Here is an 85,052-nt window from a genome sequence, read left to right as displayed (position 1 = left end):
GTCCGGCGCGGGTGACCTTCTTGCCGGTCTCGCCGAGGTCCTCCAGGACCTCTGCGTCCACGCCGGCCAGCGTGCGCTTGCTGCGCGGAAGGCGGCCCTTGGTGCCTTCCGGAATGTCCAGGTCCTCGAAAAGGTGCGGCGAGGAGGAGTACGTTTCGATGGGCTCGGGAACACTCAGGCCCAGCGCCTTGTTGATGAGGCCCCAGCGCGGCATGTCGTCCCAGTCTACGAACGTCACGGCGGTGCCCTTGTTGCCGGCACGGCCGGTGCGGCCCACGCGGTGCAGGTAGATCTTCTCGTCCTCGACGCACTGGTAGTTGATGACGTGCGTGACGTCATCAACGTCGATGCCGCGGGCGGCAACGTCAGTGGCGACGAGGACGTCCACCTTGTTGTTGCGGAAGGCCCGGAGAGCCTGTTCGCGGGCGCCCTGGCCGAGGTCACCGTGAATGGCGGCGGCCGCGAATCCGCGGTCAACGAGTTCCTCGGCGACCTTGGCCGCCGTCCGCTTGGTCTTGGTGAAGATGATGGTGCGGCCGCGTCCGCGGGCCTGCAGGATGCGGGCGACAACCTCGGTCTTGTCCATGCTGTGCGCACGGTAGATGAGCTGGCGGATGTCGCGCTTGGTCAGGCCCTCATCGTCCGGGTCGGCGGCGCGGATGTGGGTGGGCTGCGTCATGTACCGGCGGGCCATGGCGATCACGGGGCCGGGCATCGTGGCGGAGAACAGCAGCGTCTGGCGGACCGGGGGAGTGCCGGCGATCAGGGTCTCAACATCGGGCAGGAAGCCGAGGTCCAGCATCTCGTCGGCCTCGTCGAGGACCACGATCTTGACGTTCTTCAGCACCAGGTGCCGCTGCTTGTAGAGGTCAATCAGGCGGCCGGGCGTGCCGACAACGACCTCCACTCCCTTCTGCAGCGCTTCGATCTGCGGCTCGTACGCACGGCCGCCGTAAATGGTGGCGATCCGGGCATTGCGCTTGCGGGACGCCGTCTGGAGGTCATTGGCCACCTGCACGGCGAGTTCGCGGGTGGGGACAATGACCATGGCCTGCGGGGCGCCGGGCGCGGGCAGCTTGCTGAAGCCTTCATCGTCCGGGCCCACGACGCGCTGCAGGGCGGGAATGCCGAAGCCGAGGGTCTTGCCGGTGCCGGTCTTGGCCTGGCCGATGATGTCGTGGCCGGATAGGGCAACAGGCAGGGTCATCGCCTGGATGGGGAAGGGATGGGTGATGCCGGCGTCGGCAAGGGACTCGACGATGTCGGGGCGCACGTTGTAGTCCACGAAGGACTTCTCAGCGATCTCGTGCGGCTTCTCGTCCGAGATGATGGTCTCTTCGGGCTCGATGGTTTCGGTTCCGGAGTCATCGGAGAGCAGTTGGTGCGTATGCAATTCACTCACAGTGGAGTTTCCTTATTCATTTGGGCATTGGCGCCGCATGCTCAACGGCCGGCCAAGGGGCCGATCCGGAGCACGCTCTGGCGCGCAAGCAGTTCCAGTGGAAGCCGATCGCGGGCTATCTAAATGCTGGCACTGGGGACCAACGGGTCTGTCTCAAGATCGCGTAGGGGCGGGCTTGTTGATTCAAAATAAACGAAATCAACGACCGGGCATCCATTTCTACCTCTTCAGTCTAACCGGGAAAACAGGATTCCCTGACTGGAGCGGCTGCGGAGGGCAGGACCTGGAGTCAGTCGACCAGCTCGAGGTGCACTTCCCGGGTGGTGATGTCCGAGGAAATCAGCCGGACCCGCACCCGGGTGCCGGGTTCCATTTCGCCGGCGCAGCGGGCGGTGACAGCCGGCTCGGCAATCTGGACGATGCCGGACGGGCCGCTGCCGTTGGAGCTCTTGCCGTTTCCGTTGCCGTTGGTGGTGCCGCCGTTGCCGTTGTTCTTGGCGGGTTTGGATCCGGAGATCACCACGGCGTCGAACTCCTGGCCGATGTGGTTGATGAGCAGCGCCGCCTCCACCGTGTCCAGCGCCAACCGCTCCATCTTGGCGGCGAGCTGGTCCGAGGTTGCCATGATGTCCGGCAGGGACGGCAGCGCCTCCCGTGCCCATGCGGGCACGGGTCGGTTGTTGCTCAGCGCCTCGCAGATGACCAGGACGAAACGGTCGATCAGCCGGCGCAGTGGTGCCGTGGTGTGGGCGTACGCCGTGCCGATGGCGGACTGGATGGCGTCGTCGGGAACCGCTCCGTCAAAGTACGTGTAGCCGGCCCCGCGGAAAAGCATGCCGGCCGAATGCATGATGGCCAGCTGCCGGTGGTCGGTGGGATCCAGCGTCCGCAGGTATTCCCCGTAACTGACCTTTCCGTCCCACGGCTTCCCCAGTGCGGCCGTCTGGCGCCGGAAGTGGCCGAGGGACCGTTCGTCCGGGGCCGGCATCGTACGGAGGATGCCCACCTTGCCGTCGAGCATCAACGAGGCGGCGGCCATGCCGGTCATGAGCGAAATCTGCGCGTTCCAGTCCTCCACGGGAAGCTGCGGCGCCGCGACGATCCGGTAGCCGCCGTCGGGAAGCTGCACGATCTCTTGCTCAGGCATGTTCAGGCTGGCGCCGCCGCGGGCCCGTTCGAGCTCAACGCGTTTGAGTCCCACTTCGCGCAGGAGCTGCAGCAGGGGTGAGGCGGTCCCGGCATCCAGCTCTGCCTGGACACCCTTGTAGTTGAGCTTGGCCCGGCTGCGGACCATGGCCCGCCGCACCAGCACGGAAACGACCTCGGCCGCGGCGTCGAGTTCGAACTCCCAGACGAACGCCGAACACAGCTGGCCGGCCAGCAGGCTGCCCGCGTTCTCGCTGATCACCTCAGGGTGCAGGGGGATGCGTCCATCGGGAGCGTAGAACGTCTGCCCGCGGCGGCGGGTTTCGGCGTCGAGGGCACCGCCGGGAACCACGAAGGACGGCACGTCGGCGATGGCGTACAGGATCCTGTAGCCCTCCCCGGACCGTTCGATGAAGAGGGCCTGGTCGAGGTCCGTGGATGACGGCGGATCGATGGTCAGGAATTCGACGCCGGTCAGGTCGAGTCCCGGGAGCCGGCGCTGCGCCACGGCCGCCTCCGCCTCCCTTAACACGTGGTCGTCGAACTGCCCGGGCAGCTCCAGCTCGGTCCGCAGCGCGCTCAGGGCCTCGGCCAGGGCGTTGGTCTGTTCGTGGACGCTGGGGGACAGGCGATGATGTGGCACGAAAATCAGGTTAGTCCGATTTCCGCAGTTAGTCTTGGTTTATGGGCACATCCTCGGCTGACACCGCTCGCTATGACCGTTTCGTCGCTGACCTTTTCGGCGTGATGGCGTACGGCGAGCTTTCCGCCTTCGAACGGCTCTCATCGGACGCCCGCTACTCCCCGACGCTCCATGACCGCGCCGTGCTCGGCCGGATTGCCGTCATCGAGTTCCAGCATTACGAGCTGGTGAGTGAAAAGCTGGCGGACATGGGCGTGGACGTCGAGGACGCGATGCTGCCGTTCCAGGCCGCCGTGGACCACTTCCATGAACGGACGCGGCCGGCGGACTGGTACGAATCGCTGATGAAGGCCTACGTGGTGGATACGGTGTCGGCCGATTTCTACCAGGCCGTGGCCCGCTATGTGGACCCGGGGACCCGGGAACTGATACAGAAGATCCAGGCGTCCGAGGACGCAACAGCCGTGCTTAGGGAGCGGCTGCGGGTGGCGCTGGCCGATGACCCCCGGCTCGCCTCCCGGCTGGCACTGTGGGGACGGCGGCTCCTGGGCGAGGCGCTCACCCAGGCCCAGCGCGTGGGCTACGAAAATGCCTTCCTGACGGAACTCATCACCGCAGCTGACAGCGGCGCGGATGACGCTGCCGCCAGGGAGCGCGTGCAAAGGCTCACTACGGAACTCGCGGAGAACCATTCCAAGCGGATGGTGCAGCTCGGGCTGAGCGGCTGACGCGTGATTGCATGCTCCGGTAGGAGCACCACGTTCGCCGAATGTCGTTGCTTCCCTTTGCGGCGTTTTTGTCACTGCCTGCCGTCACGCTGTGGGTATGGACAGCAGGCGGGTTGCGGAGACGGTGGAGGGGCTTGAGTCCTCGGTCGCTGTGTTGGTCGGTGTTGCTGGCCGTTGTGCCGGCAGCCTGGCCTCGGCCGGTGCTGACCCTCTTCGGGATCAGGCGGACGCGTGTCTGGACGGTCTGGCCGAGGTGGGCAGGGTGGAGGCTCGGCTGGCTGCCCTGAAAGTTCATTTCACCGCCGGATATGCCAGCGCTGCCGAAGCCATGGCCGCACCGGCCCGTTCCCCACAGGAGCACACCGCCCAGGAGATGGCCGTGACCGCTGAGGTCGCAGGTGTGCTGGGTGTGGGTGAACGCAGTGCCGGTGCCCTGCTGTCGGAGGCCCGCACCCTGACCGCCGCGCTGCCGTTGACGATGGCAGCGCTGCAGGCAGGGAGCATTTCCTGGCAGCACGCACGGGTCCTCTGCGATGAAACAGCCAACCTGGACCCGGCGGGGGCGGCGGCCCTGGAAACCCACTTCCTGGACCCGGACGCTGCCCGGCCGGGGCGTGGCTGCCTGGCCGGGGAGCTGGCACCGGCCAGGTTCCGGGCCAGGGCGCGCAGTTGGCGGGAGCGGCACCACCCGGTCAGCATCGAGGCGCGCCACCGCAGGAGCGTGCGGGAGCGTCGGATGGAGTATGTTCCGGACCGGGACGGGATGGCGTGGCTTTCGGTGTATCTGCCCGCGGACGTGGCGGCCGGTATTTGGTCTCGGGCCACTGAAGCGGCGCGTGCGCTGCAGGGCCCGGAGGAATCCCGGACTCTGACGGAGCTGCGTGCGGATGTCGCCGCAGGGTGGCTGCTCGAAGGCGTCGCCGAAGGAACCCCGTCGCCTAGGGCGCAGGTGCTGGTCACGGTTCCGGTGTTATCGCTCATGGGGGCCGGTGAGGAGCCGGCCATGCTGGATGGGTTCGGCCCGATTCCCGGCTCGGTGGCCCGCCGCCTGGTCGCAGAGGGGGCCGGGTCGTTCCTGCGGGTGCTGATCGATCCGCGCGATGGGGCACCGCTGGAGATCGGCCGTACCAGCTACCGGGTGCCGAAAGCGATGCGCCAATGGCTGCGGCTGCGCGACGGACGGTGTCCCTTTCCGGGATGCAGCAACCGGTCCCTGGATAACGAGGCACAATTCACAGCCGCCTAGGGCGTCCCTATTTGGCGTCACCAGATGATGAGCGCGCAGAAAATGACGGCTGCCGAGCCATGCCTTCCGCTCCCGCAGTACCGGCCGTTCCGGCGTCCAGGGCAGCAATCAGTTCCGCCGCGGCAGCCGTAGGGTCCGAAGCTTCCGTGATGGCCCGCACCACGACGATCCGGCTGGCTCCCGCCGCCACCACCTGCTCGACGTTGGTCAGGTCAATCCCGCCGATGGCGAACCACGGAAGCTGCTGACCGCTTTCCACTTCGGCATTACCGACAGTCCCGGCTGCATAGTGGACAAGATCAAGCCCGACGGCGGCACGGCCGGGTTTGGTGGGGGTGGCCCACACCGGGCCCACGCAGAAGTAGTTAAGGCCTTGGGGTGCCTGTGCGGCCGCGATGGCAGCATCAATCTGATCGGGGGAGTGGGTGGACAGGCCGATCGCCGCGGAGTCGTTCAGCAGGGCCCGGGCCGAGCGCAGCGGCAGGTCCTTCTGGCCGATGTGAAACACCGGTGCCCCGGCCAGCGAAGCGATGTCCGCCCGGTCGTTGACGGCCCAGAGCCGGCCATGCCTTGAAGCGGCCTGGCGCAGGACTGCCAGGAGTTCGAGTTCCTCGGCCGCCTCGGTGTTCTTGTCCCTCAGCTGGATGATGTCCACGCCGCCGGCGAAGGCAGCATCGACGAAGTCGGCGAAGTCGCCGCGCTCCTTACGGGCATCGGTGCAAAGGTACAGGCGGGCTTCATGGATATCAGGCGCGGTCATGGCAACCAGCCTAGTTCCTCTAAACTGGGCAGGTACCGCGGGAGCCCGCTGCAGCTGTCACAAAAGGCGCAGGGCTGAGAGGGCGTCAGAGCCGACCGCTTGACCTGATCCGGTTAGTACCGGCGTAGGGAAGGAATTCCATGAATCTTGGATCCGGCGGGAAGACCTCTGCCGCAGCACGGCTCCACGCCGACGTGGCCGTGATTGGCGGCGGCGTGATCGGCCACGGAATCGCCTGGGAGGCGAGGCGCTCGGGACGGACCGTGGTCCTCATCGACAAGGCGCCCGGGACAGGTGCCAGCTGGGCCGCCGCGGGGATGCTGGCCCCAGTCAGCGAACTGCATTACCAGGAAGAGGAACTCCTGGAACTCATGCTCGAGTCCTCTGCCCGGTGGCCCGCATTCGCGGCGGCGCTCGCTGATGGCGGTGCCGGCTGCGACGCTGGGTATCTGGCCACTTCGACCATCGCCGTTGGCGCCGATCCTGCCGACCGCCGCGCGCTGATGGACCTGCGCGAAGTCCAGCGGGCCGCCGGCCTGGCAGTGGAACCGCTGACCATCCGTGAGGCCCGGCTGCGGGAGCCGCTGCTGAGCCCCGGAATCTCCTGTGCATTGGACATCCCGGCCGACCACCAGGTTGATCCGCGGAAGCTGGTGGCGGGCATCGCCGCTGCACTGGCCTGCCACGAACCCGGTTCGCGGACTGCCGTGGCCGGCGCTGAAGACGGCTACGCGGTCCGTGACAACGCCGCCGGGCTGCTCTGGGACGGCGGAGGGGGCGGCGGGCGGGTCAGCGGTGTCCGGCTTGCGGGCGGCGGCGCCGTGCTGGCCGCCGAAACGGTGGTGGCCAACGGTCTCGGGGCGGCCTCGCTGGACGGACTGCCGGAGGGACTGAGGCTGCCGCTGCGTCCCGTGTACGGCGACATTCTCAGGCTTAAAGTTCCGGAACGGCTCCGTCCGCTGCTGACCGCCACGGTCCGGGGCATGGTCCGCGGAATCCCGGTCTACCTGGTGCCGCGGCAGGACGGCACCGTGGTCATTGGTGCCACCCAGCGGGAAGACGGTCAGGCCTCACCCAGCGCCGGCGGCGTCTACCAGTTGCTCAGGGATGCCCAGGCCCTGGTGCCCGCAGTGGCCGAACTGGAACTCATCGAGGCCACGGCCAGGGCACGCCCCGGCACGCCGGACAACGCGCCCCTGCTGGGCCGCGTGGCCGCCGGGCTGATCATCGCCACCGGATTCTTCCGGCACGGAGTCCTGCTGACGCCCGCCGCCGCCGTCATCTGCCGCGAGCTGATGGACGGCCTGACGGACAGCCGCTGGGATGCCTTCCGTCCCGGGCGGTTCTCCGCCGAACGCACCGCTTCGAACACAGTCACATTTGACCAGGACAAGGAATCCGCATGAACATCACACTGAACGGCAACGCCCACGCCATGGGGGCGGGCGCCTCCGTCACCACTCTCGTCAGCCAGGTCACCGGCCGGAAGCTGGCCGCCAACGGGCAGGCCGCCGACGGCCAGCGGCTCGGGGTGGCAGTGGCACGCAACGCGGAGGTCGTACCCCGCAGCCTGTGGCACAGCACAGCACTCGCCGAGGGCGACGAGATCGAGCTGGTCACGGCAGTTCAGGGAGGATGAGGACGATGACTGAAACAACCACGCAGACCGATACCGCAGCGCACGCCACTGACCGCCTCGTCATTGACGGCGTCGAACTGACCTCGAGGCTCATCATGGGCACGGGAGGCGCCCCCAGCCTGGACGGACTGGGGGCGGCGCTCCTGGCGTCAGGCACGGAACTGACCACCGTGGCTATGCGACGCTATTCGCCGGCCGAGGCGGGGTCCCTGTTCCAGTTGCTCCTGGACCACAACATCCGCGTTCTCCCGAACACCGCCGGCTGTTTCACGGCCCGCGACGCCGTCATGACGGCGGAGCTCGCGCGCGAGGCCCTTGAGACCGACTGGGTCAAACTCGAAGTCATCGCTGACGAACACACGCTGCTGCCGGACGCGGTGGAACTGGTAGAGGCCACCGAACAGCTCGTCAACCGTGGATTCAAGGTCTTCGCCTACACCAATGACGATCCCGTCCTTGCCCTGCGTCTGGAAAACCTGGGCGCCACGGCCGTCATGCCGCTGGGCTCGCCCATCGGGACCGGGTTGGGAATCCTCAACCCGCACAACATCGAGCTGATCGTCTCCCGCGCCTCCGTGCCTGTGGTCCTGGACGCCGGCATCGGCACCGCCTCGGACGCCGCGCTGGCCATGGAGCTGGGCTGCGATGCCGTGCTCCTGGCCACGGCCGTGACCCGGGCGCAGAACCCGGCACTGATGGGGGAGGCCTTCAAACACGCCGTCATCGCCGGTAGGCTGGCGAAAGCGGCCGGGCGGATACCGCGCCGCGAGCATGCGCTGGCGTCATCGGCCATGGAAGGCCGGGCGGAGTTCCTCTAGCCCGGACAGCCGCGGCAGACCACTCGGCAGGGCAGGCCCACCCACGAACCCCGCCAAGGAGGCAGCCGTGGCCGCCAGGGACGACATCCTCACCCGACCCCAGATCGACGTGGCGCTCGCTGACCTGCCGGACTGGCGTTACCAACTCGGCGGCCTCGTCACCGTCTTCAAGACGCCGACGGCGGCCGCCGCGCTGGGGCTGATTGCCGCCGTCGGGCGCCTCGCCGAGGAACGTGACCACCATCCGGACCTGGACTGGCGCTTTAATCGGGTGTTCATCCGGTTCAGCTCCCACGACGTCGGCGGGGAGGTAACGGGGCGTGACACCGGCGCCGCCGCCTCGGTCAGCATAGCCGCCGCGGCGGCAGGCGCGGAGGCCCAGCCCGGCCTCTACCGGACGGTGGACATCGGCATCGAAACGCCAGACGCGGACGGGATCTCCGAGGTCTGGCGCGTCGCGCTCGGCTACCGCAAGGGCCGGTTCGGGAACCTCGTGGACCCGTACGGCCGTGGCCCCGGGGTGTCCTTCCAGCAAGCGCCGGCGGCGGACGGGAACCGCCTCCACCTGGACATCCACCGGTCCAAGGCAGAATCCGGCACTGCCCTGGAGAAGACGGCGGCCACCGGCGCCTCAATGAACAGTGACCACGCACCCGAACGGGTGGTGGTCACTGATGCCCAAGGAAACCGGCTGTGCCTCTGCACCGAAGAAGGCCACGGACCCGACCTCAAGGGATCGGACCCCGCCTCGGGCACCGGGGACTAACCGCCGGAGCCCAAGCCGCTACTTCTTCAGGGCGGCCGTGAGCCGCTGTGTGTCCCGTTTGGTGCGCACCCTGCCCAAGTATCCAGCCACAGCCACCGCCGCTGCGGAGCCGGCCACCATCGGAAGAATCCACGGCATCCAAGTCAGGCCCGGCTGGTAGCCAAGGCCCGCCGTCATGCAGATGATCCACGCAAGCATTCCCACGGCCGTGGCCACGCCTGCCGGCAGGAACATGCCGTACTTGGCATGGCGCCGGTCGTTGGCCCAGACAATGAAGCCCGCGGCCACGGTGACCAGTACGACGATAACGAGGGACAGCACTGCTGGTCCTAGAGTGCGCCGAAGCCGACCCGGCGGACTTCCTCCGCGCCGATCTCCACGTAGCCCAGGACGTTGGCCGGCACAATGATCTGGCGGCCCTTCTCATCGCTCAGGCGCAGCTCGGTGCCCTTGGCGAGAGACTCCGCCACGACCTTGGCCACCGCGTCAGCATCCTGGGCCGATTCCAGCACAATTTCGCGGCCGATGTTCTGAATGCCGATCTTTACTTCCACAGCAAGGCCTCCCAGCCAATCAATGTTGATGCACCTACAAAGGTAGTTCTCCCTTTGTAGTCTAGGTCTCCTTGGGGAAACGAGAGATTCCGCGCCAAGCTAAACGGTAGATGAGGTCGCTGGCCACATCGAGGTCAAGGTTTCCGTCCGTTTCGAGCCAATAGCGCGCGCTCACCTGCGCCATGCCGGCAAGTCCCCGGCCCAAGAGCTGCGCTTCCAACAGCGGCAGCTTGGTGTCTTCGGCGATGACGCGTGCAATGGCGTCGGCGAAGGCCTTGTTGAAGGTCTCCAGGCGCGAACTGACGTCGGGATCGTTGATCAGGTCGGATTCGAAGACCAGCCGGTGCGCCTGGTCGTCGCTGTCGATGAAGCGGTAATAGGCCCGCATGACGGCCTGGACCCGCTCCTTGTTGTCCGAGGTGGAGTTCAGCGCGCCCATCATCAGGTCGGTGAGGACGCCGAGGTGGCTGTCGAGCAGGGCCAGGTACAGCTCACGCTTGGAAGGAAAGTGCTGGTAGAGGACCGGTTTGCTCACATGGGCCGTCTCCGCGATCTCATCCATGGCGGCGCCGTGGTAACCGTTGGCAACGAAGACCTCCTGGGCGGCAGCCAGCAGCTGGGCACGGCGTTCATCGCGGGGCAGCCTGGCCGATCGCTGCCCGGCCGGGCGGGATGCGCCCGCAGGCGGGTGCGCACCCTGAGGGCGATCAACCGGTGCATCGTGAACCACTGTTGGCCTTCTTTCCATTTCAGTTAACTTCACTTTACCCGGAGGTAATATGACCCAGCGGTATCTTCAGGCATACATTGAAGTATGGCTTCTCTGTCCACCGCAAATGCAACCCGCACTTCACCGGCCCCCCTCGTCGAACCGGCGGCCGGACTTACGCCCGAAGAGGTGGAGCGGTACTCGCGGCACCTCATCATTCCGGAGATCGGCGCACTCGGCCAACGCCGGCTGAAGAACGCCCGCGTCCTGGTGATCGGAGCCGGCGGGCTCGGCTCGCCGGCCCTGCTCTACCTTGCCGCCGCCGGCGTGGGGACCATCGGGATCATCGACGACGACGACGTTGACCTGAGCAACCTGCAGCGCCAGATCATCCATGGCGTGGCGGATGTGGGGCGGCCCAAGATCGAGTCGGCGCGGGATGCCATCGCCGCCCTGAACCCGCTGGTGGACGTTCGCCTCCACGATGCCAGGCTGGACTCCTCCAACGCCCTGGAGCTGTTTTCCGGCTACGACCTCATCCTTGACGGGGCGGACAACTTCGCCACGCGCTACCTGGTCAACGATGCTGCGGCCATCCTCGGCAAGCCCTACGTCTGGGGTTCGATCTTCCGTTTCGACGGCCAGGTCAGCGTGTTCTGGGAAACGCACGGCCCCACCTACCGGGACCTGTATCCGGAGGCTCCGCCGGCGGGTTCGGTCCCGTCCTGCGGCGAGGGCGGCGTGTTCGGGATGCTGTGCGCGGCGGTCGGATCCCTGATGGTGACGGAGGCCGTCAAGCTGATCACCGGCGTCGGGCGTTCCCTGCTCGGCCGCGTGGCGCTCTACGACGCCCTGGGGGGCAGCTGGCGCGAGATCAGGGTGGCGAAGGACCCCGCAGCCCCTCCGATCACCGAACTGACGGACTACGAGGCGTTCTGTGGCGTCACTCCGCCGGCAGCCACCGATGCGGAACACTCCGTCACTGCCACGCAGCTGGCCGAGATGCTGGCTTCCCGTGACGCCGGAACGAAGGACTTCGAGCTGGTTGACGTCCGGGAATCCGGCGAGTTCGACATTGTCAGGATCGACGGCTCCGTCCTCATCCCGCAGGGCAGGATCCTGTCCGGGGAGGCGTGGGCCGAGCTGCCGCAGGACAGGGACATTGTCTTCCACTGCAAGTCGGGGGCGCGGTCCGCCACCGTGCTTGCCGCGGCCAGGAAGGCCGGCTACCAGCGCGTGAGCCATCTCGACGGCGGCATCCTCGCCTGGGTGAGGGACGTGGAGCCGCAGAAGCCCGTTTACTGACGGGAGCAGCATGCGGGGGAGGGCGCTCACGGCCGCTGCACGCTGCTCGCCAGCAGCGGCAGAGACAGCCCCTGTGTCCGGTCCTGCCACGGATCGGTGTACTCCAGCTCCATGCCTGTGGAGCCGGAGGGTGCCAGATAGCTGATCCAGTGGTGGTGTATTGACCCCGGCGGGATCGTGCCGGTGGTGCGGTCCGCGTCCTGGGGAGTGACCGTAGTGGCCGTGGTGCCCGAGGAGGGCAGCTTCAGGCGGAGCTGGCCCGGGCTGAACAACACCGGCTCCGGACCCGAGTTACTCAGCTCCACCTCGACCAGGACGACGTCACCCCACGTCAGGTTCACCGGCTGGGGCCACCCCGCTTCCGCCGGAGCTCCGCCGTCGTGGCCATGGGAGTCGGTGACGGCGGTGGCCAGGCTGGCGGTCCGCTGCAAGGTTCCCGCGGCACTCCCGGCCGATGCACCGGGCCCGCTGAGATGTGCAGCAGCGGCTGCCACGGACCGGAACGCCAAGTGGCCCTGCGCATCCAGCCGGGAGAGGCGGCCCGCCCTGGTGACGGACAGGGAACCAAAAGCCGTCTCCATGCGGGCGGCTGGATGGGGCGAGCTGCGGGACACCACCCCGTACGTCCCGCCGGCAACCAGCAGGACGGCGCCACCACCGACAATCAGTCCGAACTGGCGGCGGCTCAGGACCGGGACGGAAATCGTGCGGAAATCAGGATTCACTGCTCGCACCCCCAATAGGATTCACAAGTTCCATCCATGCTCCGTATGGAACCTAGGGAAACCTTGCAGGATCCTTGGGACGCGGCTCTGAAACCGGGGACTGGCCCGGAGTGGGGGGGGTGGGGGACTGCGCCTTAGGCGGAGTTCCTCCGGGAGTCCGCCTCGGGAAGCCCCGCGGGGGCAAGCTGGGTGTGGTCGACCGGGCATTCGGCCTTGGAAGCGGCGGCGGGCTGCTCCACAGTGATGCCGTACAGGGTTTCCAACGCGGCAACGTAGTCGTCCTGCTGGCCGTTGGCGGCAAGCTCCCGGGCCCGGACCGTGGGGACGTGGAGCAACTGCTTCACCATGCGGCGCAGGGCGAACTCGACTTCTTCGGCCGCGGCGGTGCAGCCGTGACGGGCCCGCACCTTCTCCATCTCCGCGTCCAGCACATTCATGGTATGGCGGCGGAGCGCCACGATGGCCGAGTCCACAGACCGTGCCTCGCGCTCCTGCTCAAAAGCCTGCGCGGCGCCGGACACGATACTGCTTGCCTGGGCCAGGGATTCGGCCTGTTCCTCGGGAGCGGCCAGTCGGACAGATTCCAGCGTGAGGAGCTCGACGCCGTCGAGTTCTCCCACGGCCGGATCAAAATCGTGGGTCAGCGCCAGGTCGATGGCGATGAGCGGCTGGGCGGAGTTTGCGCGGACCTGGGCGAGCTCGGCTGCCTCCACCCTGGTGTCCGAACCGCTGCAGCCGATCATGACGTCGGCGGCTGCCACAGCGGCGTCCAGCGTGTCGCCGTCGAGCGCCGTACCGCCGCGCGTTGCGACGAACGCCGCAGCGCGGCCGGAGGACGAAAAGACGGAAATATCGCGGCAGCCGCGTTCGCGCAGGAGGGCCATGGTGGCGCCTGCGTAGGCGCCGGTGCCGAACACCACAACTTTCTTGGTGGACCAGTCCGGGTCCTCGGAGAGATCGGTCGCGAGGTCAAGCGCCACGGAAACGATGGACAGGCCGCGGGATCCGAGCGCGGTCTGTGCGCCGACGTCCTTGGCCGTCTTGGACGCGGCCTGGAAGAGCCGGACCAGGCCGGAGCTGGCCGTGCCCTCGTGCTGCGCAGTGATCAAGGCCCGCCGCACCTGCCCGGCGATTTCACGTTCGCCGACGACGGCGGAGTCCAAGCCGGAGCTGACCGCAAAGAGGTGCTCGCTGACCTCCGGGCCCGTCCGCGTATTAAAGGACCGGGATACGAGCTGTTCGCTGAGGCCGCTCATCTCGCTGATCTGTCCGACCAGCGCGGCGCGGGCGGCTTCGACGTCATCCGCATGCGCGGCCTCGCCATAAATTTCGTAGCGGTTGCAGGTGGCAAGGACAACCGCACCCGTCACTGCCGGCGATCCGGCGAGGGCGGATGTTGCTATGCCTGAAGAACCGTTGCTTAGTTGAGCGACGGTTTCGAGGTCGATGTCGGCGTGTGTAGCCACCAATGAAAAAAGAACCACAGCAGGACAATCATAGCTTTTTCGCAGCCGCGTAGAACAACCCCTGGCCCGGATGCCGCGTCCGAGGTCCTGTGATTCCCGCCACGCAGCCAGTCCGGGGCCTTGGGATGACAGGCTGTCGTTATCTTTTGGAGGCGATTTTGGGCACAATCAAAGGCATGACTTCTAGCGCTGCAACATCAGATGGCACTGTTCTTGACGCTGGCCATCCGCTCAAGGACGGGCGCACTGCCGACTCGCCGCTCATCACTGCATACCGTGGTGGCAAGCCCAGCCGCAGGCCGGTGTGGTTCATGCGCCAGGCCGGCCGGTCGCTGCCGGAATACCTGAAGGTGCGCGAGGGCGTGGCCATGCTTGACTCGTGCCTCCGGCCGGAACTCGCTTCGGAGATCACCCTCCAGCCCGTGCGCCGCCACGACGTTGACGCGGCTATCTTCTTTTCGGACATCGTCATTCCGCTCAAGCTGGCCGGCGTCGGGGTGGACATTGTTCCAGGCGTGGGCCCCGTGCTCAGCAAACCCGTGCGCACCGCTGACGATGTCGCCGCGCTGCCCACGCTCACCTGGGAGGCGCTGGAGCCGATCCGCGAAGCCGTCCGCCTGACGGTCGCCCAGCTCGGCAAGACGCCGCTCATTGGATTCGCCGGAGCACCCTTCACCCTTGCCGCCTACATGGTCGAGGGCAAACCGTCCCGCGACCACCTCGGTCCGCGCACCATGATGCACGCTGACCCGGAAACATGGACGGCCCTGGCCAACTGGGCTGCGGACGCCTCCGGGCTGTTCCTGCGGGCCCAGCTGGAAGCGGGAGCCTCGGCAGGGCAGCTGTTCGATTCGTGGGCAGGGTCCCTCGGCCTGGCCGACTACACCCGCTTCGTGGCACCGGCGTCAGCCCGGGCACTTGACCACGTCCGGCACCTGGGCGCACCGCTGATCCACTTCGGCACCGGAACCTCGGAACTCCTGGTGGCGATGCGCGACGTCGGCGTCGACGTCGTTGGCGTGGACTACCGGCTGCCGCTTGCGGAAGCGAACCGCCGGCTGGGCGGCACGGTGCCCCTCCAGGGCAACATCGATCCGGCCCTGCTGTCCGCCCCGTGGGAGGTGCTGGAAGCCCATGTCCGGGAGGTCATCGCGTCCGGTGCCGCTGCACCCGGCCACGTCCTGAACCTCGGCCACGGCGTGCCGCCGGAAACTGACCCGGACGTGCTGACGCGGGTCGTGACACTGATCCACTCCATCTCCCCGGAGTAGGACATGGAGGCGGGAACCCCTCCGGCGTCCGGACAGACGGCCCTGGTGGTGGGCGGCGGCATCTCGGGTCTCCTTGCGGCACGGGAACTTGCCCAGGCCGGAGCGGCCGTCACGCTGCTGGAAGCCACTGACTCGTGGGGCGGCTGCGTTGGCCGGCATGAGGTGGCCGGACTCACGCTGGACAGTGGCGCCGAATCGTTCGCCACGCGCTCCAGCGCAGTGGCCGACCTCGCCCGGGAGCTGGGGCTCGCCGAAGCCATCGTCGCGCCGCACCCCGGCGGTGCCTGGGTGCAGCTGCCGGACGGCCCCCGTGAGCTTCCCAAGACCGGCGTCCTCGGGATTCCGGCAAACCCCTGGGACCCGGAGGTGCGCCGCTCACTGGGGATCGCCGGATCGCTCCGCGCATCGCTGGACAGGGTCCTGCCCTCTTCCGTGGGAACCACTGCCGACGTCGCAAGTGTCTCCGCGCTGGTCCACGCCAGGATGGGGCGGCGCGTCCTCACGCGGCTTGTCGAACCGGTGGTTGGCGGCGTGCACTCGGCCGACCCCGCCCTCCTGGATGTGGACATGGTCGCCCCCGGCCTCCGCGCCGGAATTGCCCGGCACGGGTCGCTGGCGGCGGCCGTGGCCGCTCAGCGCCGGGCGCCGGCAGAAGGTGCCCGGGGCGCCAAGGCAGGCTCCGCCGTCGCCGGGCTGAAGGGCGGCATGCACACGCTGGTGTCCGCCCTTGTGGCGGACCTCCGACGCCGGGGCGTGCAGATGGTCACCGGAAGCCGTGCCCGTTCGGCCACGCGGACCCCGGATGGCTGGCGGATCGCCACGGCCAACGGAACACCCGGCACCGGTACTGTCCCAACGGGGGAAACCTACGACGCCGGCGTGCTGGTGGTCGCGCTCGACGGCCCCGCCGCCGTCTCATTGCTGGAGGAGGCGGTGCCGTCCCTGGCCGGCCACCGGCCGGGCCCCGGACCGGAAGTGAAACTGGTGACGCTCGTCGTCGACCTCCCGGAGCTGGACCGGCGCCCGCGCGGAACGGGGATCCTGGTGGCTCCGCAGACTCCCGGAATCCGGGCCAAGGCGCTCACCCATGCGACGGCCAAGTGGGACTGGCTGGCTGAGGCAGCGGGGCCGGGCCGGCACGTTGTGAGGCTTTCGTACGGCCGCCGCGACAGCGCCGCGCCTGGCGCCGAGGGCCAAGGATCCCACGACGCGGCAGCCCTACCGGATGCGGCTTTGCTGGACCTGGCCCTTCAGGACGCCTCCGCCCTGCTGACGGTGCCTGTGACTGCGGAGAGCCTGGTGGGCTGGGGTGTGGTCTCGTGGGCCGGCGCCCTTCCGTTCGCCGCAGTGGGCCACCGGCAGCGGGTTGCCGAAGTGCGGCGGATCTGCGGCGACAGCCGTGGACTCGTGCTGGTGGGCGGCTGGCTAGCCGGAAACGGACTGGCCGCGGTGGTGGCAGACACCAGGAAGCAACTGCGCGGTTTTCTGGAGTAATCCACTGCCCCGGCGCCACGCTGTCCGGTGCTTAGTACCGGCGAGAATTAGCGCCTCCAATACCCGCTCGCCCTGCCGTAAGCAAGTTTTTCATCCCGGCGTTTTGTGTCTAGGGTCGAAAGTATGGTCGATCAGAAGTCCGAGAATTTTCGTACGCTGACCGGTAACCATGGGGGACTTCGGCGTGGCACGGCAGCAGCTGCGCTCGGAGCGGTACTGGTCTTATCCGCAGGCGTCCCTGCATCCAACGCTGCAGCGCCGGCACTGCTGGCGGACACAGAAGACGCGGCCGCTCCGGCCCCGGCTGTGAGCCAGCTCAGTGCCACCGTGTCCGGGACCCTCAGTCTCGACACCTGGGCAGGTGCCGTCCTTGGCGATGAGGACGACGACGAGCCGTCCGGCTCGCCCACGCCGTCGCTGTCCCCGACGATCGCTCCTGCGCCGACGATCTCACCATCCACCACCCCGTCGCCCATCGTTCCGGTGCCGACACTGCCTAAAACGCCCCTTCCGACGAAAACGCCGACGCCCGCGCCGACACCCTCGCCAACCAGCACATCGACGTCCGGCCCGTCCCAGACGCCTTCGCCGACGCCCACCGAGTCCCGGCCTGGCTACTCACCGGCGGCCGTTCCCCCGCCCGCCGGGCAGCAGCCGCCAGCGGCGGGGCCGGCAACGGCAACCCAGCCGGCGCCGGCTGTACAGCCCGCGCCGGCTGCCCCGGTAACCGTCCCGTCAGCCGAAAGCCCGGTACCAGCTGCTGCGGGGGGTGCCTCAGCGGACCGCAGGACGGACGGCACATTGGATGCGGCAGCCGCCCGGCCCGGTGCCGCCGGCATCGTGTCCGGCGTCTGGGGTTCGGCGCGCCTGTCCCGTCCGATGAACATGGGAACCGTGGACTACCAGTATTCCGCAGTCAAGCCCAACAGTGCGGTTCTCGGCTCCTCGCAGGCCGGCCCGGTTTCGCCGCTGGTATGGGTCGGTGCCGGGCTCGTGGTGCTTGCCGGCGCTGCCGGCCTGGTGGCATACAAAATGCGCAAAGCCCTGTAACCCTTTAACGAAGCAACGAACCGTCCGCCGAGATACGACCCTGTGAAATACCCCACTTCTACGCTCCTGTAGAAGTGGGGTTTTTCGACTTGGGCGCATGGAACGGGCAGTATGGTATCCATGAGCCACACTCCTGCCGAATCTGTCACTAAAACCGAAGAATCAGCCGAGCAGTTCTTCACCCTCTGGACCGTATTCAAGCGCTCCGCAGAGGTCCTCCGCAGTGCCGATGCCGCCGAGGATTTCGATGCCCTGGTTGCGCGCCTGGCCGAGGGCGGGGTGACCTACCGCGGAAGCTATGACGTCTCCGCCATGCGTGCCGATGCCGACGTCATGGTCTGGCTGCACGGGCCCAAGCCAGAAGCCCTGCAGCAGGCCATCCGCGACATCCGCCGGAGCAAGCTGTTCGCCGGAACAGAACTGGTGTGGTCCGCCATGGGCGTGCACCGGGAAGCGGAGTTTGCCAAGAACCACACGCCGGCCTTTTCCCGCGGCGTGGCGCCGGCGGAATGGCTCTGTGTCTACCCCTTCGTCCGGTCCTACGAGTGGTACCTGCTGCCTGAAGAAGAGCGCGGCAAGATGCTCCGGGACCACGGCATGCTGGGCCGCGACTTCCCGCAGGTCATTTCCAACACCGTGTCTTCGTTTGCGCTCGGGGACTGGGAATGGATCCTCGGGCTGGAAGCCCCCGAACTCGTCGACCTGGTGGACCTGATGCGCCACCTGCGGTCCACGGAGGCCCGCAACCACGTACGCGAGGAAATTCCGTTCTACACCGGCCGGCGCATTACCACGGGGGAGATTGCCGAGGTACTGGCATGAGCCCGCTGGATCCCCACGAGTCTGCCATTGCGGTAAATCCCGTGACGGAGGCCGGCAGGATGGCCCCCAAGGAGTACGACGCGGTTCTCCTCGCATCCTTCGGCGGCCCCGAAGGGCAGGACGATGTCATCCCCTTCCTGCGCAATGTGACGCGCGGCCGCGGCATCCCGGATGAGCGGCTCGAAGAGGTATCCCACCACTACCGTGCCAACGGCGGCATCAGCCCGATCAACCAGCAGAACCGTGAACTCAAAGCGGCGCTTGAGGCGGAGCTCGCCCGCCGGGGCATCGCCATGCCGGTGCTGTGGGGCAACCGCAACTGGGATCCGTACATCCCGCAGACCCTCCAGGACGCGTACGACGCCGGCCACCGCAAGCTGCTCATGGTCACCACGAGTGCCTACTCCTGTTACTCCAGCTGCCGCCAGTACCGCGAAGACATCGGCATGGCGCTGACCGAGACGGGCCTCGACGGCAAGCTCGAGGTGGACAAGGTGCGGCAGTACTTCGACCACCCCGGTTTCGTCGAACCCTTCATCGAGGGGACCGCCGCCGGGATTGCCGACGTCCGGGCCCAGCTCGCCGCAGCCGGAACGCCGGACGCACCCATCCACGTTCTCTTTGCCACGCACTCCATCCCCACCCGTGACGCCGACGCCGCCGGAAAGTCCCCGGATGAGCCCCGCGAATTCGCCGAGGGCTCGGCCTACGTCGCGCAGCACCTGGCAACGGGCACCGAAGTCATGCGCCGGGTGGAAGAGGAATCCGGCCTGTCCGCGCCCTGGTCCCTCGTGTATCAGTCCCGGTCCGGTGCCCCCCACGTGCCCTGGCTCGAGCCTGACATCAACGATGCCATCGAGGACCTGGCCAGGCAGGGGGCCAAGGGAATCGTCATCGTTCCGCTGGGCTTCGTGAGCGACCACATGGAGGTGGTCTGGGACCTTGACACGGAGGCGCTGGAGACCTGCGCTAACCTCGGGCTCGCGGCCACCCGTGTTCCGACGCCGGGCACCCACCGCCGTTTTGTCAACGGACTGGTGGACCTCATCTGTGAACGTACCGTGGCGAACAACATCGGGGACCGCCCGGCAGCCACTCCGCTGGGTCCCTGGTACGACGTCTGCCGTCCCGGCTGCTGCGCCAACTTCCGCGGCGAAAAGCCGACCATCGCCGGCGCTGACACCACCGTGGGGACCGGCCACGACCCCTACCCATCAGTGAGGCAGGACACGCAGTGACTGTTCGGATCGGCACGCGGGCAAGCAAGCTCGCCCTTACCCAGACGCAGCAGACCGCTGACCTGCTGGCCGCCGTCGGGGGCTTTACCGTGGAACTCGTCCACATCCGGACCGAGGGGGACGTGCTCAAGGGGTCCCTGTCGCAAATGGGAGGCACGGGCGTGTTCGTGGCGGCGCTCCGGGACGCCCTGCTGCGCAATGAGTGCGATGTTGCAGTGCACTCCCTGAAGGACCTCCCCACGGGCCCGGCCGTCGGCCTGACCCTTGCGGCGACTCCGCCGCGGGTGGACGTCCGCGACGTCCTGTGCGCCCGCGACGGCCTCAAACTGGCCGACCTTCCGAAGGGCGCGCGGGTGGGTACCGGATCACCCAGGCGCGCCGCGCAACTCCGGGCTGTCCGTCCCGACCTGGACATCGTGGACATCCGCGGCAATGTGGACACCCGCCTAGGGCGCGTTCCTGGCCTGCCGGGCAACGCCACCGACGAGGTGGTGGCCGGAAAGTCCTGTGACCTGGATGCGGTTGTCCTCGCCGCCGCAGGCCTGGAGCGCATCAGCAGGCTGGACACCATTACGGAATATCTGGACACGGACATCATGCTGCCTGCCGCAGGACAGGGATCCCTGGCCATCGAATGCCGCACAGCCGATGCTCCACGCCAGGCAGGCTCCACAGCGGGATCGCAGGGCGTGCTCGCCCAGGCACTCGCGGCACTTGATGACCAGGACACCCGGCTGGCCGTCACCGCGGAGCGGGCGCTGCTGGCGCGGCTCGAGGCCGGCTGCGCGGCCCCCGTTGGCGCCTACGCCTACCGCAAGGGCAGCATGCTGCACCTCGAAGCTGTGGTCTGCGCCGTCGACGGTACAGCCACCGTGCGCGACAAGCGGGCCACGGACGGCCTGACTGAGGTTGGCGCGACACTGCTGGGCATTGAGCTGGCGGAGATCCTCCTGGCCGCCGGGGCCGCCGACATCGCGGACCTGACGGCGTCCTGAGAGGCAGGCTGGGAACGACTTCATGGGACAGAGGGGCGAAGGTCCGGCCACCGGCCGTGCCGTGCAGCAGCACGCGGCGGACCGCACAGCGCCGGAGCCGAAAGGGCCGCGCCCACTTGAGGGCGACCGCATACTGGTCACCCGCAGCCCGGACCGTGCCGGAGCCTTCGTCGCACAGCTGCTGCTCGCCGGCGCCGACCCGCTCCTGCTTCCGCTGAAAGACTTCGAACGCGCATCGGACCAGGCAGCCCTGGACGGGGCCTTCAATGCCCTCGGCGCCGGGCAGTATGCCTGGCTCGTGGTCAGCAGCGCCACCACGGTACTGGCGCTCCAGATCAAGGCCGCCGAGCGTCAGGTGGCCTTGCACCAGTGGATTCCCGCCGCCACGCGCGTCGCTGCGGTAGGCCCGTCCACCGCGAACGCCCTTGAAGCCGTGGGAGTGGCGGTGCACCTGGTACCGCAGCACGAACATTCCGCGGCCGGTCTTGCCAACGAGTGGCCGGCAGGTCCCGCCACTGTGCTGCTGCCCCAGGCGGACATTGCGGCCCCCACCCTCGCGCTCGGCCTCAGCGCCAAAGGGGCGGACGTGAGGACAGTCGTGGCTTATCACACGGTGGATTACCCGGCGGAGCCGGGTCTCCGGCTTGCCGCCCCGGAAACGTCCGGCGGCGTGGACGGCGCGTCCGCCGCGGTGGCCACGACGCTCACTCCGGCGGAAGCCAAAGCCTGCATATCCGACGGCGGGATTGCCGCCGTGGTGGCTGCTTCTCCAAGCGCCGCCCGCCGCATCCACGCAACGCTTTCCCCGCTGGGCGGCTGCCGCTTTGTCGCCATCGGCAAGACAACGGCTGCCGCAGCGGAAGCGCTCGGCCTGACAGTCGCCGCCATGGCGGACGAAGCCACACCTGCGGGGCTTGTCGCTGCCGTCATCCGGGCCGTTCATCCAGGGACAGCACCCCAACCCGACATCCATTCGTCAGCATCAGGCACCCAGTGAAGGACAGGACATGAGTTTTCCGAACCACCGCCCGCGGCGGCTCCGCACCACCCCCGCGATGCGCAGGCTCACCGCCGAGAACCGGCTCGCCCCCGCGGAACTGATCCTCCCTGCCTTCATCCGCGAAGGCCTCTCGGAGCCCAACCCGATTGCCTCCATGCCCGGGGTCGTGCAGCACACCACTGAGACCCTGAAGCGTGCCGCGTCCGAGGCCGTGGAACTGGGCGTGGGCGGAATCATGCTGTTCGGCATTCCCGCGCAGCGCGACGCCGAGGGCACCGCGTCCCTCGATCCGGACGGCGTCCTGAACAAGGCCATCCGCGACGTCCGGGCCGAGGTGGGCGACGACCTGGTGGTCATGAGCGACGTGTGCCTGGACGAGTTCACCGACCACGGCCACTGCGGTGTCCTGGACGCCAACGGGTATGTGGACAACGACGCCACGCTGGACATCTACGCCAGGATGGCGGTAGCCCAGGCCGAGGCCGGGGCGCACGTGCTGGGCCCCTCCGGCATGATGGACGGCCAGATAGGCGTCATCCGGCAGGCACTCGAAGACGCCGGGCACGTCAACACCGCGGTCATTGCCTACGCTGCCAAATACTCGTCGGCGTTCTACGGGCCGTTCCGGGAAGCGGTGGACTCCCAGCTGAAGGGGGACCGCCGGACCTACCAGATGGACGCCGCGAACCGGCGCGAGGCCATCCAGGAAGTGGAGCTTGACCTGGCCGAAGGGGCCGACATGGTGATGGTCAAGCCCGCCATGAGCTACCTCGACATCCTGAGGGACGTTGCCGAGATGAGCCCCGTGCCCGTGGCCGCGTACCAGATCTCGGGGGAGTACGCCATGATCGAGGCGGCGGCCGGGAACGGCTGGATCGACCGCCGGGCAGCCATCACGGAGTCGGTCCTGGGCATCCGCCGCGCAGGGGCCAACATGGTCCTCACGTATTGGGCGAGCGAGCTGGCCGGCTGGCTGAAGGAATCCTGATGAGCGAGACGCCGGAGGATTCTTCCACGCGGGATTCTTCCGCCCAGGCGGGTCCCACCGAACCGGTTGGGCCCGGCCGGATCCTGCTGGGGGTCAACACCTTCGGGGATACCGGAACCGGGGCGGACGGGCGTCCGGTGCCGCACGCCCAGGTACTGCGGCAGCTGCTTGAACAAGCGGAGCTGTCTGACGCCGTCGGACTTCACGCCTTCGCCGTGGGGGAGCACCACCGCCGGGATTTTGCGGTCTCCGCGCCCGAGGTCTTTCTGGCGGCCGCCGCCGCGCGGACCCAGCAGATCAGGCTCGGGTCCGCCGTCACGGTGCTGAGCTCCGACGATCCCATCCGGGTGTTCCAGCGCTTCGCGACGCTGGATGCGCTCTCCAACGGGCGGGCTGAAGTGATGCTGGGCCGGGGCTCGTTCATCGAATCCTTTCCGCTGTTCGGCTTCGACCTGGCGGACTATGACGCCCTTTTCGAGGAAAAGCTTGAGCTGTTCGACAAGGTCCGCGCGCAGAAGCCCGTGCACTGGGAGGGCCGCACCCGGCCGGCGCTGAGTGGGCTGAACGTTTATCCGCATCTTGAAGGCCACCTCCTGCCGACATGGATCGGCGTGGGCGGCACACCGGAATCGGTACTGCGCTGTGCCGAGTACGGCTACCCCATCATCTTTGCCATCATCGGTGGCCAGCCCAGGTCCTTCGCGCCGCTGGCCAACCTCTACCGGGAGGCCATGGCCAAGTACGGCCATTCCCTGCAGCAGATGGCCACGCACTCGCCGGGGCACGTGGCCGCCACCGATGAGGAAGCACGTGAGGAATACTTCCCGCACTGGCTCGAACTCCGGAACCGGATCGGCGCCGAACGCGGCTGGGGCCCGGCGAGCCGCGGCGAATTCGACGCAATGTGCACACCGGAAGGGGCCTTGTACGTCGGCTCGCCCGAAACCGTGGCGCAGAAGATCGTGAGGCTGAAACACAACCTCGGTGTGGACCGTTTCGATCTCAAGTACAGCAGCGGATCCCTGCCGCACGCCGCCATGATGCGCTCCATTGAGCTGCTGGGCACGGCCGTGGCACCCCGCGTCAACGAACTCCTGAAAGAATGGGACGCATGACTTCCACCATGCCTCACAATGAGGAACTCTTCGACCGCGCCCGCCAGCTGATGCCGGGCGGCGTGAACTCCCCTGTCCGTGCGTTCGGCTCCGTGGGCGGAACCCCGCGGTTCATGGTCTCGGCCAAGGGCCCGTACCTGACGGATGCCGACGGCAACGAGTACGTGGACCTGGTCTGCTCCTGGGGCCCGGCGCTGCTCGGCCATGCCCACCCGGCCGTCCTCGAGGCCGTGCACGCAGCGGTGGACCGCGGGCTGTCCTTCGGCGCGTCCACCCCGGACGAGGCCAACCTGGCGGCAATCGTCAAGGAACGCGTTTCCGCGGTGGAGCGGATCCGGATGGTGTCCACCGGCACGGAGGCCACCATGACGGCCATCCGGCTGGCCCGTGGCTTCACCGGCCGCAACCTCGTGATCAAGTTCGCGGGCTGCTACCACGGCCACCTGGACGGCCTGCTCGCCTCAGCCGGCTCTGGCGTGGCCACGCTGGCCCTGCCCGGCTCTGCCGGGGTCACGGCGGCCACGGCCGCCGAAACACTGGTCCTGCCGTACAACGACCTCGGCGCCGTCGAGGCCGCCTTCGCCGAGCACGGCCCCAACATCGCTGCCGTGATCACCGAAGCGGCGCCCGCCAACATGGGCGTGGTCACCCCGGGCGAGGGCTTCAACGCCGGACTGTCCCGCATCACGGCCGCCCACGGCGCGCTGCTGATCGTGGACGAGGTCCTCACCGGCTTCCGCACCGGCTACGCCGGCTACTGGGGCCTGACGGGCGGCGCCGCGGATGCCACGGAACAGTGGACCCCTGACCTGCTCACCTGCGGAAAGGTCATCGGCGGGGGCATGCCGACGGCGGCCCTCGGCGGCCGTGCGGACGTCATGGACTACCTCGCGCCGATCGGCCCGGTCTACCAGGCCGGCACGCTCTCCGGCAACCCGGTGGCCATGGCCGCCGGCGTGGCCACCCTCACGCACGCCACCCGCGATGTCTACTCGTTCGTCGATGCACGGTCGCTTGAGCTGTCCTCGGCCCTGTCCTCTGCACTGGACACAGCCGGCGTGGACCACTCGATCCAGCGCGCCGGAAACCTGTTCTCGGTGGCCTTCGGCACGTCGGAGCACGGCGTCCACAACTACAGCGACGCCCAGAAGCAGGACGTGTTCCGGTACGCGCCGTTCTTCCACTCCATGCTGGACTCCGGCGTCTACCTCCCGCCGTCGGTCTTTGAGGCCTGGTTCCTCTCGGCCGCACACGACGACGCCGCCATGAACCGGATCTTCGACGCCCTGCCGGCCGCCGCGCAGGCGGCCGCCGCAGCGAAGGCCTGACCCGCCGTCGTCCGTCCTGGTGCTGGCCACCAGGACGGCCGGGCGGCAACAAAAAAACTCCGGACCCGCGAAGGCGGGTGCCGGAGCTTTTTGTCGTCTCCCGATGTAGCGGGCAGACGCGGCTTCCTAGAAAGCCGGGGTCACATCACCGTTGGGCCATTCCTTCTCGATGAAGGCCTTGACCTCGGGGGAGTGGAGGAGTTCGTCCAGCTTCTTGATGCGGGCGTCGTCCTTCGACTCCTCCCGCCAGGCCAGGAAGTTGGCGTACGGGTTGTTCTCGGTCGACTCAACAGCCAGCGCGTCCTTGGTGCTGAGGCCCGCCTTGAGGATGAAGTTGCCGTTGATGAGCGCCAGGTCCACGGAGGGATCCTTGAGGTCGTTGATCAGCAGTTCCGGCTGATTCTCGGAGAACTTGAGCTTCTTGGGGTTCTGCTCATCGGTCAGGGCGATCACGGAGCTGTCGTCCTTGATGTCCTTGACCAGGCCGGCCTTTTCGAGGACACGGAGGGCGCGGACCTGGTTGGAGGGATCGTTGGTGATGGCGATCTTCGCGCCCTCCTTGATCTCGCTGATGTCCTTGACCTTCTCGGAGAAGGCGGCGTACGGCTCGATGTGGACGCCCTCGCCGTGGCCGAACTTGTAGCCCTTGGTCTTGACCTGGTCGTCGAACCACGGCTTGTGCTGGTAGTAGTTGGTGTCCAGCGAGCCGTCGCTCAGCGCGGTGTTGGGCGTCTGGTAGTCCTCGATCTCCTTGATGTCCAGCTTGAGGCCGGCTTTCGGGGCGAGGTCCTGGTTGATGAATTCCAGGATCTTGGCCTGCGGCACCGGGCTCGCGCCGACGCTGAGCGTCGCGGGCTTGGCCGGATCCAGCGTCTGGGTCTCGGCGCTGGGGGCGGACGAACCGCCGCATGCGGTCAGCGTCAGGGCGGTGACGATGCCCGTCGCCAGGAGGGTGAGTGATTTACGCATCGGATGCGTTCCTTTCGAAATAGCCTGGAGCCCGACGGCGGTGCCGGGGGATCCGGTTCAGAGGCAGTGAGCGGCTACTCGCTGCGTTGAAGATTCGGCGGTGGCCCGCCGTCCGGCGGGTTGTCCCCGTCCTAGCGGTGGTCAAGGCTCCGGGAGATCCATTCACCTGTCAGCTGGATGACCTGCACCAGCACGATGATGAGCACAATGGTGACGAGCATGACCGTGACGTCGAAACGCTGGAACCCGTAGTTGTACGCGAGCTTTCCCAGTCCGCCACCGCCGACCAGGCCGGCCATGGCACTGTAGCCCACCAGGGTCACCACCGTGGTGGTTGCGGCCGCGACAAGGGCGGGCAGGGATTCGGGCAGCATCACCTTGTTGATGACCTGCATCCTCGTGGAGCCCATGACCTGTGCGGCATCAATCTTGCCGTGGTGGACATCCCGCAGGCACGCTTCGACGAGACGGGCGAAGAACGGAATGGTGCCGATGGACAGCGAAACGGACGCTGCGACCGGTCCAAGGCTCGTGCCCACCAGCAGCCGGGCCAGCGGGATCAAGGCAACCATCAGGATTGCGAACGGGATGGAGCGCGTGATGTTGACGACGATGTCGCTGACGATCCGGTTCACCACGGGCATGGGGCGGAGCCCGCCCGGTGCCGTGGCATGCAGGAAGACGCCGAGCGGCAGCCCGACCAGCACAGTGAAGAAGCCGGAGATCCCCACCATCTGGAGGGTTTCGACGATCGCTTCCGGAAGTGCCTTGGCCAGGACGGGGTTGCTGAAGATGTCGTTCACTTGGAGTCTCCCGTCTCGACGGCGAAGTCAGCCGTGTCTGAGGCGAAGTCCGACTCGTCGGACCGGTCGGCGGCGTCCGCCAGTTTCGCGCTGATGCCGCGGTCGCGGAGGTACCCCAGCACAGCGTCGTAGTCCGCGTGGTCAGCCAACTGGACCCGCAGGTGCCCGAACTGCTGTCCGCCGAGCGTCTCCACGCTCCCGGCGAGGACGTTCAGGTCGATGTCGAAATGCCGCGCGACGCTCGTGAGCACGGGTTCCTTGGCGCTTTCGCCGGAAAACAGGATCTCCAGCACGGGGCCGGACTGGAGGGCTCCCTTGATCGGTTCCGACGCCGGCAGGGGCAGGAGCGCCCGAGCGAGTTTGCTGTCGAGTTCCGCGGCGACGTCGGCGAGTTCGCCGGCTTCGACCACGCGGCCCTTGGCCAGGAGGGACACCGATCCGCACACACGCTTCACGACGTGCATCTCATGGGTGATGATCAGGACGGTGAGCTGCAGCCGCCGGGTCAGGTCCTGGATGAGGTCCAAGATCTCGTCGGTGGTGGCCGGGTCGAGCGCTGACGTCGGCTCATCGCAGAGCAGGACGTCGGGGTCGGACGCGAGTGCCCGGGCGATGCCCACGCGCTGGCGCTGGCCACCGGACAGCTGTGACGGATAGGCGTTTTCGAAACCCTCCAGGCCCACGAGCTTCAGGAGTTCCGCCACCTTCGTCCGGACCGTGTCCTTCGGTGTCTTGACGAGCTCCAAGGGATGCGCGACATTGCCTGCCGCGGTCCGGGAATCCATCAGGTTGGCGTGCTGGAACACCATGCCGATCCGGCGTCGGGCCGCACGGATCTCGGAGTCCCTGACGGAACTCAGTTCCGTGCCATCAATGTTCACAGAGCCGGACGTGGGGCGGTCCAAGAGGGTCAGGCACCGGACCAGCGTGGACTTACCGGCCCCTGAATGGCCGATGATGCCGTGGATGGAGCCTTTGGGGACGGAAAGGGAGACCCCGTCGAGGGCCACCACTTCCTTTTTCCCCTGACGATAGACCTTGCGCAGGTCTGTAACTGTGATCATTTATCCTCAGGCGGTAGGGGCCGGGCAGGGCATAGCACAAGCGCGCTTCTGAACTAAATTATGTCAGCGCTGGGATATGGCAGCCAGTTCCGAAGATTCTTCGGCGTTCACACATGTTCGTCGCATGATCGGGAGCGTTCCTGCGGCGCTGGCCGTGAGATGCTCAGTGTATCGGCGGGTCCGTGAATCGCAGCCGGACGCTCTGGGTCCCGCGCCTGCCCCGGGCGCTGTGATCTTTGTCCCAGCCGCCGGGCGGAATGGGGCTAAAAGTCGCCCCGGCTGGCATCTTCCGGAGGCAGGACGGGCCAGTCGCCCTCGATAACCGCTGCCGGTTTGGTCTTGCGGAGGTATTGCTGGAAGTCCGCCGCCTGGCTGACGGCCCAGTCGACCTGCAGCTGGTGCAGCTGGCCGGCCGGAAGCTTCAGCTTCGGGAACTTGCCGGCCATCGCGTCCAGCATCCGGAGCGTGGCCAAGGCATCGGCGGCGGAGGTGTGGGCGTTTTCGAGGTCAACGCCGTATTCCTCGCAGAGGGCTGTGAGGGTGCGTTTGCCCTTGCGGTAGCGGTCCACCTGCTTGTTCATGATGTACGGATCGAGAACGGGAAACCTGCTGAGCTGAGGGACGCCGTAGCGGGCGGATTCGGCCGCCAGAACGGTGAAGTCATAGCTGGCGTTGAAAGCGATCACCGGCACCCCCGTGTCAAAGAGCTGCTGCAGGACGGCGGCGACTTCCCGGGTGACCTCCGCAGCCGGCCGGCCGTTGCTGCGCGCGTGCTCGGTGGTGATCCCGTGAATGTCACTGGCCTCGGTCGGGATCTCGACCCCGGGGTCCGCCAGCCACTCATGTTCCTGGATGACACCCCCTGCTGCGTCCACCACGGTCACGGACGCCGTCACGATCCGGGCGGCGCGGGAATTCCGGCCCGTCGTTTCGAGGTCGAAGGCGGCGCGGGGGAGGGTGTTCCAAGTGCTCATGGGACCCACGCTACCGGGTGGCACCGACAGTTTTTTGCACGTGCCGTGCGTGTCCGTGCCGTGCGTGTACGCGGGGCGGGCTGCCGCCTGATCCGTGGTCTTCGGCGCGGAGGGCCCACCGATAGTCTGAAGCCATGCGGACGGAGTATGTTGAGGCGGTGCTGGCTGTGGTGGAACTCATACCGGCCGGCTCGGCCGTCGCGTACGGGGATGTCGCAGAACTGATCGGGTCCGGGGGGCCGCGGCAAGTAGGTTCGGTCATGAGCCACTATGGCAGCGGAGTGCCCTGGTGGCGCGTGCTGAGGGCAAACGGCCAGGCCCCGGAGGGCCTGGAAGCTGAAGCGCTGCGGTACTACGTGCAGGAGGGCACACCGCTGCGAGGTGACTTCCAGCGCTTTGCCAGGACAGGGGAGGGCCGCTGGCGCGTTGACTTGGCGGCCGCCCGGTGGGCGCCGTCCGACGCTGACTTCGACACCCTGGATGCCATCGCCGAACGGCTGGAAGCGTCGCTGCGTAAATTGTCAGCGGCAAATGATGGAATGGCTGAGTGACCGCATCTATCCAGCAGACCGCCGACCTGTTCCCGGGCGCCCCGTTCCCAGACGCCCCCTTCCCCGAGGCAACGGAGCACCGGGAGTCCTACGCAGCATCCCAGCCGCTCGCCGGCACCGGTCTCCGCCTCTTGCCGCCGCGCCAGGTCCACAGCGCCGTTCCATTGCTTTCCGAAGACCAGGTCGCGGCGGTGGAAGTACCGCGAGGTTCTGGTCCCGTGCTGGTTCCCGGAGCGCCTGGCACGGGTAAGTCGACCGTCCTTATCGAAGCGGCAGTCCGACGCGTCGAGATGAACGCTGCGGACCCGGAGCGGATCCTGATTCTTGCCCCGGGCAGGCTGGCCGCGGACACCCTGCGTGACCGCTTCACGGCACGGCTTAACCGCAGCCTGAGCACCACTCCCGCGCGGACCTGGGCGTCCTACGCCTTCGATCTGATCCGGCGCGCCAAGGCGGAGGGGATTTTGCCGCTGCCGCGTGCACCGCGCCTGCTGTCCGGCCCGGAACAGGACCTCATCATCAAGGAGTTGTTGGACGGCCATGCACTCCCCGGGCTGGGCCTGCCCTGGCCCGCCGACCTGAACGCCGCCCTGCCCACCCGCGGTTTTCGGCAGGAAGTGCGGCAACTGTTCGACCGGATCATTGAATCCGGCCGAACGCCCTCTGACCTGGAACGCCTCGGGCATGAGTGCGGCAGGCCGGACTGGATCGCAGCCGCTGCCCTGTATGCCGAATACCGCGATGTCCTGGACCTCCGCATGCCCGAGGCCTTTGATCCGGCCGGCATCATCACGGCTGCGCGGCAGCTGTTCCAAGATTCCCCCGATTTCCTGGCAGCCGAGCGGGAACGCCTCCAGCTGATCCTTGTCGACGATGTTCATGAAGCCAATCCAGCGGTCTTCGAGCTGTTGGCCGACATTGCCGGCGGCAAGGATGTTTTTGTCACATCCTCCCCGGACACCGTCGTCCAGGGGTTCAGGGGCGCACGGCCGGACCTTGTCGCAGAGCTGCCGCGCCTCCTGGCGGGCAGTGACGGCGGCGTTGTGGAGCGGCCACTGCGGTATTCACACCGGCACCAGCCGGCCGTGGCACAGGCCTGGATGGGGGTGGCCAGCCGGATCGCCCTGCGGGCGGGCGGTCAGCTCGCGCGGCGTCTCGATGCACCCGACACCGGTCAACGCCGAGGTGGGGAACCGGCTGGGCAAGCACGTCGGAGCACCGGAGGAACCGTCGAGGCGCACCTGTTGCCTTCGGCGGTTCACGAGCTGCGGTATGTGGCCCAACGGATCCTCGAAGCCCAGATAAACGATGGCCGCGAACTCGGGGACATGGCTGTGATTGTCCGCAACGGCGGCCAGCTCAGCCAGCTCCAACGCTATCTGTCCGGCCAGGGCATTCCAGTGCGGATTCCCGTGGCGGAGTCCGCCGTCAGGGACGAAGTTGCCGTGCGCCCGCTGCTCGACGCCTACGCTGTTGCCCTTGACCCAGACCTGCTGACACCGGAATTCGCGGTGTCGCTGTTGACCTCGCGAATCGGCGGAGCCACCTCCCTGGAACTTCGCAGGCTTCGCCAGTCGCTGCGCCGGGAGGAAATCCTCGGCGGCGGCGGGCGCTCGAGCGACTCCCTGCTGGTGGAGGCACTCACCGAGCCCGGCGCGCTCGCCTCCCTGGGCATCGAAGGCCGGTCGGCCCGTCGTGTCGCGAGGATGATCGACGCGGGGCGCCGTGCAGCAGCCGAGGCCGGTGCGAACGCCGAGACCGTGCTGTGGGCCCTGTGGAGTTCCACCGGCCTGGCAGGGTCCTGGACGGCGGCGGCACTGTCCGGCGGGCTCGTGGGCGCGAGGGCGGACCGCGACCTGGACGCCATGATGGCGCTGTTCCACACGGCCGAGCGCTACGTCGACCAGATGCCGGGTTCCGGCCCGGGACAGTTCCTTGAGTACTTGCTCAGCCAGGAGCTGCCAATGGACACACTGGCGGCGCGTGCGCAGGTCGATGACGCTGTGGAACTGATGACACCTGCCAGCGCTGCCGGAAGGGAGTGGCCAGTTGTCATCGTGGCAGGACTTCAGGAAGGCGTCTGGCCGAATACCCGGCTGCGCGGCGAGCTGCTGGGCAGCACCCTGTTTGCCGACGCCGTGGAACATGGCGTGGAGTATGCGCTCCAGCTTGACCCGCTGAGCCGGCTGCGCGAGATCAGGTACGACGAACTGCGCAGCTTCTCGACAGCGGTGTCACGTGCCAGGGAAATCCTGATTTGCACGGCCGTGGCCTCGGAGGATGAACAGCCGTCCTCGTTCCTGGACTACGTCGCTCCGCTGCGGCCTGACCAGGACGGGAGGGGATTCACCTCCGTGGAGCGGCCACTGACGCTCCGGGCACTGGTGGCGGAACTCCGCCAGTACGCCCAGCTCGACGGAAGGTTTCCTGCGGAGTCTGACGAGGCCGTTAAGGTTCTTGCACGCCTCGCAACCGCAGATCCTCCGGTTCCCGGGGCACACCCGCATGCCTGGTGGGGGCTGGCACCCCTGACGTCCGAGGAACAAATTGTGCCGCCGGGCGGCACCGTCTACGTGTCGCCCTCGAAGGTGGAGACCGTCCACAAATCGCCCCTGGACTGGTTCATCCAGGCCGCCGGCGGCGAGGCAGCCACCGACTTCTCCAGGAGCCTGGGCACGCTGGTGCACTCCATCGCCCAGGACATTCCGGACGGTTCGGGCGCCGAATACGTCGCCGAGCTCGTCCGCCGCTGGCCCGCCCTGGGGATGAAGGACAACTGGGAAGGAAAACTGGACTTCCAGCGGGCTGAATCCATGGTGCGCAAACTTGCGCAGTACATCCTGGTCATGCGCAGCGAAGGCCGGCGGCTGGCCGGTGTGGAGCAGGACTTCGAGGTGCAGCTGACGCGGACCGAGGATGGGCCTGATGCTGACGAGGACGCCCGTTCCGCCGTACTTCGCGGCCAGGTGGACCGGCTGGAAATCGACTCGCAGGGACGGCTGGTGATCGTTGACCTCAAGACCGGCAAGCGGCAGCCGGGGAAAGCCGACCTCGGCCGGCACCCGCAACTCGGCGCCTACCAGGCGGCGGTCCTGGCGGGGGGATTCGACGGGCCGGGTCTTCCCGCCGGCGCCCAGCCGGGAGGGGCCGTGCTGGCGCAGCTGGGCACCACGGCGAAGAGCCCCGGGGTCCAGCACCAGGATCCGCTGGACGCCGGGGACAACTGGGCGATGGATATGGTCAAGGAGGCCGCGGACGTCATGTCCGGACGTGAATTCGAAGCACGGCACGATCCCTCGAAGGGCGGCTTCGGCGGCCACGGCTGCAGGCTTCCGGAAGTCTGCCCCCTCTGTGCCCGGGGGAAGCAGGTCACAGAATGAGCGCCCTCCCCGAACTCCCTGTCCCCAGGTTCAGCCCGGAGGAACTCTCCGGCCTGCTCGGGGAGAAGAACCTGCCCACGGCGGAACAATCGGCCATCATCTCCTCGCCGCTGACCCCGCGGCTGGTGATTGCCGGTGCCGGGTCGGGCAAGACCGCCACCATGGCGGACCGTGTTGTCTGGCTGGTCGCCAACGGCTGGGTCAAACCCGAGGAAGTCCTCGGCGTCACCTTTACCCGGAAGGCCGCCGGAGAATTGGCGAGCCGCATCCGGGCCAAGCTTGGTTCGTTGCAGCGGATCGCGGCAGCCGACACGGACCACTCGGTCTTTCCGGCCGGAATCCTCAGCACGGACGCCCTGGAACCGAAGGTGTCCACCTACCACTCCTTTGCCAGCGGCATCGTGTCTGACTACGGCCTGCGGCTGGGCATCGAGCGCGACGTCGTCCTGCTGGGCGGTGCCCAGGCCTGGCAGCTGGCCAGCGAAGTCGTCGAATCGTTCGACGGCGAATATTCCCACTTCCGGGTGGCCAAGTCCACGCTCGTCAAGGCCGTCATCCAGCTCGCGGGTGAATGCGCTGAGCACCTCCGGGAACCGGCGGAGGTCCACGACTGGCTGATGGAGCGGCTTGCCGGCTTCGAAGGCCTTCCGTACCTTGACGGCGCGAAGAAGAACCCTACACAGGCGGCCGCCGAGCTCGGCGCAATGCTGGGGACGCGGGCCAGCGTGGCCGACCTCGTGGGCCGCTACTCCGAGGCCAAGAGGGCGCGGGGCGCACTCGACTTCGGAGACCTCGTCGCCCTCGCCGCGAAAGTGTCCCGGGAGGTCCCGCTCGCCGCGGACATGGAGCGGCAGCGGTACAGGGTGGTGCTGCTGGACGAGTTCCAGGACACATCGCACGCGCAGCTGGTCCTCTTCTCGAGGCTCTTCGGCGACGGGCATGCTGTCACTGCCGTGGGTGACCCCAACCAGTCCATCTACGGGTTCCGCGGCGCGTCAGCCGGCCAGCTGTTCCACTTCGTCAGCGAATTCCCCGTCAAAGTCGCGGGGCAGGCACCAGGAGCCGCCGCCCGGTTTAGCCCGGCCCCCGTCTCCTACCTGACCACGGCGTGGCGGAACGGGCGCAACATTCTCGCGGCGGCCAACGTCATTTCGGCGCCGTTGAGCGCCGCGGCTGCGGCTGCAGGACCCGCCGGCCAGCGGACGTCGGCGGCAGCCGTCGAGGTTCCGCCGCTGCAGCCCAGCCCGGCCGCATCCCAGGGACGGGTGGTCATGGGACGGTTCGACACGGATGAAAAGGAAGCGGCAGCGATTGCCCGGGACCTCCTGAAGTTCCGGGTGACCGATTTCGAAAAGCAGTCCGCCGGCGTGCCCGTCCCGCCTGCCATGGCGGTGCTGTGCCGCCGGCGGGCCCAGTTCGAGTGCATCCGAAAGGAATTCGACGCCAACGGGATCCCCTACGAGATCGTGGGACTCGGCGGCCTGCTGGACACTCCGGAAATCGTCGACCTCGTCTCGACACTGCGTGTCCTCGCCGATCCTGCTCGGTCAGACTCCCTGATGCGGCTCCTGGCCGGAGCCAGATGGCGGATCGGTCCCGCAGACCTCATGGCGTTCCGTGACTGGTCCTCCTATCTCGCGCGCCGGCGCGGCCAGAATGCCGCCGACGCTGCCATCGCGGACGAGGAGCCGGGGTCCGCCGATAACGTCGTCATCGAGGGGGACCTGACAGACGCCTCGAGCCTCGTCGAAGCCCTGGACTGGCTGCCCAGGGACGGCTGGACGTCCGCGCATGGGCGAAGCCTGACGGCAGCGGCCTTGGAACGCCTGCACAGGCTGGCCACCGAGCTGCGGCACCTGCGTGCGCTCATCGGGGACGACCTCACCACCCTGCTCGGCGAGGTGGAACGCGCCATGCTGCTGGACATTGAGGTCGCTGCCCGGCCCGGACTCAGCATCCACCAGGCCAGGCGGAACCTTGACGCCTTCCAGGACGCCGCTGCAGGCTTCCTGCAGACCTCCCACCGCGTGGACATCCTCGCCTTCCTCTCCTGGCTCGAAGCGGCGGCAGCAGAAGAGGGCGGCCTCGATGTACCGCCGTCCGACGTCAACCATGAGGCAGTCCAGCTGCTCACCGTCCACGCCTCCAAGGGACTCGAGTGGGACGTCGTCTTCGTGCCAGGCCTGAACTCCGGGGCTTTTCCGAGCAGCCGTGACTCCCGGTGGAGCAGCGGTTCGGCCGCCCTGCCCTGGCCGCTCCGCGGCGACCGCGCCGACCTTCCCCAGTGGGATCTGGACCAGCCGGACCAAAAGGGGTGGCTCGACGCCGAGAAAGACTTCAAGGCGGCCGTGCAGGCACACGGCGAAGCCGAAGAACGGCGGCTCGCCTACGTGGCGTACACGAGGGCAAAGCACGTGCTGTGGATATCCAGCGTCGCCTGGGTCGGTGCCCGCGGGGGAATGGCCGAGATGTCGCCGTTCCTGGCCGAGCTTGCGCCCTTGGCGGGCGTTGGCGAATCGGCAGGCACAACAACGGCAGGCGGCGCCGCGGCGGAAATCCATCCCGACTCCGTGGAGGAGGCCGCGCTGCCGCAGGAAAGCCCCCTGACGCGCGACCTGGAAGTGGCCGCGTGGCCGTACGATCCCCTGGAGGGGCCTGTTGACCCGCGCACGGGCAAGCGGCTCCGGCTTGTCCCGGGACGGCGCACCGCAATGGACCGCGCGGCCTCCCGGCTGCTGCAGGAAATTGCCCTCCAGCGTTCCCAGGCCGCCCAGGGCGCACCCGAGGAGGAGCCGGCGGGCGGCAACACCCGGGTGCTCCGGCCCGTGGCTGCCGACTGGTCGCGGGAGGCTGCCCTCCTGCTCGAGCGCCGCGCCCGCCGGGCAAGCAGCCGCGATGTGCATCTGCCGGGACACATTTCCGCGTCCACGCTGGTTGCCCTTGACGAGGACCCCGCAGCAGTGCTGCAGCGGCTCAGGCGTCCCATCCCGCGGGAACCCGGAATGTCCGCCCGAAAAGGCACGGCGTTCCACGCGTGGGTGGAGGAGTACTTCGGGACGTCCGGCATGCTGGACATCGACGAAGCCCCGGGATCCGATGACCATATTGACGAGGCGTACGGCCTTGAGGACATGGTTGCCACGTTCAAGGAATCCGAATGGGCGCACCGGTCGCCCGCCCACGTCGAAGTGCCAGTCGAAACCAGGATCGGCGACGTCGTGGTCCGCGGCCGTATCGACGCCGTGTTCCGTGACGCCGACGGCGGCTGGGATCTCGTTGACTGGAAGACCGGACGCCGGCCCTCGGCGGGCCAGCTGAAAACCAAGAGCGTCCAGCTTGCGGTATATCGGCTTGCCTGGGCCAGGCTCAAGGACGTTCCGGTTGACGACGTTCGAGCCGCCTTCTACTACGTGGCTGACAACCAAGTGGTGCGCCCGCACGACCTCGCTTCCGGCGATGAACTTGAGTCCATCGTGGCGTCCGCCCTCGCCGATCCGGCGGGGTAGGCCAGCGGCAGGTGCTCCGGCGGAGACGGCGGTGCCGGGCCCTGCCCGGCACCGCCCTCACGTGGCCTTGGAGTCGACGATCGTGAGTGCCGTGGTGGACGTGTCGTCCGCCGAGAGCGCGGGCCGCTGCCCTGCTGTGCTGTCTGGCGCTGCAGCGTTCTCTGGCGTTGCCGCGCTGTCGGGATCGGCTGCGTTGTCGGGCCCTGCCGGGCCGTCAGGCACTGCCGGGCTGTGCTGGCCGGGTTCCTCGACGGGAATGGGCGCAACGTGCACCGCGGGCAACTGCCCCGAGAAATTAGGGGTGGAAACATCGGTGGCGGCGACATCAGTGCCGGAAAGAGCGGCGTCGGCTGCGGCCGGAACCGGGATGGGTTGGACGGAGACTGCGCCCGGTCGAGCCGTTACCGGACCGTCAGCCCTCTGCCCTTCAGCCCCCTGCCCGGGAGCGACGGCGGGCGGACCTGCCGGCGCGGGCGGCACCGACGGCTGCGGCAGGGGCTCCACACTGATCGGCTGTCCGCCGTGCTCGGCGATGTCGTCCGCCAGCGTGTTGAGCATGGATTCCGCTTCGGCGATCATGCCGCGGTCGTCAGCCGCGATCCCCTTGACAAGGTATTGGGCCAGTGCGAATTCCGCCGAGAGAGCCGCCCGCCGCAGCAGGTGGTTGTCCGGGGCGTCCCGGCGTTGCTCCGTGTAGTGGCGCACCACCGCATCCACGAAGTCCTGCTCGTTGGACGCGACGAGCCACGCAAGGTCATCGGCGGGATCGCCGATCCGCAGGTCCGTCCAGCCGGTGACGGCAGTGACCCGGTCCTTTTCGACCAGCAGATTGTCCTCGTGCAGGTCGCCGTGCACCACACAGGGATTGAATCGCCACAGCGAGACGTCTTCCATGGCGTGTTCCCAGCGGCGGAGGAGCAGCGGCGGGATTTTTCCTGTGGTTGCCGCCATGTCGAGTTCATTGAGCCTGCGTTGCCTGAACTCATTCGGTGTGTAGCTGGGCAGGTCGGCATTGCTGACCAGCGCACGGGGAAGGTCATGGATGGCCGCCAGCGCGGTGCCGATCTCCCTGGCGAGCTCCTGCGATCCGGCGGTAAGCTCCTCGACCGTGCGCGTGGCGCCGTTCAGGTGGGAATACACAAACGTGGTCAGGTTCTCCTGCCGGACCGTTCCGGCCACCGTCGGCATCAGAAAAGGCAGCTCGGCACGGATAGCCGGGGCGAAAGCGCGGAGCACCAGGAACTCCGTCTCGAGCCGGGTGCTGGCCTCCGCGTGCCGCGGCGAACGGACCCGCCAGCGCTTGCCTTCGGAATCAAGGAGGAGGGCCGAGTCGAAGTCCGCGGGGTCGTCCGGGGCGGAACTCACTGCGGTCGGGCTCAGTCCGGGGACTGCCGCGGTTGCCACAGCTGCCAGTTCGATCGGTTCTCTTCTCACGCTTCCACGGTAGATTGACTCGCGTCCAAGACAACGATGTGTCCCGGCGAGTCTTGAGATCCGGCGGAAATAACAGCGTTCCGGAGCGGGTGCGGGTTCCCGGAACCGCCTGGGGAAATGTGAATTGTCACCCCGAGTCAGTACGGTGGATACATGAGTCATGCGGAGGCCGCTGCGCCGGTCATTCAGCCACCCGGCACGGCGCGGCAAAATCACCTGCCAGCGGGTGATCTGCCCGCGAATCACCTGTTCGACACCGTGCTTCCCGTGCATCCCGCCCTCGTGAACCGCGGGTCCGTGGAGCGGATGGAACCGGGCCTTGTCGACGAACTGCTGGCATCGGGCCAGGCAAAGGCCATGGTGCTCTCCGGACGGCAGGCCCTTGTCCATGACGATGCACTGGTGCTGGCGGATGCCACTCAGCTGCGGGGACGGCTTCAGGACGTGGACTCGGGGCCATCGCTCGTCGTCTACCTCGGGGCAGCCCTCAGTTCCAGCGCGCTGCCGGAGGGGACCAGGATCCTCCTTTTCATCCTGCCCGCACCGGTGGATCCCGGCACCGCGGGACTGCCCGCGGATGCCTCATGGGAGGGCTTCCGGGATGTCGCTGCCCGGCTGGACCCCACCCACACGGCCCTCTTTGTCGAGGCCAGCGCCATAGCCAACTGGCATGCCACCCATACGCATTGCCCCAGATGCGGCACGCCCACCAACGTCGAGGCGGGCGGCTGGGTCAGGCGCTGTCCTGATGACAACTCCGAGCACTATCCCCGCACGGATCCCGCGATCATCGTCACCGTGGTGGGCCCGGACGGCCGCCTGCTGCTCGGCGGCGGAGGGCCCCTCGACGCCAAGAATTACTCCACGCTGGCGGGATTCGTGGAACCAGGGGAGTCCCTTGAGCAGGCGGTGGTCCGCGAAATCCACGAGGAAGTGGGCGTGCGGGTCAAGGCGTGCCAGTACCTCGGCTCCCAGTCCTGGCCGTTCCCCGCCTCCCTCATGCTCGGCTTCACCGCCGTCACTGATGACACGGAGGCACAGCCCGACGGCGTCGAGGTCACCCGTGCGCGCTGGTTCAGCCGGGACGAACTCCAAGCGGCCGTGCTGAGCGGGGAGATCGTCATTTCCACCAGACTGTCCATCGCCCGGTCCCTCATTGAGCACTGGTACGGCGGGGTCATCCAGGACCGGCCAGCAGACGAGTGACGCTGGGAACAGCGCCAGGGCAGCTTGCTGCCCCTATCGCCGTCGCCCGTCACCGGCGCGGTACACCATCCCTCCTTCCTACTGAGCAGCAGACGTGACTATAGAAATTCCTGACGGCAATGCCTCCCTGGAGGACCGCATCCTGGGCGGCCTCGATGCCGAGCAACGTGAGGTGGCCAGCACCCTCACCGGACCGCTGTGCGTCCTTGCCGGCGCCGGCACCGGCAAGACCCGCGCCATCACGCACCGGATCGCCTACGGCGTACACTCCGGGGTCTACAGTCCGCAGCGGCTCCTGGCCGTGACGTTCACCGCCCGGGCCGCGGCCGAAATGCGCAGCCGGCTGCGCGACTTGGGCGTAGGCAACGTCCAGGCCCGGACCTTCCATGCCGCGGCGCTGCGCCAGCTTCAGTTCTTCTGGCCCCAGGCAGTGGGCGGCACGCTGCCGAACCTGCTGGACCACAAGGCGCAGATGATTGCCGAGGCAGCCCGCAGGCTGCGCCTGAGCACGGACCGGGCTTCCATCCGGGACCTGGCCTCCGAGATCGAGTGGGCCAAGGTTTCCATGCTCACGCCGGCCAACTACCTTGAGAATGCCCAGGACCGGGGAAACCCGGGCGGCTTTGACCTCACCGCCGTCGCAAGGGTGTTCCAGTCCTACGAGGACGTCAAAACCGACCGCAACGTGATCGACTTCGAAGACGTCCTCCTGATCACCGTCGGCATCCTACAGGAGGACCCCAAGGTGGCTGCCACGGTGCGGGAGCAGTACCGGCACTTTGTGGTCGATGAATACCAGGACGTCTCGCCCCTCCAGCAGCGGCTCCTCGAGCTCTGGCTGGGCGGCCGGGACGAGCTGTGCGTGGTGGGCGACGCGAGCCAGACCATCTATTCCTTCACAGGCGCATCGCCCAAGCACCTCTTGGGGTTCAAGGCCATGTACCCCAAGGCCAACGTGGTGAAGCTGATCCGTGATTACCGCTCCACGCCGCAGGTCGTCCAGCTGGCCAACGACCTCCTCGCGGGCCGTCGCAGCGGCGGGCCGGTCGCTGACGCCGCCTGGGCGGCGCCGCTGAAGCTGGTTGCCCAGCGGGACGCAGGCCCCCTGCCGCAGTTCACCGAGTGCTCGGACGACGAAGCCGAGGCCGCGACGGTGGCGCAAAAGATCCGGGCACTGCTGGATGCCGGTGTTCCGGCGAGTGAAATCGCGGTCCTTTTCCGCACCAACGGGCAGTCGGAGGCCTACGAGCAGGCCCTGGCCTCGGCGGGCATCGGCTACCAGTTGCGCGGCGGCGAGCGCTTTTTCGCGCGCAAGGAGGTCCGCGACGCCATCCTGCAGCTGCGGGCGGCCACACGGGCAGTGGCCGAATCGTCGCCGCAGCCACTCGGCCAGATCGTCCGGGACATCGTGGCGTCCCTTGGCTACACGGACTCTGCCCCGCACAGCGGCGGGGCCCTGCGGGAACGCTGGGAATCGCTGGCTGCCCTGGTGGCACTGGCGGACGAGCTGGCTCTGAGCCGGGGGAGCGGATTCAGCCTCGCGGACTTCGTCAACGAACTGCAGGAACGCTCGCTCGCCCAGCATGCGCCCACCGTGCAGGGGGTCACGCTGGCCTCGCTGCACGCAGCGAAGGGCCTTGAATGGGATGCGGTTTTCCTCGTGGGCCTTTGCGAAGGCCTGATGCCCATTTCCTTCGCGGATACTCCGGAGGCGGTGGATGAGGAGCGCCGGCTCCTTTACGTGGGCATTACCCGGGCAAGAGAGCATCTGGCCCTGTCGTGGTCCACGGCGCGGACGCCGGGAGGCCGGGCCAACCGCAAGCCCTCCCGCTTCCTGGACGGCCTGCGGCCCGACTCCGTGGCAAGTTCCGCCGCAAGGGGCAAGGGTCCTGCGCCGCGCCGCAAGGCTGCCGTCCCGGCGTCCTGCCGGGTCTGCGGCAGCATGCTGTCCACGGGAGCCGAGCGGAAGGTGGGGCGCTGCAGCCAGTGCCCGCCGACATACGAGGAGCAGACCTTCTCCGCGCTCCGGGAATGGCGCCGGGAAGTTGCGCTGTCCGCCGACGTGCCGGCCTTCGTCGTCTTTACCGACGCGACCCTCACCGCCATCGCCGAGGCCCGGCCCACCTCCCTGGAGGAGCTGGCACGGCTGGCAGGCGTCGGCCCGTCCAAACTGGAGCGCTACGGTGAAGCCGTCCTGACGGTCCTCGCGGAAAGCAGCGTCCTGTGATGGCGGACGTGCAGCTGAAAACGCACGACGGCGCGCCCGTCGTCGTCCGCAGGTCGGCCCGGCGGCGACGCACGGTGGCCGCGTTCTGGGAGGACGGCACGGCCGTCGTCGCCATCCCCGCAAACTTCAGCAGGGCGCAGGAAGCCGAATGGGTGCGCCGGATGCTCGACAAACTAAAGGTCCAGGGGGACCGGCAGTCCAAAGGCGGGAGGCGTCCCGCGACAGATGCCGCCCTTGCCAGCCACGCGGCTGATCTCTCGGCACGGTATCTCGGGGGCAGGGCCGCGCCGACGTCGGTGCGCTGGGTCAGCAACCAGAACTCGCGCTGGGGTTCGGCAACCCCTGCGGACGGGTCCATCCGGCTGTCGGACAAGCTCCGGCCCATGCCGCAGTGGGTCATCGATTACGTGCTGCTCCATGAACTGGCTCACCTGCTGGTCGCCGGACACAATGCTTCCTTCTGGCGGCTTCTGGAGGCCTACCCTGAAACCGCTCGGGCCAAGGCTTTCCTGGAGGGCGTATCTTTCGCCACCTCGCGGGGATTAACTGCCGACGGGCCAGTCCCAGGGGACTGACCCGTCGGCAGGGGCGAGCGGCCGCCCTACTGGGCGCCGTCGTCTTTCTTTGTACCGTCGTCGTCCTTCGCGCCGCCCTCTGTATCTGGCTCCGTTGCTGCCGCTGTTCCTGCCTCGGGGGTGTCGAAGCCGCCATCCAGCAGCTTCGTCAGGGCGTCATCCACTTCGCTGTCGCTGGCCTCCGCCAACTGGCGGCGTTCGCTGAAGCCCTTGGGGTCGTCCAAGTCCTCGGCGGTGGGCAGCAGATCAGGGTGCTTCCAGATGGCGTCGCGGCCCTCGATGCCGCGTTCCTGCTTGAGCGAGGCCCACAGCGTTGCCGCTTCCCGGAGCCGGCGCGGGCGCAGCTCGAGCCCCACGAGCGAGGCAAAGGCATGTTCGGCCGGACCGCCGGTGGCGCGGCGGCGCCGGACCGTCTCACGGAGCGCCGCGGCGGAGGGGAGTACCTTCTCCGTGGCCGCTGCCGTGAGTTCATCAACCCAGCCTTCAACGAGCGCCAGCGCGGTTTCCAGCTTCTGCAGGGCCTGCTCCTGCGCCGGCGTCCGCTTGGGCATGAACACTCCCTGTGAGAGGGCCTCCTGAATGCCCTCCGGGTTGCTGGGGTCCAGGTCCCGGGCCAGCTCTTCGATCCGGGACGTGTCAATGTGGATGCCGCGGGCGTAGGCCTCAATGGCGCCCAACAGGTGCCCCCGCAGCCAGGGGACTTGGACGAACAGGCGGGCGTGGGCGGCCTCGCGGACCGCAAGGAACAGGCGGATGTCGTTTTCCGGCAGGCTGAGGCCCTCGCCGAATCTGGCCACATTGCCGGGAAGCAGCGCCATTTCCAGGTCGGCCAGGGGAACGCCGATGTCCGTGGAACTGACCACCTCGGCGGAGAGGGCACCGATGGCCTGTCCCAGCTGCATGCCGAAGATGGCGCCACCGATGTTCTGCAGCATCGAGGAGGCGCCGCCCATCATGGACTTCATTTCCTCAGGCATCTGCTCGGTCATGGCACTGGAGAGCGCGTTGGCGACGCTGTTGGCTACCGGCTCGGTGAGCCGCTTCCACGTCCCGAGCGTCTCCTCGACCCACTCAGCCCGGGACCAGGCCTTCCCGATCAGGCCGGTGGCGGGGAGGTCTGTCACCTGGTCCAGCCAGAGCTCAGCCAGCCGCAGGGCCTCGTCCACCTCCCGGGACTGGGCCGCTGTCACCGACGGGTCGGTGCTGCTGGCGGCCACCCGGCGGGCATTGTCATGGGCGAGCTTCCAGTTCACGGGACCCTCGGAGGGGGCGCTCATCATGGCCTGGACCTGCGAGAACATCTGCGCCAGGAGGTTGGGGTCATCCGGGAGCCCCGCGGCCTTGGCCAGTTCAGAGGGGTCGATGTCACCCATGCCCTTGCCGCCCATGAGGTTCTGCAGCATCTCCGCCAGCGGATCCTTCGGATTTTCGTCGCCGTTGGACGGATTGAGTGGGTTGGAGGTCATGATCCCGCCGATCGTCGGTGTGACTATTGATCACCTTCACGCTACCCCTGCGCGAGAGCGACTGTCTGCCCAAAGGCGGTCCGTTCGCTGTAGGCAAAGAGCTTTAGCAGCGCCAAGACGCGTAGTGTTAGTAGTCGGAATGTTTGCAGGCTGCAGCGGGCTGTCCGCCTGCTGCAGCCCCAGCACTGTGTAGGCCGGCTGCGTAAGGCGACTGCGTAGGTTGACCGCGGTGCGGAGAGGTCCTTTCTGTGACGATAACCAAGGGCGATCAGCCCTCAGACGAGTCCGCGGCTCCTGCCGCCGGCGGCGAATCGGCGGACACGGCCGGGTCACGCCCTGCCGCAGCGCGTGATCCCCGTGTTTCCGCGATGACGCTGTCAGGGCTCATTGCCCTGGTCCTCGGTGTCACGGCCGCCGTGCTGCCTGTCCCGTACGTCGTCGAGTCACCGGGACCCACGTTCAACACGCTGGGCCAGGACAACGGCAAGCCAGTCATCAGCATCACGGGGCGCGATACCTACCCGGCGGAAGGGAACCTGAACCTCACCACGGTCTATGTCGACGGCGGCCCCAACGGCCCGGTCAGCGTTTTCGAAGCGTTCTCGGCGTGGATCGACGGTTCAAAGGCCGTCTATCCGCAGGAGCTGATTTTTCCCACGGGCGTCACCAAGGAGCAGTCCCAGCAGGAAAGCGCGGTGGCCATGACCACGTCGCAGGAGAATGCTGTGGCCTCGGCACTGAAGGAGCTCGACATTCCCTTCGGGCAGAAGCTGGAGGTCGCTGAACTGTCGGAGGGCTCTGCCTCGCAGGGGAAGCTGAAGCCCGGTGACGTCTTCACGTCCATCAACGGCAAGCCGATCACGTCGCTCTCCGTTGTCCAGGACGAATTGGCTGCCGGAACGGGCAAGCCCGCCGTCATCGTCGTGGAGCGCGAGGGCAAGGCCGTCACGGAAACCGTGACCCCGGCCCGGAGCGACTCCGGCAGGTTCATCCTGGGGGTCCTCCTCAAATACCGCTTCACGTTCCCGTTCGACGTTAAGATCTCGCTGGAAAAGGTCGGCGGCCCTAGCGCCGGAATGATGTTTGCCCTGGGCATCATCGACACTGTGACCCCCGGGGACCTCACCGGCGGCAAGCACATCGCCGGAACAGGGACGATCTCCCCGGACGGCGTGGTGGGACCCATCGGCGGCGTCGCGGTCAAGATGCACGGGGCCCGGGCCGACGGCGCCACGATGTTCCTCGCGCCGGCGGCAAACTGCGCCGAGGTTTCAGGGCATGTCCCAGAAGGCCTGCAGGTGGTCAAGGTGGAAAATCTGGACGAGGCGAAGCGCGCCGTGGAATTGGCCGCGAGCGGAGGGGACACATCGGGCCTTCCGGCCTGCGCAAACAACTAGACTAAAGGCAGGAACTAAGGCCCGTTGCCGCTCGTGGCATTAATTGACAGCCGCTGCGCGTGGCGGGCCGAGCAAGCTGACACGTGCTCTGCGCCGCTGGTGCAACGCGCCATGCATGTTGTCCCCGGAAACTTAAAAATATGATCAGCAAATGACAAAGCTATGAGGTACCGAGTTTGTCCCGTCCTGCCAGCCCCACCCCGCCCGGAAGACTCCAGCCAAAGCGCGGTGCCTTGACGCCGACGCTCATTGTCGTTGCGCTGGTCGTCGTCGGTTTCATCTTCTTCGCCAACGTGTGGACGGACGTCCTCTGGTACCAGCAGCTGGGCTTCTTTGAAGTCTTCCTGACGGAAAACGTGGCAAGAATCAGCATCTTCGCCGCGGGTTTCGCGGTCATGTTCGCCGGTGTGTTCTACGCCATCCGGATCGCCTACCACGCCCGCCCGGTGTACGCCCCGGATTCCGAAATCCGGGACAACCTCAACCGCTACCAGGCGCAGCTTGAACCAGTGCGCCGGGTGGTCATGATCGGACTGCCGGTGCTGTTCGGGCTCTTCGCCGGAAGTGCCGCCTCAAGCCAGTGGCAGAAGGTGCTGCTGTTCTTCAACCAGGAACCCTTCGGCCAGAATGACCCGGAATTCGGGCTGGACATCAGCTTCTACCTGATGACGCTCCCGTTCCTGGGCTTCATCGTCGGATTCCTCATCAGCGTGGCGGTTGTTGCCGGCATCGCGGGCATCCTGACCCACTACCTCTACGGCAGCATCCGGATCATGGAACGCGGGATCTTCACCAGCCGCGCCGCGCAGATCCATCTGGCCGTGACGGGCGCCTCGTTCCTTGTGCTCCTGGGCATCAACTTCTGGCTGGACCGCTACGCCGCAGTCCAGAACAACAGCGGCCGATGGGCAGGTGCGCTCTACACGGACGTCAACGCCGTCATTCCCACCAAGTCGATCCTGGCCGTCGCCGCGATCCTCGTTGCCATCCTGTTCATTGTTGCCGCTGTCATTGGCAGGTGGCGGCTGCCGCTCATCGGTACGGCAATGCTGGTCATCACCTCCATCCTCGCCGGGGGTGTCTACCCGTGGGTTATCCAGCAGTTCCAGGTCCGTCCCTCGGAACAGACCCTCGAAAACGAATACATCAAACGGAACATCGGCATGACCCGGGCGGCCTACGGCCTCGACCAGGTGCAGGTGGACCGCTACAACGCCACCACCAACGCCGCCTCCGGTGCACTGGCAAAGGACGCGCAGACCACCGCCAATATCCGCCTGCTGGATCCGAACCTTATTTCGGATGCCTTCTCGCAGCTTGAGCAGTACCGCCCGTACTACCAGTTCCCGAACTCGCTGAACGTAGACCGGTATCTGGTTGACGGCAAGGTCCAAGACACCGTCATTGCCGTGCGTGAACTGAACCCGGAGGGGCTGAGCCCAGACCAGCAGTCCTGGCTGAATACCCACGTCGTTTACACGCACGGCTACGGCGTGGTGGCGGCCAAGGGCAACAAGTTCACCGCCGACGGCAAGCCGGAGTTCCTGCAGTCGGGGATTCCGTCCACCGGTGTCCTGGGCAACGATGAAACGTACGAACCCAGGATCTACTTCGGCGAGGATTCCCCGGAGTATTCGATCGTGGGCGCCCCGGAAGGGGCACCGCACCGCGAGCAGGACCGTCCCTCCGGCAAGGACACGGGCGGCGAGACGCAGTACACGTTTACCGGCAACGGCGGCCCGAATGTCGGCAGCTTCCTCAACCGGGTGCTGTACTCGATCAAGTTCCAGTCCTCGGACCTGCTGCTGTCCGATGGTGTGAACCCGGCCTCGCAGATTCTCTACGAACGCAATCCCCGCGAACGCGTGCAGAAGGTGGCGCCGTACCTGACGGTCGACGGGAACGCCTATCCCGCCGTCGTCGACGGGCGCGTCAAGTGGATCGTGGACGGCTACACCACCAGCCAGTACTACCCGTACTCCCAGCAGGAACAGTTGTCGGATGCGACCACCGACTCGCAGACCGCTGCGCAGCGCACCGTGGCTCTGCCCAATACCTCGGTCAACTACATCAGGAACTCCGTGAAGGCCACCGTCGATGCGTACGACGGGTCCGTCACGCTGTATGCCTGGGATGACCAGGACCCGCTGCTGAAGGCCTGGCAGAAGGTTTTCCCGTCATCACTGAAGCCGTACTCCGAGATGTCCGCCGCCGTCATGAGCCACGTCCGGTACCCCGAGGATCTGTTCAAGGTGCAGCGCGAGCTGCTGGGCCGTTACCACGTGACTGACCCGGTCAGCTTCTACAAGAACGACGACGCCTGGAGCGTTCCGAACGACCCCACGGTTTCGGAGGACGTCAAGCAGCCGCCGTTCTACATGTCCCTGCAAATGCCCGGCCAGGAGAAGCCCGCATTCCAGCTGACGTCGTCGTTCATCCCGCAGGTGGTTGACGGCAACGCGAGGAACGTCCTGTACGGCTTCCTGGCAGCCGACTCGGATGCCGGCAGCCAGAAGGGTGTGAAGGCCGAGTCCTACGGAAAGCTCAGGCTCCTCCAGGTGCCGCCGGAAGCACAGGTGCCCGGACCGGGCCAGGCGCAGAACAAGTTCAACTCCGACCCGACCGTTTCGCAGGCACTTAACCTGCTCCGCCAGGGTGCCTCGGATGTCTTGAACGGCAACCTCCTCACGCTTCCTGCCGGCGGCGGTCTGCTCTACGTCCAGCCGGTGTACCTCCGGTCGACCGGCGAGACCTCGTACCCGACCCTCCAGCGCGTGCTGGTTGCCTTCGGCGACAAGATCGGCTTTGCCCCCACCCTGGACGAGGCCCTGAACCAGCTCTTCGGCGGTGACTCCGGAGCCGCTGCCGGTGACTCTGCCAACAACGGCCAGACTCCGCCGGCGCCGGGCGGAGGAGGAACGCCTGCCCCGGGCACCACGGACGCCCGCGCCGAACTGAAGGCCGCCTTGGCAGAAGCCAACGCCGCCATCAAGGCCGGGCAGGAAGCGCTGGCCAAGGGCGACTTCGCAGCCTACGGCGAGCAGCAGAAGAAGCTGAACGCGGCACTGCAGAAGGCCATCGACGCCGAGGCGAAGATTGCCGCCACCACTCCGGCCTCGGAGCAGTCCCCGTCGGCGACGCCGGCGCCGACCCCCAGCAGCTGAGGCTCCGGGCATACCAGGGTTGAAGGTCCGCCGTCCGCTCCCGCAAGGGGAACGGAGGGCGGGCCTTCCTCATGGGCCTGAAAGCTGACTGGCGGAGTGGCGCCGATGGGGAGACGCAGATCACGTCTTCTCGATTTGGCCTGCTGTTCACCGGACGGTAGAGTTGTTCTTGCGACGCGGGGTGGAGCAGTTCGGTAGCTCGCTGGGCTCATAACCCAGAGGTCACAGGTTCAAATCCTGTCCCCGCAACTGAGAGAAGGCCCGGATCACCGTCAGGTGGTCCGGGCCTTTTGCTGTCCGGACTCCGCCCAGGGCTGGCTCTCCGGGCGGCGCCCGGGGGGTGGCATTTCAGGCCGCGAAAGTAGGGTACAGTTGATCAAGCGACGCGGGGTGGAGCAGTTCGGTAGCTCGCTGGGCTCATAACCCAGAGGTCACAGGTTCAAATCCTGTCCCCGCAACCACAGAAGAAGCCCTGGCCGGTGATCAACCGGCCGGGGCTTTTCGCTTCCCGGTAGCTTTTGTTCACGTTCTGGCAGTTCCTAGTATTCTCTTCGCAGGGCCCGGAGTGTTTCGGCCGGGGCAGTTGCCCGTCTCAGTCATTCTCGAGAGGAATGTAGTTTCGATGTCCACAACGAAGAACAAATCCGGCACGGCGAAAGGTAAGCGGTCCAGGCTCTACTGGACGGTGCCGGCGGTCCTCGTGGCAGCAGTGCTGGTGGTTCTGCTCGCAAAGTGGGCCACGGGCCTTGCCGGTGTCCAGTCCTTCCTGACGGACTACCCGGGACATTCCGAACTCCCCGAGGGCGCACCGGTCGGGTTCCCGGCCTGGCTCGGCTGGCAGCACTTCCTCAACGCGTTCCTGCTGCTGCTCATCATCCGCACGGGCTGGCAGGTGCGGACAACCACGCGCCCCGGCGGCTACTGGACGCGGAACAACAAGGGCCTGATCAAGACCAAGAACGCCCCCACCAAGATCTCCCTGGAACTCTGGTTCCATCTGACCCTCGACGCGCTGTGGATCCTCAACGGCCTGGTTTTCGCCGTGCTGCTCTTCGCCACAGGCCAGTGGATGCGGATCGTGCCCACCAGCTGGGACGTCTTCCCGAACGCCCTGTCGGCCGCCCTGCAGTATGCGTCGCTGGACTGGCCCACCGAAAACGGCTGGGTCAACTACAACGCTCTGCAGCTGCTGGCGTATTTCGCCACGGTCTTCATTGCCGCCCCGCTCTCCTTCATCACCGGCCTGCGGATGTCAGCGGCCTGGCCCAAGAAGGCAGCCGGGCTGAACAAGGCCTTCCCGATCGAAGCCGCGCGCGCCATCCATTTCCCCGTGATGGTCTATTTCGTCGCGTTCATAGCGGTGCACGTGTTCCTCGTACTGGCTACTGGGGCTCTCAGGAACCTCAACCACATGTACGCCGCCAGTGACGATGCCGGCTGGGCGGGCGTCTGGATCTTTGCCGCGTCCGTCGCAGTCATGGTCGCGGCCTGGTTCCTGGCCAGGCCGCTGTTCCTGCGCCCGATTGCTTCCCTGATGGGGAAGGTCACCAGCCGCTGACCGCAGGCGCCGGCGGAGCATGTCAGCCGTCCTTCAGCTGCTGGTAGGCGTCCAGGGCCCTGGCGCGTGACTCCTGCAGCCCCACGAGCGGTGCAGGATAGGCATTGGCCGCCGTGCTGTCCTTCCACGGCTCGTGGATGGTTCTGTCGTCCAGATCAGCCAGCTCAGGGATGAACGTGCGCAGGTACCGTCCGCGGGAATCAAACTTCTTGCTCTGGGTGACGGGGTTGAAGATCCTGAAGTAGGGCGAGGCGTCCGCCCCGGACCCGGCCACCCACTGCCAGTTGGCGGGGTTGCTCGCGGCATCGGCGTCCACGAGGGTGTCCCAGAACCACGCTTCGCCCAGGCGCCAGTCCGCCAGCAGGTTCTTCACCAGGAATGATGCCGCGGCCATGCGGACGCGGTTGTGCATCCAGCCCGTCTGCCACAGCTGACGCATGCCGGCATCAACGAGGGGATAGCCGGTGCGGCCCTGCTGCCAGGCCGTGAGTTCCGCGTCGGACGGCGTTTGCCAGGCAAAGCGGTCAAATTCGCGGCGGTAGTTGTCCGTGGCGAGGCCAGGGTTCTCATAGAGCAGGTGCCAGCAAAATTCCCGCCAGCCAAGCTCGCTTCGAAAGATGCCGACGTCGGCAGGAGCGTTCCGTGGGAAGTGTTGGCGAAGTGCCTGCCAGACCCGGAACGGGCTGATTTCGCCAAAGCGGAGGTGCGGGGAGAGCCGGCTGGTGCCCTCGACACCCGGCAGGTCCCGTCCGGTTCCGTACTCCTCGACGGGTCCGTCGAGGAAGTCCTCCAGCCGCAGGCCCGCGCCCCGTTCCCCGGGCGTCCAGGTTTCCGCGAGCCCGGCGCTCCAGTCGGGCTGGCGGGGGAGCAGCCCCCAGCCCTCGAGGCTGTCACTGACGGGCAGCGACCCGCTGGCATCATGTGCCTGCGGGGGGAGGCTTTGCGGGGCATCAGCGGGCATCCTTGGCTCCGCGCCGGCCAGGCACGACCGCCAGAACGGCGTGAAAACCTTGTACGGTCCGCCAGTGCCCGTCCGGACGGTCCATGGCTCGAAGAGAAGGTTCGCCTGGAAGCTGGTGGCTGTGATGCCCTGCCCGGCGGCCCATTCCTTGATGCCGGCGTCCACGGTCCGTTCGGCAAGCCCGTAGCGCCTGTTCCAGAGGATCTGCCCTGCGTCCGTCTCCTCGGCCAGCGCACGGAGTCCGGCGGAGGCGGCACCGCGCCGGAGGAGCAGGCGCGAGCCTTTGGATTCCAGGTCTGCGGAAAGTGCGGCCAGCGAATGGTGGAGCCACCATTTGGCCGCACCGCCCAGCGGACGGATGCCGGGGGAGTCCTCATCCAGGATGTACACCACGGTCATCCGGTCCGGGCTTGCGGCTGCCGCCGAAAGAGCTGGGTTGTCGTCGAGGCGAAGGTCGTCCCGGAGCCAGACAATCGTGGAAGACATGGTTCCACGCTACATGCCGCGGGTAGGAAGAAGGCCGGGATCCGCAGGGATCCCGGCCTTCTTCGTACGTCCGCTGACGCTGCTACAGCTTGGCGTTCCTACAGCTTGTCGAAGTCAGCCTCGTCGACGGTGGAACCAATGGCTGCCGATCCGGAACCTGCCGTACCCCCGGCACCGATGGCCGGCTTGGCCCCGCCGGACTTCAGCGCGGCAAGGCGGGCCTCAATCTCGGTCTGCTCGCCAAGGTCTTCAAGCTGGTTGAACTGCGCGTCGAGACTGGACGCGGCTAGCTCCTGCTGGCCGAGCACCTTTGCCTCCTCGCGGCGGATCTTTTCCTCAAAGCGGCCCACCTCGCTGGTGGGATCCATGATGTCAATGCTCTTGAGGGCGTCGTGAACCTGCGTCTGGGCGGCTGCGGTCTTCGAGCGGGCCACCAGCTCATTGCGCTTGCTCGTAAGCTGGTTCAGCTTGCCCTTCATCTGGTCCAGGCCGGTCTTGAGACGTTCCACAACGTCCGTCTGCGATGCGATGCTGGGCTCGGCGGCCTTGGCCTCGTTTTCAGATGCGATCTGCCGCTGCAGTGCCACCTTGGCCAGGTTGTCGAATTTCTGGGCGTCGACCATGTCGCCGGCGCTGCGGTACTCGTCGGCCTTCCGCGAAGCCGCCAAGGCCTTGTTGCCCCAGTCCTGGGCGTTCTTCACGTCCTCGTTATAATCGGCCTGCAGCATCCGAAGGTTACCGATGGTCTGCGCCACTGCCGACTCCGCCTCGGCGATGTTGTTGGAATAGTCCCGCACCATCTGGTCGAGCATCTTCTGCGGGTCCTCGGCCTGATCGAGCAAGGAGTTGATGTTCGCCTTTGCGAGCTGCGCCATGCGGCCAAAAATGGACTGCTTAACCATGGTGATACCTTTCGTCCTGCTCAGTTTTCCCACTGAATCCGGTGATCAGTTGATGTACCGCTTTTACCCGCCGGCCGGAAGATCCGGCCGGCGTCGTCTTTGTTCTGGCTAGAAGTCCCCGCCTCCGCCGAAGTCGCCGCCCCAGTCTCCACCGCCGGAATCTCCGCCGCCAAAGCCGCCGGAATCACCGCCCCAGCCTCCGCCGTCGCTGTGGCCGCCGCCCCAGCCGCCGCCGCTTCCGCCGTTCAGGATGGAGTTGATCAGGATGCCGCCCAGAATTGCGCCGCCGAGGCCTCCGCCTCCGCCGCCTCCGAACATGCCGCCGCGGCCGTACCCCTGGTTGGCGTAACCGCCAAAGTTGTCGACGTCGGACTGGGCGAGCTGCGCCGCCTGCGCAGCCAGCGCGTGGGCCTGCTGGGCATAGGTCAGTGCCGTGACGGGGTCATTGCGTGAGATGGACAGCGCGTAGTCGAGGTTGCGCTGCGCTTCGGCGAGGCGTGTCCTGGCTTCCGTTCCCACGCCGCCCCGCCTGGCGGTGATGTAGTCCGAGGTGGCGCTGATCTGTGCCTGCGCGGACATGATGGTCTGCTGCAGTGAGGCCTGCGCACGGCGGGACTGCTCCTGCTGGTCACGGATGCCGCTCAGCGAACGGTCCAGCGACTGGTGGGCAGTTTCCACCCGTTCGAGGGTGGCGATCGGGTCAATCCGGCCACCCTGGATCTCGGCTTTCACCTGGGCGAGGGCGGCCTCGACGCCGGCCACGGGCCCGGCGAGCTCCGGGTGGGCGCCGGACTGGATGATGGCCTTTGCCTGGGCCAGGTCCTGGGAGGTGTCCACGACGGCCGCCTCGAGTCCCTGCCGGGCCTCGTCCAGGCTGCCGGACACCTTCGAAATGGCGTCCAGGAGCACGTTGGTCTGGTGCAGGCTCTCCTCAGCGGCGCGGACCGCGACTGCGGCCAGGCTTCCCTCTCCCGCATCCAGCTTCTCGCGCGCGGTGCTGCTTGCGTTCTGCACGAACGCGAGGCGCTCCTTGGCCTGTGTGATGTTGTCCGCAACCTGGACGAGTGCGCTCTCGGCGTACTTGCCGCGCAGCTCCGAGAGCGTACGTTCAGCGTTGGTGATCTTTGCGTCGGCAGCGGCCGCACCGGAATCAACGGCGGCCAGCGCCTGCGGCGCGTTCTTTTCGAGCTCACGGAGGGAATCGAAGTCAGCCTTCTGCTCCTGCAGGGAGGCCAGGGCCGCCTCGGACCGGCGGATGATCTCGCCCAGCCAGGTGCGCTGCTGCTCTTCGGTGTCAGGGATGTGGTCGTCCAGCTGCTGCTGCAGCTTGAACGACTCGGACATGTGGCCCTTGGCCTCCTGGAGTGCCTTAGTGAAGTTTCCGACGGCGGCCTCGCCGTACTGCGCCTCGGCGAAGCCCAGTTCCTGCTCACTCGACTTGATGGCGTCGTCGGCTTCGATGAGGAGCGAACCGCTCTTGCGGCGGAGTTCCTCAACACTCATCGAGGCAAGGGGATCGAGTTCGGCGCCCTGCGGACCGTAGCTCCCGCTGGAGGCCAGGGCGGCCTTCTTGCGACGGTTGCGGAGGTAAAGATACGTTCCCGCTCCACCGGCGGCCACCACGCCCACACCAACGAGCACCGCTGTGCCCGCACCATCGCCAGACGGAACGTTTCCGCTTCCGCCGCCGGCGGCGTCGCCAACGGCGGCCGCCGTGTCGATGGCGGCCTGGGCATAGTCACCGTTGCGGAGCTGGGGATCAACTGCGCTCTTGATGATGGACTCGCGCTGGGCGTTGGTGATCTTGCTGTTGGACGGCTTGCTGAGCTGGTACTGCCGGGTATCCGTCGCGACGGCCAGCAGCATGGCGTTCGGGCCCAGGCTTGCCCTCTTGGCAACATCGGCGGCCCATGCCACCCGGTCCGACGGGTTCTCGAATTTCTTGACGTACACGACATGCAGCGTCATGGCGTGGTCGGTGCCGAGCTTCTTGATGGCCGTTTCGACGTCGGCTTTCTTGCCGCCGAGTACACCGGCGGTATCGACAATCTTCGTGACAGGATCGAGTGTGACCGGATTCTCGGCCCAGGCTGCTGTGGCAGGAAGCGCCAGCATTCCAGTCAGGCCGATCACGGCGAATACACGTTTCAACATTGACCGCATGGCAACCCTTCAGCACGCCCGCGGCTGGTTCAGGATGAATCAGCCGTCTCAGAATGCAGCAGCGCCCCCACGCCGGGTGTAAAGCCGCAGGTCGCTGTGGCAATTCTTCTTGATTCTATGGTGCACCAAGGGGGCCGTCCACGGCCGGGAATATGCCACCAGCGAAAAGCGCTGCCACCCTTGAGCGGACCGCCACATCGCGGGGCCGAGCGCGTTCAGGAAGCTCCCAGCAAACGTCCGCCCTAGTTTCAGTCGCATCGTCCATAGTTAATACAGACGAGGATGAAAGGAAATCCAATGACTGAGAACCCAGTACCGGGGTCAGCTCCCGAGAACCGAGATCCTGCAGGGCGGCCCGCTGATCCAACGGCTCGGCCGGCGCGCCCGGAGGGTCTCCAGCGGGGGGAAAACCAGCCGGACGGCGGAACGGCGAGCGAAACCGAGCATGTGCCGGCCCAAGACCTGCCGGCCCACGAGCCGGGCGCCCAACAGCAGGGCACCCAACAGCAGTCCGCCCCAGCCTCACACGGCCAGGAAAACCCCACCCTGCGCCTGGACCGCCCGGAGGATGCGGAGGGTGCGGGGGATACGCCGGGCAGCAACGGGCAGCACGAGCCCCGCAACGGAGAGCGTCCCGTATACCCCCAGCATGCTCCGTTCTACGGCCAGCACTCCGGGCCTGCCACCCAGCAGTTCGCCGCCGCGCCGCAGCATTCACCGCAGCACGCCGGTGACCACAGCCACCAGCCCGCGCACGCCCAGCACGCCGTCCACCCTGCATTCCAGGACAACCGGGCCAACGCGCCCAAGCGCAAGGCCACCTTCGGCGTCGGCACCCTGGTTGCCAGCATCCTCGCAGCCGGCCTCGTGGGCGGCGGTGTGGCAACGGTGGGGTCCGGGAACTTGTTCGACGGCGGGACCGCGCCGACAGTCAGCACGGGAGGCCAGCCCGAAACCGTCATCATCAACAACAAGGATGACGTCAACGCCATCACGGCGGCCGCAACCAAGGCATCGCCGAGCGTTGTCACCATCAAGGCCACCAGCGGCAGCGACGGCGGCACCGGCTCCGGCGTCATCATCAACGACCAGGGTCACATCCTGACGAACACGCACGTGGTAACGCTGGACGGCACGGTCGCCAATGCGGACATTGAAATTCGCACCAACGACGGCCGGGTGCTGTCCGCGAAACTCGTTGGAACTGATCCCCTGTCCGACCTCGCCATCATCAAGGTGGACAATCCCTCAGGACTCACCCCTGCCACCCTCGGCGATTCGAGCAAGCTGAATGTCGGCGACACCGCGGTGGCCATCGGCTCGCCGCTGGGCCTCAACGGCACAGTCACCGACGGAATCGTCTCCACCCTGAACAGGACCATCAGCGTGGCTTCCTCGGCAGCGCCCAAGGGCGGCCAGGACAACTCCCAGGGCGGTGACCAGGGCTTCGAGTTCGCTCCCCCCGGACAGGGACAGGGCCAGAGCTCAGCGAACAAGGGCTCCATCGCCATCAACGTCATCCAGACGGATGCGGCCATCAACCCGGGCAACTCCGGCGGTGCACTGGTGAACAGCAAGGGCGAGATCATCGGCGTCAATGTCGCCATCGCGTCGGCCGGCGGCAGCTCGGCGGCGACCGGGACGGGCAACATCGGAGTCGGTTTCAGCATCCCGATCAACCACGCCAAGCGCGTCGCCCAAGAAATTATCGACAACGGCAAGGCCACGCACGGCCAGCTCGGAGTCAGCGTCAAGGAGAAGTCCTCCTCGGATTCCACGTCGGGCTTCTCCATCGGGGCGGATGTCGCCACGGTGGAGGCGAATTCCGCGGCCGCCAAGGCAGGGATCAAGGTTGGCGACGTCGTCACGCGTTTCAATGACCTTGCCATCAGTGACCCGAACCAGCTGACCGCAGCAGTCCGGGAGCAGCCGGCAGGTGCCTCCGTGAAGATCACCATCCAGCGCAACGGCCGCGAACAGCAGCTGGATGTGACACTCGGCGCCGCAGCCGAACAGTAGGCAACCCCAAGCAGAACCTCAGCCAGGCAGCACACACGACGGCGGGACGCACCGGAAGGTGGGTCCCGCCGTCGTCGGTTGCCGAGAAACCGGGGCTGCTCTGACACAGGCGTTAACACGGGACGGCGCCGGCACGCCCCTATATGGTTAGCTAGGACCTACCCGTACCCCGGGCGTTCCGCGGCCATGACCTCACCCGGCTGGCTATCCACAAGCATGGAAGGCTGCTGTAAATACAGTGGAAGAGACATTGAAGATCATCGTCCTGGTCAAGCATGTGCCGGACGCCCAGTTTGACCGGCACCTCAGCGGCGAGGGCCACACGACAGACCGCGACGAGAGCATCCTGTCCGAGCTGGATGAGTACGCCCTGGAGGCCGCGCTGCAGCTGATCGAGGCGCGCGGCGGCAGCAAGGCAGGCAATAAGGTCATCGCCCTCAGCATGGGCCCGGCCGGGGCCGTGAACGCCATCAAGAAGTCCCTGCAGATCGGAGCCACCGAGGGCGTTCATCTCACGGATGACGCCCTGACCGGTTCAGACGCCGCCGCCACGTCCCTGGCGCTCGCGGCCGCGGTCCGGCACCTGGGCGGCGACGGCCCGGTGGACCTCGTCCTCACCGGCATGGCGTCCACCGACGGCGAAACGTCCCTCGTGCCGGCCCAGCTCGCCGAGCGCCTGGGGCTTCCCCAAGTGACGTTCGCTTCCTCACTGGAGGTCGACGGCGGAAGGGTCACCGCACGCCGTGACGCGGACACCCACTCCGAGACCGTCGAGGCCTCCCTGCCCGCAGTGGTATCGGTCACGGACCAGATCAACGAACCCCGCTACCCCAACTTCAAGGGCATCATCGCTGCCAAGCGCAAGAGCATCACCACGCTTTCGCTGGCTGACATCGGGGTCGACCCCTCCCAGGTGGGCCACGCCGGGTCCTGGACCACGGTGACGTCGGCCGAGGAGCGCCCGCCCCGCACGGCAGGCACCATCATCACGGACGAAGGCGACGCCGGCATCAAGCTGGTGGACTTCCTGGCCGCCCAGAAGCTGCTCTAAGAGGGATCACAACACATGGCAAACGTACTCGTATTCATTGACAACCCCGGCCAGGTCCTCAAGAAGAGCAGCCTGGAACTCCTGACCATCGCCCGCTCCCTCGGGGAGACTGCCGTCGCAGTCAACGGCGAACTGCACGACGACGCCGCCGCCACCCTGGGTGCCTACGGAGCCGCCGCCGTCTACCACCCGTCCGCCGACGACCTGGATGACTACCTGGTGGCCGCCAAGTCGGCCTTCGTGGCGGCCGCAGTGGACAAGTCCGGCGCCACGTCGGTGCTGCTGGACAACTCGCCCGAGGGCAAGGAAATCGCGGCCCGGCTCGGGATCCGCCTGAGCGCCGGCGTGATCACCGACGTCGTCGCAATTGACGCCGACGGCACCGCCCACAAGTCGGTGCTGGCAGGGTCCTACGCCACCGCGGCGAAGGCCACCACGCCCGTCAGTGTGTTCTCGGTCAAGGCCAACAGCGTGAATCCAGAACCTGCCGCAGCGCCGGCCACGCCCGAAACCGTGACGGTGGACGTTCCCGCCGATGCGGCCGCCACGGCTGCCCGGATCACCGCCCGCGAGCAGAAGGTCGCGAGCGGACGCCCCGACCTCACGGACGCCCGGATCGTGGTGGCGGGCGGCCGCGGCCTGGACGGGGACTTCACCCCGGTCGAGGAACTGGCGGACGCCCTCGGTGCAGCGGTGGGGGCCTCCCGCGCCGCCACCGATGCCGGCTGGATCAGCCACGACGCCCAGGTCGGACAGACCGGCAAGGTTGTCTCCCCGCAGCTCTACATCTCAGCAGGGATCTCCGGCGCCATCCAGCAGAAGGCCGGCATGCAGACGGCCAAGGTCATCGTGGCCGTGAACAAGGACGCCGAATCTCCGGTGTTCGAAATTGCGGACTTCGGCATCGTCGGCGACCTCTTCAAAGTACTCCCGCAGGCCACTGCAGAAATCAAGAAGCGCAAGGGCTGATTCCTTGACCGCCCACGCTCCAGCGCAGAGCCCGTTCAACCCGGACAAGCACCGGGTTGAGCGGGTGCTCTGTTTCGCGGCCCACCCTGACGACATCGACTTTGGTGCGGCCGGCACCGTCGCCGCCTGGACCGCCGCCGGCGTCGAGGTCAGTTACTGCATCATGACCGACGGCGATGCGGGCGGGTTCGATCCTGCCCACCGGGAAGAAATCATTGCCCTGCGGGCCGCCGAGCAGGAGCGCGCGGCAGCACTTGTCGGGGTCACCGACATCCACTACCTCCACGAACGGGACGGGTTCCTCGAACCAAACCATCTCGTGATGTGGGGAGTGGTGAAGCTGATCCGCGAACTCCGTCCCGACGTCGTGCTGACCTTGCATCCCGCACGAAACTGGAACCGCATCCAGAAGAGCCACCCCGACCACCTTGCCGTGGGCGAGGCTGTCACGCGGGCCATCTATCCCGCCGTCGAAAACCCCTACGCCTATCCTGAGCTCGCCGAGTCCGGGCTGCAGGCGTACAAGGTTCCCTGGCTGTGGCTGTTTGCCGGGCCGGAGGAGCGGGAAAACCATTTCGTCGATGTCACAGAGCACGTGGAGAGCAAGCTGGCGGCGCTGCACGTCCACGTCAGCCAGCATCCCGATGCCGCAGCCATGGAGAACACGGTGCGGAACGGCATGGTGCTCAATGCACAGCGGGCCGGCCTGCCCGAAGGGCGCAGCGCCGAGGCCTTCCATGTCGTCGCCGTCAACGGCCCGGGAACGATCGCCGGGTTCTAGGCTAAAGCGTCACAACAGGCGCCTGCCCAGGCTGCGCGCCGCTCACGCACCGCTCAGGCACTGAGCGGCGCCGCAGCGACCGTGGCGGATGTCGGGGCAGAAGAGCCGCCGGCAGGTTCCACGGTGATGCCAAGCGAGGCAGCGGAACTGATGCCCTTGACAACGGCAGGCTTGGACAGCGCCTCCGCATCCATCAGTCCTTGGGAGACCGGAGTGGATCCGTCCTTGGGAATCAGCCACATCTGGTAGACCTTGCCCGGGGGAGGGGCCGGCACGTCCTTCATGCGCACCACCAAGGCGTCCTTCGACGGCGATATGGAGACTGTGGCCGTGCCGCCGCCGCTGACGTCGACGGTCGCCTGGCGCACGTCCTGCGCCTGGAGGACCTGTGTCAGGGGATCATTCTGGTTGGCCATGTACGCGCCGACGCCCACGCCGCCCAGGGCGATGACGGCGGCGGCAGCAACGCCGATGAGCCAGTTCCGCATGCCGGAGGGCCGGCGTCGGACGTCGCGGCGTTCCCGGGCGGCAGCAAGATCATCCGCCGCGGGCGGCTGCGCCGCCGGTGCCCCATGATGCTCCGCGGCAGGGTTCACCGGAAGCTGGGCCACGATTCGCCCGAACAGGTCCGCCGGAGGTTCCTCCTCGGCGGTAAACGCCACGGCCAGTGTTTCCCTGGCCTGGCGGACGCGTTCGTTGAACGATTCCCGCTCCGCCTCCGGAGCGGTTTTAACGTACTCGTCGATGGCTCTCCGCTCCGCGTCGCTGACGGCGTCCAAGGCGTAAACCTCGGCAAGTTCCACAGCGCGCCCGGCGGTCAGGTCAGTGGAAATGTCGGCAGCGAACGCCCGCGGCAGCCGGCGGCCGTTTGGATCGTGCGATTCGGTCATTTCAACTCACCCCCAAGCAATTCTTCAGTCGGATCAGTCCGTCGCGGATGCGGGACTTGATGGTAGGTATGGCGGCGCCGAGTTTTTCGGCGACTTCCCGGTAAGTCAGTCCGCCGTAGTAGGCCAGCCGCACCGACTCCTGCTGTGTCTCGGTAAGCGTTCCCAGGCACCGCACCACGGCGTCGGCTTCCATCCGGCTATCCACTTCATCAGCCACGGAGTCATGGTCGATGTCCTGGTTGCCGGCACCGTACCTGGCCTCTCGGTCATTGGAAGACTGCGATGATCTCACCTTGTCCACGGCACGGCGGTGGGAGATGGTCATGAGCCATGCCAGTGGGCTTCCGCTGGCGGCGTCGAACTTGGCGGCATTCTGCCAGACCTGCAGGAAAACCTCCTGCGTGGCGTCTTCGCTGAGCTCCGGATCAATCAGGACGCGCCTGGCCATGCCGTACACCCGGCGTGAGGTCAGGCTGTAGAACTCGGCGAAGGCAGGCTGGTCACCGTTGGCGATGCGCTCCAGCAATGCAGCCAGCTGGCGGTTAAGGTCGACGGCGGTGCCCGGCGGCGCTGGGGCGTCAAAGTTCGGCGCGTTGGGAGTTTCCATCACTGTCAAGCATAGGTCGCCCGACGGCCCCTGCGCGCCTCTCGTGGAGACGGCAGCACTGTTTCGGGCAAAACCGGATGGTGGCCTGCCCGCACGCACTGTTCTCACCTGCCGCACCTCATCCCCGGGATTTGACCTCAGCAGTGATTCGGTGCGGGCTGCGCATCGGATGGGTGCTCCCATGCGTGAACATGAACTGCCGGCCCGATCAGGCCGGGCCCGTTCAGCCTGGTCCTGTCAACCTGGTCCTGTCAGACCTGGGCGCCGGCGAAACCCTGCTGGCGCCACGCCTCGTACACCGCGATGGATGCCGCGTTGGCCAGGTTCAAGGAGCGCAGGGAGGGCAGCATCGGTAGCCGCACCCTCGAGGTCACGTGGGGATCGTTCTTCACATCCTCCGGCAGGCCCACCGATTCCGGGCCGAACAGCAGGACGTCGCCCGGCCGGTAGGCGATGTCCGTGTAAGACTTTTCGCCGTCGGAAGTGAAGGCAAAGACCCGGTCCGGCTGCAGGGCTTTCCATGCAGACTCGAGGTCCGGATGGACGGTCACGACGGCAAGATCGTGGTAGTCGAGCCCCGCCCGGCGCAGCTTGGCATCCGAGAAATCGAAGCCCAGCGGCTCAACGAGGTGGAGTTCGGCGCCGGTAATGGCGGCAAGCCGTATTGCGTTGCCGGTATTGCCCGGGATTTCAGGGGTGTGGAAGAGGATGCGGAACACCGTTCCATCCTAGTGCCGGCTCAGTGCATCCCCCTCAGCAGCCTGGCCAGCACCGGGACATTGACAGTGTTGGGGGCCGGACCCGCAGCGAGGAACTGCTTCAGCCCCCTGGCAAGTCCTGCCGCGTTGACCACCTGCACCACGTCCGAGGAGGCGCGGGACCGGCGGTGATGGTCAATGACCGGCTCGTGAAGGTTGCCGTCCGGGCTGTGGACCACGGTCCATCCGGTCACGTTCAGTTCGGGGAAGATGTCCTGCATCGCCCAGACCATCTGCGTCAGCTGCGGGGGAGCGATGGACCGGCTGCCGTGCTTCAGGGTGGCACCGTCCCAGGCATAGGCGCCCTTCGGCAGGAGCATGGATCCGATCAGAGCCAGCCGGTAGCCAGACAGCAACGCGTGGTCGATGTGGCTGTTATCCGCCGGGGACTGCAGCCCGTTGATCAGCCGGGCGGCCGGAATGGCCGGAAGAACCTGCCGGCTGATCAGCTGGACAGTGCGCATCTCACGCTGGATCCGGGCCTCGGCCCCGAAGATGCCGCGCTTCCTTGGCATCCCGTGGACCTGCTGGCTGGCTACGTCAAAGGGGATCAGCGGAACGGACCCGGGAAGGTCAAACGGAGGCACGTAGACAGGATCGTCGCCGGAGGTGTTCCGTGGAGTGCCGGGCCGGTGGATTGTCGCAGAGGCATGGCTTCCTGCCGCCGGCGCATCAAAATGGGCCTCGTCCGCGCCTTCCCTGCTCCGGTGCCGGGGACCCGTCGCGTACGAGCGGTCGTAGGCAGCCCTGCGCCGCGGGTCGATCAGGGTTTCATACGCAAGCGTGACCTGCCGGAAGGCGGCGGCGTCACCGCCGTGGTCCGGATGCGAGACCCGTGCCGCCCTGCGGTAGGCAACCTTGATCTCCTTGTCCGTTGCGGTCACGGGGACGCGGAGTACCTCGTAGTGGGAGCTGTTTCCCTCGGTCAAGCAGGGTCCTTCGGTTGAGTGTTGCCGGCGCACACGCCGCCGGGTCTGCCAAGCATATCGGGCGGCAATGCCCGACTAGTCAGACAACGTCCGTGCCTGTCTCCCTGGTTCCCTGCCGGCCAGGAAGGGGCGGCCACCGCGGTCTAGACTCTTCGAAGGAACGTGGCGGCCGGGCTTCTGCCGGATGCCAGTCGCATAGCTAAATTTGTGAGGTGGAGATGGCCGGGGTAGGCGAACTGGGCCGGACCGGCCAGGCAGGCAGGCGGGACGGGCGGACGGGACTGGCGCGTTCCACCCGGGTAGTGCTGGCCGCCGTCGCCGCCGCAGTGCTGGGCGGCTGCAGCGTGGGCGTCCCTGATCCCAGTGTCCGGCAAACTACGCCGGCCACCCCGCAGCCGGCTGCTCCCACCGTCACCCCCGGTCACGACGCCGGCGCCGTCGCCGCGCGCAGCATGCCGTTTTCCGCCGGGGCCACGTTGGCGCGCGGTGTTCCGGTGCAGGTGTCCGAAGGCCTGGCGGAGGCACCGGGGTGGCGGAGTGCCGGGACCTCCGCCGGAGGCGCCAGGGAATACCGGAATTCCGAGGGCTGCCTGGCCGCGGCCAAGGTCCGGACTAACCAGTGGCCACTCGTGGCAGGCAATGACCGGGAATCGACGGAAAGGCTTTTCGCCTATCTCGATCCCACGATCCTGCCGAAGTACCTGAAACCGGCGAGCCTCCGCTGGGGCGGGGAGCCGGGCAAGCCGGGACCGACCGTTGATGTCCTGGTTTTTGAGCGTGCGGCCCTGCCCAAGGGCAAGGCCGCCATGCTCGCCAGGGTCTTCGGGCAGGCGGGTTCATCCGTCTTCGTGACGGTTGCCTGCCCATCGGCGTCTGCCCTTGCCGCCGCGAGGGAAGACGTTGGACGCTGGCTGGCCGTCGTGCCTCCTGCGGAGTAGGTGCGCGGCCAACCCCCTGCTTCGCTACTTTCCAGCGGCTGTGGCGAGCCGGTTCAGGGCGACTGCGCCCACGAAGAGGCCAAAGTCGCGAAGGGCAACGTCATAAAAGTTGCCCAGGATGAGCAGGTTCACGATGATCCCCACCAGCCAGGCTGCCACCACCAGCGAGCCGATCCGTGGACGGACGGCAACCAGGATTCCCGCAAGGACTTCAATGACCCCCACCGCATACATGAAGGTCTGCGCCGACACCGGGATCACCGACGTGGCCACCGGAGCAAGGTACGTTGTCCAGTCGGTGAGGAGATTGGCGAATTTGTCGAGGCCAAAGAGGATGGGGGCTACCGTGAAGACGGTTCGCAACAGCAGGAACGCCTGCCGGGACGGCTCCAGCGCCACGGCTTGGCTACCCGCGTTTCCGGTCAATGCTGAGGTTTTCATGACACACGCTCCTTCTAAAAGTAGGTAGTTTGATTTTAGATGTCTGCAGACTATTTAGCAATGAATCTTGTTTTTAGAGATACGCTGGAGTCATGACCCGTGAACCAGGAACGAAGTTGTCGTGGGCGGAACGGCTGGCTGCACTGGCGTCGCTGGGGGATGCGACCCGGCGGCGCCTTTTTGAATACGTCGCCTCCGCCCAGTCGGCGGTTGGCCGTGACGACGCCGCAGGCGCCCTGGATCTGCCGAGAAGCACGGCATCGTTCCATCTGGACCGGTTGGTGCGGGATGGTCTCCTCGCCGTCGAATTCAGGAAGCTCGGTGGCAAGGCCGGGCCCGGTTCTGGCCGGCCAGCCAAGCTGTACCGTCCCGCTCTTGAGGAAGTGGGGGCGTCCGTCCCGGACCGGAGCTACGATCTGGCGGGGGAGCTCCTGGCATCGGCGATCGAGTCCTCGATGTCAGGCCGATGTCCCGTCGGCGAGGCGCTCGTTGCCACGGCCTACGCCCGCGGGCAGGCTGCCGCAGGCGGAGGAACCTCGCTGGAGCAGCTGCTGACACGCGTCGGCTACCGTCCCGCTCCCGATGGGCAGGGAGGCATGGTCCTCTTGAACTGTCCGTTCCACCGGCTGGCGGAGGGCCACACGGACGTCGTGTGCACCATGAACGGCGCTTTCCTCAGCGGTGCCGCGTCCGCCTGCGGAGTGCCGGAAGAGAAGGTGGAGGAGGACCGGTCCACCGGACGCTGTTGCGCCAGGATCAGGCCCTAGCCAGGGCTTTGTAGAATTAACCCGTGCCTGCTTACCTGGATCATGCCGCCACCACGCCCATAGCCGCCGAGGCGTTGGCCGCGCTGACCCGCGAGTTGGCCAGGACCGGAAACCCGTCATCGCTGCACGGCGCCGGACGGCGGGCGCGCCGCTCCGTCGAAGATGCCCGGGAAACCATAGCCGCGGCCGCAGGCGCGCACCCGTCGGAAGTTATCTTCACCTCGGGCGGAACCGAGGCCGACAACCTTGCGGTCAAGGGACTTTACTGGTCAAGGCGCAGCGAAGACCCGGGGCGGCGCCGGATCCTCTGCTCCGCCGTCGAGCATCACGCCGTCATGGACACGGTGGAGTGGCTGCAGCGGCATGAAGGTGCCGACGTCACCTGGTTGCCCGTGGACTCGAACGGGGTGCTGGACCTCGGCGTCCTCGAAGCCGAACTTCTCCGCGATCCGCAGTCAATCGCCCTGGTGACGGTCATGTGGGCAAACAATGAGGTGGGCACCATCCAGCCGGTGCGGCGCATCGTCGAGCTGTCCCACGCCGCAGGCGTGCCCGTCCACTCCGACGCGGTTCAGGCATTCGGTTCCATTCCGGTGGACTTCAAGGATTCCGGCCTGGACGCCATGTCCATCTCCGGCCACAAGATCGGCGGGCCGGTGGGTGTGGGGGCCCTGCTGCTGGGACGTGCGGTGAAGCTCACGCCGGTCCAGCATGGCGGCGGCCAGGAGCGGGACGTCCGCTCCGGCACCCTGGATACAGCGTCCATCGCGGCATTTGCCGCCGCCGCCCAGACGGCGGCGAAGAACCTGGCCGCGGAGTCGGCCCGGATCTCCGGCCTGAGGGACCGGCTGATCGCAGGCGTTCACGACGCCGTCCCTTCGGCTGTCCTGCGTGGAGCACCCGGGCCCGGCAGGCTGCCCGGAAACGCACACTTCACCTTCCCCGGCTGCGAAGGCGATTCGTTGCTCTTCCTCCTGGACCTTGCCGGCGTCGAATCATCCACCGGCTCGGCTTGCACCGCGGGTGTGCCCCGCCCGTCCCATGTACTGCTTGCCATGGGACTGGACGAAGAAACGGCCCGCGGAGCCCAGCGCTTTACGCTCGGCCATCCCTCGACCGACGCGGACGTCGACGCACTCCTGGCGGCCCTGCCCGATGCGTATGCCCGGGCCAGGCAGGCCGGAATGGCGGGTCACGAGTCGTCCATCCAGACGGCCGGAACCGTGGCGCGTCAGGATTCCGGCATCAGCTGATCAAACGGCACCGCCGGATCGGACAGCGCTGCGGCGGCCACGTCCGAGCGCGCCGAGATGAGGGCTTTAATGGTCTTCTGCGCGCTTGGCTTGCTGGATTTGGGCCAGTTCACGCTCATCCCGGCCACGACCCGTCCCTTCCGCTGCCAGAAGGCGACGAATTCCTTCGCTTCCAGGGACCCGCGGATGACCGGCGCGGCATCTGCCGCGAGCGAGGGAAAGCCGGAGTACTCCATGCTGACGTCATACTGGTCCGTGTAAAAGTACGGGATGGCGTCCAGAACTGCGTCTTGGCCGAGCATGGCTTTGCCCGCCACCTTGCCCCCGTTGAGGGCATTGGCCCAGTGCTCGCTGCGGTAGTGCTCCCCGGTGAACGGGTGCAGGGCGTTCGCAACATCGCCGGCCGCGAAGATGTCCGGTGCGCTCGTCCTCAGCGAGGCATCCGTGAGGATCCCGTTCCGGAGCTCCAGCCCGGCCGCGCCGGCCAAGGCAGTGTCCGGCACCACGCCGACGGCGATGACGACGATGTCCGCCGGCAGCCGCTCGCCCGAGTCGGTGAGCACTCCCGTGACTTTGCCCGCGTGGCCGGTGATTTCGCGTGCCGAGTCGGGCAGCAGGAACCGCACGCCGTTGCCCTCATGCAGAGTCCGGAAGAACCGGCCCAGGTCAGGCCCGATGGCTCCACCGAGCGGTACCTCCTCCAACCCCAAGAGGGTGACGTGGTTGCCGTAGCTGCTCGCCGCGGCCGCCAGCTCCATGCCAATCCAGCCGGAGCCGATCATGACAACGTTGCGGCCGCCGTCCGAGAGCTGCTCCCGCAGGTACTGGCTGTCATCGAGCGTCCGGAAAGTGCTGACGCCGTCGAGTCCGCTGCCCGGCAGCTTAAGGGGCCGGGGGAGCGCGCCCGTGGCGAGCAGCAGGGCGCCGTAGCCCTCGGACGTGCCGTCGGCGTACCGGACGGTGTGTCCGGCCGGGTCCACTTCGGTCACCGGAACACCCAGCCGGAGGGTGACGTTGTTCTCCGTGTACCAGTTCTCCGGCACGACCTCCACGGCGTCCTCCCCGGCCTTGCCCAGCAGATACTCCTTGGACAGCGGCGGCCTGATGTAGGGGTGGTGGGACTCCGCTCCGGCGATGATGATGTCGCCGTGGAAACCTTCGGTGCGCAGCGTGCGGGCGGCGGTTGCCCCGGCCAGCCCCGCGCCGGCAATAACGATGTTCTCAGGGGACATTGTCCGCTCGATTCGTCAGGCAGGCCACGCGGGCCGGCACTCTAAAACCAGTTCTTTTGACGTTAGAAGAGTCCGGCGTGGCCGTCAAGGCAATTTAGGTCCGATTGCTCCGGGCGATAGAATAAGGAAGCGGGCAGTGCAACTTGTTTCGCCGCACTGCTCCCCAGAGCGGCAGGGATACCCCGCCGACACTCCCTACACCAGCCCACAGAAAGCATCAATGCGAGTTCTAGCAGCCATGAGCGGCGGAGTTGACTCCGCCGTTGCCGCCGCCCGCGCCGTCGAGGCGGGGCACGATGTCGTCGGGGTCCATCTGGCGCTGTCCCGGATGCCCGGCACCCTGCGCACGGGAAGCAGGGGCTGCTGCACCATCGAGGACTCCCGCGACGCCTGGCGCGCCTGCGACGTTTTGGGCATCCCGTACTACGTGTGGGACTTCTCCGAGCGGTTCAAGGAGGACGTGGTCCAGGACTTCATCGACGAATACGCCGCGGGCCGCACCCCGAATCCCTGCATGCGGTGCAACGAGCGCATCAAGTTCGCTGCCCTGCTGGAGAAGGCCATCGCCCTCGGGTTCGATGCCGTGTGCACGGGGCACTACGCCAAGGTGATCAATGACGCCGACGGCAACCCCGAGCTGCACCGCGCCGCTGACTGGGCCAAGGACCAGAGCTACGTCCTGGGCGTGCTGACACATGAGCAGCTCAAGCACTCGATGTTTCCCCTCGCGGACACTCCGTCCAAGGCCGAGGTGCGCGCAGAAGCCGAACGGCGCGGGCTGTCCGTGGCCAACAAGCCGGACAGCCATGACATCTGCTTCATCCCCGACGGCGACACCGCCGGATGGCTCGCGGAGAAAATCGAAATGACCGCCGGTGACATCGTGGACGAGTCGGGATCCAAAGTGGGCGAGCACCCCGGGGCCAACGCCTTCACCGTGGGGCAGCGCCGCGGCCTGAAGCTCGGCCGGCCAGCCGCCGACGGTAAGCCCAGGTTCGTCCTCGAGATCCGGCCGAAGGAGAACAAGGTTGTTGTGGGGCCGGAGGCTCTTCTCGCCATCGATGAGATCCGTGGCATCAAGGTTTCCTGGGCCGGGCTGCCCATCGAAGAAGTGGGCACGGGTGCCGACTTCGACTGCTATGCGCAGGTCCGCGCGCACGGCGACCCCGTTCCCGCGAGGGCCCGGGTGGAGCGCGTTGCCGATGATGGCGGCGTGGAACGCGACAGCCTCGTGGTGACACTGACTGAACCGCTCCGGGGGGTTGCCCCCGGCCAGACGGTGGTGCTGTACCAGGGCACCCGGGTCCTTGGCCAAGCCACGATCGACGCCGCCCGCTCGCTGCAGCGCGCCGAGCTGAAGTAGCCCACTGTCGTGAAGTAGCCAGACCCCATCTCGGACCCCAGGACGGCCGGCGGATCTTTCCGCCGGCCGTCTTTCGTACCCGCGAGTAGCTTTCTAGCCTCCTTATGGTAAATTTTGTGTCTCATCTCACAGGATGCAACGTTTCACCGGGTAACCGTCTGATTCAATCAAGGCATCAGGCCAGCGCGCCGCCCGCACTATTCATGCCGGGCTCCGCGCGTCTTCATCGAACAGAAAGTTCACAGATGGCAATGAATAACAAAGCCGTGCGGAGCGCTATCGCGTTCGCAGGCATGTCCGCTTTCGCACTGACTGCCTGCACGGGCCCGTCCGGCGGCGGAACGTCCACCGGCGATGCCGCCGGTGGAACCATCACCTACGGGACCACCGACAAAGTAGTTACCCTCGACCCGGCCGGCTCCTACGATGCCGGATCGTTCATGGTGATGAACCAGATTTACCCGTTCCTCCTGAACGCCAAGCCGGGGAGCGCCGACGCGTCGCCCGACATCGCGGAATCGGCGTCGTTCACGAGTCCCACGGAATACACCGTCAAGCTCAAGCCGGACCTCAAATTCGCCAACGGCCATGCGCTGACATCCTCAGACGTGAAATTCTCCATCGACCGGGTGGTCAAGATCGCCGATCCCAACGGACCGGCTTCACTGCTGGGCAACCTGAAGTCCGTTGCAGCCAAGGATGATTCCACGGTTGTCTTCACGCTCAAGGCAGGCAACGACCAGGTCTTCCCGGGCGTTCTCGCCGCCAACTCCGGACCGATCGTCGACGAGGAGGTCTTTCCGGCAGACAAAGTCATGAGCGATGACGAGATCGTCAAGGCAAGGCCGTTCGCAGGCCAGTACACCATCGAGAGCTACAAGAAGAACGAACTCGTAAGCCTCAAGGCCAACCCGGACTACAAGGGCCTGCTGGGCAAGCCTGCCAACGACGGCGCCAACATCAAGTACTACGCCGACTCCAACAATCTGAAGCTGGACGTGCAACAGGGCAACATCGACGTTGCCGGCCGAAGCCTCACCGCCACCGACGCCGCCGACCTGGAAAAGGACTCCAAGGTCAAGGTGCACAAGGGCCCGGGCGGCGAGCTCCGCTACATCGTGTTCAACTTCGACACCATGCCCTTTGGCGCCAAGACATCCAACGCCGATCCCAAGAAAGCCCTCGCGGTACGCCAGGCCATGGCGAACATCGTGGACCGTGAGGCCCTTGCCACGCAGGTCTACAAGGGCACCTACCTGCCGGCATATTCGGTAGTGCCGGATGGCTTCGCCGGAGCGGTGCAGCCGCTGAAGGAGATGTACGGCGACGGCACCGGAAAGCCCAGCCTGGACAAGGCCAAGAAGGCCTTCGCCGATGCGGGGATCTCGGGCACCGTCAACATCAAACTCCAGTACAACCCGGACCACTACGGCAAATCCTCCGGAGACGAATACGCCATGATCAAGGAACAGCTGGAGAAGTCCGGCCTGTTCAAGGTTGATCTGCAGTCCACGGAGTGGGTCACCTACTCTAAGGCCCGCACGGCCGACGCCTACCCGGTGTACCAGCTGGGCTGGTTCCCCGACTACTCCGACGCCGACAACTACCTCACGCCCTTCTTCGTGCCGGGGAACTTCCTCAAGAACCACTATGAGAACCCGGCCGTCACGGACCTGGTGAAGAAGCAGCTCACCACCGTGGACAAGGCCGAACGCGAGAAGGTCCTCGGGGACGCCCAGACGGCCGTGGCGAAGGACCTCTCCACCCTGCCGCTCCTCCAGGGTGCGCAGCTCATGGTTGCGGGGGCCGACGTCAAGGGTGTTGAGCAGACGCTCGACGCGTCCTTCAAGACCCGGCTCGGAGTGATCTCCAAGTAGGTCCGTCCCTGCAGGATTCAGCCAGCCGACGGGGCGGGGCGCCAACCCGGCGTCCCGCCTCCGCGGCCACTGCATGCATGGCCGGCTCCGGCCGGGACCGCAGTGCACCCAAGACTTAGGTAAGTATGACAACTCTCATTGAGGCGCCGCCCGGCGACGCCGACGGACTGCTACCGTCCAAGAAGAAAACTGGCGGCGGGGGACTCGGCCAGTACATGATCATCAGGTTCCTCCTGATCATTCCCACCATTTTCATCCTGGTCACCATGGTGTTCTTCCTGATGCGGATCACCGGCGATCCCATCACGGCTGCGCTGGGTGGCCGGCTCCCCCCGGACCAACTGCAGGAGCGCATCCACGCCGCGGGCTATGACCGCCCCGTGTTCGTCCAATACTTCGAATATCTTGCACAGCTCGTTACGGGCAACTTCGGCACCACGCTCTCGGACAACCGCCGGGTGGTCGAGATGCTGGCCACCTACGGTTCGGCCACGCTTGAACTGACCGTCAACGCCCTCGTCGTCGCGCTGCTCGTCGGTATTCCGTTGGGCATGGTTGCGGCTCACCGCAGGGACCACGCCCCCGATGCGGTGCTGCGTGTCTTCGCCATCCTCTGCTACGCCACCCCGGTGTTCTTTGCGGGGCTGCTGCTCAAGCTCACCTTTTCGGTGTGGCTTGGCTGGCTTCCGGTGGCGGGGCGTGCCAGGACTTCCAGTGAACTGGCCCTCACGGGGCTGCAGGCGCCAACCGGGATCTATTGGCTGGATGCGGTCCGCAGCGGGAACATGGCCGCGCTGGGAGACGTCATGGCACACGCTGTCCTGCCTGCGGTCGCCCTGGGGCTGCTGACGGCAGGAATTTTCCTCCGGCTCGTCCGGACCAATGTGATCGGCACCCTCGGCAGGGACTATATCGAGGCCGGACGGTCGCGGGGCGTCAGTGAATACCGTCTCGTCACCAAGCACGCCTTCAAGCCCGCCCTCATCCCCATCATCACGGTGATGGGGCTGCAGATCGCGGTGCTCCTCGGAGGGGCCGTGCTCACGGAAACCACGTTCGAGTGGAAAGGCCTGGGGTACCAGCTGGTCAACTACCTGACCGCCCGGGATTTCGTGGCGGTGCAGGGCATCGTGGTGCTCCTGGCCGTGATCGTGGCCGTCACCAACTTCATCGTGGACGTCGTGGCCGCGCTGATCGATCCCCGCGTGAGGTACTGATATGAGCACCAATCCTCCCGTGGAGGCCAGCCTTGACCACAGGGCGCCCCTGATCAAGCGGCTTCCTGTCATTTCGCACTACAACAAGAGCGTGGGACTGCAACGCGGCATGCTGGTCACGGGCCTCGTCCTGACCGGAATTTTCCTCCTGACAGCACTCTTCGCGCCGCTCATCGCCCCCTACGGTTACTCGCAGCTGTCCGACGAGGCCGGCAGCTTTCCTGCGCAGCAGGCACCCGGCGGGAAGCACTTGCTGGGGACGACTGTTGGCGGTTATGACGTCTTTTCCCGTGTGGTGTGGGGCTCGCAGACCGCCGTTCTCGTCATTGTGGCGGCCGTGGTGCTGTCCATCTTTGCGGGCGTCATCCTTGGCCTGGTAAGCGGCTACCTTGGCGGCTGGCTGGACCGCGTCCTCGTGGTCATCGCGGACGCCATTTACGCGTTTCCGTCGCTGCTCGTAGCCATCGTCATGGCCATCGTCATCAGCGGCGGGCAGTCGAGCCTGCTCGGCGGGGTGCTTGCGGCGGCCATCTCGATCACCGTGGTGTTCATCCCGCAGTACTTCCGCGTCATCAGGGCGGAAACCATCCGGCTCAAAGCGGAGCCCTTCGTCGAGTCTGCCAAGGTGGTGGGTGCCTCCAATATCCGCATCATGAGCAGGCACATCTATAGAAATGCCACGCGGACCCTGCCCCTGATCTTCACGCTCAACGCCTCCGAAGCCATCCTCACGCTGGCAGGACTGGGCTTCCTGGGTTTCGGCATTGAGCCCAGCTCGGCCGCCGAATGGGGCTTCGACCTTAAGCAGGCGCTCGCAGACACAACCTCCGGCATCTGGTGGACGGGCGTGTTCCCCGGTCTCGCGATCGTCTGGACCGTGCTTGGCCTCACGCTCGTGGGGGAGAGCATCAACGACCTGAACGATCCCCGCCTGCGGGGACGCAGGAAGGCAGCCTCGGGCACCGGCGGCCCCGACTCGACCGCGGCTGCCCAGGCAGCCCTGCAAGCAGAATCGAGAGTGCTTTGACCATCAACCTGGGTCCGGATATGGACCAACACAAGCCGGCAGGGCAGCCCGTCCTGGATATCGACAACCTCAAGGTCACGTTCGCCACGGACGCCGGCGACGTCCACGCGGTCAAGGACGTCAGCCTCGAGGTACGGGCCGGCGAGGTGCTGGCCATCGTTGGCGAATCCGGCTCCGGTAAGACCGTCACCGCAAAGGCGATCCTCGGCCTGTTGCCGGAGACCGCCACCAGCGGCGGCGCCGTGCTCATCAACGGCACCAACATCATCAGCATCAGCGCCGCCAAGCTTCGGCAGGTCCGGGGACGCGACGTGGCGATGGTGTTCCAGGAGCCGTCAACGGCGCTGAACCCCGTCTTCACCGTTGGCTGGCAGATCGCCGAGGGCATCCGGGCGCATGGAGGCGGTCCCGGAGGCAAGCGCGTCTCCGCCAAGGAGGCGAAGGCCAGGGCCATCGACGCACTCCGCAAAGTGGGGATCCCCGATCCGGAGCACCGCGTGAACTACTACCCGCACCAGTTCTCGGGCGGGCAGAAGCAGCGCGTGGTCATCGCCGCGGCGCTTGCACTGAACCCCGGCCTGATCGTGGCGGATGAGCCCACCACCGCCCTGGACGTCACGGTTCAGGCGGAGATCCTGGAGCTCCTGCGGGATTTGCGGGACAAGTACGGGACATCCATCGTGCTCATCACGCACAACATGGGCGTCGTGGCTGACCTGGCCGACCGCGTCGTGGTGATGTACCAGGGCGACGTCGTGGAAGAGGCCCCCGCCAAGTCGCTGTTCGCCGAACCCCGGCAGGCCTACACCAAGAAGCTGCTGGCAGCCGTTCCCCACCTTGGCCGTCATTCGGCCTCCGAAGGGATGGTGGAGCGGGCCCATCAGGGCGGAAAGGTCCTGGTCGAGGCCAAGGGCCTCACCATCGAGTATCCCGGCCGGCTGGGCACACCCGCCTTCAGGGCCGTGGATGGCGTCAGCTTCACCGTCTCAGAGGGCGAGGTTTTCGGTCTGGTGGGTGAATCCGGCTCCGGCAAGACCACCATTGGGCGGGCGATCGCGGGCCTTAACCGGACTACCGGCGGCAGCCTGAACGTGCTGGGCTACGAAATGCTGCACCTCAAGGAGAAGACGTTCAAACCGCTCCGCAAGGAAATCGGTTTCGTGTTCCAGGACCCTGCGGCATCCTTCAATCCCCAGCTGACCATCGGGGACTGCGTGGCGGAGCCGCTCATCATCCACACGAACCCAACCCCGGCTCAGGCGCGCAGGCGCGTGGGGGAGCTGCTCGAATCGGTCCAGCTGCCGGCGTCGTATGCCGACCGGTTTCCGCACGAGTTGTCCGGCGGACAGCGCCAACGGGCGTCGCTGGCCCGGGCGCTGATCCTGAACCCGAAGCTGCTGATCGCGGATGAGCCGACGTCGGCCCTGGACGTTTCGGTGCAGGCGAAGGTCCTTGAGCTGTTCAAGGACATCCAGCAGGAGTTCGGGTTCGCGGCGCTGTTCATCAGCCATGACCTTGCCGTCGTGGACATGCTCTCGCACTGGGTCGGCGTGCTTTATAAAGGCAAGTTGGTGGAGCAGGGGATCGGCCACCACGTGATGGGAGCGCCGCAGCACGACTACACGAGGCGGCTGATCGCGTCACTTCCGGTGCCTGATCCCACCGAGCAGGCGAGGCGCAGGGAAGACCACCGGGCCTTGCTGGGCATCTAAACCGGAGCCCATTTATTCAGGAGTGCCCAAGAAATGCCAAAGGAGCGCCCGCCCTCATCGCAGCAGGGTGGGCGCTCTTTTCTTCTGCGGACATTTGGCCGACGCTATGCGGAAACCACCTTGATGTTGAACGGTCTATTGCTGCCTTGGGTGAGGAAAATCCGCAGCCAGAGCGGCAGCCACATCTCCATTCCGCGTGCTGCATCGAGGGAGCCCAGGTCCCGGATGTGCTCCGGCCGCCATCCGAACTCCGCGAGCAGCCCCTGCACCACTTCCTTGGCGTCCGCGTCATCGCCGGCCAGAAAGACGTCATGGTCACCGCCGGCCAGCCGCTCCGGTGCCACCATGACATCGGCACGCATGGTGTTCAGGGCCTTCACCACCCTGGCGGTGGGAAAGGCCCGCTGGATGGTTTCCGCCAGGCTGTCCGTATTCGCGATGGAGAGTGACGGCGGGAAGCCCGCCGAATGATCCAGCGGATTGGCCACGTCGATCAACACCTTGCCGTCGAGGTTCCTCGTGCTCGCCGCCGCCAGCACGTCCAGGGACACCGTGCCCGGCGTTGCATTGATCACTACCTCCCCGTCCGCAGCCGCATCGAAGAAAGTGGCGGCTTTGGCCAGCGGCCCGGCGCCGGCGGCCCATTGCACGGCCGCCTCGTTGGTGGCGGTCCGGGACCCCATGGTGACGGCGTGCCCGATCTCCACGAGTTTTCCCGCCAGGGTCCTCCCTGCAATGCCCGTGCCCAGCACTGCGATCCTCATGTCCAACCTCCGTCATCGGTCTGTTCCGGAACACTTACATTGTCCGTCCGGCGCCGGCACGGACGGCAGCTTAACACCGGCAGAGATTCCAGCCGTGCCCATAGACTGGGATCATGACCGAGCTAAACCATGATCTGCCTGACAGTGAGTCCTACGATCCCGCCGCGAGTTCGCTGGCCGGGCATGTGGATCCCGCAGTGATGGCGGAGCTGTTGTCGATCCGGTCCAGCATCGACAACATCGATGCAACCCTTGTGTATCTCTTGGCGGAACGCTTCAAGGCAACGCAGAAGGTGGGTTTTCTGAAGGCCGCGCACAGGCTTCCTGCGGGAGACCCCGGCCGTGAAACGGCCCAGATCGCCAGGCTCCGGCGGCTCGCCGAAGACGCCCAGCTCGATCCCGCCTTCGCGGAGAAATTCCTGAACTTCATCATCGGCGAGGTCATCCGCCACCATGAGGCCATCGCCGAGGACCACCATAATGCCGCCGGCCGGGGGGTCGGAGCCGAGAGTGGCGGGCCGGCCAGCCCCGCCGCAGGCCCGACGACGCCGCTCAACGCCTAAGCCGTGCCTGCAGCAGAAGAGCCCCAGCAGCGTGAGGTCACAGCCACCGCGCTCGGACCGTGGCCCGGGCAGGATCCGGTTGAAGCCACCCGCAGCATCCGCGGTGAACTTGGCAGCCCGCACCTTCCGTATCTTGCCGAACTGCCTGGCCGCGGAGTAGGCGCCGACGCCATCGGCCGTACAGCATCCCTCCTGGTTGAGATGGCAGTGGACGTGCAGCCGCACGGCTGGCGCATCGTTGACCGTCCGGGGCGTGACCTTATCCGGGCGAAGTCGGCGCTCTCCACCGACATCAACGTACTCGCGGACGTTGCCGGCGAAGAGGACAATCCGGCTCAGGACTTCAAGGTCCAGCTGCGGGGCCCGTTGAGCCTGGCGGCCGGGCTCCACCTGCACAACGGTGAGCGCGCGCTGATTGACTATGGTGCCCGTCGCGATATTGCCGCTTCCCTTGCCGCCGGAGTGGGGGAGCACCTGGCCCGGGTAGGGGGTGCTGTTCCCGGCGCCCGGCTGGTGGTCCAGCTTGACGAACCGGACATCGCCTCCGTGCTGGGCGGCACCATTCCTACGTCCAGTGGCTACCGGACGCTGCGTTCGGTTCCAGGCCAGGAGGTGTCGGAACTTTGGCGCGTTGTGGTTGACGCACTCCGCGCCGCCGGCGCCGCCGAGGTGGTCATTTCGGTGCCCGAAATTGAGGCGCCGATTGATCGGATCCTCGCGGCCGGTGCGGACGGCATCGCCGTTCCCCTCAAAGCGCTCACGTCACGCCAATGGGAGCAGTTGGCCGAGGCCGTTGAGGCGGGCAAACGACTGTGGGCGGGTGCCCTGGCCGTGGAAAACCCCGCGGCGGACCTTGCGAAGGCCAGCGAGGTTGCCGACGCGGTGTGGCGTCCCTGGCGGCAGCTCGGTCTACCTGCGGCAGCGCTGCGCACGCTCAGGATTACCCCGTCCGGTGGGCTCGACACGTTTACGCCCACGGGCGCCACCGCCGTGCTCACGCGGCTGACCCACGCTGCCGACGCCCTGAACCAGTTGGCGCTGGGCTGAAGGACCGCCGGTCCGTCAGCTCCGCTGTTCCCAGCGATCGGGAGCGGCATATCCAGGCAGGAAACCCGGCGTCGCGTTGCCCTCCGGATACGATTCAAGCCGGTAGTCGAAGTGCCCGGCATAGACCAGCACCAGTCCGACCTGCGGCTGGATCACCTTCACCTGGATGCGGTGACGGCCACGGTCCCCGTCTGACGGCTCCCACCACTGCTCGGCGTAGGCCTTGGCGTCGAGTGCAGCAGGCAGCGGCAGGCGGAGCGGACCCAGGAACAGCCGGGATGCTCCGGAGACGCCGCGGAGCCTGCCCTCCGGGGTCGCGCTCAGGTTGAGGTCTGTGACCAGCCGGCGGTACCTGCCCACATAGTCCACGAGCCTGGCCTGCCCGCCGGAAACACCGGACGCCGCCGAAGACACGCTGGTGGTGTCCTGAAAGATCCTGGTGCGGCCGGGAAAGAAAATCTCCCGCCGGGCGGTCAGGCTGGAGCGGCCGAACGGGTCCAGATGCGCATGGTTTTCGATCCGGAACGGCACGCTTTCGCCGTATTCGGGGAAAAATGCCTGTTCTCCTGCCGTCATCCGGAGCAGCGGCCGCAGCCATTGTTGCCGGCACCCGACGACGTCAAAGGTGCCTTCGCCCACACCATACGTGCCTGAACCCGGGGTGAGCGAAAAGTAGTCCTGGAGTTCAGGCTGCAGCCGGGCGAACCCTGCCCCCATAGCCTGTTCGTAGATCGGCATGGTCATTGGAACCTCCTGATGGGCTTGCCGTGTCCTGCTGCATCCTAGCGGGCTGCACCGCTGGCCCGTGCCACGGCCCCTGCCGAAAATGCCGCCGCGCCGCCATGCCGAGGATGCCGTCAATAGGACAAAGCAAGGGCAATAAGGGAATATATAACTATGAAGGCACGCATTCTGGTAGTGGACGATGACGAGGCATTGGCTGAAATGATCGGCATTGTTTTGCGCAATGACGGCTTCGAGCCGGTCTTTTGCGCGGACGGCGGGCAGGCCCTGGATATCTTCCGCTCCTCGAAGCCGGACCTCGTGCTGCTAGACCTGATGCTTCCGGGGACAGACGGCATCGAGGTATGCCGCCAGATCCGGTCGGAGTCCGATGTCCCGATCGTCATGCTGACTGCCAAGTCGGACACCTCGGACGTCGTCCGGGGCCTGGAATCCGGTGCCGACGACTACGTGCCGAAACCCTTCAAGCCGGCTGAACTGGTGGCCCGCGTCCGGGCCCGGCTCCGGCCCGGCGACCAGAAGGCCCCGGAGACGCTCCGCATCGCGGACGTCACCATCGACGTCGCGGGCCACGCCGTGAGCCGCGGCAGCGAGCGGATCTCACTGACGCCGCTGGAGTTTGACCTGCTGGTCGCCCTGGCACGCAAACCCTGGCAGGTTTTCACCCGCGAGCTGCTCCTGGAACAGGTTTGGGGCTACCGCCACGCAGCGGATACCCGGCTGGTCAACGTCCATGTCCAGCGTCTGCGGTCGAAGATTGAACGTGATCCGGAAGCGCCGGAAGTAGTATTGACGGTTCGTGGTGTCGGCTATAAAGCAGGTTCCTGAACCCCAGGGCCAGAATCCCTCCGAAGCCCCCGAGGGCCCCGGCGGATCTGACACGCCGCGCGGCACCGACGGCCCCCACGCGCAGGCTGCCCACCCAACTGCCGGGCACACTGCTCCCGGGCACACCGCTCCGGAACACACCGCTCCGGAGCATACCGACGCCCTTTCAAGCGGCTTGGCCGGGTTGCCGCTGCGCGTGCGGATCTGGAAACGGCGCGCCCTCATCGTCTCGCTGCGCGTCCTGCGGCTCGTGCGTACAGGGCTGGACAAGGTCTTTCCCGGGATCCGGTTCCTGCTGCGCGCCCTCCAGCGCAGGTGGCGGCGTTCCCTGCAATTCAGGACAGTCCTGACCACCCTGCTGCTGTCAATGAGTTCCTTTGCGATCGTGGGGGCGTACCTGTCCAACCAGATTGCCAACAACCTCTTCCAGGAGCGGCTGACGCAGGCGGAGTCGGAGACCCGGTACAACGTCAAGCAGGTGCAGGATACGTTCGACGGCGCCCAGGTCACCGACCAGTCCAGCGTGATCACCCTCGTCTATGACACCTTGAATGCCGTCGAAGGCAGAGGATCCGTGATCCAGCGGCGCTACGTCTTTGAGGCGATGCCCGAACAAACAAAGCCCCGGAACCGGTGGGTGGAGTCTCGGGCTTCAGACCAGCTGACCGTCAGCGTCATTCCCAAGGATCTTCGGGCCGCCGTCCAGGACTCGGGTAAAGACCAGTTCTGGGCGTCCATGCAGTTCCCGGTGGGCACCGAGGACCGTCCTGGCATCGCCGTCGGCAACAAGGTGACATTCAACGGCACCGTCTACGAGCTCTACCTGATCTACGACCTGGACACCGCCCAGCAGACCCTGGACGAGATCCAAAACGTCCTGTGGGCTGGCGGCGCCGCCCTGATCATCATGATTGGCGGCATCGCGTGGTACGTCACGCGGAATGTGGTCAGCCCCGTCAGCCATGCTGCTGTCGTGTCCGAAAAGCTCGCGGCCGGACAACTGCAGGAGCGGATGGTGGTCAAGGGCGAGGACGAAGTGGCGCGGCTCGGGGCGTCCTTCAACCACATGGCGGCCAGCCTCCAGGAGCAGATCACCCAGCTTGCCACGCTGTCGCAGATGCAGCAGCGGTTCGTCTCCGACGTTTCCCACGAGCTGCGGACCCCGCTGACCACCGTGCGAATGGCAGCTGAGGTGCTGTACGACGCCCGCGACGATTTCGACCCCATTAACAAGAGGTCAGCGGAGCTGCTTTACAACCAGGTTGAACGCTTCCAGTCCCTGCTCGCTGACCTGCTCGAGATCTCCCGCTTTGACGCCGGCGTTGCCATGCTGGACGCGGAGGCCACGGATATCGTGCAGCTCGTTTCCCATGTCATGGAGGGCGCCACGCCAGTGGCCGAGGAGTACGGTTCGGCCATGACGCTGAACGCCCCGGAGGGAAGCATCGTGGTGGAGATGGACGCCCGGCGGATCGACCGCATCCTCAGGAACCTCGTGCTGAACGCCCTCGAGCACGGTGAAGGGAAGCCGGTGAACATCTCAGTGGCGTCCAACGCGACCGCGGTAGCCGTCACCGTCCGTGACCACGGCATCGGCATGACTCCGGCCGAAGCGGCCAGGGTCTTCGACCGATTCTGGCGCGCGGACCCTGCCAGGGCCAGGACCACAGGAGGCAGCGGCCTCGGCCTGTCCATCGCCACAGAGGACACCAAGCTGCACAGCGGGTGGCTGCAGGCCTGGGGAAACAAGGGTGTCGGCTCCAACTTCCGGCTCACCCTTCCCCTGAAACAGGGCGGCACGATCACGAAGTCACCGCTGCAGCTTGAACCCGCGGATGTCGCCCTGCCCGGTGCCGTTGACCGCACCGTCCTCGTACTGGGCAATCCGGAAACGGACGGAATCCCCGAGGGGCAGCAGGGAACGGCAGCGCCCCGCGAAACTGACGCCGCGCCCGCCGGCGACGTTGCCCCGGAAAGAGCCGCCACGGGGGAGAGGTCATGAGGGTGAGGCCGTCGGCGGTGCGCCGCTTAGGGGCGGCGATCACCGCCGTCGTACTTCTTTTCGTGGCGTCGTGCGCACAGATCCCCCGGTCTGGTCCGGTGGGAAAGAGCACCGATGAGAGCGCGGGAAATCCCAACGCGCCCGTCTTCTTCCCCGTTGCGCCCCGCACCGGGTCCAGCCCGGAAGCAGTCATCGAGGATTTCTATCTGGCGGGCAGCGGCTACGAGGATGACTACGCCGTGGCACGCCAGTACCTCACCCAGGCGTCGTCGGTCGCTTGGAAGCCCGACCAGCGCACGCTGGTTTTCCGTTCCGAGCGGGTGGTGAGGACCGGCGTCGAGGGGGTCTTCAACTACGAACTGGATGTTGCCTATTCCGTGGACGCCGACGGCGTGGCCACCCAGATGCCGGAAGGCACCAAGGAGAGCATCCCTGTCACGCTGGCCCAGGTCGACGGGGAGTGGAGAATATCCAAGCTTCCGGACGGCACCGCCATCCCCGAAGAGACGTTCAAGGTTATCTACGGCGCCTATCCCATCTACTTTTATGACCCCACGTTCACCTATGCCGTCCCCGACGTGCGTTGGTTCATCAAGAAGAAGACCGTCAAGTCGATGACCAGCGCCCTGCTGGGCGGGCCGGCACCGTATCTCAAGGGCGCCGTGGTCAGCGCCTTCCCGTCTGGAATGAAGCTGGCGCGGGAATCCGTGCCTGTTGTCTCGGGAGCAGCCCAGGTGGATCTGTCCGCCAAGGAACTCACCGAAGCCTCCACTGAAGACAGGCTGAGGATGCAGACCCAGCTGGCCCTGACGTTCCGCAGCCAGCCGGACGTCATCAACGTGGAGCTCCGGGCCAACCAGGACCTGGTGCGCGTTGAGGACAACGGATCGGTGCTGCCGCCGGTTCAGAACAGGAATGTTCCGGCCCGCCAGATCGCCATCAGCAACAACGAGCTGGTGCGCTACGAGAACAACAGAATTTCGCCGCTGCCCGACATGCAGTCCGTTGCGGGGCTGAAGCCCCGGGCGCCGGCCGAATCGCCGGTCTCGCAGTCCGTGGCGTTCCTGGACAGCACCCGGAGCACGTTGTATTCCATGGTTCCGGGGCAGGCCCCGCGGGCCCTGATCACCCGGCGCACGCTGTCCCGCCCGTCCTTCGGCCTGCAGGACTGGGTCTGGACTGCGGGGCCCGGCGCGCAAGGAGTCACCGAACTCACGGCATTCCGCCCCACCGGAATAGCGCAAGGTTCCACCGTGCCGTCCGTGACGCTGACTCCGTCCTGGCTGGCAGGCCGTACCGTGAACGATTTCCGCATCTCGCGGGAGGGCGTGCGCGCGCTGGTCATTTCCGAACAGAACGGTGTGACCCGGGTGCAGGTGACCGGCATCATTCGAGGCGCCGACGGGACCCCCAAGGAGTTGACGTCGCCGATCACCCTGCAGTCGAGCACCAGCCCGGACCAAGGTGTCTGGGTCAGTGACACGACGGTAGCGGTGATGGACGGCTCAGTCTCGGCGAACGTCGCTCCCGAACTGCTTTCCCTGACGTCCACCCAGCCACAGAAGCTCGCGCCGTGGCGCGGTTTGGTGTCCCTCAGCGCCGGGAACGGATCCGAGGAAATTTACGCCCAGTCCGCGGACGGCATCTTCCAGAGGCTGGGAAACGGCTGGTCACCGCAGCTGAAGGGACCCACGGACCCCTCGTTCCCGGGCTGATTAAGGTTCCCCGGCTGATTCCGGAGTTTTCCACAAGGGCGCGGGAGCGTCTTCCATAGCGCACTTCTCCAGGCAATGCTTGCTGCGTGGAGACCCGATGCGCGGAACCCGTCCGCAGCGCGGCAGGGGACCCTGACCTGGTGCCCCAGCTGCCCGGACGAGCTAAGCACCGCAGTGAACACCGGCGGCGGCTGCTGAGGGCAGCGGACCTGCTGACTGAGGCGGCGGCCGAGGTGATGGCGCTGGCCGTGCCTGTCGAGTGCGTGTGCTGCGGTAACGAGGACAGGGCCATCTGCTCCGGCTGTGAGCGGCAGATCCGGCTGCTCACCCGGCTGCCGTTCCGGGCCGAATCCTCAGCTCCGGCCCTGATGGGTACTGATGGCTCCGTCCTGCTGCCGGTGGTGGCGGCGGGCATCTACCGCGAAGAGCTGGCGCAGTCGGTGCTCTCCTTCAAACGCCATGGCCAGGGACCTCTGGCTGCCTCGCTGGCCAGGGCACTGGGAGGGGCGATCCGCGCCGCCGTGGGCGGGGGCCAGGACATCTGGCTGGTGCCGGTACCCAGCAGCAACGGCGCCTACCGGAAACGCGGGTTCACGCCGGTCCTCCTCTTGCTCCGCTACCTCCAACGCCGCCGCGTCCTCGGCGGCCTGGAGTGTCATGACGTCCTCCGTAAGATCAGGGTGCCCGCGGCAGCCCCAGGCAGTTCCAGCGGTCAAAAGGGGCTGAGCCGAGGGGCGAGGGCCAGCAGGGTACGGGGCTCCATGCGGGTTGGCTGGACGGCGGGCGGAAGCGGGCTCGCGGGGCGTCCCTGCATTATTGTTGACGACGTCCTGACCACCGGTGCGACGCTCGCCGAGGCCGCCCGGGCACTTCACCAGGCCGGGGCGGTGGTGCGTGGCGCCGTGGTCCTGGCGGCCACCCGCGCGCCCGACGCAGCACCGCCGCAGCACTGCTCCGGGGCACCCAGCCGGGTACCGGAGTCATAGAAAAAAATAAAGGGCGAAAGGATGAATAACTCGTTGCTATGAACTAACGTCGGGTATGGGTACCAAGATCAGTTGTACCTTTCGATAGCGGCTCGGAAAGGGGCTCGACTGTCAATCAGATCGTCCCCACGAAGTGCCGCCGTCGTGTCACCGAAGTCATTTGGAGGGCACCATGGAGTTCATGATCAGCGGACGAAATCTGACGGTCTCGGACCGATTCCGCGAATACGCCGGCGAAAAGATCTCGAAGATCGAGTCGCTTGGGGACAAGGTTCAGCGGGTGGATGCGAAGGTTTCCAAGGAAACGAATGCGCGCCAGACCGGCGACCAGCTCACAGTTGAAGTGACAGTCCTGGGCAGGGGCCCCGTAATCCGTGCCGAAGCAAGCGCCGCAGACAAGTTCGCCGCGTTCGATCTCGCTTACAACAAGCTGCTGGAGCGGCTCCGCAGGGCAAAGGACCGCAAGAAGGTCCACCACGGGCGGCACACGCCCAAGGCGGTCCGCGAGGCGACGGCATCCCTGGAGCCCGCCAGCGCCAACGAGCCTATTTACGTCGAAGCGAGCAACCGCGCCGAGCCTGCGCCGGAGCCGGCCGAGAAGTCGCCCTACGACGTCGAAAATGACATTCCTGCCGGAGATTCTCCGGTTTTGATCCGCCGCAAGGTATTCCCGGCTTCCTCCCTCACGCTGGATGACGCCGTGGACAACATGGAGCTTATCGGGCACGACTTCTACCTCTTCGTGGACAAGGCCACGAACGCGCCCTCAGTTGTGTACCGGCGCCGCGGCTGGACGTACGGCGTCATCACCCTGGACCACTACTGCGAGCCCGGCGAGAACACCTTCGAGGAGAAGATCCACGCCTACCGCTCTGACGATGCGGCCGCAACCGCCTAGGATGGTGCCCTAACAACGAAAGGGCTGACATGGTTGCGACGCTGAGCCTTACACAGGCCCGGCGGATCGCGCTGGCAGCCCAGGGACTGGACAAAGGACGGCCCGCCGGACCCGTGACCCCACGGACGGTGGGCCGGACCTTTGCCCGGATACAGCTGGTTCAGATCGACTCGGTCAATGTCCTGGCGCGGAGCCACTTCCTGCCCTTTTTCTCCAGGCTGGGCAACTATGACCGCACCATCCTGCAGCAGATGGCGGGCAGGCATCCCCGGCGCATGGTCGAGTACTGGGCCCATGAGGCGAGTTTCATCCGGCCCGAACACTTCCAGGACCTCGTGACGTGGCAGAACCGCACCTGGGTGGGAGCGTCGGCCATGGATCCCGCGCTCCGCTCCGGCGTGACCCGCCTCGTACTGGAGGCCCTGGCCGCCGGAAAACCCATGACGGCCGCGGAGCTTACAGCGGCCATCGGCCATGTGGAGGACCGCCAAAACGTCAACTGGGGCTGGAACTGGAACGCGGTCAAGCGCGTCCTGGAGCACCTGTTTGAAGAGGGCGTCGTCGCCTCCGCATCGCGGACGGACCAGTTCGAGCGCCGGTACGCCCTGACCAAGGACGTGCTCCCGGCCGCGGCCCTGGAGGCGGCCCCTGATCCCCAGGCGGCCATGGACAGGCTCATCGACGCAGCGGCGCAGGCGCACGGCATCGGGACGGTGCGCTGCCTTGCCGATTATTTCAGGGTGCCGATGAAGGCTGCGGCCGTATCCATCCAGCATCTTGTTGAGAGTGGACGGCTGGAGCCGGTCACTGTTCGCGGCTGGGACCGAAAAGTGTTCCGGCACGTCGATGCCCGGCTGCCGCGGACAGCAACGGGCAGGGCCCTGCTGAGCCCGTTCGACTCCCTGGTTTTCGAGCGGCGGAGGCTGGAGGAGCTGTTTGGGTTCCACTATCGGATCGAGATCTATACCCCTGAGCCGAAGCGCCGGTTCGGCTATTACGTTCTGCCTTTCCTGCTGCGTGACCGCATCGTGGCCAGGGTTGACCTGAAGACCGACCGCGCCGGCGGCAGGCTGCTGGCCAAGGCATGCTTCGGCGAGCCGGACGCTCCGGCAGACACCGCCGTCGAGCTCGCCGCCGAACTGCTCCTGATGGCCGAGTGGCTGGGACTTGACGAGGTAATCGTGTCACCGGCCGGAGACCTCTCCGCTGCTGTGGGCGCGGCCATTCACGGCGTAGGACGGCAGTATCCGCTCTGAGGGAACAGGACTACCTCCTTTGCGTCTCTCCCGTAGACTGAACACGCCAGAATTCGGCAGCATGAGACTGGGAGCAACTTCACGTGGCATCACTAATCGAAAAACTTCTCCGCACAGGTGACAAAAAAACCCTGAGGCAGCTGCGGAACTATGCCGATTCCATTAACGCCCTTGAAGACTCATTCAAAACATTCTCCGACGCAGAGCTCCGCGAAGAGACAGACCGGCTCCGGGCGCGCCACCAAGGCGGTGAAAAACTCGATGACCTCCTGCCGGAGGCGTTCGCCGCCGTCCGCGAGGCGTCCTCACGAACCCTTGGCCTACGCCACTTCGACGTCCAGCTGATGGGTGGTGCTGCACTCCACCTTGGGAACATCGCGGAAATGAAGACCGGTGAAGGAAAGACGCTCGTCGCCACGGCCCC

Annotated in this window: 71 protein-coding genes, 2 tRNA genes, 1 pseudogene and 1 riboswitch (1 of these 75 only partly in view); of the genes and pseudogenes, 49 read left to right on the top strand and 25 right to left on the bottom strand. The window is 66.7% G+C overall.

What is annotated here, in order from left to right; all coding sequences use genetic code 11:
• The coding region (locus AC3A3W_RS15315; RefSeq protein ID WP_487443874.1) for a DEAD/DEAH box helicase at positions 1-1,402 on the bottom strand (1,402 nt) is incomplete at its 3' end.
• Between the two features lie 289 nt (positions 1,403-1,691).
• Positions 1,692-3,191 (bottom strand): RNB domain-containing ribonuclease, encoded by a 1,500-nt coding sequence (locus AC3A3W_RS15310; protein ID WP_487443873.1) that lies wholly within the window; start codon positions 3,189-3,191, stop codon positions 1,692-1,694.
• Between the two features lie 41 nt (positions 3,192-3,232).
• Between AC3A3W_RS15310 and AC3A3W_RS15305 the strand changes: the two genes are divergently transcribed.
• Both AC3A3W_RS15305 and AC3A3W_RS15300 read left to right on the top strand, forming a co-directional pair.
• A complete protein-coding gene (locus tag AC3A3W_RS15305) occupies positions 3,233-3,919 on the top strand; it encodes a ferritin-like fold-containing protein (RefSeq protein WP_487443872.1) in 687 nt (228 codons plus the stop codon).
• 97 nt (positions 3,920-4,016) lie between these two features.
• Positions 4,017-5,162 (top strand): annotated as a pseudogene (locus AC3A3W_RS15300) (DUF222 domain-containing protein); the annotation flags it as partial.
• A 10-nt stretch (positions 5,163-5,172) separates the two neighbouring features.
• On the opposite strand, the gene thiE reads toward AC3A3W_RS15300, so the two are convergent.
• Complete coding sequence (gene thiE, locus AC3A3W_RS15295; protein ID WP_487443871.1) at positions 5,173-5,925, bottom strand: thiamine phosphate synthase; 753 nt, start codon at positions 5,923-5,925, stop codon at positions 5,173-5,175.
• Positions 5,926-5,952: 27 nt separating this feature from the next.
• Positions 5,953-6,074, top strand: a riboswitch (TPP riboswitch).
• On the opposite strand from thiE, the gene AC3A3W_RS15290 reads away from it, so the two are divergent.
• The 4 genes from AC3A3W_RS15290 to AC3A3W_RS15275 all read left to right on the top strand — a co-directional run bounded on the left by AC3A3W_RS15290 (position 6,066) and on the right by AC3A3W_RS15275 (position 9,148).
• On the top strand, positions 6,066-7,331 hold the full coding sequence (locus AC3A3W_RS15290; RefSeq protein ID WP_487443870.1) for an FAD-dependent oxidoreductase: 1,266 nt from the start codon (positions 6,066-6,068) through the stop codon (positions 7,329-7,331). It overlaps the preceding riboswitch by 9 nt.
• The gene (gene thiS / locus AC3A3W_RS15285; protein WP_487443869.1) at positions 7,328-7,564 is read left to right on the top strand and encodes a sulfur carrier protein ThiS; all 237 of its coding nucleotides are present in this window, start codon (positions 7,328-7,330) and stop codon (positions 7,562-7,564) included. The genes AC3A3W_RS15290 and thiS overlap by 4 nt, the downstream gene beginning before the upstream one ends.
• A gap of 5 nt (positions 7,565-7,569) precedes the next feature.
• On the top strand, positions 7,570-8,382 hold the full coding sequence (locus AC3A3W_RS15280; protein WP_487443868.1) for a thiazole synthase: 813 nt from the start codon (positions 7,570-7,572) through the stop codon (positions 8,380-8,382).
• Positions 8,383-8,449: 67 nt separating this feature from the next.
• Positions 8,450-9,148, top strand: a complete 699-nt coding sequence (locus AC3A3W_RS15275) for a 4a-hydroxytetrahydrobiopterin dehydratase (protein ID WP_487443867.1) — start codon at positions 8,450-8,452, stop codon at positions 9,146-9,148.
• Positions 9,149-9,166: 18 nt separating this feature from the next.
• Here the strand turns inward: AC3A3W_RS15275 and AC3A3W_RS15270 are convergent, their stop codons facing one another.
• The 3 genes from AC3A3W_RS15270 to AC3A3W_RS15260 all read right to left on the bottom strand — a co-directional run bounded on the left by AC3A3W_RS15270 (position 9,167) and on the right by AC3A3W_RS15260 (position 10,450).
• Positions 9,167-9,469 carry a hypothetical protein gene (locus AC3A3W_RS15270; RefSeq protein WP_487443866.1) on the bottom strand — a complete coding sequence of 101 codons (303 nt, stop codon included), beginning with the start codon at positions 9,467-9,469 and terminating at the stop codon, positions 9,167-9,169.
• 8 nt (positions 9,470-9,477) lie between these two features.
• Positions 9,478-9,702, bottom strand: a complete 225-nt coding sequence (locus AC3A3W_RS15265) for a DUF3107 domain-containing protein (RefSeq protein WP_205655431.1) — start codon at positions 9,700-9,702, stop codon at positions 9,478-9,480.
• A 61-nt stretch (positions 9,703-9,763) separates the two neighbouring features.
• The gene (locus tag AC3A3W_RS15260; RefSeq protein WP_487443865.1) at positions 9,764-10,450 is read right to left on the bottom strand and encodes a TetR/AcrR family transcriptional regulator; all 687 of its coding nucleotides are present in this window, start codon (positions 10,448-10,450) and stop codon (positions 9,764-9,766) included.
• 66 nt (positions 10,451-10,516) lie between these two features.
• Here AC3A3W_RS15260 and moeB point away from each other — a divergent pair, with 66 nt between their 5' ends.
• The gene (gene moeB, locus AC3A3W_RS15255; RefSeq protein ID WP_487443864.1) at positions 10,517-11,716 is read left to right on the top strand and encodes a molybdopterin-synthase adenylyltransferase MoeB; all 1,200 of its coding nucleotides are present in this window, start codon (positions 10,517-10,519) and stop codon (positions 11,714-11,716) included.
• Positions 11,717-11,742: 26 nt separating this feature from the next.
• Here the strand turns inward: moeB and AC3A3W_RS15250 are convergent, their stop codons facing one another.
• Together AC3A3W_RS15250 and AC3A3W_RS15245 are read right to left on the bottom strand one after the other, a co-directional pair.
• Positions 11,743-12,441 carry a DUF4352 domain-containing protein gene (locus tag AC3A3W_RS15250; protein WP_487443863.1) on the bottom strand — a complete coding sequence of 233 codons (699 nt, stop codon included), beginning with the start codon at positions 12,439-12,441 and terminating at the stop codon, positions 11,743-11,745.
• Positions 12,442-12,575: 134 nt separating this feature from the next.
• Positions 12,576-13,925, bottom strand: a complete 1,350-nt coding sequence (locus AC3A3W_RS15245) for a glutamyl-tRNA reductase (RefSeq protein WP_487443862.1) — start codon at positions 13,923-13,925, stop codon at positions 12,576-12,578.
• 158 nt (positions 13,926-14,083) lie between these two features.
• Between AC3A3W_RS15245 and hemE the strand changes: the two genes are divergently transcribed.
• The 10 genes from hemE to hemL all read left to right on the top strand — a co-directional run bounded on the left by hemE (position 14,084) and on the right by hemL (position 25,208).
• Positions 14,084-15,178 (top strand): uroporphyrinogen decarboxylase, encoded by a 1,095-nt coding sequence (hemE, locus tag AC3A3W_RS15240; protein ID WP_487443861.1) that lies wholly within the window; start codon positions 14,084-14,086, stop codon positions 15,176-15,178.
• Between the two features lie 3 nt (positions 15,179-15,181).
• Complete coding sequence (gene hemG / locus AC3A3W_RS15235; protein WP_487443860.1) at positions 15,182-16,672, top strand: protoporphyrinogen oxidase; 1,491 nt, start codon at positions 15,182-15,184, stop codon at positions 16,670-16,672.
• A 123-nt stretch (positions 16,673-16,795) separates the two neighbouring features.
• Positions 16,796-17,722 carry a hypothetical protein gene (locus AC3A3W_RS15230; protein WP_487443859.1) on the top strand — a complete coding sequence of 309 codons (927 nt, stop codon included), beginning with the start codon at positions 16,796-16,798 and terminating at the stop codon, positions 17,720-17,722.
• Between the two features lie 120 nt (positions 17,723-17,842).
• Positions 17,843-18,544: a hydrogen peroxide-dependent heme synthase gene (gene hemQ, locus AC3A3W_RS15225; RefSeq protein ID WP_487443858.1), complete on the top strand. Its 702-nt coding sequence runs from the start codon at positions 17,843-17,845 to the stop codon at positions 18,542-18,544.
• On the top strand, positions 18,541-19,782 hold the full coding sequence (locus AC3A3W_RS15220) for a ferrochelatase (protein WP_487443857.1): 1,242 nt from the start codon (positions 18,541-18,543) through the stop codon (positions 19,780-19,782). The genes hemQ and AC3A3W_RS15220 overlap by 4 nt, the downstream gene beginning before the upstream one ends.
• Entirely contained in the window at positions 19,779-20,777 is a 999-nt protein-coding gene (hemC, locus tag AC3A3W_RS15215) for a hydroxymethylbilane synthase (protein WP_487443856.1), read from the top strand. The genes AC3A3W_RS15220 and hemC overlap by 4 nt, the downstream gene beginning before the upstream one ends.
• 22 nt (positions 20,778-20,799) lie before the next feature.
• The gene (locus AC3A3W_RS15210) at positions 20,800-21,774 is read left to right on the top strand and encodes a uroporphyrinogen-III synthase (RefSeq protein WP_487443855.1); all 975 of its coding nucleotides are present in this window, start codon (positions 20,800-20,802) and stop codon (positions 21,772-21,774) included.
• A 10-nt stretch (positions 21,775-21,784) separates the two neighbouring features.
• Positions 21,785-22,765, top strand: coding sequence for a porphobilinogen synthase (gene hemB, locus AC3A3W_RS15205; RefSeq protein WP_487443854.1), 981 nt, complete (start codon positions 21,785-21,787; stop codon positions 22,763-22,765).
• Complete coding sequence (locus AC3A3W_RS15200) at positions 22,765-23,880, top strand: LLM class flavin-dependent oxidoreductase (RefSeq protein WP_487443853.1); 1,116 nt, start codon at positions 22,765-22,767, stop codon at positions 23,878-23,880. Before hemB ends, AC3A3W_RS15200 begins: the two co-directional genes overlap by 1 nt.
• On the top strand, positions 23,877-25,208 hold the full coding sequence (hemL, locus tag AC3A3W_RS15195) for a glutamate-1-semialdehyde 2,1-aminomutase (RefSeq protein WP_487443852.1): 1,332 nt from the start codon (positions 23,877-23,879) through the stop codon (positions 25,206-25,208). Before AC3A3W_RS15200 ends, hemL begins: the two co-directional genes overlap by 4 nt.
• Positions 25,209-25,334: 126 nt before the next feature.
• On the opposite strand, the gene AC3A3W_RS15190 is transcribed toward hemL, so the two are convergent.
• The 4 genes from AC3A3W_RS15190 to AC3A3W_RS15175 form a co-directional block, all read right to left on the bottom strand.
• Positions 25,335-26,177, bottom strand: coding sequence for a MetQ/NlpA family ABC transporter substrate-binding protein (locus tag AC3A3W_RS15190; RefSeq protein WP_487443851.1), 843 nt, complete (start codon positions 26,175-26,177; stop codon positions 25,335-25,337).
• Positions 26,178-26,308: 131 nt separating this feature from the next.
• The gene (locus tag AC3A3W_RS15185; protein WP_205655415.1) at positions 26,309-26,980 is read right to left on the bottom strand and encodes a methionine ABC transporter permease; all 672 of its coding nucleotides are present in this window, start codon (positions 26,978-26,980) and stop codon (positions 26,309-26,311) included.
• Positions 26,977-28,044, bottom strand: a complete 1,068-nt coding sequence (locus AC3A3W_RS15180; protein WP_487443850.1) for a methionine ABC transporter ATP-binding protein — start codon at positions 28,042-28,044, stop codon at positions 26,977-26,979. Before AC3A3W_RS15180 ends, AC3A3W_RS15185 begins: the two co-directional genes overlap by 4 nt.
• A gap of 263 nt (positions 28,045-28,307) precedes the next feature.
• A complete protein-coding gene (locus AC3A3W_RS15175) occupies positions 28,308-29,018 on the bottom strand; it encodes an exonuclease domain-containing protein (protein ID WP_487443849.1) in 711 nt (236 codons plus the stop codon).
• Positions 29,019-29,152: 134 nt separating this feature from the next.
• On the opposite strand from AC3A3W_RS15175, the gene AC3A3W_RS15170 reads away from it, so the two are divergent.
• From AC3A3W_RS15170 to AC3A3W_RS15160, 3 genes are all read left to right on the top strand, one after another.
• Positions 29,153-29,569, top strand: a complete 417-nt coding sequence (locus tag AC3A3W_RS15170) for an MGMT family protein (RefSeq protein ID WP_487443848.1) — start codon at positions 29,153-29,155, stop codon at positions 29,567-29,569.
• A gap of 131 nt (positions 29,570-29,700) precedes the next feature.
• Positions 29,701-32,949 carry an ATP-dependent helicase gene (locus AC3A3W_RS15165; RefSeq protein ID WP_487443880.1) on the top strand — a complete coding sequence of 1,083 codons (3,249 nt, stop codon included), beginning with the start codon at positions 29,701-29,703 and terminating at the stop codon, positions 32,947-32,949.
• Positions 32,946-36,455, top strand: a complete 3,510-nt coding sequence (locus AC3A3W_RS15160) for an ATP-dependent helicase (RefSeq protein WP_487443847.1) — start codon at positions 32,946-32,948, stop codon at positions 36,453-36,455. Before AC3A3W_RS15165 ends, AC3A3W_RS15160 begins: the two co-directional genes overlap by 4 nt.
• Positions 36,456-36,512: 57 nt before the next feature.
• On the opposite strand, the gene AC3A3W_RS15155 is transcribed toward AC3A3W_RS15160, so the two are convergent.
• Complete coding sequence (locus AC3A3W_RS15155; RefSeq protein WP_487443846.1) at positions 36,513-37,889, bottom strand: macrolide 2'-phosphotransferase; 1,377 nt, start codon at positions 37,887-37,889, stop codon at positions 36,513-36,515.
• A gap of 153 nt (positions 37,890-38,042) precedes the next feature.
• Between AC3A3W_RS15155 and nudC the strand changes: the two genes are divergently transcribed.
• The 3 genes from nudC (at position 38,043) to AC3A3W_RS15140 (ending at position 41,897) form a co-directional block, all read left to right on the top strand.
• Positions 38,043-39,095 (top strand): NAD(+) diphosphatase, encoded by a 1,053-nt coding sequence (nudC, locus tag AC3A3W_RS15150; protein ID WP_487443845.1) that lies wholly within the window; start codon positions 38,043-38,045, stop codon positions 39,093-39,095.
• A 94-nt stretch (positions 39,096-39,189) separates the two neighbouring features.
• Positions 39,190-41,322, top strand: a complete 2,133-nt coding sequence (locus AC3A3W_RS15145) for an ATP-dependent DNA helicase UvrD2 (protein ID WP_487443844.1) — start codon at positions 39,190-39,192, stop codon at positions 41,320-41,322.
• Positions 41,322-41,897: a M48 metallopeptidase family protein gene (locus tag AC3A3W_RS15140; RefSeq protein WP_487443843.1), complete on the top strand. Its 576-nt coding sequence runs from the start codon at positions 41,322-41,324 to the stop codon at positions 41,895-41,897. Before AC3A3W_RS15145 ends, AC3A3W_RS15140 begins: the two co-directional genes overlap by 1 nt.
• Positions 41,898-41,923: 26 nt before the next feature.
• Here AC3A3W_RS15140 and AC3A3W_RS15135 read toward each other — a convergent pair whose 3' ends face one another.
• Positions 41,924-43,363, bottom strand: a complete 1,440-nt coding sequence (locus AC3A3W_RS15135; RefSeq protein ID WP_487443842.1) for a zinc-dependent metalloprotease — start codon at positions 43,361-43,363, stop codon at positions 41,924-41,926.
• A gap of 248 nt (positions 43,364-43,611) precedes the next feature.
• On the opposite strand from AC3A3W_RS15135, the gene AC3A3W_RS15130 reads away from it, so the two are divergent.
• The 5 genes from AC3A3W_RS15130 (at position 43,612) to AC3A3W_RS15110 (ending at position 49,482) form a co-directional block, all read left to right on the top strand.
• Positions 43,612-44,760, top strand: coding sequence for a YlbL family protein (locus tag AC3A3W_RS15130; protein ID WP_487443841.1), 1,149 nt, complete (start codon positions 43,612-43,614; stop codon positions 44,758-44,760).
• Between the two features lie 176 nt (positions 44,761-44,936).
• Positions 44,937-47,924 (top strand): UPF0182 family membrane protein, encoded by a 2,988-nt coding sequence (locus AC3A3W_RS15125; protein ID WP_487443840.1) that lies wholly within the window; start codon positions 44,937-44,939, stop codon positions 47,922-47,924.
• A gap of 175 nt (positions 47,925-48,099) precedes the next feature.
• A tRNA-Met gene (locus AC3A3W_RS15120) sits at positions 48,100-48,173 on the top strand.
• Between the two features lie 135 nt (positions 48,174-48,308).
• Positions 48,309-48,385: transfer RNA gene (locus tag AC3A3W_RS15115), tRNA-Met, on the top strand.
• A 161-nt stretch (positions 48,386-48,546) separates the two neighbouring features.
• On the top strand, positions 48,547-49,482 hold the full coding sequence (locus tag AC3A3W_RS15110) for a cytochrome b/b6 domain-containing protein (RefSeq protein ID WP_487443839.1): 936 nt from the start codon (positions 48,547-48,549) through the stop codon (positions 49,480-49,482).
• A 22-nt stretch (positions 49,483-49,504) separates the two neighbouring features.
• Here AC3A3W_RS15110 and AC3A3W_RS15105 read toward each other — a convergent pair whose 3' ends face one another.
• The 3 genes from AC3A3W_RS15105 to AC3A3W_RS15095 all read right to left on the bottom strand — a co-directional run bounded on the left by AC3A3W_RS15105 (position 49,505) and on the right by AC3A3W_RS15095 (position 53,994).
• The gene (locus tag AC3A3W_RS15105) at positions 49,505-50,929 is read right to left on the bottom strand and encodes a cryptochrome/photolyase family protein (protein WP_487443838.1); all 1,425 of its coding nucleotides are present in this window, start codon (positions 50,927-50,929) and stop codon (positions 49,505-49,507) included.
• A gap of 98 nt (positions 50,930-51,027) precedes the next feature.
• Complete coding sequence (locus AC3A3W_RS15100; RefSeq protein ID WP_487443837.1) at positions 51,028-51,831, bottom strand: PspA/IM30 family protein; 804 nt, start codon at positions 51,829-51,831, stop codon at positions 51,028-51,030.
• Positions 51,832-51,939: 108 nt separating this feature from the next.
• A complete protein-coding gene (locus tag AC3A3W_RS15095) occupies positions 51,940-53,994 on the bottom strand; it encodes a TPM domain-containing protein (protein WP_487443836.1) in 2,055 nt (684 codons plus the stop codon).
• A gap of 297 nt (positions 53,995-54,291) precedes the next feature.
• Here AC3A3W_RS15095 and AC3A3W_RS15090 point away from each other — a divergent pair, with 297 nt between their 5' ends.
• The 4 genes from AC3A3W_RS15090 to AC3A3W_RS15075 all read left to right on the top strand — a co-directional run bounded on the left by AC3A3W_RS15090 (position 54,292) and on the right by AC3A3W_RS15075 (position 58,814).
• Complete coding sequence (locus AC3A3W_RS15090) at positions 54,292-56,013, top strand: trypsin-like peptidase domain-containing protein (protein WP_487443835.1); 1,722 nt, start codon at positions 54,292-54,294, stop codon at positions 56,011-56,013.
• 250 nt (positions 56,014-56,263) lie between these two features.
• Complete coding sequence (locus AC3A3W_RS15085; protein ID WP_487443879.1) at positions 56,264-57,064, top strand: electron transfer flavoprotein subunit beta/FixA family protein; 801 nt, start codon at positions 56,264-56,266, stop codon at positions 57,062-57,064.
• Between the two features lie 15 nt (positions 57,065-57,079).
• A complete protein-coding gene (locus AC3A3W_RS15080) occupies positions 57,080-58,033 on the top strand; it encodes an electron transfer flavoprotein subunit alpha/FixB family protein (protein WP_487443834.1) in 954 nt (317 codons plus the stop codon).
• A gap of 4 nt (positions 58,034-58,037) precedes the next feature.
• Positions 58,038-58,814 carry a PIG-L deacetylase family protein gene (locus tag AC3A3W_RS15075; protein WP_487443833.1) on the top strand — a complete coding sequence of 259 codons (777 nt, stop codon included), beginning with the start codon at positions 58,038-58,040 and terminating at the stop codon, positions 58,812-58,814.
• A gap of 53 nt (positions 58,815-58,867) precedes the next feature.
• Here the strand turns inward: AC3A3W_RS15075 and AC3A3W_RS15070 are convergent, their stop codons facing one another.
• From AC3A3W_RS15070 to AC3A3W_RS15055, 4 genes are all read right to left on the bottom strand, one after another.
• Entirely contained in the window at positions 58,868-59,704 is an 837-nt protein-coding gene (locus tag AC3A3W_RS15070; protein WP_487443832.1) for an anti-sigma factor, read from the bottom strand.
• 1 nt (position 59,705) lies between these two features.
• The gene (locus tag AC3A3W_RS15065) at positions 59,706-60,311 is read right to left on the bottom strand and encodes a sigma-70 family RNA polymerase sigma factor (protein WP_487443831.1); all 606 of its coding nucleotides are present in this window, start codon (positions 60,309-60,311) and stop codon (positions 59,706-59,708) included.
• 251 nt (positions 60,312-60,562) lie between these two features.
• Complete coding sequence (locus AC3A3W_RS15060; protein ID WP_487443830.1) at positions 60,563-61,030, bottom strand: tRNA (cytidine(34)-2'-O)-methyltransferase; 468 nt, start codon at positions 61,028-61,030, stop codon at positions 60,563-60,565.
• A gap of 20 nt (positions 61,031-61,050) precedes the next feature.
• Complete coding sequence (locus AC3A3W_RS15055) at positions 61,051-61,998, bottom strand: J domain-containing protein (RefSeq protein WP_487443829.1); 948 nt, start codon at positions 61,996-61,998, stop codon at positions 61,051-61,053.
• A 218-nt stretch (positions 61,999-62,216) separates the two neighbouring features.
• On the opposite strand from AC3A3W_RS15055, the gene AC3A3W_RS15050 reads away from it, so the two are divergent.
• Complete coding sequence (locus AC3A3W_RS15050; RefSeq protein ID WP_487443878.1) at positions 62,217-62,936, top strand: hypothetical protein; 720 nt, start codon at positions 62,217-62,219, stop codon at positions 62,934-62,936.
• A gap of 24 nt (positions 62,937-62,960) precedes the next feature.
• On the opposite strand, the gene AC3A3W_RS15045 is transcribed toward AC3A3W_RS15050, so the two are convergent.
• Positions 62,961-63,377: a hypothetical protein gene (locus AC3A3W_RS15045; protein ID WP_487443828.1), complete on the bottom strand. Its 417-nt coding sequence runs from the start codon at positions 63,375-63,377 to the stop codon at positions 62,961-62,963.
• A 92-nt stretch (positions 63,378-63,469) separates the two neighbouring features.
• On the opposite strand from AC3A3W_RS15045, the gene AC3A3W_RS15040 reads away from it, so the two are divergent.
• Both AC3A3W_RS15040 and AC3A3W_RS15035 read left to right on the top strand, forming a co-directional pair.
• A complete protein-coding gene (locus tag AC3A3W_RS15040; protein ID WP_487443827.1) occupies positions 63,470-64,144 on the top strand; it encodes a helix-turn-helix transcriptional regulator in 675 nt (224 codons plus the stop codon).
• Positions 64,145-64,167: 23 nt separating this feature from the next.
• Positions 64,168-65,397, top strand: coding sequence for a cysteine desulfurase family protein (locus tag AC3A3W_RS15035; RefSeq protein WP_487443826.1), 1,230 nt, complete (start codon positions 64,168-64,170; stop codon positions 65,395-65,397).
• Here the strand turns inward: AC3A3W_RS15035 and AC3A3W_RS15030 are convergent.
• Positions 65,376-66,629: an NAD(P)/FAD-dependent oxidoreductase gene (locus AC3A3W_RS15030; protein ID WP_487443825.1), complete on the bottom strand. Its 1,254-nt coding sequence runs from the start codon at positions 66,627-66,629 to the stop codon at positions 65,376-65,378. The two genes, AC3A3W_RS15035 and AC3A3W_RS15030, sit on opposite strands and share 22 nt — an antisense overlap.
• Before the next feature lie 220 nt (positions 66,630-66,849).
• Here AC3A3W_RS15030 and mnmA point away from each other — a divergent pair, with 220 nt between their 5' ends.
• From mnmA to AC3A3W_RS15005, 5 genes are all read left to right on the top strand, one after another.
• Positions 66,850-67,992, top strand: coding sequence for a tRNA 2-thiouridine(34) synthase MnmA (gene mnmA, locus AC3A3W_RS15025; protein WP_487443824.1), 1,143 nt, complete (start codon positions 66,850-66,852; stop codon positions 67,990-67,992).
• A 245-nt stretch (positions 67,993-68,237) separates the two neighbouring features.
• The gene (locus AC3A3W_RS15020; RefSeq protein ID WP_487443823.1) at positions 68,238-69,869 is read left to right on the top strand and encodes an ABC transporter substrate-binding protein; all 1,632 of its coding nucleotides are present in this window, start codon (positions 68,238-68,240) and stop codon (positions 69,867-69,869) included.
• A 125-nt stretch (positions 69,870-69,994) separates the two neighbouring features.
• The gene (locus AC3A3W_RS15015) at positions 69,995-71,086 is read left to right on the top strand and encodes an ABC transporter permease (protein ID WP_487443822.1); all 1,092 of its coding nucleotides are present in this window, start codon (positions 69,995-69,997) and stop codon (positions 71,084-71,086) included.
• 1 nt (position 71,087) lies between these two features.
• Positions 71,088-72,113 (top strand): ABC transporter permease, encoded by a 1,026-nt coding sequence (locus tag AC3A3W_RS15010; protein WP_487443821.1) that lies wholly within the window; start codon positions 71,088-71,090, stop codon positions 72,111-72,113.
• Positions 72,114-72,133: 20 nt separating this feature from the next.
• The gene (locus AC3A3W_RS15005) at positions 72,134-73,825 is read left to right on the top strand and encodes an ABC transporter ATP-binding protein (RefSeq protein ID WP_487443820.1); all 1,692 of its coding nucleotides are present in this window, start codon (positions 72,134-72,136) and stop codon (positions 73,823-73,825) included.
• 104 nt (positions 73,826-73,929) lie between these two features.
• Here AC3A3W_RS15005 and AC3A3W_RS15000 read toward each other — a convergent pair whose 3' ends face one another.
• On the bottom strand, positions 73,930-74,589 hold the full coding sequence (locus AC3A3W_RS15000; protein ID WP_487443819.1) for an NADPH-dependent F420 reductase: 660 nt from the start codon (positions 74,587-74,589) through the stop codon (positions 73,930-73,932).
• Between the two features lie 113 nt (positions 74,590-74,702).
• On the opposite strand from AC3A3W_RS15000, the gene AC3A3W_RS14995 reads away from it, so the two are divergent.
• Positions 74,703-75,152: a chorismate mutase gene (locus AC3A3W_RS14995; RefSeq protein WP_487443818.1), complete on the top strand. Its 450-nt coding sequence runs from the start codon at positions 74,703-74,705 to the stop codon at positions 75,150-75,152.
• Between the two features lie 3 nt (positions 75,153-75,155).
• Positions 75,156-76,199 carry a uroporphyrinogen decarboxylase/cobalamine-independent methonine synthase family protein gene (locus AC3A3W_RS14990; RefSeq protein WP_487443817.1) on the top strand — a complete coding sequence of 348 codons (1,044 nt, stop codon included), beginning with the start codon at positions 75,156-75,158 and terminating at the stop codon, positions 76,197-76,199.
• A 15-nt stretch (positions 76,200-76,214) separates the two neighbouring features.
• On the opposite strand, the gene AC3A3W_RS14985 is transcribed toward AC3A3W_RS14990, so the two are convergent.
• Positions 76,215-76,943 carry a DUF4166 domain-containing protein gene (locus AC3A3W_RS14985; protein WP_487443816.1) on the bottom strand — a complete coding sequence of 243 codons (729 nt, stop codon included), beginning with the start codon at positions 76,941-76,943 and terminating at the stop codon, positions 76,215-76,217.
• 153 nt (positions 76,944-77,096) lie between these two features.
• Between AC3A3W_RS14985 and mtrA the strand changes: the two genes are divergently transcribed.
• From mtrA to secA, 7 genes are all read left to right on the top strand, one after another.
• Positions 77,097-77,771, top strand: coding sequence for an MtrAB system response regulator MtrA (gene mtrA, locus AC3A3W_RS14980; RefSeq protein ID WP_205655381.1), 675 nt, complete (start codon positions 77,097-77,099; stop codon positions 77,769-77,771).
• Entirely contained in the window at positions 77,746-79,773 is a 2,028-nt protein-coding gene (mtrB, locus tag AC3A3W_RS14975; RefSeq protein WP_487443877.1) for an MtrAB system histidine kinase MtrB, read from the top strand. The genes mtrA and mtrB overlap by 26 nt, the downstream gene beginning before the upstream one ends.
• On the top strand, positions 79,770-81,488 hold the full coding sequence (locus tag AC3A3W_RS14970; RefSeq protein WP_487443815.1) for an LpqB family beta-propeller domain-containing protein: 1,719 nt from the start codon (positions 79,770-79,772) through the stop codon (positions 81,486-81,488). Before mtrB ends, AC3A3W_RS14970 begins: the two co-directional genes overlap by 4 nt.
• Positions 81,489-81,574: 86 nt before the next feature.
• Positions 81,575-82,474 (top strand): ComF family protein, encoded by a 900-nt coding sequence (locus AC3A3W_RS14965; protein WP_487443814.1) that lies wholly within the window; start codon positions 81,575-81,577, stop codon positions 82,472-82,474.
• Between the two features lie 172 nt (positions 82,475-82,646).
• On the top strand, positions 82,647-83,372 hold the full coding sequence (gene hpf, locus AC3A3W_RS14960; RefSeq protein WP_205655379.1) for a ribosome hibernation-promoting factor, HPF/YfiA family: 726 nt from the start codon (positions 82,647-82,649) through the stop codon (positions 83,370-83,372).
• A 29-nt stretch (positions 83,373-83,401) separates the two neighbouring features.
• The gene (locus AC3A3W_RS14955; protein ID WP_487443813.1) at positions 83,402-84,628 is read left to right on the top strand and encodes a winged helix-turn-helix domain-containing protein; all 1,227 of its coding nucleotides are present in this window, start codon (positions 83,402-83,404) and stop codon (positions 84,626-84,628) included.
• An 83-nt stretch (positions 84,629-84,711) separates the two neighbouring features.
• Positions 84,712-85,052: the beginning of a preprotein translocase subunit SecA gene (gene secA / locus AC3A3W_RS14950; protein WP_487443812.1), read on the top strand. The gene runs 2,389 nt beyond the window's last position; 341 of the gene's 2,730 nt are visible here — the first part of the coding sequence; its start codon is at positions 84,712-84,714; the stop codon falls past the right edge of the window.

Source organism: Arthrobacter sp. Soil_N43, assembly GCF_057655195.1.
Note: the sequence above shows the minus strand (reverse complement) of the source record. Positions and strands in the feature narration are given on the sequence as shown.

Excerpts from the sequence above, each read along its gene's own strand:
- AC3A3W_RS15305 (WP_487443872.1), top strand. The coding sequence starts at position 3,233 with ATGGGCACATCCTCGGCTGACACCGCTCGCTATGACCGTTTCGTCGCT.
- thiE (WP_487443871.1), bottom strand. The coding sequence starts at position 5,925 with ATGACCGCGCCTGATATCCATGAAGCCCGCCTGTACCTTTGCACCGAT.
- AC3A3W_RS15290 (WP_487443870.1), top strand. The coding sequence starts at position 6,066 with ATGAATCTTGGATCCGGCGGGAAGACCTCTGCCGCAGCACGGCTCCAC.
- thiS (WP_487443869.1), top strand. The coding sequence starts at position 7,328 with ATGAACATCACACTGAACGGCAACGCCCACGCCATGGGGGCGGGCGCC.
- AC3A3W_RS15280 (WP_487443868.1), top strand. The coding sequence starts at position 7,570 with ATGACTGAAACAACCACGCAGACCGATACCGCAGCGCACGCCACTGAC.
- AC3A3W_RS15260 (WP_487443865.1), bottom strand. The coding sequence starts at position 10,450 with ATGGAAAGAAGGCCAACAGTGGTTCACGATGCACCGGTTGATCGCCCT.
- moeB (WP_487443864.1), top strand. The coding sequence starts at position 10,517 with ATGGCTTCTCTGTCCACCGCAAATGCAACCCGCACTTCACCGGCCCCC.
- hemE (WP_487443861.1), top strand. The coding sequence starts at position 14,084 with ATGACTTCTAGCGCTGCAACATCAGATGGCACTGTTCTTGACGCTGGC.
- hemG (WP_487443860.1), top strand. The coding sequence starts at position 15,182 with ATGGAGGCGGGAACCCCTCCGGCGTCCGGACAGACGGCCCTGGTGGTG.
- AC3A3W_RS15230 (WP_487443859.1), top strand. The coding sequence starts at position 16,796 with ATGGTCGATCAGAAGTCCGAGAATTTTCGTACGCTGACCGGTAACCAT.
- hemQ (WP_487443858.1), top strand. The coding sequence starts at position 17,843 with ATGAGCCACACTCCTGCCGAATCTGTCACTAAAACCGAAGAATCAGCC.
- AC3A3W_RS15220 (WP_487443857.1), top strand. The coding sequence starts at position 18,541 with ATGAGCCCGCTGGATCCCCACGAGTCTGCCATTGCGGTAAATCCCGTG.
- AC3A3W_RS15210 (WP_487443855.1), top strand. The coding sequence starts at position 20,800 with ATGGGACAGAGGGGCGAAGGTCCGGCCACCGGCCGTGCCGTGCAGCAG.
- hemB (WP_487443854.1), top strand. The coding sequence starts at position 21,785 with ATGAGTTTTCCGAACCACCGCCCGCGGCGGCTCCGCACCACCCCCGCG.
- AC3A3W_RS15200 (WP_487443853.1), top strand. The coding sequence starts at position 22,765 with ATGAGCGAGACGCCGGAGGATTCTTCCACGCGGGATTCTTCCGCCCAG.
- hemL (WP_487443852.1), top strand. The coding sequence starts at position 23,877 with ATGACTTCCACCATGCCTCACAATGAGGAACTCTTCGACCGCGCCCGC.
- AC3A3W_RS15190 (WP_487443851.1), bottom strand. The coding sequence starts at position 26,177 with ATGCGTAAATCACTCACCCTCCTGGCGACGGGCATCGTCACCGCCCTG.
- AC3A3W_RS15180 (WP_487443850.1), bottom strand. The coding sequence starts at position 28,044 with ATGATCACAGTTACAGACCTGCGCAAGGTCTATCGTCAGGGGAAAAAG.
- AC3A3W_RS15175 (WP_487443849.1), bottom strand. The coding sequence starts at position 29,018 with ATGAGCACTTGGAACACCCTCCCCCGCGCCGCCTTCGACCTCGAAACG.
- AC3A3W_RS15170 (WP_487443848.1), top strand. The coding sequence starts at position 29,153 with ATGCGGACGGAGTATGTTGAGGCGGTGCTGGCTGTGGTGGAACTCATA.
- AC3A3W_RS15160 (WP_487443847.1), top strand. The coding sequence starts at position 32,946 with ATGAGCGCCCTCCCCGAACTCCCTGTCCCCAGGTTCAGCCCGGAGGAA.
- nudC (WP_487443845.1), top strand. The coding sequence starts at position 38,043 with ATGAGTCATGCGGAGGCCGCTGCGCCGGTCATTCAGCCACCCGGCACG.
- AC3A3W_RS15140 (WP_487443843.1), top strand. The coding sequence starts at position 41,322 with ATGGCGGACGTGCAGCTGAAAACGCACGACGGCGCGCCCGTCGTCGTC.
- AC3A3W_RS15135 (WP_487443842.1), bottom strand. The coding sequence starts at position 43,363 with ATGACCTCCAACCCACTCAATCCGTCCAACGGCGACGAAAATCCGAAG.
- AC3A3W_RS15110 (WP_487443839.1), top strand. The coding sequence starts at position 48,547 with ATGTCCACAACGAAGAACAAATCCGGCACGGCGAAAGGTAAGCGGTCC.
- AC3A3W_RS15105 (WP_487443838.1), bottom strand. The coding sequence starts at position 50,929 with ATGTCTTCCACGATTGTCTGGCTCCGGGACGACCTTCGCCTCGACGAC.
- AC3A3W_RS15100 (WP_487443837.1), bottom strand. The coding sequence starts at position 51,831 with ATGGTTAAGCAGTCCATTTTTGGCCGCATGGCGCAGCTCGCAAAGGCG.
- AC3A3W_RS15095 (WP_487443836.1), bottom strand. The coding sequence starts at position 53,994 with ATGCGGTCAATGTTGAAACGTGTATTCGCCGTGATCGGCCTGACTGGA.
- AC3A3W_RS15090 (WP_487443835.1), top strand. The coding sequence starts at position 54,292 with ATGACTGAGAACCCAGTACCGGGGTCAGCTCCCGAGAACCGAGATCCT.
- AC3A3W_RS15080 (WP_487443834.1), top strand. The coding sequence starts at position 57,080 with ATGGCAAACGTACTCGTATTCATTGACAACCCCGGCCAGGTCCTCAAG.
- AC3A3W_RS15070 (WP_487443832.1), bottom strand. The coding sequence starts at position 59,704 with ATGACCGAATCGCACGATCCAAACGGCCGCCGGCTGCCGCGGGCGTTC.
- AC3A3W_RS15065 (WP_487443831.1), bottom strand. The coding sequence starts at position 60,311 with ATGGAAACTCCCAACGCGCCGAACTTTGACGCCCCAGCGCCGCCGGGC.
- AC3A3W_RS15050 (WP_487443878.1), top strand. The coding sequence starts at position 62,217 with ATGGCCGGGGTAGGCGAACTGGGCCGGACCGGCCAGGCAGGCAGGCGG.
- AC3A3W_RS15045 (WP_487443828.1), bottom strand. The coding sequence starts at position 63,377 with ATGAAAACCTCAGCATTGACCGGAAACGCGGGTAGCCAAGCCGTGGCG.
- AC3A3W_RS15040 (WP_487443827.1), top strand. The coding sequence starts at position 63,470 with ATGACCCGTGAACCAGGAACGAAGTTGTCGTGGGCGGAACGGCTGGCT.
- AC3A3W_RS15030 (WP_487443825.1), bottom strand. The coding sequence starts at position 66,629 with ATGTCCCCTGAGAACATCGTTATTGCCGGCGCGGGGCTGGCCGGGGCA.
- mnmA (WP_487443824.1), top strand. The coding sequence starts at position 66,850 with ATGCGAGTTCTAGCAGCCATGAGCGGCGGAGTTGACTCCGCCGTTGCC.
- AC3A3W_RS15020 (WP_487443823.1), top strand. The coding sequence starts at position 68,238 with ATGGCAATGAATAACAAAGCCGTGCGGAGCGCTATCGCGTTCGCAGGC.
- AC3A3W_RS15015 (WP_487443822.1), top strand. The coding sequence starts at position 69,995 with ATGACAACTCTCATTGAGGCGCCGCCCGGCGACGCCGACGGACTGCTA.
- AC3A3W_RS15010 (WP_487443821.1), top strand. The coding sequence starts at position 71,088 with ATGAGCACCAATCCTCCCGTGGAGGCCAGCCTTGACCACAGGGCGCCC.
- AC3A3W_RS15005 (WP_487443820.1), top strand. The coding sequence starts at position 72,134 with ATGGACCAACACAAGCCGGCAGGGCAGCCCGTCCTGGATATCGACAAC.
- AC3A3W_RS15000 (WP_487443819.1), bottom strand. The coding sequence starts at position 74,589 with ATGAGGATCGCAGTGCTGGGCACGGGCATTGCAGGGAGGACCCTGGCG.
- AC3A3W_RS14995 (WP_487443818.1), top strand. The coding sequence starts at position 74,703 with ATGACCGAGCTAAACCATGATCTGCCTGACAGTGAGTCCTACGATCCC.
- AC3A3W_RS14985 (WP_487443816.1), bottom strand. The coding sequence starts at position 76,943 with ATGACCATGCCGATCTACGAACAGGCTATGGGGGCAGGGTTCGCCCGG.
- mtrA (WP_205655381.1), top strand. The coding sequence starts at position 77,097 with ATGAAGGCACGCATTCTGGTAGTGGACGATGACGAGGCATTGGCTGAA.
- AC3A3W_RS14970 (WP_487443815.1), top strand. The coding sequence starts at position 79,770 with ATGAGGGTGAGGCCGTCGGCGGTGCGCCGCTTAGGGGCGGCGATCACC.
- hpf (WP_205655379.1), top strand. The coding sequence starts at position 82,647 with ATGGAGTTCATGATCAGCGGACGAAATCTGACGGTCTCGGACCGATTC.
- AC3A3W_RS14955 (WP_487443813.1), top strand. The coding sequence starts at position 83,402 with ATGGTTGCGACGCTGAGCCTTACACAGGCCCGGCGGATCGCGCTGGCA.